Here is a 99,328-nt window from a genome sequence, read left to right as displayed (position 1 = left end):
TGGGGTGGGCGCCGGCGGGGCGGGGTTGGTTTTCCCCCCCCCCCCCCCCCCACACCCCCCCCCCCCCCCCCCCCCCCCCCCCGCTCCTACAAGACGGCGGCGGGCCGGATTGGGGGGAAAGCTCACTTCTTCTTGAACGAATAGAACAGGTTCGGCTCGCTGACCATATAAAGGGTGCCTTCCTCGTCCATCGTCACGCCCTCGGCGCGGGGGATGGTGCGGTCCAGGCCGTTGAGGCCGCGGATCAGGCTCATGAAGCTGACCTTGTTGCCCTTCTCGTCCAGCTCCAGCAGCAGATGCGACTCCGCCGACAGCGCCAGGAGGTGCCCAGTCTTCTGATCGACATGCAGCGCCGAGAGGTTGCGCATGATGAGGTTGCCGGTGTCAGGCAGCTTCTGCTTGTCGCCTTTCAACACGGCGCTGCCGTCGGATTTCCAGCTGAACAGTGCCGGCGGACGCTCCTCGCCCAGCAGGATCTGCTGGTTGCGCGCATCCCAGGCCACGCCTTCGAAGGCCTTGTTCTGGTCAACCGACGGGCCCAGGTCATACTTGGGGAAATCGGCGATGTTCAGGCTCTTGGTCTCGGGCGTCACAGTGACCATGGTCATCAGGTGCTGACGCTCGTCGACGATGGCCAGCAGGCCATTGCCCAGCACCGCCACGCCCTCGGGGTTGCTCCAGCCCACCAGCGGGATCTTGCGCAGCACGTCGCCGGTCACGCTCAGCTCCGCGAGGAAAGCGTTCTTGCCCATGACCGAGTACAGGGTCTTGGTGGACGGGTCATAGGCCAGGTCCGAAGCCTCGTCCTTTTCCAGCCCGGCCAGCGGTTTGCCATCGATCACCACGCGATAATCCGGCAGCCAGATGCTCGCATCCTTTTGCGCAGAAGAGACCGTCTGTTCGCGCAGCCACAGCAACCCGCGATCATCCCAGTGCCAGGCGTAAGACAAGCCCACGAGAATCACCACCAGGGCGATCAGCGACCAGCCCCCTATGGAACGCAGGGTGCGCTTGGGTTTGTTCAGTGGCAGGGTGTTAACGGTCATCGAGACAATCCTGAAAAATCCATTGGCACAGCGTCGGTGCGCTGCGGTCGGCGAGGAATTATCCGGATCACGTGTGAAAAAAACGGCAATCCGGATGCTCTCGTTACATCCACTTACTGAAAACAAAAAAGCCGCCTGCAATCTCTCACAGGCGGCCTTTCAGTGAAACGGCGAAGATCAGCGCACGTCGCTTTCGAAACGGCTTTGCCCCGGCAACTCGAGCACGATCTGGTCGCCCACGTTGAACGGCCCCACGCCCGCCGGCGTGCCGGTCATGATCAGGTCGCCCGCCTGCAGCGAGAACTGCGACGCCATGTGCTGGATCATCGGCACGATGGGGTTGAGCATCTGGCTGCTGTTGCCGTCCTGGCGTACTTCGCCGTTGACGGTCAGGCGAATCGCGATGTCGGTCAGGTCCGGGTAGGCATCGGCAGACACGAACGGCGCAATCACCGCCGCGCCGTCGAACGACTTGGCGATTTCCCACGGCAGGCCTTTTTCCTTGAGCTTGGACTGCACGTCGCGCAGGGTCAGGTCCAGGCCCGGAGCGAAGCCGGAAATGGCATCCAGCACTTCTTCGCGGCTCGGGTTCTTGCTCAGGGACTTGCCGATCAGCACAACGATTTCAGCCTCGTAATGCACCGATCCACGGTCCTCTGGAATGCTGAAACCACCCTCGATTTCCACCACGCAACTGCCCGGCTTGATGAACAGCAAAGGCTCGGTCGGCACCGGATTGTCCAGCTCCTTGGCGTGTTCGGCGTAGTTGCGGCCGATGCAGACCACCTTGCCCAGGGGGAAATGGACCTTGGTCCCGTCGATGTATTTGTGCTGGTAGCTCATTGAGCGCTCCTGAGTGCGTTTGGCAGCGGGTGCAGCTTACACCGCAAAGATCTTGCCCGGGTTCATGATGCCGTTGGGGTCGAAGACAGCCTTGAGCGCCTTCATGTAGTCGATTTCCAGCGGCGAGCGGCTGTATTCAAGGTAGTCGCGCTTGACCAGCCCCACGCCATGCTCGGCGGAAATCGAGCCGTTGTACTTCTCGACGATCTCGAACACCCACTTGTTGACCTTCGAACAGGTGGCGAAGAACTCGGCCTTGTCCAGGTTCTCGGGCTTGAGGATGTTCAGGTGCAGGTTGCCGTCGCCGATGTGGCCGTACCAGACCACTTCGAAATCCGGGTAATGCTCGCTGACGATGGCGTCGATCTCCTTGAGGAAGGCCGGCACTTTCGAGACGGTCACGGAAATGTCGTTCTTGTAGGGCGTCCAGTGGGAAATGGTTTCGGACAGGTATTCGCGCAGCTTCCACAGGTTCTGCAACTGCTGCTTGCTCTGGCTCATCACCCCGTCGATCACCCAGCCCTGCTCCACGCAATGCTCGAAGATTTCCAGCGCCTGGTTGGAGACGTCCTCGTTGACGGCTTCGAACTCCAGCAGCGCATAGAACGGAGTTTTGGTGGCGAAAGGCTCGGGCACGTCGCCACGGGCCATGATTCGGGCCAGGCCCTTGTCGGAAAAGAACTCAAAGGCTGTCAGATCCAGCTTGCCGTGGAAGGCGTGCAGCACCGGCATGATCGAATCGAAGTCAGGGGTGCCGAGCACCATGCAGGTCAGGTTCTTCGGCTCGCGGTCCAGGCGCATCGTGGCCTCGACCACAAACCCCAGGGTGCCTTCGGCGCCGATGAACAACTGGCGCATGTCGTAGCCAGTGGCGTTCTTGGTCAGGTCCTTGTTCAGCTCAAGGATGTCGCCCTTGCCGGTGACGACTTTCAGCCCCGCGACCCAGTTGCGGGTCATGCCGTAGCGAATGACCTTGATCCCGCCGGCATTGGTGCCGATGTTGCCGCCAATCTGGCTGGAACCTGACGAAGCGAAGTCCACCGGGTAATACAGCCCGTTCTCCTCGGCGAAGTTTTGCAGTTGCTTGGTGATGACGCCCGGCTGGCAACGCACGGTGCGGTCGGTGGCGTTGAGTTCGAGAATCTGATTCATGTAGTCGAAGGAAACCACGACCTCGCCGTTGGTCGCCACCGCCGCTGCCGAAAGCCCGGTCCGGCCACCCGAGGGCACCAGCGCGACCTTGTGCGCATTGGCCCAGCGCACGATGGCCTGGACCTGCTCGACCGTCTTGGGGAACACGATTGCACTGGGCGCCGGGGCAAATTGCCGGGTCCAGTCCTTGCCCCAGGCTTCGAGGGATTGCGGGTCGGTCAGCACCTTGCCAGGCTCGACCAGACCCTTCAGTTCTTCCATCGCGGCAACGTCGGTCATCAGCAGAACTCTCGGATTATTCATGATTATCCTGAGAACGCTTCACGTCGCAGGAACGGGTATTTAGCGGGGCACATATGCTAGCATACCGCCCCCGCAGAGACGTGCCTGAGGCCGACTCTCGGTGGCGCCATTGCGCCGCGAGGCAGCTTGCGCTGTCCATTTCCTGCCAATTTCTCCGGGACACAGGTTTACGCAGATGAGCAAGACTTCCCTCGACAAGAGCAAGATCAAGTTCCTTCTTCTCGAAGGCGTCCACCAATCCGCCGTCGACGTCCTCAAGGCCGCCGGTTACACCAGCATCGAGTACCACACCAAGTCTCTGCCGGAAGCCGAGCTGAAGGAAAAGATCGCCGATGCCCACTTCATCGGCATCCGCTCTCGCACCCAACTGACCGAAGAAATGTTCGACTGCGCCAAGAAACTGGTCGCCGTTGGCTGCTTCTGCATCGGCACCAACCAGGTTGACCTGGACGCTGCCCGCGAGCGTGGTATCGCCGTATTCAACGCGCCGTACTCCAACACCCGCTCCGTGGCCGAGCTGGTACTGGCCGAGGCCATCCTGCTGCTGCGCGGCATCCCTGAGAAGAACGCTTCCTGCCATCGCGGTGGCTGGATCAAGAGCGCGGCCAACTCCTTCGAGATCCGTGGCAAGAAACTGGGCATCATCGGCTACGGCTCGATCGGTACTCAGCTGTCGGTCCTGGCCGAGAGCCTGGGCATGCAGGTGTTCTTCTTCGACCCGCTGACCAAGCTGCCACTGGGTAACGCCACTCAGGTCACCAGCATGACCGAGCTGCTGGGCCTGGCTGACATCGTGTCCTTGCACGTGCCTGAACTGCCGTCCACCCAGATGATGATCGGCGAGAAAGAAATCCGCGCCATGAAGAAAGGCGCGATCCTGATCAACGCCGCTCGCGGCACTGTGGTTGACCTGGACGCCTTGGCCGACGCGATCAAGGACAAGCACCTGATCGGCGCCGCCATCGACGTGTTCCCGGTCGAGCCGCGCTCCAACGACGACATCTTCGAAAGCCCGCTGCGTGGCCTGGACAACGTGATCCTGACCCCGCACATCGGCGGCTCCACCGCCGAAGCCCAGGCCAACATCGGTCTGGAAGTGGCCGAGAAGCTGGTCAAGTACAGCGACAACGGCACTTCCGTGTCTTCGGTCAACTTCCCTGAAGTGGCCCTGCCGGCTCACCCTGGCAAGCACCGCCTGCTGCACATCCACGAAAACATCCCGGGCGTGCTGATGGAAATCAACAAGGTGTTCGCGGAAAACGGCATCAACATCTCCGGTCAGTTCCTGCAGACCAACGAGAAAGTCGGTTACGTGGTCATCGACGTCGACGCCGAGTACTCGGACCTGGCGCAAGAGAAACTGCAGCACATCAAAGGCACCATCCGCAGCCGCGTGTTGTTCTAAGCCTTTTGCTGCAATGAAAAAGGAGACCTTCGGGTCTCCTTTTTTTTGTGCCTGCCAACACCAAACGCTGTAGGAGCGCGCTTGCCCGCGACCGCGATGTGCCCGTCACGTCAACGTCCTCTGACACACCGCTGTCGCGGGCAAGCGCGCTCCTACAAGGGGGGCGCCCGTTATTTCACGGTAATGGTGATCTTCTGCGACTCCACCGGCGGGTTCAGCGGGATGTGGCTCTTGTCGCCCACCAGCAGCTGCAAGGTGTGCTGGCCAGGGGTGAGGTTAAGCTCGGTTTCGGTCTGGCCCTTGCCGAAGTGGCGGATGTTGTCGGTGGTGGGCAGCGGCGCGTTCATGTCCGGCTGGTCCTTCACGTCGATCAGCAGGTGATGGTGCCCGGTGTCCGGCACATCCACGCCAGCCGGCGCGACGCCCATGCCCTTGAGCCCGAACTGCACCTTGAACGTGCCATTGACCGTCGCGCCGTCCTTGGGCGAGATGATGTACACCTCGGCGCCGGCGGGCGATGCAGTGCGCGGCACATCGGCGGCCTGCACCATGAATGCAGAGCCCAGCAGCAGGCCGGCCAGGGCAGTTCTTGCAAATAGCGTCTTCATGATCTCTCCCGTTTTTATCGATGCCGACAATCGGACCTTGATCCAGCCCGTCCGGTTCACGACTTCACCTTAGCCCGATCTGGCACGGCGACGGCCGGGAGAGTGAATTTATGTCGAAGATTTCATCTTTTACAGCTCGAACGGCTCGTTGCCGCGCCGACGGAACCAGCCGGTCAGCGACAAGCGCTCGTGACAGGCAGGCAGCACCTCGTGGGGCATGTCACCGGACATGAACACCACCAGGCAGCCACCCAGCGGCGGCACGTCGAACTCGGGCGCGTTTTTCGGGAACATGCGCAACTGCCCGCCATGCTCGGGCTGCCAGGCGTCATTGAGGTAGATCACCGCCGAAACCATGCGCTTGTCATCGTCCCGGAAACGGTCGACATGCTTGCGGTAGAACGCCCCCGGCGGATAGAGCGCGAAGTGGCACTCAAACTCTTCCAGGCCAAGGAACAACCCGCGATTGAGCGCCTGGCGCAGGCTGTCCATCAGTTCCAGATAGCGGTCGCAGGGCGCGGCCTGCCCCGGCTCGATCCACTGGATATGATCGCCGCGAATCCCCTCGCGCACTTCCTGCGCCGCGCCGCGCCCCACGGCAGCAGGCGCAAGCTCGCCCTGAACCGCGCGCGTGCGGCATTCAAGGGCCAGCTCGCGGGTCAGGTCCGGCGTGAGAAAGAGGTTCTGCTGCGACCAGCCACGTTCGGCCAGGTCGTCGACGATGCGTAACAGCAGTGGATCATCAGGGGATAGGGACATGCCGCGCATAGTATCCATACGCCGGGCAATCCAACAGCTCCTGCGGTCCGCTGGACGAGGAATATTTTTCGCAGTGTATAAACAGGCAGGCGCTTTAAACGCAGGATCGTCGAACCCATCGGTTTTCTTGGGGTCTGGCAACTGTTAACTCGACAAATCCCCGCCGCGCCGTCGAGAATAGCGGCTTGCCGACAGGAGTCACTAATGCGCCGTCTGTTTTTCCTGCTGTTGATGTTCTGCACCATGCCTGTCTGGGCAGACGTCCATGACCAGCTTTACAAGATCGCTGGTTGGCCGGATCAACGCGCGCACTTCAACGATGCCCTCAAGGCCGCCCAGCAGCGCTACAAGAACAGCCTGCCGCCTGCCGTGTTCGACGCCCTCGTCAGCAACAGCAACCAGCGTTTCGCCCCTCAGGCCATGGATCAGCGCGCCGAGCAGAAACTGCGCCAGACGCTGGCCGATCCCAACCCGGCGCTGCAGTTCTTCCAGTCGCCGCTGGGACGCAAGATCGTCAACGCCGAGCTGACCGCCACCCGCCCCGATCAACTGGCAAAGAACGCCCAGGGCCTGCCCCACATGCAGGCCGACGACAACCGTCTGCTGATCATCGGCCACCTGGCCAATGCCCTGCCGGCCAAGGAGGCAGGCGCCGAAGTGAGCCTGGCGATTGCGGGCGTGGCTGCTGACAGCCTGAGTTCGATGATTCCGGGCCTGATGGGCGGCGGCACGACTCAGGCCATGCTCGACGGCCAGCGCCAACGCCTGATGGGCCAGATCGCCAATGACATGAGCAACACGCTGCTGTACGTGTATCGGGATCTGTCCGACGCCGAGCTGGACGAGTTCGCAACCTTTGCCGAATCCGCCGAAGGCAAGGCCTACTACCAGGCCGCACTGGCCGCGATTCGCGCGGGCTTGGCGGTTGGGCAGCCGGTAAAGTAACCGCTCCTGACACCCTAATTCCTGTAGGAGCGCGCTTGCCCGCGACGGCGGTGGGACTGTGGCATTGGAGGCGCTGACACACCGCCGTCGCGGGCAAGCGCGCTCCTACAAGCCTGGTCGGGGTGAGACTCACCCCATCCGCTGGGTCAAGAACCTGAAAAACTGCAGCCGCAATTCCGGCAACTCATTGGCCAGATGATGCCGTGCTTCATGGAGCATGAAGATCTGCGGATGGTCGAACTTGTCCTTGAGCACCGCCAGGTTGTGGTTCCAGTCCACGGTCATGTCCGACTCGCCCTGCACGATCAGCGGGCTGCGGGGGCTGCGCGGGGCGCTTTCGATGCGTTCGATCCATTTGGCCAGCGCGCCGACCCAGGCCGTAGGTAGACGCCTGGGCTGCAAGGGGTCCGCCATGAGGAACGGCATGAAGGTCGGCACATTGGTGTTCTCGCTGAAGCGCCGGTCGATGCCTTTGACGAACGCCCGCAGCAGGTAATAGCTGACCTTCGACCAGGTCCAGCCCCGTGGCCGCACCAGCGGCGCCAGCAGGATCGACTGCCCTTGAATCGGGCTCTGGTCTCCATGATTGAGCAGGTGATCGATGACAATCGCGCCACCGGTGCTCTGCCCGCACAGGTGCCAGGGCTGGGGCAAGTCCAGGGCTTTTGCCTCGACGAACAACCGCTCGAGCACCACCTGATATTCGGCGAAATCAGTAATGCTCGCCCGCGTTCCGCTGGACAGGCCATGGCCCGGCAGGTCGCAGGAGATCACGGCATAGCCCAACTCCAGCGCCCACTCGATCACATGGCGATACAGGCCCATGTGGTCGTAGAAGCCATGCACCAGGACCAGCGTCGCGACCGGCTTTTCAGGTGTCCACAACTGGGTGACGATTTCGTATCCGCCGACTTCGAAACGCCCCAGCCGGCTGCTCACCCGCCCTTCGCTGCCCAACCCGGCCATGCTGTAGAACCGCTGGTAGGCCTGCCCGTCATCGGAGAGCGCGAGGTTCTCCACCAGGGGCTTGAGGCCGGCTCGCAGCCGGTCGGGGTCGAACGTGTTGGACATCGGTATTCCAGATCAGGCAGATGGAGGTCAAGGAGTGATCGTAGCTGCGAGTTTCATCTGTCCGCCAAGGCGTGGCAAGCTACGGCACCCAAATCGAAGCCACCCCATGACTGCTCACTCACGCACCCGACGTCGCACCGTTTTCATCGCGCTGGCCGCCTGCATCTGTGCCGCAGCCCTGTGGTGGGCCTATGGGTGGTTTGAGGGCCGATACGTTCGAGCGTTCAGTGACCAGACGGCATTGTTTGCAGGCGATGTCCTGAGCCTGCCGCCTGAACTGGCGGGGCCGGGCCGCATTCGCGTCGTGCATTTCTGGGACCCGGCCTGCCCGTGCAATGTCGGCAACCAGCAGCATCTGAGTGACCTGGTGGCGCAATTCTCGGGGGCCGGTGGCGTCGATTTCTACGCCGTACGCAAGCCCGGCAGCCAGGGCCAGTTGCCTGCGACACTGGATGCGATCAAACCCTTGAACAGCCTGCCCGGCGCCGAACGCATCAGCGCAAGCCCCGCTGTTGCGATCTGGGACCGCCAGGGCCGGCTCGCCTACTTCGGTCCCTACAGCGAAGGGCTGGTGTGCAACTCGAAGAACAGCTTCATCGAGCCGATCCTTCAGGCGCTGCTGCAGGACAGACCGGTCAGTGCGACGCACACCATGGCGGTGGGCTGCTACTGCCCCTGGGCCCCCGAAACCCCGTAGCAGCACGGCTTGCCGGCGGGGCGGTAGGTCTGACACAGATGAGTTGACTGACACACCGCCCCCGCCGGCAAGCCGTGCTGCTACGGGCGACTCAATGGGTGTCTTTGTAATCGATCACGTAGGGCAGCTTCTCACTCGCCGTCTTGCTCAGCGCCTTGTGCTTGACCGACTTGAATCCCCCCAACTGCTTCGCGCTCATGCCGCCGCCGATTGATTTGCTCACCGGCGGCTCCACCATCAGGTCGCTCGCCGCCTCCAGCGCACGGTGGTAGCCGCTGCGCTCGCTCAGATTGAAGTCAGCCAGCACCAGCCGCCCTCGCAGCCAGTCTGCCCAATAGAATTCGAGAAACTCCGGCGACACATCCCCCGCCTTTGGTTTGTCGTACGCCGCGCCGCGCACGAAGTAGACGATGCTGCGCATGATGTCGTTCTGCATCGACTTCAAACCCACATGGGCAGGCAACTGATCGGGCGCCAGCGACTGGCCGTTGCCATCCTTGAGCCAGACCTTGTGCGCCTGCTGCATGCGTTTCCAGAAGGTCGGCATATCGGCGCTGTCGCTGAAATCGTCGGTGATGCGCACCTTCATTTTCATCTGCGGCCCGGCGCCGGGTTGCTCCCACAATGCGCTGAAGGTGTGGTGCCCGTCGGTGAGGTAGAACTGCCCGCCGGGGCCGACCACCACGGTCTTCATGTCCTGAGGATGGGCATTGGGCTCGTCCTTGCAGGCGAAGCTCTCGGGCTTGAGCGGATCGGCAGCCTCATCGACGCGCCTGGCTTCATCCTGGCCGTTGCTCTCGCAGATTTCGTCAAAGAGCTTCTGACGATCCTTGGCGAAGCGTTCGAGCTTGTAATACACCTGATCGAAGCCAATGACCGCCTGGGTCGGATGGACCTGCTCGAGGCTGACCTCGACGATGTCACCAGGCTTGGGCGCGGTGAAGGCCAGGGCCTGGGTGCAGGACAGGGCCAGCAGCAGCGTCAGGGCGAGGGAGGGAATCCGCATGGTTCAAGACTCTTATGGGCATGGGCTGAGCTTAATGCAATAAGCACCTGACACAACCCGACACTTGTAGGAGCGCGCTTGGTCTGGGCCGCATCCGGACGATGGCGGCCTGTCTGAAACGCATACGGCGACTGACACGACGCCATCGTCCGGATGCGGCCCAGACCAAGCGCGCTCCTACAGGCTGTGGCGCATAGTGCTGCTACACAGCCCCGCGACAAATCTGTAGCCTTTCGCCTTCCCGACGATCTTTAGAGCCTCTGCATGAAACGCAGCCTTTCCGTCATTGCCTTTGTGGTCGTCCTGATTGCAGGTAGCGGCGCCTGGTACATCCACGGCAAGCAACCGGTACGCGATGGCGAGATCGCCCTGCCAAAGCTCCAGGCGCCGGTCACCGTGCGTTACGACGAGCGCGGTGTGCCGCACATCAAGGCCGAGAATCAGGATGACCTCTACCGCACCCTGGGCTATGTCCACGCTCAGGACCGGCTGTTCCAGATGGAAATCCTGCGCCGCCTGGCCCGTGGTGAACTGGCCGAGGTGCTGGGGCCCAAACTGGTCAACACCGACAAATTGTTCCGCAGCCTGCGTATCCGCGAGCACGCTGACGCCTACGTCGCCCGCCAGGACAAGAACACACCGGCTTGGAAGGCGCTGCAAGCCTATCTGGACGGCGTTAACCAGTTTCAGGCGACTCACCCCAAACCCATCGAGTTCGACGTGCTGGGCATCGAAAAGCGCCCGTTCACGGCAGAAGACACCCTGAGCATCGGTGGGTATCTGGCCTACAGCTTCGCCGCCGCCTTTCGTACCGAGCCCTTGCTCACTTACGTACGCGATCAACTGGGCGCCGACTACCTGAAAACCCTCGACCTGGACTGGCAGCCCCAAGGCGCCCTGCACCCCTCACCCGCGCTGACCAGCAAGGACTGGAAAGGCCTGGGCGACCTGGCCCTGCTCAGCCAGCAGGCCCTCGAAGATGCCGGCCTGCCGCAGTTCGAAGGCAGCAACGCCTGGGCGGTGTCGGGCAGCCGCACCCAGAGCGGCAAACCCCTGCTGGCCGGCGACCCGCATATCCGCTTCTCGGTGCCGGCGGTCTGGTACGAGGCGCAGCTGTCCGCCCCGGGCTTCGAGTTGTACGGCCATTTCCAGGCGCTCAACCCCTTCGCCCTGCTGGGCCACAACATGGATTTCGGCTGGAGCCTGACCATGTTCCAGAACGACGACGTCGATCTGATCGCCGAGAAGGTCAACCCTGACAACCCCAATCAGGTCTGGTACCAAGGCGCCTGGGCCGACATGACCTCGCGCATCGATCAGATCAAGGTCAAGGGCCAGTCGCCGATCAGCTTCACCCTGCGCCAGTCGCCCCACGGCCCGATCGTCAATGACGTGCTGACCGCCAGCGGCATTCAGGAGCACGCCGACACGCCGGTCGCCATGTGGTGGTCATTCCTGGAATCCGAGAACCCGATCCTGCAGGGTTTCTATGAGGCCAACCGCGCCGACACCCTGGACAAGATGCGCAGCGCCGCCGAGAAGATTCATTCTCCGGGCCTGAACGTGGTCTACGCCAACGCCCACGGCGACATCGGCTGGTGGGCCGCCGCGCAACTGCCCAGAAGGCCGGAGGGCGTGAACCCGGCGTTCATCCTCGACGGCAGCACCGATCAGGCCGACAAGAACGGCTTCTACCCTTTCAGCGCCAACCCGCAGGAAGAAAACCCGGCGCGCGGGTACATCGTCTCGGCCAACTTCCAGCCGGTATCGCCCCTCGGGATCGAGATTCCCGGCTACTACAACCTGGCCGAGCGCGGTCGCCAGCTGGACAAGCAACTGAGCGACAACAGCGTGAAGTGGAATCTGGACAACAGCCAGGCGCTGCAACTGGGGACCCGGACCGACTACGCCGAGCAGATTCTCAAGCCTTTGCTGCCGGTACTGCGTCGTGTGGTCAGCGACCCCGAAGAGCATGACCTGCTCGAACGCCTGGCCGCCTGGAAGGGCGACTATCCGGTGGATTCGGTCGGTGCCACGCTGTTCAACCAGTTCCTGTTCAACCTCTGCGACCAGACCTTCCGCGACGAACTGGGCGACGCGTTGTTCTCGACGCTGATTTCAACACGTGTCATCGACATGGCGCTGCCCAGGCTTGCCGCCGACGAACACTCGCCGTGGTGGAACAATCGCAACTCCAATGAACCGGAGAGCCGCGACCACACGGTCAAGGTCGCCTGGCATGCGGCGGTTTCCCACCTCAAATCCCTGTACGGCCTCAATCCCGAGGAATGGACCTGGGGCAAGGCGCACACCCTGACCCACGAACACCCGCTGGGCCGCCAGCCGCCGCTGGACATGCTGTTCAACGTCGGACCCTTCGCCGCCCCCGGCACCCATGAAGTGCCGAACAACCTCTCAGCGAGCATCACCACGGCACCGTGGCCAGTGACCTACGGCCCCTCGACCCGCCGCCTGATCGACTTCGCCGACCCCGCCCATGCGCTGGGCATCAACCCGGTGGGCCAGAGCGGCGTGCTGTTCGACAAGCACTACGCCGATCAGGCACAGGCCTACGTCACCGGGCAGTACAGACCGGAACGGTTCAGTGAGGGGGATGTGGCGGGGAATAGCAGGGAGGTGTTGAGGTTGGTGCCGCCCCGATAACACCACCCCCCTGTAGGAGCGCGCTTGCTCGCGAAGGCGGAGTGTCAGCCAACATCCAAGCACCTGACCCACCACCATCCCCGTAGGAGCGCGCTTGCCCGCGACGGCGGAGTGTCAGCCAACATCCAAGCATCTGACACACCACCATCCCTGTAGGAGCGCGCTTGCCCGCGACGGCGGAGTGTCAGCCAACATTGATCTGGCAGGCACTCCGCAGTCGCGGGCAAGCGCGCTCCTACAGGGTTGGCCACGCGATGGTGGCCAACCTGACTTCAGATCAAGCCGCTTCCGGCGCCGGCGCGCGGCGTACGTCCGGCTGTTTCCAGCCATCAGCCGCTGCTTCTTCAATCGCCTGCTGAATCGCACGCTTGCGGGCGTTTTCAGCGCGGCGGGTGAAGAACCATACCAGGAAGGTCGCGATCGACACCGCCAGCAGGATCAGACTGGCAATGGCGTTGATCTCAGGCTTCACGCCCAGGCGCACCGCCGAGAACACTTCCATCGGCAGGGTCGTCGAGCCAGGCCCGGAGACGAAGCTGGCCAGTACCAGGTCATCCAGCGACAGCGCGAACGACATCATGCCGCCCGCTGCCAGCGATGGCGCGATCATCGGGATGGTGATCAGGAAGAACACCTTCCACGGACGCGCCCCCAGGTCCATCGCAGCCTCTTCGATGGACATGTCCAGCTCACGCAGGCGGGCCGACACCACCACCGCCACATACGCCGCACAGAACGTCGTGTGGGCGATCCAGATGGTGACGATGCCACGCTCCTGCGGCCAGCCGATCATCTGCGCCATGGCCACGAACAGCAGCAACAGCGACAGGCCGGTAATCACCTCAGGCATGACCAGGGGCGCCGTCACCAGCCCGCCGAAGAACGTGCGGCCCTTGAAGCGGGTCACACGGGTCAGCACGAAGGCGGCCATGGTGCCCAAGGCCACTGCGGCGATGGACGTGTAGCAGGCGATTTCCAGCGAGCGCATCACCGCGCTCATCAACTGTGTGTTGTCCAGCAGGCCCACGTACCACTTCACCGACCAGCCGCCCCACACCGTCACAAGCTTGGAGGCGTTGAACGAGTAGATCACCAGGATGACCATCGGGGCGTAGATGAAGATCAGGCCCAGCACCAGCATCAGGTTCGAGAATCGGAAGCTTCTCATGCTTTGCCCTCCAGTTCTTTGGCCTGGCTACGGTTGAACAGAATGATTGGCACGATGAGGATCAACAGCATCACCACCGCAAGCGAAGACGCCACCGGCCAGTCGCGGTTGTTGAAGAACTCTTGCCACAGGACTTTACCGATCATCAGCGTCTCGGGGCCGCCCAGCAATTCAGGGATGACGAACTCGCCCACCACCGGAATGAACACCAGCATGCAGCCGGCGATGATGCCGTTCTTGGACAGCGGCACGGTGATCTTCCAGAAGCTGTTGAAGGTGCTCGAACCCAGGTCCGATGCCGCTTCCAGCAGGCTCTGGTCGTGCTTCACCAGGTTGGCGTACAGCGGCAGGATCATGAACGGCAGGTACGAATAGACCACGCCGATGTAGACCGCCAGGTTGGTGTTGAGGATCTGCAACGGCTCGCTGATCACACCCAGCCACATCAGGAAGGCGTTGAGCAGGCCATTGTTGCTGAGGATACCCATCCAGGCATAGACGCGGATCAGGATCGCGGTCCAGGTCGGCATCATGATCAGCAGCAACAGCACGGTCTGCATTTCCTTGCGGGCAATGGAAATGCCGTAGGCCATCGGATAGCCGATCAGCAGGCACAGCAAGGTGCTGAAGAAGGCCATCTTCAACGAGCCCAGGTACGCCGAGATGTACAGGTCATCGCCGGTCAGCAACGAGTAGTTGGCGAAGTTGAGCACGATGTCGAGCTTCTGCTCGGCGTAGGAGAAGATCTCGGTGTACGGCGGAATCGCGACGTCGGCTTCAGCGAAACTGATCTTGATGACGATCAGAAACGGCAGCGCGAAGAACAGGAACAGCCACAGGAATGGAACCCCGATGACCGCCTGACGGCCATTGGGCGTGATGCGTTGCAGCGTGCGTTTGAGTTTTCGGATTTTCATGAGCGCAGTACCACGCCGCTGTCGTCTTCCCACCACACGTAGACTTCATCGTCCCAGGTAGGACGCGCGCCACGGCGTTCGGCGTTGGCCACGAAAGACTGAACCAGCTTGCCGCAGGCCAGTTGCACGTAGAACACCGAGTGACCGCCCAGGTAGGCGATGTCGTGGACCTTGCCGCGCGACCAGTTGTATTCGTAGGTCGGCTGCTCGGTGGTGATGAGCAGTTTCTCCGGACGAATCGCGTAGGTGATCTGCTTGTCTTCCACCGAGGTGCTGATGCCGTGGCCGACGAAGATATTGCGTTCAAGCTCGGGGCTGCGGATCAGTGCGTGGCCTTCCATGTCCTCGATGACTTCGCCGTCGAACAGGTTGACGTTACCGATGAATTCGCAGACCAGGCGGCTGGTCGGGGTCTCGTAGATGTCCACCGGGCTGCCGATCTGGGCGATCCAGCCCAGGTGCATGATCGCGATGCGCTGGGCCATGGTCATGGCCTCTTCCTGGTCGTGGGTCACCATCACGCAAGTCACGCCGACGCGCTCGATGATCTCCACCAGTTCCAGTTGCATCTGCGAGCGCAGTTTCTTGTCCAGTGCGCCCATGGGCTCATCGAGCAGCAGCAGCTTCGGCTTCTTGGCCAGCGAGCGGGCCAGTGCCACGCGCTGACGCTGACCACCGGAAAGCTGGTGTGGCTTGCGCTTGGCGTACTGGGTCATCTGCACCAGCTTGAGCATCTCGGCCACGCGGGCGTCGATCTCGGCCTTGGGCAGTTTGTCCTGCTGCAGGCCGAAGGCGATGTTCTGCGCCACGGTCATGTGTGGAAACAGCGCGTAGGACTGGAACATCATGTTGATAGGACGTTCGTACGGAGGCATGTCGGTGATATCGACGCCATCGAGGAAAATGCGCCCCTCGGTCGGCCGCTCGAAACCGGCCAGCATGCGCAGCAACGTGGACTTGCCCGAACCAGAACCGCCAAGCAGGGCGAAAATCTCGCCTTTGTTGATCTGCAGAGACACATCGTCCACAGCAACCGTCTCGTCGAACTTTTTGGTGACCCGATCGATTTTGACCAGCACCTGTTTAGGTTGCTGACCACCCTCAAGGGCTTTTTTGTAGGCGCCGGAGGCAACTGCCATGGGTGAAACTCCCAACTGTTTTTGCACCCGGCCACTACGGCCGGGCGCCTGGTCTTATTTACCGGATTTGATCTTGGTCCAGCTGCGCGTCATGACGCGCTGAATTTTCGGCGGCAACTCGGAGTTGACGTACAGCCGCTTCTGCACGTCGGCCGGTGGATACACCGCCTCGTCGTTACGGATTTCCTGATCCATCAGTTCGCCCGAAGCCGGGTTCGGGTTGGCGTATCCCACCTGGTCGCTGACCTTGGCGATCACGTCAGGCTTGAGGATGTAGTTGATGAATGCGTGAGCGGCTTTGACGTCCGGGGCATCCGCCGGAATCGCCAGCATGTCGAACCACAGGTTGCCGCCCTCTTTGGGGATCGAATAGGCGATGTTCACGCCTTTGCCCGCTTCTTCGGCACGGGCCTTGGCCTGGAACACGTCGCCGGAGAAGCCGGCCGCGATGCAGATGTCGCCGTTGGCAAGATCAGTGATGTATTTGGAGGAGTTGAAGTAGGTCACGTAAGGACGGACCTTGAGCAACTTGTCTTCAACTTTCTTGTAGTCTTTCTCGTCGGTGCTGTTGGGGTTCAGGCCCATGTAGTTCAGCACGGCGGGCATCATTTCGTCTGCCGAATCGAGGAAGGCCACGCCGCACTTCTGCAGCTTCTTGATGTTTTCGGGTTCGAACAGCACGGCCCACGAATCGATGGTGTCGACGCCCAGCACTTCCTTGATCTTGTCGACGTTGTAGCCAATGCCGTTGGTGCCCCACAGATACGGCACGGCGTACTGGTTACCTGGATCGTTCTTCTCCAGGCGCTTCATCAGTTCGGGGTCGAGGTTGGAATAATTGGGGAGTTGCGACTTGTCGAGCTTCTGGAACGCACCGGCCTTGATCTGCTTGCCAAGGAAGTGGTTGGAGGGCACTACCACGTCATAACCGGTGTGACCGGCCAGCAGCTTGCCTTCCAGGGTTTCGTTGGAGTCGAAGACGTCGTATTTGGTCTTGATCCCGGTGGTGGACTCGAAGTCCGCCAGGGTCGTGGTGCCGATGTAATCGGACCAGTTATAAATGCGGACAGTGGATTCCGCGTAAGCACCGACGGCGAGCGTCAGGCCGGCTCCGAGCAGCAAGCCTTTGGAAAATAAAGAAATAGACACGTTTGCAGTCCTTTTCAGTAGTTGGGCCTGTTGCCCGTGCCGAGGGCAGCCGTGGCCGCCTGAAACAAATCCGGCGCGCAACTTACCTTCGATAAACCCTTGTCGCAAAAAGAATTTTTTCTTACACCCGCCTGTAGGAGCGCGCTTGCCCGCGACGGCGTCGGTTCATTCAACATCTTTGGCGTCTGATACACCGCAATCGCCGGCAAGCGCGCTCCTACAGTTGGTGCATGTGCCGCTTACACGGCACATGCGATCAGGCTTACTTGCCCGACTTGATGTTGGTCCAGCTGCGGGTCATCAGGCGTTGAGTCGCTGCCGGCAGGTCGGCGATGGCGTACAACTTGGCCAGGACATCGGCAGGTGGATACACACCCGGGTCGGAAGTGATTTCCTTGTCAACGAACTCGGTCGCAGCCTTGTTACCGTTCGGGAAGTGAACGGCGTTGGTGATTTCAGCCATCACCTTCGGTTGCAGCAGGAAGTTCATGAACTTGTAGGCGCCGTCGACGTTTTCTGCGTCTTTTGGAATGGCGACCATGTCGTAGAAGCTGCCAGCGCCTTCTTTCGGAATGTTGTAGCTGACCTTGATCTTGCCACCGGCTTCTTCAGCACGGGCCTTGGCCTGATACACGTCACCCGAGTAACCCACAGCTACGCAGATGTTGCCGTTGGCCAGGTCCGAGATGTACTTGGAGGAGTGGAAATAGGTGACCGAAGGACGAATCTTCTTGAACAGCGCTTCAGCTTTCTCGATGTCTTCTTTCTTCTGGCTGTCGGTTGGCAGGCCCAGGTAATGCAGCGCCACTGGCAGCATTTCGGTCGGCGAATCCAGGAAGCTCACGCCGCAGGCTTTCAGCTTGGCTGCGTTTTCAGGCTTGAACAGCAGGTCCCACGAGTTGACCGGGGCGTCGGCGCCCAGTGCAGCCTTGACCTTCTCGGCGTTATAGCCGATACCGATCGAACCCCACATGTACGGGAAGGCGTGCTTGTTGTCAGGGTCGCTGACGGACACGGCTTTCAACAGTGCAGGGTCCAGGTTTTTGTAGTTGGGCAGCTTGGACTTGTCCAGCTCCTGGTAAACACCGGCCTTGATCTGCTTGGCCAGGAAGTTGTTGGATGGCACAACGATGTCGTAGCCCGACTTGCCAGCCAGCAATTTGGCTTCCAGAGTCTCGTTGCTGTCGAAGACGTCGTACACCACTTTGATGCCGGATTCTTTTTCGAAATCGGCAATGGTGTTCGGTGCGATGTAGTCGGACCAGTTATAGACGTGCAGAACTTTGTCATCGGCGTGTGCGGCCGCAGCCACTGCGCCCATCATGGACAACGCGAGGAGGGTTTTGCCAAATTTCTTCATTCGTACAGCTCCAGTGTTTTTATGTTAGCGGCGACTAAAACAACCGTTAGTCTGGCAATTTCCTGGGCGGCCTTACAAGCGCACCTGCCCGCCATGTTGCATAACTTTCAAAGATTTCATCTGCACGCCAACACATCGAACCTCTGTAGGAGCGCGCTTGCCCGCGACCGCAGTGTGTCAGCCATCCAAAACGTTGAATGACCCGACGCCGTCGCGGGCAAGCGCGCTCCTACACGTGGACCGTTTCGGACTTCACTTCTGAAGCGCCTCAAGAGTCAGGTCCAGGCATTTGCGTGCCTTTTCCACCAGCTCATCGATCTCGGCAAAGCTGATGACCAGCGGTGGCGAGATAATCATGGTGTCGCCCACTGCCCGCATGATCAGCCCGTTATTGAAGCAGAAGTTGCGGCAGATCATGCCTACACCAAGACCCTCGTAACGCTTGCGAGTTGCCTTGTCCTTGACCAGCTCGATGGCCCCGAGCAAACCGACGCCACGCACCTCACCCACCAGCGGATGATCGTTCAACTCGCGCAAACGCTTCTGCAAGTATGGTGCCGTTTCCGACTTGACCCGCTCCACGATCTTCTCGTCGCGCAGGATGCGAATGTTTTCCAGACCCACCGCTGCCGCCACCGGGTGCCCCGAGTAGGTGAAGCCGTGGTTGAAGTCACCGCCCTCGTTCAGCACCTTGACCACTTCATCGCGCACGATGACGCCGCCCATGGGGATGTAGCCGGAGGTCAGGCCTTTGGCGATGGTCATCAGGTCAGGTTTGAGGTCGAAGAAATCGCTACCGAACCACTCACCGGTGCGGCCAAAACCACAGATCACCTCATCGGCCACGAACAGGATGTCGTACCTGGCCAGGATCTCTTTGACCTTCGGCCAGTAGGTGGCAGGCGGTACGATCACGCCGCCTGCACCCTGGATCGGCTCGGCGATGAATGCACCGACGTTGTCTTCGCCGACTTCGAGAATTTTCTTTTCCAGTTGCTCGGCAGCCCAGACGCCGAACTCATCCGGGGTCATGTCGCCGCCTTCACCGAACCAGTAAGGCTGCGGGATATGAACGATGCCCGGAATCGGCAGATCGCCCTGCTCATGCATGTACGTCATGCCACCCAGGCTCGCGCCCGCCACGGTGGAGCCGTGGTAGCCGTTCATGCGGCTGATGATGGTTTTCTTCGAAGGCTTGCCCTTCACCGCCCAGTAGTGACGAACCATGCGCAGCACAGTGTCGTTGCCTTCGGAGCCGGAACCAGTGAAGAACACGTGGTTCATGCCTTCAGGCGCGATGTCGGCAATCGCCTTGGCCAACTGCAATGCAGGCGGGTGGGCGGTCTGGAAGAACAGGTTGTAATAAGGCAGCTCGCGCATCTGCTTGCTGGCGGCGTCCGCCAGTTCGTCGCGGCCATAACCCACGGCCACGCACCACAGGCCGGCCATGCCGTCGAGGATCTTGTTGCCTTCGCTGTCCCAGAGATAAACGCCCTTGGCGTTGGTGATGATGCGCGGGCCTTTCTCTTTAAGCTGTTTGAAGTCGCTGAATGGCGCCAGGTGATGGTCGCTGCTGAGGGCTTGCCATTCGCGGGTCTGCGGGTTGTTGGAACTCATGAACCACTCCATTAGCTGTGTATCGCGTGTCGGCGCCGCTGGCCCGCGAAGGCCGGGCGGCGCCTGTGATCTTCAGACGGCGAAGAGCAGGAATTCCCGCTCCCACGAACTGATCACACGCTTGAAGTTTTCGTGCTCGGCGCGCTTGACCGCGACATAGCCGGTGACAAACGTCTTGCCCAGGTATTTCTCGACGGTCTTGCTGTTTTCCATCCGCTCCAGCGCGTCCTCGATGGTCAGCGGCAGGCGCAGGTTGCGGCGCTCATAACCGCGGCCCACGACTGGCGCGCTCGGATTCAAACCCTCGACCATGCCGATATAGCCGCACAGCAGGCTCGCGGCGATGGCCAGGTACGGGTTGGCATCGGCGCCCGGCAGGCGGTTCTCGACGCGGCGGTTCTGCGGGCCGGCATCCGGTACGCGCAGGCCGACCGTGCGGTTCTCCTCGCCCCACTCCACGTTCACCGGCGCCGAGGTATCGGGCAGGAAGCGGCGGAACGAGTTGACGTTCGGCGCGAACAACGGCAACAGCTCGGGGATCAGCTTCTGCAAGCCACCGATGTGGTGCAGGAACAACTGGCTCATGGTCCCGTCTTCATTGGAGAAGATGTTCTTGCCGGTCTCCATGTCGACGATGCTCTGGTGCAGGTGCATGGCACTGCCAGGCTCGCCGGTCATGGGCTTGGCCATGAAGGTGGCGGCCACGTCGTGCTTGAGCGCGGCTTCACGCATGGTGCGCTTGAACACCAGGATCTGGTCGGCCAGTGACAGCGCATCGCCGTGACGGAAGTTGATTTCCATCTGCGCGGTGCCGTCTTCGTGAATCAGTGTGTCCAGGTCCAGGTGCTGCAATTCGCACCAGTCGTAGACATCTTCGAACAGCGGGTCGAATTCGTTGGCCGCCTCGATGGAGAACGACTGGCGACCGGTTTCCGGGCGGCCCGAACGGCCAACCGGTGGCTGCAGCGGGTAGTCGGGGTCTTCGCTGCGCTTGGTCAGGTAGAACTCCATCTCCGGCGCCACGATCGGCTTCCAGCCACGGTCTGCATAGAGCTGCAGCACTTTCTTCAATACGTTGCGCGGCGACAGCTCGATAGGGTTGCCTTGCTTGTCGTAGGTGTCGTGAATCACCTGCGCGGTAGGCTCGATGGCCCAGGGCACCAGATACACCGCGTTCTGGTCAGGACGGCAGAACATGTCGATGTCTGCGGCGTCCAGCAACTCGTAGTAGATGTCGTCTTCGACGTAATCGCCGGTCACGGTCTGCAGCAATACGCTCTCCGGCAAGCGCATGCCCTTTTCGGCAATGAACTTGTTGGTCGGAGCGATCTTGCCGCGGGTGATACCGGTAAGGTCGGCGATCAGGCACTCGACTTCGGTAATCCTGTGTTCTTTCAACCAATCGGTGAGCTGGTCGAGGTTGGTACTCATAAATACCTCAGGGGTTTCAGTTCCTGGTCGTCGTCATGGCGATCAGGCGTTCTTTGACGCTTGCGCGTCGCGTTGTATCGCACGCTTTCGACAGGCATCGCCAAATGCCTGCAGGATTGAAAGATAGTCCGGGTTCTGCGTGACCTGCCACTCCGGGTGCCATTGAACGCCCAGTGCAAACACGTCAGATGAAGCAAAAGCCGCGCCCGCAGGAACGGAGATCGCTTCGATCAAGCCATCCGGGGCTTTCGCCTCGACTCGCAGACCAGGTGCGAGACGCTCGATGCCCTGTCCATGAATTGAATTGACACGAATTTCTTCACCCAGCCCCAGACCCGCCAACACGCCACCGGCCTCGATGTGCATCGGATGGCTCGGAGCATATTGAATTTCAACGGGTTCATTGTCCGGTTCACGATGATCCATGAACGTTCCAGTCTCGTGAACCTTCTGGTGAAGACTGCCACCAAACGCCACATTCATCTCCTGAAAACCGCGGCAAATGCCCAACACAGGCACGCCGGCGGCCACAGCGGCACGAATAAGGGGTAAGGTGGTGTGGTCGCGTGCAGGATCATGAGCAGTCCCCGGCGCGCTGGCAGGACCACTATAGTGATAGGGTTCGACGTTGGATGGAGAACCGGTGAAGAGCAAGCCATCGACCGCCGAGAGTATGTCGGCAGGATCGAGCAGCTCTGCCAGCGACGGCAGAATCAGCGGCAGGCCCTTGGCAGCGACGGCAACTGCGCGGACGTATTTGTCGCCACTGATGTGATAGGCATGCGAGCCGATTTGCTGAGTGCAGGCGGTGACGCCGATCAGCGGAAGGCGAGACATGTGACCCCCGGTATTATTGCTGTTATGGGTTGCAAACGAGCTTAGCCTTGTTCATTTTTTTACACAACAGCCCCGTAAAAAATAAAACACGCCCCGCTCAAGATCGCAGTTCCCAAGACCTCCAGCGTCCTTTTTCTGCCCTAAAGTGCGGCAAAAATGGCCTTGAGGCGCCGTTTTAGGGCAAAACAGGGCTCTCTTGACTTCAATCGGGCTTTCGGATTGACTGAACCCCGTAATGCTCGATGATTGATATTTTCAACAACAAAGGTGTTGCATCATGTCGGTACCCCCGCGTGCCGTTCAGCTCAACGAAGCGAACGCGTTCCTTAAGGAACATCCTGAGGTTCTATACGTTGACCTTCTGATTGCAGATATGAATGGCGTGGTGCGCGGCAAGCGCATTGAACGCACCAGCCTTCATAAGGTTTACGAAAAAGGCATCAACCTCCCAGCTTCTCTTTTCGCACTGGATATCAACGGCTCGACGGTGGAAAGCACCGGTCTTGGCCTGGACATCGGTGACGCTGACCGAATCTGTTATCCAATCCCCGACACTCTCTGCAACGAGCCTTGGCAGAAGCGTCCTACCGCACAACTTTTGATGACCATGCACGAGCTGGAAGGCGAGCCGTTCTTCGCCGATCCACGTGAAGTGCTGCGCCAGGTGGTGACCAAGTTCGACGAACTGGGCCTGACCATTTGCGCGGCGTTCGAGCTCGAGTTCTACCTGATCGACCAGGAGAACGTGAACGGTCGTCCACAGCCGCCACGCTCGCCGATCTCCGGCAAACGTCCGCACTCGACACAGGTCTACCTGATCGACGACCTGGACGAATACGTCGACTGCCTCCAGGACATCCTGGAAGGTGCCAAGGAGCAAGGCATTCCTGCCGACGCCATCGTCAAGGAAAGTGCCCCGGCGCAGTTCGAAGTGAACCTGCACCACACCGCCGACGCGCTGAAAGCCTGCGACTACGCGGTACTGCTCAAGCGACTGATCAAGAACATCGCCTACGACCATGAAATGGATACCACCTTCATGGCCAAGCCTTACCCAGGCCAGGCGGGCAACGGACTGCACGTTCACATCTCGATCCTGGATCGCGATGGCAAAAACATCTTCACCAGCGAGGATCCCGAGCAGAACGCCGCATTACGTCATGCGATCGGCGGTGTGCTCGAGACCCTGCCGGCGCAGATGGCGTTCCTTTGCCCGAACGTCAACTCGTATCGCCGGTTCGGTGCCCAGTTCTACGTGCCCAACTCGCCGACCTGGGGGCTGGACAACCGTACGGTCGCGGTTCGCGTGCCTACCGGTACCGCCGATGCCGTGCGTATCGAACACCGCGTCGCGGGCGCCGATGCCAACCCGTACCTGCTGATGGCGTCGGTTCTGGCCGGTATCCACCACGGCCTGACCAACAAGGTCGAGCCGACCGCGCCGGTCGAAGGCAACTCGTACGAGCAGCATGAGCAGAGCCTGCCGAACAACCTGCGCGATGCCCTGCGCGAGCTGGACGACAGCGAGATCATGGCGAAATACATCGATCCGAAGTACATCGATATCTTCGTCGCGTGCAAGGAAAGTGAGCTGGAAGAGTTCGAACATTCCATCTCCGACCTTGAGTACAACTGGTACCTGCACACCGTGTGACGGTTGTGTGAAATAAAAAGAACGCCCCCAGCCGTCGCGGTTGGGGGCGTTTTTTATTTTAGACGCCGAGCTTGCCGGTGTAGGAGCGCGCTTGCCCGCGATGGCGGTGGGCCTGTCACATCAATGTCGCCTGATCCACCGCCATCGCGGGCAAGCGCGCTCCTACAGGGGCTGCATGCTGCCGGGCGACCTCGCGTACAATGCTCGCGGCCCCGATCAAGAGAGCAAGCAATGACCCGCCCCGCCACACCCCGCAAACCCCGTGCACGCAGTCAGGCGCGGATCGATTCGATCCTCGATGCTGCACGCACCCTGCTGGCGTCCGATGGCGTGGCGAGCCTGTCGATCTACAGCGTGGCGGAACGCGCGGAGATACCGCCGTCATCGGTCTATCACTTCTTCGCCAGCGTCCCGGCGCTGTTGGAGGCCCTGACCGCAGACGTTCACGCAGCCTTTCGGGAGAGCCTGCAACAGCCCATCGATCACGCCCAGCTCGGCACCTGGCATGACCTCTCGCGCCTGGTCGAGACACGCATGCTGCACATCTACAGCATCGATGCCGCCGCCCGCCAGTTGATCCTCGCCCAGCACGGCCTGACCGAAGTCACCCAGGCCGACCGCCAGCACGACGTGGAACTGGGCAACCTGATGCATGAGCTGTTCGCCAGGCATTTCCAGTTGCCAGCCCTGCCCGACGACGTCGAGATCTTCGCCCTGGCACTGGAGCTGGCTGACCGCGTATACGCCCGCTCGGTGCAACTGCACGACAGCATCACCCCGCGCATGGCCGAGGAAGGCCAGCGGGTGTTCGATGCGTATCTGGGGTTGTATTTGCCGCCTTTCCTGCCGAAAAAAACCCAGCACCTGTAGGAGCGCGCTTGCCCGCGACGGCGGGGTGTCAGACCCAGATAATGGCGCAGACACACCGCCGTCGCGGGCAAGCGCGCTCCTACAGGTCCAGACGAAAAAACCCCGAAGGGCTCGCACCCTTCGGGGTTGTTCACAACGCACCGATCACAACTTGGCGATCGACACCTCGGTGGATTTCACGAAGGCGATCACTTCGCTGCCCACCACCAGTTCAAGCTCCTTCACGGAACGCGTGGTGATGACGGAAGTGACGATGCCCGATGCAGTCTGTACGTCGATTTCGGACAGTACGTCGCCGGTAACGATTTCCTTGATGGTGCCTTTGAACTGGTTACGTACGTTGATGGCTTTGATTGTCATGGTATGGCTTCCTTTGTGAGATCGGTTCCGGGCGCAGTATTGCGCCGGGATTCAGTTGGCCCAGCGCAGTTGCGTGGGCAGGGGTGAAGTCGGTTCAGGTTCGGGCGGGCTGCCGGGAAGCGCCAGCACGCGGTTCAATACTTCGGTTTCCAGCGTGGCCAGGCGATGGGAGCCACGAGCTCTGGGGCGCGCCAGATCGACCTGCAAGTCCAGGCCAATGCGGCCCTCCTCGATCAGCAGCACGCGGTCGGCGATGGCCACCGCTTCGCTGACATCGTGGGTCACCAGCAGCACGGTAAAGCCATGCTTCTGCCACAGGCGCTCGATCAGTTGCTGCATCTCGATACGGGTCAGGGCATCCAGCGCCCCGAGGGGCTCGTCCAACAGCAACAGGCGCGGCTGGTGGATCAATGCGCGGGCCAGTGCCACACGCTGCTTCTGCCCACCGGACAGCGCAGCGGGCCACTCCTCGGCGCGCTCGGCCAGGCCCACGGCGTCCAGCGCCTCCAGGGCCTTGCCGCGCCAGTCGCCACTGAGGCCCAGGCCTACGTTGTCGATGATCTTTTTCCACGGCAGCAGGCGCGCTTCCTGAAACATCAGGCGGGTGTCTTCCCGCGCATCGGCCAGCGACGCCGTGCCTGCCAGCAGTTGCCCCGCCGAGGGCTTGTCCAGCCCTGCGAGCAAGCGCAACAGAGTACTTTTGCCGCATCCGCTGCGACCCACCACGGCCACGAACTGGCCGGCCGGAATGTGCAGGTCGATGTCCTTGAGGACTTCCCGCGAGCCGAAGGTCTTCTTCAGCTTGCGGACCTGCAGCGGAATGCCGCGCAGCAGGTTTGCCGGTTGTTGAAGGTTGCTCATCGTGCACCACCCTTAGCCACTTGATACGCCGGGTGCCAACGCAGGCAGACCCGCTCCAGACCACGCGCCGCGAGGTCTGCCAGTTTGCCGAGGACGGCGTACAGAACGATGGCCAGTACCACCACGTCGGTCTGCAGGAATTCGCGGGCGTTCATCGCCAGATAACCGATACCCGAGCTTGCCGAGATGGTTTCGGCGACGATCAGCGTCAGCCACATGAAGCCCAGGGCAAAGCGCACGCCGACCAGGATCGAAGGCATCGCCCCCGGCAGGATCACATGACGGAACAGCGAGAAACCGGACAGCCCGTAGCTGCGGGACATTTCCACCAGGGCCGGATCGATGTTGCGAATGCCGTGGTAGGTGTTCAGGTAGATCGGGAACAGGGTTCCCAGGGCCACCAGGAAAATCTTCGCGCTCTCGTCGATGCCGAACCACAGGATCACCAGAGGAATCAGCGCCAGGTGCGGCACATTGCGGATCATCTGCACCGAGCTGTCGAGCAGGCGCTCGCCCCATCTGGACAGGCCGGTGATGAACCCCAGGGTCAGGCCGATGCTGCCTCCGATGGCAAAGCCGATTGCTGCGCGCCAGCCGCTGATCGCCAGGTGGGTCCAGATCTCGCCGCTGCGCACCAGGGTCACGCCAGCTTCAATCACCGCGCTGGGCGCCGGCAGGATGCGCGTTGACAGCCAGCCGGCGCTCACCGCCAGTTGCCAGATGGCCAGCAACAGGACGGGGAGCAGCCAGGGCGCCAGTCGGTGAGTGATTTTTTCCACGCTCATGGAGTTGTCTCCTCTTAATGCCAGGGCTTACTGCGCTTTCGCGACGGCAGCGGGTGGCGTCCAGATCACATCGGCGATGCTGAGCGGTTTGGGGATCAACTTCAGTTGGTAGAAGGTGTCGGCGATCTTCTGTTGCGCGGCGATGGTTTCAGGGGTGATGAACAGCGCCCCGTAGCCCTGGCGCTTGACCGAGGTCCTGGTGATGTCTTCCGGCAGGCCCAGCAGCGGCGCAACCTGTTTGGTGACTTCATCCGGGTTGGCCTTGGACCACTCGCCCACGGCGCGCACTTCTTCGATCAGCGTCTGGATCACTTTCGGATGCTGTTGCGCGTAGGGTTTGGTCGCCAGGTAGAACTGGTTGTTGTCGACGATGCCTTTGCCGTCACGCAGGGTCTTGGCCTGCAACTGTTGTTCGGCGGCGGCCTGGTACGGGTCCCAGATCACCCAGGCATCGACGCTGCCACGCTCGAAGGCGGCGCGGGCATCGGCGGGCGGCAGGAATACGGTCTGGATGTCGCTGTATTTGAGGCCGGCCTCTTCCAGGGCCCGCACCAGCAGATAGTGGACGTTGGAGCCTTTGTTGAGGGCGACTTTCTTGCCCTTGAGGTCCTTGACCGAGGTAATGGGCGAATCCTTGGGCACCAGAATCGCTTCGCTGGTCGGCGCTGGCGGCTCGGAAGCCACGTAGAGCAGATCGGCGCCAGCGGCCTGGGCAAATACAGGCGGAGTTTCGCCGGTCACGCCGAAATCGATGGAGCCCACATTCAGGCCTTCAAGCAGTTGCGGGCCGCCGGGAAATTCGGTCCATTGCACTTGCACGCCCTGGTCTGCGAGTTTCTTCTCAAGCGACCCCTTGGCCTTGAGCAGCACCAGCGTGCCGTACTTCTGGTAACCGATGCGCAGGGTATCGGCCTGTGCCTGGCTGATGACACCGAAGGACACCGCCGCAGCAAACAGAGCGACCAGGCCTCGACGCAAAATAACTGTGCTCATGGCACGCTCCTTTGCTGTAGCAATTTATGGTTGCACCTGCTTGGCCGATGGCGGACGAGTAAGGCGTCATGGGGATTCATTGCCGGCGTATTAGCCGGGACGGAGAGACCTTAACAGGGGCTTTTTATTCTTTAAAATCATATTTATTCATTTGGTTAGCACTGGATTGAATATACGAAGTTACCGTAGCAGCACGGCTTGCCGGCGGGGGCGGCGTGTCAGGCAACTTCTTCTTCACAGACATACCGCCCCGCCGGCAAGCCGTGCTGCTACGGAGTGTGGTGTCCTGGAAATCACGGACAAAAAAAGGGCCGATAAATCGGCCCGAATGTCGTGGTTGAAACGGATGGATCAGCGGTTGGGCTGCGGTGTCAGGCGCAGGTACGGCGTAACGGCCTTGTAGCCCTTGGGGAAGCGTTCCTTGATCTCGGCCTCGTCCTTGATCGAAGGCACGATCACGACGTCTTCACCGTCCTTCCAGTTCGCAGGCGTGGCGACCTTGTAGTTGTCGGTCAACTGCAGCGAATCGATCACCCGCAGGATCTCGTGGAAGTTGCGGCCGGTGCTGGCCGGGTAGGTGATGGTCAGGCGCACTTTCTTGTTCGGGTCGATCACGAACAACGAGCGCACGGTCAGGGTTTCGCTGGCGTTGGGGTGGATCAGGTCGTACAGCTCGGAGACCTTGCGGTCGGCGTCGGCCAGGATCGGGAAATTGACGATGGTGTTCTGGGTGGTGTTGATGTCGTCGATCCACTTGATGTGGGAGTCGACCGGGTCCACTGACAGGGCAATGGCCTTCACATTGCGCTTTTCGAATTCATCCTTGAGTTTGGCGGTAAAGCCCAGCTCGGTGGTGCAGACTGGCGTGAAATCGGCGGGGTGCGAAAACAGCACCGCCCACTTGCCGCCCAGCCACTCGTGGAATTTGATCCGCCCTTCGCTGGAATCCTGTTCGAAGTCCGGGGCGATGTCGCCGAGTTTCAGTCCCATACAAGCGTGCTCCTTTGGCTGTGAGTTATCGGGTTACTGTGCCTGTGCGGCCTTTGAAAATAAAAGACCGAAAAACCATGGCGTCAAATCTTTCGGGCATAAAAAACCCCGCCGAAGCGGGGTTTCTTTCAACTGACCAATGCTTATTTGAAAGCGTAGGTGTAGTTGAAGATCAGACGAGTCTGGTCAGCATCGGAGATGCGGGTGTTCTGAGCAGCAGTACCGTGGTTGTCGAAGTTCGAACGGTAGTTGGCACGACGCAGGGTAGCGCCGAAGCCTTTCAGAGGACCGTCCTGGAACACGTAGTCGATACGCATGTCGCGTTCCCACTCGGAGCTGTCACCCACGTTTGCACCGCTGGTTGCCTTGATGTTGGTACCTTTGAGGTAGGCAATCGCAGCCTTCAGGCCAGGGACACCCACACGAGCGAAGTCGTAGGAGTACTGACCGAAGTTGGTGGTTTCACCAGCACGGGCGAACTGACCGATCATGGAGTCGGTGAACAGGTAGAAGCTCGAACCACCCAGGCCTTCACCGTGAGTTGCTGCGGTGCCGTCTTTGGTGATGTTGCCGTTGTTCATCCAGACGAAGCCGCCGTCGTCACCCACGTCCTGGTGACCAACCATCAGAGCATGGCCGCCCAACTGGTAAGTGAACATCGCCGACCAGGTTTTGTTGTCGACTTCGCCAGCGTTCTTGGCATAACCACCGTTGTTGTTGAAGCGGTAGCCAGCGTCGCCGTTCTTGCCGTCGGAACGGCTGTCGAAGTAGCGCAGGTCAGTCTTGAACGACTGGTCGTCAGCGATCGGGAAGACGTGTACCAGACCCAGGAAAGTCTGCTTGTAGTAGTCTTCCAGCTGCGAGTGGTAAGCCTGCAGGGTCAGGTCTTTGGTGACTTTCCAGTCAGCACCGGCGTAGGTGAAGCTGTTGGAGTCTTCGGTGCCGCCTGCAACGGCCAGGCCGCCGTAGTTGCTTGAAGCACGGCCAGCAGCGTGGGTCAGCTTACCGGCGTTGAAGGTCCAGCCATCCAGTTCCTTGGAAGTGATGGTGCCGCCTTCGAAGGTTTGTGGCAGCAGACGACCGTCGTTCGCAACCAGGATCGGCAGGTTCGGCTGCAGGGCGTTACCCAGTTTCAGCTCGGTCTTGGAGATCTTGGCTTTCACGTTGCCACCCAGACGCGACCAGCTGTCAACGGACGAACCGTCGGTGTCAGTCGGGAAGAAGGTGTTCGCGGTGGTGTTGGTGTGGTGGTCAATGCCGCCGCCCAGGTGGATACCGTACATGCCTTGTACGTCCAGACCGAAGCCGACGGTGCCCGGGGTGTAACCGGAGATGAAGTTGAACAGCAGACCTTCGGCGGTTTCGCGCTGATCTTGTGCACGAACGCCTTCACGCAGGTCGTTTTCGAAATACATGGTACGGGAACTGAGGGTTGCCTTGCTGTCTTCCAGGAAACCAGCTGCTCCAGCCTGAGTGGCCATCACACCAAAAGATACGGCCAAGGCCAGGGTGGACTTCTTCATTGTGTTTCGCTCCTCTTGAATCTAATTTTTGTAGTTCGTTGGTCATGGCCAACTGGCTCAAGACCGCGGATGCGCGATTAGCGCTGGACCCGACTCGGTGAGTCAATGGACCTCAGACTAATTGACTAGACCGCTCTAACAGCTGGCTGCAAGGTAAGGGAAATCCTTTAAACCTAAAAAGACTTTGTGAGTCTGTTTTTATGCTAAACAGTTATATGTCACAAGCCGTTTCAGCCGTCCGTTGCGGAGTGTATCGGCGTCTTTACCTAATTCCCAAAAAATATTTCTAAACCGTTCGTCAGATCGATTGGTTTCGGCACATCGTACGACCGGAACCAGACTGCTCAGTCACTGTCTCGTTGTGAAACAGGATGAGAAGCGAATACGTAACTATCTGAAAAATAAGAAATTGAGAAATGGGTAGACCCGATTGTTACAGTTGTCACCCTGCTGTCCGTCTCTTTTTTGGATGAAAGTGGAATTAACTCATCAGTTAACTGGCAAAAACCGGCTACGCTGATTCGCCACTCAAATCCAGGATGGCGTGGGCGTGATCCCTCCCGCCTCGGGCAAGCGCGCAGATCTTATTTAGAAAATGTGACAGATCAATGAATGGTCATCTTACTGTCGTAATTTTCTGCACCACCCCGCACAGGCGCCCTGCGCGACCATCCTTTCATCTCTAAGCTCATGCAAAAAAGTTATTTATTTCGCATTTCTTAGATCATTTACGCTCCACATCATCAGCCACGGTCTGCCTTGATTCGGAGCCCCACCATGAAACTGCCCAACCCTCTTCGTCTGCTCGCAGCCCTGTCGCTGGCAGGCTCTGCCTTGATTGCCCAGGCGGCCGACTTCACCGTCGCCTACCAGACCACCGTGGATCCGGCGAAAGTCGCGCAGGCCGACGGCGCCTATGAAAAAGCCACCGGCTCGAAGATCGCCTGGCGCAAATTCGACAACGGCGCGGATGTCATCACCGCCATCGCTTCGGGCGACGTGCAGATCGGCTACCTGGGCTCCAGCCCGCTGACGGCCGCAGCCACCCGCAAGCTGCCGGTCGAGACGTTCCTGATCGCAACCCAGATTGGCGCCGCCGAAGCGCTGGTGGCGCGCAATGGCTCAGGGATCAACAGCCCGCAGGATCTGATCGGCAAGAAGATCGCCGTGCCTTTCGTGTCCACCGGCCACTACAGCCTGCTGGCGGCGTTGAAACACTGGAACATCGACCCGTCCAAGGTAACCATCCTCAACCTTGCGCCGCCTGCCATCGCAGCGGCCTGGCAGCGCGGCGACATCGACGCCACCTACGTCTGGGACCCGGCACTGGGCGTGGCCAAGGAAACCGGCAAGGTGCTGATTACGTCCGGCGAACTGGCCAGGCTCGGCGCACCGACCTTCGATGCCTGGATCGTGCGCAAGGACTTCGCCGACAAGCATCCTGACCTGGTCAAAGCCTTCGCCAAGACCACCCTTGATGCCTACGCCGACTACCGCAAGGATCCCGCCGCCTGGCTCGCCAACGGCAAGAACGTCGACAAGCTGGTGACCCTCTCCGGCGCCAAGGCCGCCGACATCCCGGGCCTGCTGCAGGGCAACGTCTACCCGCTGGCCGGCGATCAAGTGAAGGAACTGGGCGCGCCGACCACCGAAGCCATCGGCAAGACCGCCGCCTTCCTCAAGGAGCAGGGCAAGGTCGATGCGGTACTGGCGGACTACACCCCGTACGTCAGCGCCAGGTTCGTTACCCAGTAGCAGCAGGGCTTGCCGGCGGGGGCGTCCTTGAGATCGCCGTCGCGGGCAAGCGCGCTCCTACAGGGATCGAGCCGAACACATATCGGGGAACACCCGAATCCCGCCTATCAACCGACCGGAGTCATTGCCATGGCCTTGTTGAACCTTGCGCGCATCAGCGCACAGTATCCCGGCGCGGCCAGCCCCGTGCTGTCGGATATTTCGTTGAGCCTGGGCCCGCAGCAGTTGCTGGTCGCGCTGGGTCCTTCGGGCAGCGGCAAGACTTCGCTGTTGAATCTGATCGCAGGTTTCGTCGAGCCCAGTGCCGGGCGCATCACCCTGGATGGCGTTCCGGTCAAAGGCCCGAGTGCCGAGCGCGGCGTGGTGTTTCAGGACGACGCCCTGCTGCCCTGGCAAGACGTGCTGGCCAACGTGGCCTTCGGCCTTGAGCTGGCAGGTGTACCGCGAGCACAGCGCGAAGCCAAGGCGCGGGAAATGCTGGCACTGGTTGACCTTGCGGGTTTCGAGAAGCGCCGCGTCTGGCAACTGTCAGGCGGGCAAAAGCAGCGCGTCGGCCTGGCCCGTGCACTGGCCGCCGATCCGCGAGTGCTGCTGATGGACGAGCCTTTTGGCGCGCTGGACGCCTTCACCCGGGAACAGATGCAGGAGTTGCTGCTGCAAGTCTGGCAACGCAGCGCCAAGCCGGTGTTCCTGATTACTCACGACATCGAGGAAGCGGTTTTCCTCGCCACCGACCTGATCCTGCTGGCGCCCAATCCGGGCCAGATCGTCGAGCACCTGAAACTGGATTTCGGCCAGCGCTATGGCGCAGGCGAGTCGGCGCGGGCGATCAAGTCCGATCCGAAATTCATCGAAACCCGCGAGCACGTGCTGGCTGGGGTGTTTTCCCAACGCCAGGCCACCGTGGAGCAACGCGCATGAGCCAGTTTCAGTCCACCCAGGCGGGCGAAACCCTCGCCACGCCCACCTCGGCCAAGGTTGCGTCAAAGCGCCTGAACCTGAGTACTCGCGCCATCAGCGTGTTGACGCTGCTTGTCCTGCTGGGCAGTTGGTGGCTGGTGACCGCTTTCGAATGGGTCGAGCCGCTGTTTCTGCCGCCGCCCTCGGCCGTGCTGGAAAAGGCCTGGCTGTTGATGACCAAAGGCTACATGGATTCCACCCTGTGGCAGCATCTGGGCGCCAGCCTGCAACGCATCGGCCTGGCCTTGGGCGCTGCGGTGCTGACGGCGATTCCGGTGGGCATCGCCATCGGCCACAACCGCATCGCCCGCGGCATCTTCGATCCGCTGATCGAGTTCTATCGCCCGATTCCGCCACTGGCCTACCTGCCGCTGATCGTGATCTGGTGCGGTATCGGCGAATTCTCCAAGGTGCTGCTGATTTATCTGGCGATCTTCGCGCCGATTGCCATCGCCACCGCGACAGGCGTGCGCACTGTCGACAGCGCCAAGCTTCGCGCCGCGCAATCGTTGGGCGCCACTCGCTGGCAATTGATTCGCCACGTGATCCTGCCCAGCGCCCTGCCCGACATCCTGACCGGCGTGCGCATCGGTCTGGGCGTGGGCTGGTCAACCCTGGTGGCCGCCGAACTGATCGCCGCCACCAGCGGCCTAGGCTTCATGGTGCAGTCAGCGGCGCAGTTCCTGGTCACCGATGTGGTGGTGCTGGGGATCCTGGTCATCGCACTGATCGCCTTTGCCCTGGAGATGGGCCTGCGCGCCCTGCAACGCAAGCTGGTGCCCTGGCACGGGCAGAACCACTGAGCTGACGCCCTTTACAACACTGACCACGCCGGCACATCGGCGCCGAACCAAGAGATCATCATGAGCCTTCATATCACCCCGATCAGCGCTGCATTGGGCGCGCAAATCAGCGGCGTGGACCTGAGCCGGGACTTGACCGCCGAACAGCGCAACGCCATCGAACAGGCATTGCTGACTTATCAGGTGCTGTTCTTTCGCGATCAGCCGGTCACGCCCCGCCAGCAGGCGCGCTTTGCCGCCAACTTCGGCGACCTGCACGTCCACCCGATCTACCCCAACGTGGCCGAGCAGCCGGAAGTGATGGTGCTCGACACCGCCCTGACCGACGTGCGCGACAACGCCATCTGGCACACCGACGTGACCTTCCTGCCGACCCCGGCAATGGGCGCGGTGTTGAGTGCCAAGCAGTTGCCTGCGTTCGGCGGCGACACCTTGTGGGCCAGTGGCATCGCCGCGTTCGAGGCGCTGTCGAGCCCCTTGCAAAACCTGCTCGACGGCTTGACCGCGACTCACGACTTCACCCGCTCCTTCCCGCTGGAGCGCTTTGGCAGCACCGCCGAGGACCTGGCGCGCTGGGAGGAAACCCGACGCAAGAACCCGCCGCTGTCGCACCCGGTGATTCGCACCCACCCGGTGAGCGGGCGCAAGGCGCTGTTCGTCAACGACGGTTTCACCACCCGGATCAACGAACTGGAACCGGCTGAAAGCGAGGCGATCCTGAAATTGCTGTTCGCCCACGCCACACGGCCGGAGTTCACCATCCGCTGGCGCTGGCAGGAAAACGACGTGGCGATGTGGGACAACCGCGTCACCCAGCATTACGCCGTGGACGACTACCGGCCGCAGCGGCGGGTGATGCACCGCGCAACGATTCTGGGGGATGTGCCGTTCTAGAAGCACCACGCTACCGTAGCAGCACGGCTTGCCGGCGGGAGCGGTGTGTCTGTGACGAAGAAGTCGCCTGATCCACCGCTCCCGCCGGCAAGCCGTGCTGCTACGGGGTATATGCGGCGCCGTGCATCACTTTGGCCCCCAAGGCCCCAGAAATGCGCGAATAGCGTGCAAAACCGATCAACAAATAGCCAGATCCGAACCCCGGTTCGACACCAGAAAGCGGCCAGTCCCGGAAAACCTGGCCCAAATGCCCCTGTTTCAAGGCCTCGCGAATGATTTTCGACATTCCTCGTCACGATTTCTCAAAACTGGCACGCACGCTGCAATAGGTTAAGCATCACCAGTTTTGGGGACCTTGGTACAGGCAGGCCGGGGAATCCCCTCTTTTATTCCTCCCGGAGACTCACCTGGAGTCTCCAGCGCCCGTCCTGGGTTGCGCCGTGCCACTCACCGCGCAACGGACGGGCCGCCAGCAGGTTCAGCAACAATCCCTTATCACTCTTACGTACCCGCCAGCGCACATCCTTGCCGTTGAGCTTGAGCGCGCCTTGCTGCGCCTGGCCCTGGGCGTTGAACAGCAGCGCAACCGCGCCATCGATCATCTCGCCATGCAACTGCGGCTCACGGTTGAACCACACCGCGACGCCATCGGGCAGTGCTTCGATCTGCTGCAGCGCAATGGGGTCCGGGGTGGTCAGCCGACCGACCATCAGCCCCACCATGACGCCGAATATCGCGATAGACCCCAAAAACCGCCGCCACAGCTTCGGTCTCGGGTCATCGATGGGGGTAGAATGCATCCCGTCCTTTTGTTCGGAGCCGTGCATGTTTCACGTGATCCTTTTTCAACCAGAAATTCCGCCGAATACCGGCAATATCATCAGGCTCTGCGCCAACAGCGGCTGCAGCCTGCATTTGATCGAGCCACTGGGCTTCGAGCTCGATGACAAGCGCCTGCGCCGCGCGGGCCTGGATTACCACGAATACGCCACACTGCACCGCCACGCAGACCTTGCCAGCTGCCTGGAAAGCATCGGCCACCCGCGCCTGTTCGCTTTTACCACAAAGGGTTCGAAGCCTTTTCACGATGTGGCCTTCGCCGAAGGCGACGCCTTCCTGTTCGGCCCGGAAAGCCGCGGCCTGCCGCCTGAAGTGCTCGATCCGCTCTCAAGCGAGCAACGCCTGCGCCTGCCGATGCGTGAAGGGTGCCGTAGTTTGAACCTGTCCAACACGGTGGCTGTGGCGGTTTATGAGGGTTGGCGGCAGTTGGGGTTCAAATAGTCAGGCGTGAGATCGCTACATGGATGCCCTGCGGGCGCTATCGCGGGCAAGCGCGCTCCTACATTTTTTGCAACGTGCCGCATCTGAGAGACCGTGTTGCCAGCCTTCAAGCGGTCTGCGGTCTGCGGTCTGGCACCAAGGCTACCAACGCGGTCTATCAGACCATGGCACGTTGCAACAAATGTAGGAGCGCGCTTGCCCGCGACCAGGCCCGAAGGGCATCAAGGTAAGAATCCCAAGCCAAAAAAAGCGCCCATCACAGGCGCTTTTTTCATCCATCCAGCAAAACCTTACTGAACAGTCGGCGCCGGAGTCTCGCCAGCTTCCTGCATGCGCTGCAGCTCTTGCGCGTACAGGGCGTCGAAGTTGACCGGGGCCAGCATCAGCGCGGGGAACGAACCACGGACGACCAGGCTGTCGATAGTCTCGCGAGCGTACGGGAACAGGATGTTCGGGCAGAACGCGCCCAGGGTGTGGCTCATGGAAGCCGCGTCCAGACCCTTGATCAGGAAGATACCGGCTTGCTGGACTTCAGCGATGAAGGCGATTTCTTCGCCGTTCTTCACTTCAACCGACAGGGTCAGTACCACTTCGAAGAAATCACCTTCGAGCTGCTTCTGACGGGTGTTCAGGTCCAGGCTGACGCTTGGAGTCCACTCCTGACGGAAGATCGCCGGGCTTTTCGGCGCTTCGAAGGACAGGTCACGCACGTAGATGCGCTGCAGGGAAAACTGTGGAGCTTCTTCGTTGGAAGTGGCGCCGTTGTTGGTTTCGTCGGTCATTTCAGATCCTTCTCTTTTAAGGTCTTGTAGGTTTCGAAATCAGGCGCTCAACAAGGCGTCGAGCTTGCCAGCGCGTTCCAGGGCGAACAGGTCGTCGCAGCCGCCGACATGGACCGAACCGATCCAGATCTGCGGCACCGACGTGCGTCCGGCCTTTTTGATCATTTCTGCACGAACCTGAGGCTTGCCGTCGACCTTGATCTCTTCGAAGTCGACTTTCTTGCTCGCCAGCAGCGACTTGGCGCGCGAGCAGTAAGGGCAATAATCGCTGGAGTAGACGACGACGTTGGCCATGTCACTTCACCAGCGGCAGGTTGTCGCCGCGCCACGACGAAACGCCGCCCGACAACTTGGCAGCCTTGAAACCGGCCTTGAGCAGCTCGCGCGCCACGTGACCGGCGTGCTGGCCGGCAGCATCGACGATAATCAGCGTCTTGGCCTTGTACTTCTCAAGCTCGGCGGTACGGGTCATGACCTTGTCTTGCGGGAAGTTCAGCGAACCGACGATGTGGCCGGTGGCGTATTCCTTCTTGGCGCGCACGTCGATGACCACGGCTTCGTCGCGGTTGACCAACGCGGTCAGCTCGCCAGTGGAGAGGCTCTTGCCGCCCTTGCTCAGCTCGGTGGCGATCAGCAGTGCCAGCAGGATGACGAAAGCGCCAGAGATCAGATAGTGGTTAGTTGCAAATGCAATCAGGTGCTCGACCATCATTAGGTTCCAGGGCGTTAAAATGCCGGCCAGTATACACAGCCCCCAAGGTGGGCCAAAGCCCGTACGGCGGTCGCGGTATTTGAACCCGCTGGCGGGTCTGCTGTCCTTTCAACACGGCCACTCGCACTGGGACGGCAACAGCCCCTAGAATGTCGATCTTTTCTTCTCCTTCACCTTTTAGCCAAGAGTGGGATTCATGACTACCACGCCTAAACCTCTGGTTCTGATCATCCTGGACGGCTTCGGTCACAGCGACAGCCACGAAGGCAACGCTGTCTACGCCGCGAAGATGCCGGTGTTCGACCGTCTGTACAAGACCATGCCCAACGGCCTGATCTCCGGTTCCGGGATGGACGTCGGCCTGCCTGACGGCCAGATGGGCAACTCTGAAGTCGGCCACATGAACCTGGGTGCCGGCCGCGTGGTGTATCAGGACTTCACCCGCGTGACCAAGGCGATCCGCGACGGCGAGTTCTTCGAGAACCCGACCATCTGTGCTGCCGTGGACAAGGCCGTGGGTGCGGGCAAGGCCGTGCACATCATGGGCCTGCTGTCCGATGGTGGCGTTCACAGCCATGAAGACCACCTGGTGGCCATGGTCGAACTGGCCGTCAAGCGTGGCGCCGACAAGATCTACCTGCACGCCTTCCTCGACGGCCGCGACACGCCGCCTCGCAGCGCGCACCAGTACCTCGAAACCATGGAAGCGGCCTACAAGCGCCTGGGCAAGGGCCGTACTGCAACCATCATTGGTCGTTACTTCGCCATGGACCGCGACAACCGCTGGGATCGCGTCGAGTCCGCCTACAACCTGATCGTTGACGGCAAGTCCGAATTCCAGGCCGCCACCACCAAGGCCGCGCTGGACGCTGCCTACGAGCGTGGCGAGAACGACGAATTCGTCAAGGCCACCAGCATCGGCGACCAGGTGAAGGTCGAAGACGGCGACGCCGTAGTGTTCATGAACTTCCGCGCCGACCGCGCCCGCGAACTGACCCGCGTTTTCGTCGAAGACGATTTCAAGGACTTCGCCCGCGCCCGCCAGCCAAAACTGGCCGGCTACGTCATGCTGACCCAGTACGCCGCCAACATCCCAGCGCCGTCGGCCTTCGCCGCTGGCAGCCTGGAGAACGTGCTGGGCGAGTACCTGGCGAAAAACGGCAAGACCCAGCTGCGCATCGCCGAAACTGAAAAATACGCCCACGTGACGTTCTTCTTCTCCGGTGGCCGCGAAGAGCCGTTCGAAGGCGAAGAGCGCATCCTGATTCCTTCGCCGAAAGTCGCGACCTACGACCTGCAGCCAGAAATGAGCGCGCCGGAAGTCACCGACAAGATCGTCGACGCCATCGAAAACCAGCGTTATGACGTGATCGTCGTCAACTACGCCAACGGCGACATGGTTGGCCACAGCGGGATCATGGAAGCAGCGGTCAAGGCCGTTGAATGCCTGGACGTGTGCGTTGGCCGCATCACCGAAGCCCTGGAGAAGGTCGGCGGCGAAGCACTGATCACCGCTGACCACGGCAACGTCGAACAGATGACCGACGACACCACCGGCCAGGCGCACACCGCGCACACCACTGAGCCGGTGCCGTTTGTCTATGTCGGCAAGCGTGATCTCAAAGTGCGCGAAGGCGGTGTTCTGGCTGACGTTGCACCGACCATGCTGACCCTGATGGGCCTGGACATTCCGAAAGAAATGACCGGCACCTCGATTCTGGTCGCCAAGTAAGACGCAAATCACCGGCCTGTCATCGCGTACAGGCCGGTTTTTGTATGAAATGTCTGAAAGCCGCGCTCCCGGAGCGTTTTTTTTGCCGCCATCGGCGGGCATACTAAGCCCGTCTTCACTCCTGGTATCGCCCAACCCCATGCTCCGCGCCCTGATCGCCCTTGCCTTGATTTGTCTGCTCAATCCGGCCTTCGCCGACGATGAGCGCGCACAAACCCAGAAACAGCTCGATGCCACGCGTCAGGACATCACCGAGCTGAAAAAGGCCCTGGGCCAGTTGCAGGAAGAAAAATCCGGGGTCCAGAAGGATCTGCGGGCCACTGAAACCGAGATGGGCAAGCTGGAAAAGCAGGTGGAGGCCCTGCAAAAGGAACTAAAAAAGAGTGAAAGCGAGCTGCAAAGGCTCGATCAGGAGAAAAAAAAACTCCAGAGCGCACGCGTTGAACAACAACGGCTGATTGCGATACAGGCCCGCGCCGCCTACCAGAATGGCCGCCAGGAATACCTCAAACTGCTGCTCAACCAGCAGAACCCCGAAAAATTCGCCCGCACGCTCACCTATTACGATTACCTGAGCCAGGCACGTCTTGCGCAATTGCGCACCTTCAACGAAACCCTGCGCCAGTTGGCCGAAGTCGAAAAAGACATCGACCTGCAACAGGCGCAGCTGTTGGTGCAGAAGAGCACGCTGGACGACCAGAAAGCCCAGCTCGACACCGTGCGCCAGGAGCGCCAGGTGGCGCTGGCCAAGCTGAACCAGGACTACAAGGCCCGTGATCAGAAACTGCAGGCCCGCCAGCAGGATCAGGCAGACCTGACTAAAGTCCTCAAGACCATCGAAGAAACCCTGGCCCGTCAGGCCCGCGAAGCCGAAGAGGCGCGTCAGAAAGCGCTCCTGGCCCAGCAGGAAGCCGAGAAGCGCCAGCGTGAGCAACAGGAAGCCCTGGCCAAAAGCCGTGGCAAGGATGACAGCGATGAAGCGCCGCGCAAGCCGACAAGGGCCCCCGGCGCACTGGTTTCCAGCGCCGGTCAGTCATTTGGTGGCGCATTTGAAGCGGCAAAGGGAAAACTTCCCTGGCCTGTCGATGGTCGATTGTTGGCGCGCTTCGGGGAAACCCGCGGCGATGACGAGCGGACCAAGTGGGATGGCGTGATGATCAGCGCCTCTGCCGGCAGCCAGGTGCACGCTGTGCATGGTGGTCGCGTGGTCTTCGCCGACTGGTTGCGTGGGGCCGGGCTTCTGGTCATTCTCGACCACGGCAACGGTTATTTGAGTCTGTACGGTCACAACCAGAGTCTGTTGAAGGAAGCTGGGGACGTTGTAAAAGCCGGGGAAGCGATCGCCACTGTGGGCAACAGTGGTGGCGGTCAGGACACTCCGGCGCTGTATTTCGCTATTCGTCAGCAGGGTCGCCCAAGTGATCCGGCCCAATGGTGTCGCACTCAAGGATAAGTCGACGCCTCACTCAGGAGTTCGTAAGAGATGCCGTTTTCGTCCCGCCTCACCTCGCTGGCCCTGACCATCGCCGTGGTTATCGGTGCTCCGCAGGCCATGGCCGCCGGTGCCGCCCCCGCTGCGACGCCTGCCGCTGCTGCATCCGCGCCTGCCAACGCCGCGAACCTCAAGGCGCCGCTGCCGCTCGACGAGCTGCGTACCTTCGCCGAGGTGATGGACCGGATCAAGGCCGCGTACGTCGAGCCGGTGGATGACAAGACCCTGCTGGAAAACGCCATCAAGGGCATGCTCAGCAACCTTGACCCGCACTCGGCCTACCTGGGCCCGGAAGACTTCCAGGAGCTGCAGGAAAGCACCAGTGGCGAATTCGGCGGCCTGGGCATCGAAGTGGGCGTCGAGGACGGCTTCATCAAGGTCGTCTCGCCGATCGATGACACCCCGGCTTCCAAGGCCGGCATCGAGGCGGGCGACCTGATCGTCAAGATCAACGGCGCGCCGACCCAGGGTCAGACCATGCAGGAAGCGGTCGACAAGATGCGCGGCAAGATCGGCGAGAAGATCACCCTGACGCTGGTGCGCGACGGCGGCAACCCGTTCGACGTGACGCTGGCCCGCGCGACCATTCAGGTCAAGAGCGTGAAGTCGCAGATGCTCGAGCCTGGCTACGGCTACATCCGCATCACCCAGTTCCAGGTGAAAACCGGCGAGGAAGTGGGCAAGGCGCTGGCCAAGCTGCGCAAGGACAACGGCAAGAAGATGAACGGCCTGATCCTGGACTTGCGCAACAACCCGGGCGGGGTGCTGCAGGCGGCAGTCGAAGTCGCCGACCATTTCCTGACCAAGGGCCTGATCGTCTACACCAAGGGCCGTATCGCCAATTCCGAACTGCGCTTCTCGGCAGACCCTGCCGACGCCAGCGAAGGCGCGCCACTGGTGGTGCTGATCAACGGCGGCAGTGCCTCGGCGTCCGAGATCGTTGCCGGCGCCCTGCAGGACCAGAAACGCGGCATCCTGATGGGCACCGACTCGTTCGGCAAGGGCTCGGTGCAGACCGTGCTGCCACTGGCCAACGACCGCGCCCTGAAGATCACCACGGCGCTGTACTTCACGCCGAACGGCCGCTCGATCCAGGCCCAGGGCATCATCCCGGACATCGAAGTCAAACGTGGCAAGCTCACCACCGAAGCCGATGGCGAGAACTACAAGGAAGCCGACCTGCTCGGCCACCTGGGCAACGGCAACGGCGGTGCGGACAAACCGACCACCAAATCCAAGGCTGGCAAGGCGCGTCCGCAGGACGACGATTACCAGTTGAACCAGGCCCTGAGCCTGCTCAAGGGATTGAGTGTGACACGCGGCAATTGATATGCGCTTCTGGTTGACCGGGCTCGTCTGGGCCCTCGCTGTGCTGACAGGTGCTGCCCATGCGGCACCTGGCCAATCTTCCACCGACGATAAGAAGCCTGCGCGGGCCTATTTGAGCCTGATCATCGACGACCTGGGGCAGAGCCCGGAAAAGGACAGCCGCGTGCTGGCCCTGCCCGGCCCCGTGACGCTGGCGATCATGCCTGACACCCCGCACGCCACCGACTTCGCCCGTCAGGCCCACAAGGCTGGCAGGACGGTCATGCTGCACATGCCGATGGACCCCGCTACCGGGCCCTACGCCTGGCGGCCGGACCTGCCGCTGACCGAGCTTGAGTCGCGCCTCAATGCGGCGCTGCTGAAAGTGCCGTATGCGGCAGGCATCAACAACCACGAAGGCAGCCGCATGACCGCAGAGCCGGTGGCGATGGCCTGGCTGGTGGGCGAGCTGCAACGCCGTCACCTGTTCTTCGTCGACAGCCGCACCAGCGCCAAGACCGTTGCGGCGGCAGAGGCGCAGAAAATCGGCCTGGCGAGTCTTTCAAGGGATGTGTTCCTGGACGACGAACGCACCGCCGAAGCCATCAGCGGCCAGTTGCAGACCGCAATCCGACTGGCCCACAAGCAAGGTTCAGCGGTGATGATCGGCCATCCGTATCCGGTGACGATGGAGGTGCTGGAACGCGAGCTGCCCAAGCTCAAGGCCCAAGGCATCGAATGGATCGAACTGCGCCACATGATCAGCATCCGTGGCAATCAGGCAATGGCCGGGCATGGGAAGGATGGGGTGTATCGGTAAACCGAGAGCCGCTGTAGGAGCGCGCTTGCCCGCGACCGCGGTGGGCCTGCAACATCTACGTGCATTGCCCCACTGCGGTCGCGGGCAAGCGCGCTCCTACAAAGCGTGGTTTAGAGATACTTCCCGAGAATCGTGTCCACTGCCCCTTCCTTGCGCAGCTCATCCAGCGCGGTCTGCAGCTTCTGCACCACCTCGTCGGGCGTGTCCTTGTTCAGCGCCAGGAACAACTCCGCGCTGTTGAAGCGCAACACCGTCTTGAGCCCCGTCACGCCCTCCTGGCGCGCCAGATAACGCCCGGCAGGATCACCCGTGGCCCACAGGTCGATCTGCCCTTCCACTAGCCTTCTGGCGTTGTCCTTGTCACTGAGCACGGTGAGCGGCTTCATGCCCTGGCGCCCCAGTTCCTCGGCGATGACATCGCCCTTGTACGCGCCAATCCGGTATTTGCGGGCCTGTTCCAGGGACTCGAGCTGAATCGGGCTGTCGGCACGCGCCAGCATGATCCAGTCATCCGGGCCGATGGGGCCGACCCACTTGAACAGCTTCTCTCGCTCGGCCACTCGCGCCATGACGAACACGCCATAACCGGGCTTTTCCAGGGCGAGCTTGTAGATTCGCTCCCAGGGAAAACGCAGCGTCATGTTGTAGGCAATGCCGGCACGCTTGAACGTCTCGCGGACGATCTCGACAGCGATGCCCTGGATATTGCTTTCCTGGGCGAAATTCTTGCCGTCGACGGCCATGTTGTAAGGCGGGAAATTCTCGGTCAGCAGCACCATCGAATAGGGCGCCGTGTCCTGGGCCCTGACGGTGCCCGAGAGCAATGCAACAACGCTGATCAGCGCAAGAACAACACCTTTGAACATATCCCTGGCACCCCACCCTGACGACGGCAAGAGAGTGCCGCCAAGACGGTGCAATGTCCAGTCGGGCGTCGGTGGGGTCGCTTTCAGAACCAACTAAACCTGTGGGAGCGAGCTTGCTCGCGAAGAGGCCGGTATGAACGACACATAGCCACTGCTCATACCATCGCCTTCGCGAGCAAGCTCGCTCCCACAGGTTTTGTGTTTCAGCTCAGTATCAGCGAACCACGATGCCTTGTTTGGCCATGAACGCCTTGGCCTCGGGAACGGTGTACTCGCCGAAGTGGAAAATGCTCGCGGCCAGCACAGCGCTGGCGTGGCCTTCGATGACGCCGTCAGCCAGATGCTGCAGGTTGCCCACGCCACCCGAGGCGATTACCGGGATGCCCAGCGCGTCGCTGATGGCGCGGGTCACGCCCAGGTCGAAGCCGTTCTTCATGCCATCCTGGTCCATGCTGGTCAGCAGGATCTCGCCAGCGCCCAGGCCTTCCATCTTCTTGGCCCACTCCACCGCATCCAGACCGGTCGGCTTGCGACCGCCATGGGTGAAGATTTCCCAGCGCGGGGTTTCGCCAGGGCCGGACACCTTCTTGGCGTCGATGGCCACGACGATGCACTGCGAACCGAAACGCGCCGCCGCCTCACCCACGAACTCGGGGTTGAACACGGCTGCGGTGTTGATCGAGACCTTGTCGGCACCGGCGTTCAGCAGGTTGCGGATGTCCTGCACGGTACGCACGCCGCCACCCACGGTCAGCGGGATGAACACCTGGCTGGCCATGCGCTCGACGGTGTGCAGCGTGGTGTCGCGGCCATCGACGCTGGCGGTGATGTCGAGAAAGGTAATCTCGTCGGCACCCTGCTCATCGTAACGACGGGCGATCTCGACCGGATCACCGGCATCGCGGATATTCTCGAACTTCACACCCTTGACCACGCGACCGTTGTCGACGTCCAGGCAGGGAATAATACGTTTGGCGAGGGCCATTGGGGGTCAACCTCTGAAATTTGGAACACCTGTAGGAGCGCGCTTGCCCGCGACCACGGAATATCAGTCGCACATCCGGGACTGACACACCGCCATCGCGGGCAAGCGCGCTCCTACAAATCAGACCGCGTACTGGTCGCAGAACGCCTGCGCTTCGGCGACGTCCAGCGTGCCTTCGTAGATCGCACGGCCGGTGATCGCGCCGATGATGCCCGGTGCCTTGGCGTCCAGCAGCGCCTTGATGTCACCCAGGTTGTGGATGCCGCCCGAAGCGATCACCGGGATCCTGGTCGCCGCTGCCAAGGCTGCGGTGAACGGCACGTTGCAGCCTTGCATCATGCCGTCTTTGGCGATGTCGGTGTAGACGATGGCCGAGACGCCGTCGGCTTCGAAACGCTTGGCCAGATCGATCACCTGAACCGAGCTGACTTCAGCCCAGCCGTCGGTGGCAACGAAACCGTCCTTGGCGTCCAGGCCGACGATGACCTTGCCCGGGAATGCGCGGCAGGCTTCGGCGACGAACTCAGGTTCCTTGACCGCCTTGGTGCCGATGATGACGTAGCTCACGCCCGCCATGACGTAGTGCTCGATGGTTTCCAGCGAACGAATGCCGCCGCCGATCTGGATCGGCAGGTTCGGGTAACGCCTGGCGATGGCCGTGACCACCTCACCGTTGACCGGCTGACCTTCGAACGCGCCGTTCAGATCGACCAGATGCAGACGGCGGCAGCCACCGTCGACCCACTTGGCAGCCATGCTGACAGGGTCATCGGAGAACACCGTGGAATCTTCCATGCGGCCCTGGCGCAGGCGCACGCAGGCACCGTCTTTAAGGTCGATAGCGGGGATAATCAGCATGCTTTTTCCTTCGTCAAAAGAGCTGCAAGCTGCAAGCCGTAAGCTGCAAGCAGGCACGCGTAAATCAGTCTTGCAGCTTTAAGCTTGAAGCTTGTCGCTGCCTTTAATTTTTCTCGAGCGCCCAAACGTCGCTTTCGATGCTTTCGAACCGCTCTTTCAAGTGCGCCTGAACATCGAAGATCGCTCGGTTGTAATAGTGCGGGGCAATTTCGCGGGTGAACAATTCAAGGATTTCGGCCGCTTCGAACGAACCCAGGTCCAGCTCGAAGCGATCCTCCATGAACCGCTTGATCTTGTGGCACGCCTCGCTCTCCTGTTCGGGAGTGAGGGTCAGGATCGGCGGCTTGTTCTTCTTGCTCATTACCAGCGACCGTCCCACGCGGCGAAGTTCTGCAGCAATTGCAGGCCATGGGTATGGCTCTTCTCGGGGTGGAACTGCACCGCGAAGCGCGAGCCGTCGGCCAGTGCGGCGGCGAAGTCGCGACCGTAGTGGCCACGTCCGACGATCTGACGAGGGTTCGGCGATTCGATGTAGTAGCTATGTACGAAATAGAACCGCGCCTTGTCAGGAATGCCGTGCCACAGCGGGTGATCCACTGCCTGTGTCACTTCGTTCCAGCCCATGTGCGGGACTTTCAGGTGCTGGCCGTCTTCGTGCAGATCCTTGCCGAAGAAACGCACCTGGCCCGGGAACAGGCCGATGCAATCGACGCCATCGTTCTCTTCGCTGCGGTCCATCAGCGCCTGCATGCCGACGCAGATGCCGAGAAACGGACGGTCCTGGCTGACTTCGCGCACCAGGGAATCGAAGCCCAGACGGCGAATTTCAGCCATGCAATCGCGGATCGCGCCCACACCTGGAAACACGATGCGGTCGGCTTCGCGGATCACGTCGGCGTCGCTGGTGATCAGCACACGGCCAGCGCCCACGTGCTCCAGGGCCTTGGCCACCGAGTGCAGGTTACCCATGCCGTAGTCGATAACTGCAACCGTCTGCATTACAGCACGCCCTTGGTCGAAGGCATTTGCCCTGCCATGCGGTCATCGAGCTCGACGGCCATGCGCAGCGCGCGACCGAACGCCTTGAACACGGTTTCGATCTGGTGGTGGGTGTTGTGGCCGCGCAGGTTGTCGATGTGCAGGGTGACGTTGGCGTGGTTGACGAAGCCCTGGAAGAACTCCTGGAACAGGTCCACGTCGAAGCCGCCCACGGTGGCGCGGGTGTACGGCACGTGCATCTGCAGGCCCGGACGGCCGGAGAAGTCGATCACCACGCGTGACAGCGCTTCATCGAGCGGCACATAGGCGTGGCCGTAGCGACGGATGCCTTTCTTGTCGCCGATGGCCTTGCTGAACGCCTGGCCCAGCGTGATACCGACGTCTTCCACGGTGTGGTGGTCGTCGATTTCAAGGTCGCCTTTGCAATCGAGTTCGATGTCGATCAACCCGTGACGGGCGATCTGGTCGAGCATGTGTTCAAGAAAAGGCACACCGATATTGAATCGGGCCTTTCCGGTGCCATCCAGGTTGATCGAGGCTTTGACCTGGGTCTCCAGGGTGTCGCGCTCGACGAACGCCTTACGTTCGGCCATCACCAGCTCCGCAAAATCATTGGGCGAAAAGGCGGACATTATAGGCGTGTGGAGGGGAAACAGAAACACGAAGCGTGTTATGGGCGACGGAGAGAATCCGCGCGTTACGAAGATATACATGTCTGTACAAACGACTGTAGGAGCGCGCTTGCCCGCGACGGCGGCGTGTCGGTCAACACAGATGCCACAGGGACATCGCCGTCGCGGGCAAGCGCGCTCCTACAGGTCAGGGGTTAGCCACCCCGTAGCAGCACGGCTTGCCGGCGGGAGCGATCTTGCAACCGCCACCGCAAGCAAGCCGAAACCACCGGCTTAGTGGAACAACACCGCAGTCTTCTGCAGAGTGATCCACACGCCCCACGCCAGCGGGATGCCCACTGCCAGCCAGGCCAGAACGGCCAGTGGCTTGGTGCTAGCGTCGGCTTTCCATTCCAGCGAAGTGGTGTGGTCAGCGCCTGCGTCGTGGCCGATGGCCTGTTCAGCCTTCAATTGCTCTTCGCTCATGAAGTACTTGTCCGCCACCGGGCGCACCAGCATGTTGCAGATGAAACCCAGCACCAGCAGGCCGGCCAGGATGTACAGGGTGATGTCGTAGGCATCGGCACGGGCCACGCCGTGGCTCAGCTGATACTCACGCAGGTAGTTCACCAGCACCGGACCCAGCACGCCAGCGGCTGCCCAGGCAGTCAGCAGGCGACCGTGGATCGCGCCAACCATCTGCGTACCGAACAGGTCAGCCAGGTAAGCCGGAACGGTTGCGAAACCACCGCCGTACATCGACAGCACCACACAGAACGCCGCCACGAACAGCGCGACGCTGCCGATGTGGCTCAGGGTCGGTACCGAGGCGTAGAGCAGGAAGCCCAGCGCGAAGAACACGAAGTAGGTGGTCTTGCGGCCGATGTAGTCGGAGAACGACGCCCAGAAGAAACGGCCGCCGATGTTGAACAGGCTCAACAGACCGGTGAAGCCCGCAGCGATGGCCGCGATGGCCGCCAGTTGCGAGGCGTCCAGTTGACCGAAAGCCTGATCGGTGCCCAGCAGCTTGCCGCCGAACACTTCCTGCAACAGTGGCGAAGCCATGCCGAGGATGCCGATACCCGCCGAAACGTTCAGGCACAGTACCAGCCATACCAGACGGAACTGCGGAGTCTTCCAGGCCACGCTCACGTGCACGTGACGGCTGGTGACCATGGAGTTGTTGGCTTTCTTCGCCGGAGCGGTCCAGCCTTCAGGCTTCCAGCCGGTCGGTGGAACGCGGTACAGCAGGGCGCCGCCGATCATGAAGACGAAGTAGATCGCAGCCATGGCCACGAAGCTCTGCCATACGCCGACGCTTTCAGGCGTCGCGAAGTGGCTCATCAGCGCGGTCGCCAGTGGAGCACCCACCATCGCGCCGCCGCCGAAGCCCATGATCGCCATACCGGTGGCCATCCCGCGTTTATCCGGGAACCACTTGATCAGGGTCGAGACCGGCGAAATGTAGCCCAGGCCCAGACCGATACCGCCGATCACGCCCGAACCGATCCACATCAGCCAGATCTGGTGGGTATAGACACCCAGCGCCGAGATCAGCAGACCGCCACACCAGCACAGTGCCGAGACGACACCGGCCTTGCGCGGGCCTGCGTGTTCCAGCCAGCCACCCCAGATCGCTGCCGAGCAGCCCAGGAAGATGAAGAACAGGGTGTAGATCCAGCCGAGCATCGAGATCGGCCAGTCACAGCTGGACGAGAAGATCTGCTCGAAGAAGCCCATGTCCGGCGCGCAGGCGACAGCCGTCTTGATGCCAATTGCCTTGGACAGCGGCAACCAGAACACCGAGAAGCCGTAGGCCATGCCGATACACAGGTGAATTGCCAGCGCAGCCGGCGGAACCATCCAGCGGTTGAACCCGCTTTTGGCAATGATACGTTCTTTGGACAAGAACGCAGGCTGGGCGTTGGATGCACCCAGAGCAGCATTTGAACTCATTGTTTTGCCCCCATTTTTAGTTGTGCCACGCAAGAACTCCGGCAATGCATCTACCACCCCTCTTGACGCCGCAAGCATCGGGAGTTTTATCGGCAGAAAGCCTCATTACGTGACAATTCGACGCAGCGGGCGCTGCGACGGGCGAGAGATTACCACCGCACAGGTGACATAAATCAATTAGCCACTACCTTTTTTATGCCGTTCGTCATCGCTCAAGCCGACCGCCCTCTACAATTGGGTGGAATCACCGGCAGGTAACAGCATAGTGCGCCGGAATCAGTGCACTTCCCCGCTGTCGGATTTTCTGCGTACATTCCCCTGCAACCGCGCAAGGCCGATCAAGGCCCGGCGCCTGCGTGAGAACGCTATACTCGCGGGCTAAATTTTGAACGACACGATTACAAGGACTCGCCCATGAAAGCGTTCGGCAAAATCCTGGGACTATTCATTCTCGGGCTGTTGCTGATCATCGTGGCTCTCGGCTTTGCCTTGACCCATCTGTTTGATCCCAACGACTACAAAGACGAGATTCGTAAACTGGCCCGCGACCGCGCGCACGTCGAGCTGACCCTCAACGGCGACATCGGGTGGAGCCTGTTCCCCTGGCTGGGCCTTGAGCTGCACGACGCCAGCATCGCCACGCTGAACGAGCCGACCAAACCGTTCGCCGACCTCACGATGCTCGGCCTCTCGGTGCGCGTGCTGCCCTTGCTGCGCAAGGAAGTGCAGATGAGTGACGTGCGGGTCGAAGGCCTGAACCTGACCCTGACCCGTGACGAAAACGGCCACGGCAACTGGGAAGACATCGGCAAGGTGCCGCCCAAACCGGTCGATCCGGCCCAGCCTGCGCCCGCCCCGGCGCCCGAGAGCACGGCCGATACCGCCAAGCCGGAACGAACCTGGCAGCCGCTCAAACTGGACATTGACAGCCTGACCGTGAACAACGCCCGGGTCGATTTCAATGACATGCAGAAAGCCCGGCAATTCACCGCCGAAAGCATTCAGCTGAGCACCGGGCCTGTGCATAACGCCACTGACATCCCGGTCAAGCTGACCGCATTCCTGAGCACCAACCAGCCAGTGGTGCGCACCAAGACCGAATTGACCGGCAAGCTGCGCTTCGACCGCGCGCTCAAGCGCTACCAGTTCGATGACATGCGCCTCTCCGGCGAAGCGGCGGGCGATCCGCTGCAGGGCAAGACCCTGACGTTCTCGGCCCAGGGCCAGTTGCTGGCAGACATGACGGCCAACGTTGCCGAGTGGACCAACCTGAAGCTCTCGGCCAACCAGTTGCGCGCCATCGGCGAGCTGCACGTGCGTGACCTGGACAAGGCCCCGCAACTGAGCGGCGGCCTGTCCATCGCCCAGTTCAACCTGCGCGATTTCCTCGACAGCGTCGGCCAACCCGCGCCAGCGCTGGGTGACGGCAGCCTGACCAAACTGGAAATGGTCACCCGACTGGCCGCCAGCCAGAACAGTGTGTCGCTGGATGACCTGACGCTGAAGGTCGATGACAGCACCTTCACCGGCCACGTCGCGGTGGAAGACTTCGCCAAACAGTCGCTGCGCCTGCAACTCAAGGCCGACACTTTCAATGCCGACCGCTATCGTCCGCCGCAAAGCGAGCAGTCGAAAGCTGCCGGCGCTGCGCGCAAGTCCGAAGTCCAGAGCGGCGAAGCCCAGGCACTGGCCGCATCCGGCACCACGCCGCTGCCCAACGAGCCGACTCAGCAAGCCTGGAGCGACGCGCGGCTGCTGCCGATCGAGCGCCTGCGCAAGCTGGATGTGGACGCCGACCTGAACTTCGGCAAGCTGACCATCGAAAAACTGCCGATCCAGAACGCCGTGCTCAAGACCACCGCGCTCGATGGCGTGGTCACGGTGGACAGCCTGCGCGGCGATCTCTACAACGGCAATTTCGAAGTCAAAGGCAACCTCGACGTGCGTCCGGACATGCCGCTGGCGGCCGTGCAGACGCGCATCACCAAGGTGCCGGTGGAGCATTTCATCCAGAGCCAGGGCACCACCCCGCCCCTGCGTGGCCTGCTGAACCTGAACAGCAACGTCACCGCCAAGGGCAACAGTCAGAAAGCGCTGGTCGAAAGCCTCAACGGCACCGCCAGCTTCGCCCTGAACGACGGCGTGTTGGTCAATGCCAACCTCGAACAGCAGTTGTGCCGTGGCATCTCCACGCTCAACCGCAAGACCTTGAGCGGCGAGCCGCGGGGCAAGGACACGCCGTTCCAGCAGTTGAACGGCAACCTGGTGTTCCGCAACGGCGTGGCCAGCAACCCGGACCTGAAAGTCCGCACCCCGGGCCTCACCGTCAACGGCGATGGCGACATCGACCTGCGCGTGATGGGCATGAACTACCGCATCGGCGTCATCATCGAAGGCGACAAGAGCGACATGCCGGACCCGGCCTGCGAGGTGAACCCGCGCTTCGTCGGCATCGAATGGCCGGTCCTGTGCCGTGGCCCGCTGGAACTGGGCGCCAAGGCCTGCCGCCTGGACAACGAAGGCCTGGGCAAGGTCGCCGCGAAAATGGCCGGCGACCGCATTGGCGACAAGATCGACGAAAAACTCGGGGACAAGGTCAGTCCCGAGCTCAAGGATGCGCTCAAGGGATTGTTCAAGCGGTAATCAGCCCCCATCTAAGGGAAAATCGCTGAACGCTTGTAGGAGCGCGCTTGCCCGCGACGGCGGTGTGTCTGTGACATTTGTGGTCATCGACGCACCCCGGTCGCGGGCAAGCGCGCTCCTACCTTGCTTTCATTCGGCTCAAACTCCTGAACACCGGAACCACGATGCAACCCGAGCAGTTCTCCACAGCCGTCCTTGACTGGTACGACCGTCACGGCCGCCACGACCTACCCTGGCAACACGACATCACGCCCTACCGCGTCTGGGTGTCGGAAATCATGCTGCAACAGACCCAGGTCAGCACCGTGCTGGGTTATTTCGACCGCTTCATGGACGCCCTGCCCACCGTCAAGGCGCTGGCCGAGGCGCCGGAAGACGAAGTGCTGCACCTGTGGACCGGCCTTGGCTACTACACTCGTGCCCGCAACCTGCAAAAGGCCGCGAAGATCGTCATGGCCGAGCATGGCGGCGAATTCCCCCGCGATGTCGAAAAGCTCACCGAGCTGCCTGGTATCGGCCTGTCCACCGCAGGCGCGATCGCCAGCATCAGCATGGGCCTGCGCGCGCCGATCCTGGATGGCAACGTCAAACGCGTTCTGGCGCGTTTCACAGCGCAAGAGGGCTACCCGGGGGAGCCCAAGGTCGCGAAACAGATGTGGGCGACCGCCGAGCGGTTCACGCCCCACAGCCGGGTCAATCACTACACTCAAGCGATGATGGACCTGGGCGCCACCCTCTGCACCCGCAGCAAGCCCAGCTGCCTGCTCTGCCCGCTGGAGCGCGGCTGCGAAGCGCACATGCTCGGCCAGGAAACCCGCTACCCGGTGCCCAAGCCGCGCAAGGCCGTGCCGCAGAAGCGCACCCTGATGCCGATGTTCGCCAACCGCGACGGCGAGATCCTGCTTTACCGTCGCCCCTCCACGGGCCTTTGGGGCGGTCTCTGGAGCCTGCCGGAGCTGGACAACTTCGGCGACGTGCAGCACCTGGCCGACCAGCACGCACTGGACGTCGCTGGCCATCAGCCGCTGCCGGGGCTGGTGCACACCTTCAGCCACTTCCAGTTGACCATCGAGCCTTGGCTGGTGCGCGTGCAGCAGACCGCCCATCACGTGGCCGAGGACGACTGGCTCTGGTATAACCTCGCCACCCCGCCGCGCCTGGGGCTGGCCGCCCCGGTGAAGAAGCTGCTGCAAAACGCAGCCGACGTATTGAATGCAGGAGAGTCGCCATGACCCGCACCGTAATGTGCCGCAAGTACAAAGAAGAACTGCCTGGCCTTGAGCGCCCACCCTATCCGGGCGCCAAGGGCGAAGACATCTACAACCACGTCTCGCAGAAAGCCTGGGCCGACTGGCAGAAACACCAGACCCTGCTCATCAACGAGCGCCGCCTGAACATGATGAACGCCGAAGACCGCAAGTTCCTCCAGACCGAGATGGACAAATACCTCTCCGGCGAGGAATACGCCAAGGCCGAAGGCTACGTTCCACCGTCCGAATGACCCCGTTCAGAAGGCGTCAAACGTAAGCGAAGGAAATAATTCGATTTTTTTTCAAAAACTTTCTTGACGACCTCCTGAAAAACACGTTTAATGCGCCCCGTTGCCCAGATAGCTCAGTCGGTAGAGCAGGGGATTGAAAATCCCCGTGTCGGCGGTTCGATTCCGTCTCTGGGCACCAAATACCGAAAAACCCCTGCATCGAAAGATTCAGGGGTTTTTTATTGGGCACGATTCGGCAATTGAATCCGCCGATGCCGGAGCTGGCCCTCTGGACTGAATTTTGTAGGAAGCTTTGGGCTGGAGCGGTAACCACTTCCATCCCTGCCGTCAGACCTGTCTGAATTTCTCAGCCCACCCCGCGAAACGATCCTGCCCGCCGCCATCTGGCCTATAGTCCAGCCATGCGACCCGGCTCTCGGGCCTTCAAATCCGAACCAGGATCAATTGACATCAGATGCAAGCAGAACCTAACGTCGAGCCATCCCAACCAAGGAAGCTATTCATGGCTGCCAGCACAGCAAATGGAGTCGCAGACTACCTTTTGTGGTTTGCCAAAGAGCATGGCGATCTGCTGACCCCCTTGAAACTGCAGAAGCTGATGTTCTACGCAGACGCGTGGCACATGGTCATGCATGAGGGCGAAGAGCTCATAGGCGCACCTTTCGAGGCATGGGTGCATGGCCCGGTCCACCGGGAAACCTATGTCCGGTTCAGCGTGCACAAGTGGAACCCTATACCCTGTGACGCCGAAAAACCGGACCTCCCGGCACAGGTGCAAGCCTTTCTGAACGATGTCTATCGGGTGTTCGGCGGGTTTTCCGCATACGAGCTGGAGCAACTGACTCATCAGGAAGCGCCCTGGAAGACTGCAAGAGGCAATCTCCCCCTTGATGCCAGCTGCACTGCACCTATCGACAAGGCTCTGACCTGCGCCTTCTACACAGAGATGTCGCGCACCGAACACTAAGGAGCAGTGATGAGGGCAGGACGCCTACCCAAGCCGGACTCTCCGATTCGCGCCGGCATCCCTGCCCACCTGAACGAACAATTGCGCAGCAGCACCCCCTTCCAGTTTGCCGTGAGCGCCAATCTCCACGGACGCATCCATGGCTTTTTTGTCGATCACGTATTCTTTGTAGTCTGGCTGGATCCCGATCACTGTCTCTATCCGGGAAGAAAGTGAATACAATATGCGCCCGATAACCCCGGGCCATGAAAATGGCTGCACCAGACAAGGAACTGCCGTCATGGCCTCCCCAGACAAACAGCAAAAGCGCGCCCAGCGGGCCAAAGCCAAGGCCAAGCAAAACCGTTCGGGCAAGGGCAAGCCGAGCACGGTCCATCCGGTGCTCAATCACGCCTTCGTCGATGAGCCGTTCGACGACGTGGCCATCGACCTTTCGACCTTCGACTTCAAGGACATCGAGGAGAACGGCTTCGACCCTGCCGACTTCGACGACCTGTTCGAGGCCATGAAAAAAGGCGAGGCTGTCAGCCTGCTGGCGATGTGCGTGGTGTTCCTGCAATACCCGGTGCTGGAACTGGTCATCGCCGAGGAAGACGAAGAGCCGGCCACCGATTTCATGATGGGGCTGCTGATTACCTATCGCGGTATCTTCCACGACGAAGACGAAGACACAGCCGTGGAATGGATTGGCAGCGATGCCTTCCAGAAAGCCTATGGCGAGGCCTCGCAGATCCTTGAGAAAAAGAACGCCCGGGACACGAACCGTCGCTTCTGACAGATTTTTGATTTACATGACCCGTATCAAGACGGTAGCTTTGCGCCACTACGAGAATGCAATTCCTTCTCACTAAGGCTACCGTTTTGACACATCCCCACTCCCCTTCATCCCAACCGGATGAAGCGAGCCGCTACTCCAAACTCCGAATTGCGCTGCACTGGCTGTCCGCCACCATCATCCTCTGGGCAACTTTCAGTGGCTTTGGCGTGGTGCTGCTGGACCCCAACGATCCGTTTAGGCAATGGGTCGAGTCGTTCAATCCGCAGATCACCAGCCTGTTCATCCCCTTCTTCGCCTGGCGCCTGTGGCTGGCCATCAAGGCACGGCCTTCGCACCCGAGCAGCACGGCACAGGAACGCCTCGCTTCAGCGGCCCACAAGGCGATTTACGCTGCGGTTTCAGGTGTATTGATCACGGGCGTGCTGATGATGAGCCATCCGGTCACGCTGCTGGCGCTTGTGCCGCTGCCTCAGCTGATTCACTCGAAGATCGCGCTCATGCAGCTACATGAACTGCATCACGTGCTGTGCGCGATTCTGGCGGGGTTGGTGGCGCTGCATCTGGCGGCAGTAGTGATGCACCAGGTGCGGGGGCGGTCGGTGCTGGGACGCATGACCGGACGCTGACATCAAACTGTAGGAGCGCGCTTGCCCGCGACCGGGTTGCGTCAGACGCTAAATCCATATCTGAAACACCGCCGTCGCGGGCAAGCGCGCTCCTACAGAGGTGGTTCGAGCCCGCGAAATGCCGCGGGCTCAATCACCCATCAATTCAGCACAACCTTCCCGGCCTTCACGGCCTTGCGGCGGCTCGACACGATCAGGCCGGCAGCCACGACCATGATACTCAGCAGGCCCGTGGCGATGATTTCCATGCGGTGGGCGTCCTGGAACAGCATGATGGTCAGCACGCCAACGATGAACACGATCACCGCCCAGGTCAGGACCGGGAACAGCCACATGCGGAAGGCGATGGTCTGGCCTTCGGCCTCACGTTTGCGGCGCATGCGCAGCTGCGAGACGGCGATCACCAGGTACACCAGCAGTGCGATGGCGCCGGAGCTGGCCAGCAGGAAGTCGAACACGGCAGCCGGGGCGACGTAGTTGGCAAACACGGCAGCGAAGGCCGCTGCGGTGGACAGCATGACCGCCCAGTACGGGGTACCGGCCTTGCTGGTGCGCTGGGAAACAGCTGGTGCATCGCCGCGCTTGCCCAGGGAGAACAGCATGCGCGAAGCGGTGTACAGCGCCGAGTTCAGGCAACTGGTGACCGCGACCAGCACCACGATGTCAACGACCAGCTTGGCGTTCGGAATACCCATCAGGTCGAGCACGGTCTGGTAGGAACCGACCTGAGCCAGACGGCTGTCGTTCCAAGGCACCAGCGCCACGACCAGGAAGATCGAGACCAGGTAGAACAGGCAGATCCGCCAGATCACCGAGTTGGTGGCCTTGGTGATTTGCTCGCTCGGGTTCTTCGATTCGGCCGCCGCGATGGTCACGATCTCGGTGCCCATGAACGAGAACATGGTGGTCAGCATCGCTGCCAGCACTGCGCCCATGCCGTTAGGCAGGAAACCGTTGGTGTCGAACAGGTGGCTCACGCCGCTGACCTGGCTGTTTGGCAGCAGGCCGAACACCGCTGCAACGCCCAGAATCACGAAGCCGATGATCGCCAATACCTTGATCAGCGCAAACCAGAACTCGAACTCGCCGTAGTTCTTCACGCTGAACAGGTTGGTTGCGGTCAGCAGCAGGGTAATCACCAGGGTGAAGACCCAGATCGCCACGTTCGGGAACCACGCATGCAGGATGGTCGCAGCGGCGTTGGCCTCCAGCGGGATCACCAGCACCCAGAACCACCAGTACAGCCAGCCGATGGTGAAACCGGCCCAGTGACCGATGGCACGGTCGGCGTATGTCGAGAACGAGCCGGTATCAGGCGATGCAATCGCCATTTCGGCCAGCATGCGCATTACCAGCACCACCAGCGTACCGGCGGCGGCATAAGCCAGCAGAACAGCCGGGCCCGCTTCCGCGATGGCATGGCCGGAACCCACGAAAAGACCGGCACCGATCACACCCGCAATGGACAGCATGGTGATGTGCCGCGATTTGAGCCCCTGATCGAGGCCCGAAGAGTTTGGGGTACTGCTCATGGAAGCAACCTTTAAGAATTTTTATACGGATCAGGACCGGCCGTGATCGTTCGTAAAAAGATCACAACAGCCCTGTTATTTATTTTTTACGCAAGAATTACGCCAAAATATTTCGTCAGCGACGTCGCCCCCGGATATGCGCGTTTCAGAGGCATTTGGTAAGTATCTGAACGAACTAGCATTTCGCCATTTCTGTAGGAAATGTTACCGAGCGCAACACGATAAAGACGAACGACCGCACCGAAAATACACATCAACCGACAGAAAGCACCAATTCGGCGCACAGATTCGTCCGCTGATAGTGCCGTTGGCCGAAATACCCTTTCCCACGGCGGGTAAAGCTGGCAACATCGCGCCCTTTTTGCGCAGGGCGAGCCCGTTTGTCGTGCGCGGCAAGTACATCGAACACATGAGGTCCCTTAATGGCTGAGGCCACGCCCGCCCTGGAAATCCGCGATCTGCACAAGCGCTACGGCGAACTGGAAGTGCTCAAGGGCATTTCGCTGAGCGCGCGCGATGGCGACGTGATTTCGATTCTGGGCTCATCCGGCTCCGGCAAATCCACGCTGCTGCGCTGCATCAACCTGCTGGAAAACCCGCACAAAGGTGAAATCCTCATCGCGGGCGAATCCTTGAAACTCAAAGCCACGCGCAAGGGTGAACTGATCGCCGCGGACAACCGTCAGATCAATCGCCTGCGCAGCGAGATCGGCTTCGTCTTCCAGAATTTCAACCTGTGGCCGCACATGACCGTGCTCGACAACATCATCGAGGCGCCACGCCGGGTGCTCGGTCAGAGCAAGGCAGAAGCCATCGAAACCGCCGAGGCGCTGCTGGCCAAGGTCGGCATCGCCGACAAGCGCCACGCCTACCCGAACCAGCTCTCGGGCGGCCAGCAACAGCGCGCAGCAATTGCCCGCACCCTGGCGATGCAGCCCAAGGTTATTCTCTTCGACGAGCCAACCTCCGCGCTCGACCCGGAGATGGTGCAGGAAGTGCTCAACGTGATCCGTGGCCTGGCCGAAGAAGGCCGTACCATGCTGATGGTGACCCACGAAATGAATTTTGCCCGGCAGGTGTCCAGCGAAGTGGTCTTCCTGCACCAAGGGCTGGTAGAAGAACAAGGATCGCCGCAACAGGTCTTCGACGACCCGCAATCGGCGCGCTGCAAACAATTCATGTCCAGCAATCGCTAACGGAGCAACATCGATGCAGACCCTGAAACACTTCCTGCTGGCCGCCGTCGCCACCCTGGCCGTGGCTGGCAATGCCTTTGCCGCAGAAACCCTGAAAATGGGCATCGAAGGCGCCTACCCGCCGTTCAACAACAAGGACGCCAGCGGCCAGGTCGTGGGCTTCGACGTCGAGATCGGCAACGCCCTGTGCGCCAAGATGAAAGTCACCTGCGAAGTCGTCACCTCCGACTGGGACGGCATCATCCCGGCCCTGAACGCGCAGAAGTTCGACTTCCTGATCTCCTCGATGTCGATCACCGAGGAGCGCAAGCAGGCGGTGGACTTCACCAACCCGTACTACTCCAACAAGCTGCAGTTCATCGCACCGAAGTCGACCAACCTGGGCGCCAACAACGCCGCCATCAAGGAAGCCCTCAAGGGCAAGACCATCGGTGCCCAGCGCGCGACTCTGTCGGGCACCTGGCTGGAAGACAACTGGGGCGACGACGTGACCGTCAAGCTCTACGACTCCCAGGAAAACGCCTTCCTGGACCTGTCCTCGGGCCGCCTCGACGCCCTGCTGGGTGACAAGTACGCCAGCTACGAGTGGCTGAAAAGCGACGCCGGCAAGAACTATGAATTCAAGGGCGAGCCCATGTTCGGCGACGACAAGATCGGCATCGCCGTGCGCAAGGACGACCCGCTGCGCGAGCGCCTGAACACCGCGCTGAAGGAAATAATCGAAGACGGCACCTACAAGAAGATCAACGACAAGTACTTCCCGTTCAGCATCCTCTGATTCGCCCGACCTGCGCCGTAGCTCTTGAGTGAGCCGCGGCGCGGGTTCTCCTGCCAAGAAGCGTTATGAACCTCGATCTCCACGGATTCGGCCCGGCCCTGGCGGCTGGCATGCTGATGACCATTCAACTTGCGCTGTCCGCCCTGTGCCTGGGTCTCGTTCTCGGCCTGCTCGGCGCGCTGGCGAAAACCTCGTCCAATCGCGCCCTGCAATGGCTCGGTGGCAGCTACTCGACCCTGGTACGCGGCATTCCCGAACTGCTCTGGGTGTTGCTGATCTACTTCGGCACCGTCAACGCCATGCGCGCCATCGGCCACATTTTCGGCATTCCCAATCTGTCGCTCAGCGCTTTTGCCGCAGGTGTCATCGCCCTGGGCCTGTGCTTCGGCGCCTATGCCACCGAAGTGTTTCGCGGCGCCATGCTGTCGATTCCCAAGGGCCATCGAGAAGCCGGCCTGGCACTGGGCCTGTCGCGCCCGCGCATCTTCATCAAGCTGGTGATGCCGCAGATGTGGCGCATCGCGCTGCCGGGGCTGGGCAACCTGTTCATGATTCTGATGAAAGACACCGCGCTGGTGTCCGTGATCGGGCTTGAAGAAGTCATGCGCCACGCGCAGATCGCCGTGACCGGCACCAAAGAGCCATTCACCTTCTATATGGTCGCGGCCTTGATGTACCTCACCATGACCGCACTGTCGATGGTCGGCCTGGCATGGCTGGAGCGTCGCGCATCGACAGGGTTTGCGAGGAGCGCATCATGACCTGGGAATTCACCCTCAAATGGATGCCCAAGCTGCTGCAAGGTGCAACCCTGACGCTGGAACTGGTGGCCATCGCCGTGGTTGCCGGGCTGATCCTGGCGATCCCCATGGGCATCGCTCGCGCATCCCGTAACAACTACGTTCGCGCGCTGCCATATGCCTACATCTTCTTCTTTCGTGGCACACCGCTGCTGGTGCAATTGTTTCTGGTGTACTACGGGCTGGCGCAGTTCGATGTCATCACCCAGGGCCCACTGTGGCCCTACCTGCGCGACCCGTTCTTCTGCGCGGCATTGACCATGACGCTGCACACCACTGCCTACATCGCCGAAATCCTGCGCGGCGCCATCCAGGCCGTGCCGGTGGGTGAAGTCGAAGCAGCCCGCGCACTGGGCATGTCCCGGGCCAAGGCGATGACCTACATCATCCTGCCTCGCGCCGCCCGCATCGGCCTGCCGGCGTACAGCAACGAAGTCATCCTGATGCTCAAGGCCAGCGCCCTGGCCAGCACCGTCACCCTGCTCGACATCACCGGCATGGCCCGCACCATCAACGCCCGCACCTACATGCCCGAGCAAAGCTTCTTCCTGGCCGGCCTGATCTACCTCACTATCTCTTTCGTACTGGTACAGGCCTTCAAACTGCTGGAACGCAAACTGCGAGTAAACGCACTGCAAGGCCGCTAAAAGGTGACCAACAATCCGTAGCAGCACGGCTTGCCGGCGGGAGCGCCCTCCAGACCGCCCCCGCTGGCAAGCCATGCTGCTACAGATGCGTGTCACCGCAACCCTGTAGGAGCTCGCTTGCCCGCGACCTGCCGCAAACCACCCACCCCATCACCACCTGACACCCCAACTCCCTTAAACTCCCCCTACACCCAACACCACCGCCCCCGGCCATGCACCCCACAGACCTGCTCCCCCGCTTCCACGCGCTCGACGCCTTCCTGCTCGCGCACCAGCACCTGTGGCGTCCACGCCCCTTCACCCACCGCCAACTGCCGTGGGAAACACTCCACCCTGCACTATCCACCTGGCTGCGCAACCGCACCCTCGAACAAGCCGAAGCCGCCCACAACCACCCCGAAGACCTCGACGCCCCCGAGCCCTTCGCCCGACTCGCACAGCAATCCAGAACCCTGAGCCAGATCGACCCACTGCCCCACGCCGCGCTGACCCACGTATCCCCACGCATGAGCGTCGACGTCCCCGGCCGCAAGTGGCAACAGATCGAAGCCTTCGCCAGCCGCCTCACCTTCCACCACAGCCCCAGCCCCAGCCACTGGCTCGACTGGTGCTCCGGCAAAGGCCACCTCGGCCGCCGCCTCGCCCACGACGGCCAGGCCCTGACCTGCCTCGAATACGACCCCCATCTGGTCGAAGCCGGCCGCAAGCTCAGCGACAAACTCGGCATCAACGCCCAGCACCTGCACCAAGACGTCATGGCGCAAGACGCCGCCACCCGCCTGACCGCACAGCACACCCCCGTCGCCCTCCACGCCTGCGGCGACCTCCACGTGCGCCTCATGCAACTGGCCAGCGACGCCCACTGCCAACACATGGCCATCGCCCCCTGCTGCTACAACCGCATCGCCAGCGACCACTACCAGCCACTGTCCGCAAACGGCCAGGCATCCGAACTGCACCTAAGCCTCGACGACCTCGCCCTACCCCTCAGCGAAACCGTCACCGCCGGCGCCCGCGTACGCCGCCAGCGCGACACCTCCATGGCCCGCCGCCTGGGGTTCGACATACTGCAACGCCAACTGCGCGGCATCGACGACTACCTGCCCACCCCATCGCTGCCCAGCGCCTGGCTCGACAAACCCTTCGCCGACTACTGCACAGACCTCGCCGAACTCAAACACCTGCCCCCACCCGGCCCACAAGACTGGCCCGCCCTCGAAGCCGCCGGCTGGCAACGCCTGGCCCAGGTGCGCAACCTAGAGCTGCTGCGCAACCTCTTCCGCCGCCCGCTGGAGCTATGGCTCATCCTCGACCGCGCGCTCTACCTACAACAACGTGACTACACAGTCCTCATCGGCATCTTCTGCGACAGCCTGCTCACACCACGAAATCTGCTCATCCTGGCGGAACGAAACTGAGTCACAAACCACACCCCAGCCTGTGGATAACTCTGTTGATGGAATTCCCGCCAACGCAGACAAACCCTGCCTCGCAAACGTTTTAACAAATCGGTCATTTTTTAAACAACTGTTAAATTTGCGCAAAAACAGTAGCTTGCGAACAAATGAGAACGCTTCCACAAATCAACCGCCCGTCCCCCACCCGATGGATCAGTTGTGAATAACGGTAATCGCGATCCGTCATAAGCCCGCCTAAAAAAAGCGAAATTAAGGCTTTACTCGACAGCTCAAATCCCTATAATCAGCGCCCACACGCCGGTATAGCTCAGTTGGTAGAGCAACTGACTTGTAATCAGTAGGTCCCGGGTTCGACTCCTGGTGCCGGCACCATGATTCAGCGAGAGAGGCTCACCGAAAGGTGGGCCTTTTTTGTTTTCAGCGTCGTACGCGCCGATTCAACAACCTACCAAGGGACTGTCTAGGCCTACCCTATGAAAGGCCAGCAAACAGCCTCTCATCTGGGCAGCCATTGCCCTCTCCACCACCTGCTAGTCGGCTACGCCACCCCGCGTTATGACCGCAAACGCCCGCCCGATCCGAGCAAAGCCATCATCGTCGGCTCCATCGCCGAAGACTTTCTATTTCAGCCCCATGGGCTGGTGGTCCAGATCAAGCAACATGGCGGGGAAGGTACCACCCTGCAGTTGAGAACCCTAGGTAGCGAAAACGATCAGACCTCGCGCAACCAATTGGGCAACCTCTACATGCATGAAGTGCCGCCTAGTGAATATGAAGTCACCAACTGGTATTACGTGCACTACGGAGGCCACTCGATGGCGCGTTCAGCCCCGGTGGTGTTCACCGTGCACCTCGGAGAAATCGCCTAAATCGGCGACCTCCACGCCGACGCTCTGCGCTTCTCCCTGGGCAACGTTAACAACGCCGACAAGACCCTGGAAATCCTGGAGCCCAGATACCCCCGATCTTCGACGGCCGGACCATCCTGAACCTGACCGCGAAAAGCGCGTTCGAACCCTGGCCCAGCTCGGATGCCACCGACAACGGCAAAGGCCTATGCAAACTCTGAATCAACCCGGCCGCCCTTCCAGGAAGGGCGGCCCAACGTGACTTCCCGCCTTACAAGGAATGTTCCCCCATGAGACGCCCCAGCGGCCCCGACCTGAAAGCCCTACTCTTCTTTATACCTCCGGCAGAATCCAGCCCGAACCAGGCCACCCTGTACTTCTATCGCAACGCTGCGAACATCGGCGACTCCGTGGCACCCACTATCCACATCGATGGGAAAGCCGTCAGCAGCCTGCCATCCGGCGGCTACTTCAAGACCACGGTTGCTGCTGGCAAACACACCCTCGAATCGACCTCGCCCCCCATCATTACCGGCATGGTGAACAAGGGTTTCGATATCAAGGTCGAGAATGGAAAGGCTTACTTAATCGCCGACTAGGTCGGGGCCTCGGCGCATGACAATGGGCGGACTTTAGGTGAAGTGGATGATGCACGCCTTAGCGGGACTCACGTTCAGTCCCGGTATGCGCTGGTTCCTGAGAAGAGGGCTGTGCGAGGGATTAAGTGGTGCCAGAAGGTGCCTGACCCGGGAATGTGAACGCTGAGGCAACCTAGCGCTGGCTCAGCAGCCCCAAATCGCTCCCTCTCTGATATCGGACGCCCATCTCGGACTTGGCGCCACATGGGACGCGAATGCATGAGCTCGCCCGCGGTATTTTGAGCGATAAGCGCCGGACGAGCCACCAAATCAATGCAGTGGTTGCCGAATCGGCCGAGGAATGGGTTGCAACGAATGATTGTCAAACAAGCGCCGGTCGTCGCGCCTCTGCCTCCACCACCCTCCCAATAACACTGTTCGAGGAGTGGGATCATAAATGTCTAAGTTTACATTTTGTAAGCAAGCGTAAGTCCTGCAAAGTCGCCTCTCTCGATAAATTAACAGGTGTGAATTCTGAACATGCTCAGCATCCATCGCGGGACGAGATTGAGTAGGTTCTGACTGGCAATTCAAGTGGGGACGTTGGTCAAACTGAACATCTAGGTCGAAGGTCGGGTTGGTCAGTATCTGAACCATCGCCCCTTTGCTGCATTGCGCAATCTGGCGCGGTTTGAAATGCGCGCGAGACTGCGATTGAAAGCCGGTCGGGAGTGTATTAGGCAATTCACCTACTTTAACCCGGCTCGACGTGAGTACCTGGACGTGATAGCACGTAGCGTCGAGTCTAGAAAGCTTGCGCCAGCCAGTCAGGAAGAAATCCACTGCTATCGAGACTTCCCCCATTAAAGTTAGTGGAGGATACAACAACCATTCACTCAGGTAGATTTTTTATGAATCATATGATCTGATAGCGATTGGACACTACTCATCACGAGATACGTATGGCTCAAACATCAGAACGCAGCAAAGAAATCATCATTGATCTCGACCTTGGTGACAACAATGCAAATCTTGACGCCCAACAGCTCGTTCAACACGCATGCTATCTAAATCTACAAAATAAAATATCCGGTGACCTTGCCAAAGCCCAGGCCGAGGCTAAAAACAAGAAACTAAGTGTGCGGACAAATGGCTACCCATTTGGAAGTGGTCTCGTTTATTTCGTAGATGGCACCCGGGGCGCTGGAAAGTCTACTTTCCTTCGAAGTGCTTACAATGCCCTCCCCAAGGATCTTGACCCTCAAACCGTTGACTCTCTGGCGTATATTGATCCTAGCCGCATCGAACGCAGCGAAGTCATACTTTTAAGCGTGCTGAAAGCTCTAAAAGAGAAAATGCATACAATCGCCAGAAGAACAAACAGGCTAGATGGAGAACAACTAAACAAAAGCTTTCGAGACGCATTCAAAAAGCTTGCTGGTGGCTTGAGCTTGTTTGCTAAAAGCCACGACCAACTCGAAGATCTAGATGCTGAACTTTTCCTGGAGTGGGGTCTAGAGCGCGCTGGGCACAGTGCTGATCTGCGCGAGAACTTACATGCACTTCTAGATATCACATGCATGGCATTGGAAGTTGATGCATTAGTTTTAGCATTCGATGACGCAGACACCAACTCTCAACACGCAAATAATGTGCTTGAGTGCATTCGTAAGTACTTAGACACTCCACGACTCGTTATCCTAGTCACCGGCGACATTGAACTATATTCACTCATGGTTCGTGATCACTTCTATGAAAGCCTTGGTGAAGCCAAGCACGATCAAACGCCTGAGCGAAGAGAGCAGCGCAACAAAATGGTTGACCACTTGGAAGACCAATATCTTCTCAAGCTATTCCCAATGCACCGCCGGCTTCAATTACGCCCACTCTGGAATCTTTTGAAGAGCAACCCGGAATTATACAAATTAAGCCTCAGCAATTGGGGCGATCACCCGAGAAGAAATCCGGAAACAGTAATTGATGAACTGGTCCAACAAGGACTTCGAATTAAGACTCCGCGAGATCTTGAGCTATATAGAGAATTTCTGCTAAAGCAGCCTCTACGCTCAATTCTTCAAGTCCTGTGTAGATGTGCGCCTTTTCTAGTCACGGGCAGTTCAAATGATCATCAATCCCATGCATGGAACAAAGAGTTGTCCGAAGCATTAAGCGAAAGCCTTCGGGCCCTAGCCCTAGGCAGCCTGTATAAATTTGGGGTCGATGTAGATGCAATATCCGCCCATGAACTTCCCGCGTTGACTAAAGCTGTATTCGACCTTGCGGTTCGGGACGGTGACTTTGACACCGCGGCTTACCTGCGCCCACAGCCTAGCAATGCGGATCTTAAAAACAGCTTCTCTGCGCTCTCGGCAGATGTCACTAGGCTGTGTGCAGAAAAACCCGCCGCTCTTATCGACTACATGTTAGCGGGCCCCGGGAGCGTGGCTCTCTATGGGCAAGTACTCCGGCGGAAGGGCAAAGACCTCAGAACTGGGGATGATGCTCTGGTACTTCGTCAGCAATTTGAGCAATATATGGGAATCGGGCGTAAAGAAGATGCTTTGAACTGGGCCAGGCACGCCGTAACTATTCTCTCGGCGCCGTACGGAGCTAACCCTAATCGAGCCGTTGTGCACGCTGGCATTATAGGTCTCAATAAAGGAAAACCAGACCAAGCACCAAAAGAGGCCGACTCACAGTATAAAACCTGCCTCAGTGTTCTTAAAGGGAGCAGCGACTTACCAGCATTTGCCCTAAGTCTTGTGGACGTGTCGGGTTCTGCGTCACGTACTTATGCCTCAATCTACAATATTCTGGGCCTGATGGGCCGCCTATTAGCACTTGAAGGGGATAACACAAAAAAATATCCTGTACTCAGCGTGCTACCCAAGCCATACCCGCCTTTGAGTGTGTCACGACCGCAATGGGAAAACGACGCAGCAGATGAGGAAGATAGCGAGCAGGATGCTACCGACGATGCAGCGAAATTAGCAACACTTGAAAGATCCGCAAACGAATGGCTTTGCAACACATCGGTTTTACGCGCAAAGCTTAACCCGTCTGCTGTACTCATTGGTAAAATTTGGACGCGCCTGTATTTCAGCTTAGAAAAAGTCTGTGACGCAAACAGGCCTAAAGTTTCTCAAGAAGGAGTTGGAGCAGCCAGCCTTATGGAGTTGTTTGCCCTCTGTGTTATCAATGCATTTTTTGTCGAGGAACAGGATTATCACTTGAGTAGCGCCTCTGGTAGGCTAGCAAATGGCTTCGCACTTGATCGTACGAACCCTCTCACATCCGCCAAGGTTTTTATTGACAAGTTTAAGTCTATCAAAGACAACCTATCGGAATTTCCGCTAACGTATCTAGTAGCAACTTGCCCTTTAATTCTTGGATTGCTGCAAGGTACAGCCAACACCAAAAATTTTGTTGCAGGCCTCATACAGTGCAATGATGATACATATGCGAAACCAGACAACGAGAAAACTGCGACTGCCAAAACAAATGTGGCAGATTTACTTTGTGAAGATTCCGTGTGGAAAAAACTAAATAAGACCTACATTGCCGGCACGAAGTGGAAGAAGGATTCTGAGACGCGCAACGATCAAGAAGAATCTAATAATTAATGAAGGACAATATGCGCGAAGAAGCTGCTTCTGTTATCGCCCTAATTGGCACAAGCCTTCTTGCTAGCCATAAGGTATTGTCACTCGTACGGCATGCGCCTTTCGCCATGCCGCTACCCCCGAATGAGCTGCGAGAGGCGATTTATCTTAGTTATCTCCCTTGGTCGTCACGCTTACCGGACCATGTCTTTGAGCATAGCTTCCAATACCTTATAAGCAATTCAACAACTAACAAGGCGCCATCGCTGTTAATCTCCGCACTACAAGTCATTGGGGACGAGTTTTTAAGATTCCAACACGGAAGACTGCACGTTAAGCAGCAGAAATTCGGAGCATGGCAACAAAGCATAGTTAGCCGCATGACAGGAACTCCCTTGCAGGCTATGGTTCATGTGCTGCAAAAGCCTAGCGACAAGCTAAATCCGGCACAAGATCCAGTCACGAGGGAGGAATATGTTAGTTGGGCAGGCAGACATTCTCCAATTGTAAGCCCATACGATTCTCTAGTTGAGGATTATCTAAATCGCGAAGGCTTACATGAGACGCATCTACATTTAAATGGGAGCACTCATGCAGAAAGCTGCTGGCTACGAGCTTTGCAGGCACCAAAGCAGGAAACTAGAGAGTTCAGTAAAAAATGGAAAAATCGCAGTGGGGCAGATGCGTCGAGGGTCCGTGAATTGGCGCACTCTATCAACCCCGAAATGTCGCCAGCAGTACTATACAGCCAGCTCTTAGTCGCAAGCCGTGTACGCCTATGGCTGGTAGCGGCGGCTACTAATAGCCTGAGTGCTGATATCGCTCTGCCCTATGATTACTCACGATTAACCAAGGAATATGACCAGGAAGATCTGGATCCCTCCGCTTACGACAATCAACTGCAACTGACTAGCAGAAGCTCCACTTTTGATGAGTTAACCTGGATGCAATTGCTTTTACAAAAGCTGACTGCAGAACCAAGCGCTGTGATTGAGCGAATGTTCCATCTCTATCTACTATTACAAAACCAGTATTATCGCCTCTTGGTTCAAAGCGAGGAGCAGTTTGGATTCGATCAATTTCAAAAATTAACATATACAGAATTGCGCGAGCTTGCGGAAACAGACTACCTCCCTCGTTTCTGGGCCATGCATGGTAAGCACGCTGCCGCCAGCAGAACCAATTACTTAGAAGGTCGCTTCGCGCCGAAAGGCACGCTGCGTAAGAACCACAACTTATTGAAAGCGATACTTGGTGGTTATTGGCAATATCTTAATGGCTATATACCTCATAACCACACCCGCAATACTGTTCCACGTAGTCTCGCCGATCTCCTCGCACAGCTTGAAGCTATTTTTCAACAAAAATCGCCACTCGATCGATCGCATCATCGCCTTGCTTTAGTTGTCCACTTCATTAAAAAGCCATGGAAGCCTGGGGCTAAGGCGGGTCCGAATCGCTTTTACGCTCAGCGCGCAGAGCTACAGAACAGTACAAACGTACTTATCGAAACCCTTAATAGATGGCCTAGACTACGCACCTGGATTCGTGGGATAGACGCGGCATCGAATGAGCTTCATGCGCCTCCGGAAGTATTTTCCAGTTGTTATAGAGTGTGCAAGCTCGCCGGCCTAACACACCGGAGCTACCATGTGGGAGAAGACTTTGCTCATCTATTGAGTGGTGTACGTGCAATGTATGATGCTCTAGAACTCCTTGATTTACGGGATGGCGATCGCATAGGCCATGGTACAGCGATGGGCATATCACCAAGATTGTGGCTGGAACGTATGCCAGGACAGCTTGTCATAAAAAAAGGTGACTGGATGTTAGACCTCTTGGGCGCGTGGCGTTTATTACGCACCTTGCCTGAAGCAACCGCTGCTGCGTCTAAAGTTGCGGAAGACCTAACTAAATGTGCTGGAGAGCTTTTCCGCCGAAACATCAGCTGCGCCGAGCTAGAGGCCGCAATGGGGTTTAGACACCTAAATACCCACTATCTAAAAATAGCTCTTGAATCAAAACGATTTGGGGATACCTTACCACTTAACGATATTTGGCACTCCGAAGCAATACGGGTCCAAGAAGCGATGGAAGCTAGCCCACACCACTTGAAGCTCCTGTGGGAGTGGCTCAGTGATGACGACCTTTGCCGGCGAAGCGAATCACTCGAGAATGTCGACGCCGCTTATTTCGATGAGGTGATTTATATAAAACTCCAACAAGCCCTGATGCGCGAAATTTCGCAACGCAATGTGGTGATCGAAACCCTTCCTTCCAGCAATGTAAGAATTAGTCAATACCGCAATTTTAGTGAACACCATTCACTTCGCTGGATGCGTGTGCCCGGCTTTATGGAAATAGGCGATCCCGAAATCATGGTATCACTAGGTTCGGACGACCCGGGAATATTCGCCGGGGATTTAAATGGCGAGTTTTATCAACTTTACGGCGCACTACGCAACCAAGGTATCAGCGACCAGTCCGCTCTAGCTTATTTGGCACCCTTAAATGAACGCGGTCGCGCCTATAGATTCCATGATCCTATTCTAGGGTAGCTTGTTGGCAGCCTGATAGTACTTTAGTGTGTAGGGCCCTAATAACCCTACACATTTATTAAACATAAGTCTGCCCACTCATTCACACGAATCGCTACTATAGCATTCCAATTCCATCACCAACTGCATAAAAAACTGGACCTGAAGCGGAGCGAAACGGCGGCCATGCTGAACGCCACGCAGTCACGGGTTTTGGAGTTGGCGACCGGCAAAATCAATAAATTAATCCCTGATGCGATGTTGGACATGCTGGATCGGCTGGGTTTCCGTACGAGTTTCAGAATGGCTGGCACCAGCAGCGACGAGCGAAGACAACAGACTGAGCGGACCGGATCGCATTCGGCGCGGCTGGAATCTAATCCGCACCTCCGTTTTTGGCATAAAAAAACATCAAAACCGACACATCCCCCCACAAAACAAACCAGATCCTGTAGGACGCGTCTGAAAATTGCCGATATGCTCCCGGACGCGTTGCGGTGCTCTGGATCGAGGAATAGGCTCCTTTCCGTCGCTATTCGGCGACCGGTTTTGACAGGCCGTTCAGAACACACACGCACTGCTCGCTAACACCAATCCGTTGGATGTGTCATGGCGGCTGTACGTGGGGCACACTCGTGTGCGCCAGGTGGGTTCTGCTGGTCTGTCAACCCGCGTACGGCTGCCACCTTCTGATTGACAGCAGAAGGTGAAGGCTCCAATTGGATGGAACCCAAAAATGATCAGATCAACGCCCCACCCTCCCGAAACCCCAGTCACCAAATCCCTCCCCTTCGGCGTCAACTTTGGCAGCCGTAGTCTCTTCAACGTGCAATCCGGCATCCTGGTCGAGGATGCATTAGTGCTGGTCTCCGAATACCTCAACTGCGCCGCCGCGACGGCTTATGAATCTGCCGATAACTCTACGCCTGAGTTTCGGCCCCTCGCCCGGGCGGTGGTGCATCAGATCGAAGCGGCTAAGGCATTGGTTGAGGCGTCTATTGCGGGGTTGGGGGAGGTGCGGGGGGTGGATAAGAAGTCGGGTTGAAGATGAACGGCGAGGGGCGCGCTTGAGAATCGGGTATGGCGCGGCGATTGCGGCGGGTGGTGGGCCGCAATCGCGGGCAAGCGCGCTCCTACGGGGAGCGGTGTTCTCTGGGTTGGGGTCAGCCCATGATTCCTCGCACGATGAAGTACAGCAACGATGGCCCGAGCAGGCAGCCCAGGCCTGTGTGGAAAGTAGCGGTGAGTGCGCCATAAGGCACGAGGCGGCGGTCGGTGGCGGCGAGGCCTGCGGTGACGCCGCTGACGGTGCCGGCCAGGCCGCCGAAGACCATGGCGGAGCGTGGGTTGTCCAGGCCCATCCAGCGGGCGGCCATGGGGGTGCCGACCATGACGAGGATGGCTTTGATGAGGCCGGTGGCGATGGACAGGGCCATGACGTCGGAGCTGGCGCCCAGGGCGGCGCCGGTGACGGGGCCGACGATGTAGGTGACGGCGCCTGCGCCGATGGTGGTGATGCTGACGGCGTCGCGGTAGCCGAAGGCGTAGGCCACGCAGGAGCCGACGATGAAGGGCAGCACGGTGCCGAGGAACAGGGAGAAGGCACCGATCATGCCGGCCTTCTTGGCTTCGGTGGCTTGCACTTCAAAGGCGGTGGCGACGATGGCGAAGTCGCGCAGCATGGCGCCGCCCATCAGGCCAATGCCGGAGAACAGCGCGAGGTCGGCGAGGCCTTTCTGGCCGCCGGTCATGACGCCGCCGATCCAGGCCAGTACCAGGCCGATGACGATGGCGATCGCCGAGCCGTGGATGCGGCCGAAGGTCAGGCGTTTGGAGAGCACCACGGAGATCCACATCACCACGCCGACGACGGCGAATGCGGTGACCAGGCCCTGGCTGATGAGGTCTTTCTGGATGAGATCCCACATATCAGCGGCCTCCTGCTGGGGTTGGCGTGGCGGCGATCACGCTGGCGTGTGGCGCGGTTTCGTCTTGTTCTTTGGGCAGCGGTTCGCCCTTGTTGGTGCGGCTGATGATGGCGATGGTCAGGCCGCAGAGCACCACGGAACCGATGGCGGCGATGACGGCAATCGGGCCGCCCTTGAGCGCGGTCACGACGTTTTGCTGGGCGGCCATGGCGACCACCACGGGGATGTACATGGCGCCCCAGAAGCCGACGCCCATTTCGCAGCCTTCACTCATGCCGCCGCGTTTTTGCATGAACAGGCGGGCGCAGATCAGCAGGATCATGGCGATCCCGACGCCGCCGACGTTGGATTTGACGCCCAGCAGCACGCCGAGCAGATCACCGAGAATCACCCCCGCAAGGGTGCAGATAGCCAGTAACGCGACACCGTAAATAATCATTGTTATTGCCCTCAAATTGCATCGTCGAAGTTGTTGTTTTTGTTCCTTCGAAAGCAGCAGTCGGTCTATGGGTGGCCGGTGCCCTCCTCTCGCGACAGTGCGCTCAGCGTATCCAGCCGGGCACCCTGGAAGGCGACTGCGGATCCTTGTTCGAAGACGCGCCGTGCCAGCCCCGTGAGCACGGTGCCGGGAGGCATTTCAATCTGGAGGCGCACGCCGCGCTCGTAGGCGGTTTGCACGGTGCTGCGCCAGTCGATGACGCGGCTCATGTTGAAGGCCAGGTCGTCGCGTAGTTTGTCGGCGTTGAAGATCGGCCGTGCGGTGCTGCCACTGAGGTAGCGCAGGGTCGGCGCGGCCAGGGTGACTTGGGCGAACGCCTCAGCGAGTTTTTGCGCAGGTGTGTCGAGCAATTCGCAGTGAGACGGCACGCTGACGGCCAAGCGTTTGGCGGCTACGGCGCCTTGCTCATGGGCGAGTGCGGCGACGCTGGCCATGGCCTGATCGCTGCCAGCGATGACGAACTGGTTGTCGGCGTTGATGTTGGCCAGGTACACCGGGGTGGTGGCGCTGTGGGCCTGGGCGATCAGCTGTTCGACGGTGGTCTGGTCCAGGCCGATCAGCGCGGTCATGCCGTAGCCCTTTGGATAAGCCTGTTGCATCAGTTCGCCACGCAGGGCCACCAGCCGCACGGCATCAGCGAAGCTCAGCGCACCGGCGATGACGGCGGCGGGATAAGCGCCGATGGACAGGCCCGCGACGTAGTCCGGGGTGTTGCCCTGGGCCATGAGCAGGCGCGAACAGGCGACGCCAGCGATCAGCAGGCAGAGCTGCACGGCGCGGGTCGATTGCAGCGCCTGTTGGGTGTCGATGGTCAGGACGTCTTGGTTGAGCGCATCGCTCGCTTCGCGCAGGCATTGGGCGATCACGGGGTCGTTCGGCAGCGCGTGCAACATGCGCGCTTGCTGCGCGCCTTGCCCTGGGAACACCCAGAAGCTGCTCATGCTCCGCGCTCCGGAAGGTGCCATGGATTGCTGACCAGCCGTGCGCCGTCGTCGGCCTTGAGCAGCACCTGCCGCGCCGCTCCCGCCCACTCGCGCAGGGCCACGGCGCCGAACGGTGTTTGCAGTTGCAGGTCGATGCGGCAGATGGCGCCGTCCAGTGCTGTAACGAGTTCGGCAGCCTGTTGGCGGCTGAAAAAATGCGGCGTGCGCAGGATCAGGTCCAGGTCGCTGGCCTGATGCAGCACCGGGATGCCGGTCGCCAGTTCGAAACCGGCACTGCCGGCCACGCCCCATGGCAAGCCGAGTTTTTGCATGACGGGATGAATCTGGCGAAGGGCTTCAAGCACGGGCCACTCACTGTCCGTCGCGACATCAATCAACTGTTCGGGCTGCACGCACCGGCTGATGTCGGCGCGTTTCATTACCAGAGCAAAACGCTGATCGCGAGTACGTCCACGCACGCCCACCGCCACGCAGTCGTCAGCGACTAGTGCCCGGCGAACCACCACCGGATGGCCCAGGCCAATCACCTCGGCCACCCACGCTGGCGCATCGGTAGGCAAGGCAGCCACGGGCAGGCCCCACAACAGATCGTGGGGCTGCACTGGCGGGAAGGTGTTCATTACCACTGCGCCCGCAGCAGTTCACGCACTTTGGACGACGCCGAACGATTCGGCGCGCCGAGGCGTGAGCTGAGGTCGTTGGTGCTGCCACGTACGTCTTTGATGGCAGCGAGCAGGCAATCTTGAACACGCGCCAAGTCCGCATCGGCAGGCTGTTCGATCTGGTCAACCGAGAGGGTTTCCCAAAGCAGGCCAAGGCCGCCGTAGCTGTCGATGTCGTAGGCCATCGGCGGGATGGTCGCGGCGAGCTTTTCCAGTTCTTCGACGCTGCGCAATGTCACCCGCGCGGCCGAAGCCTTGCCCATCGCATGAACCATCACGCCGGGGTCGCGCAGGGCGATCAGGCGGTTGGCCTGGTAGCCGTGGGCGAGAAAGGCGCCGGACATGGCCTTGCCCACCAGCAGGCCGATCACCGGATGCCCGGCCAGACGGGCGCGGGCGTAAGCGGCCACCGCACCGGCCAGCGCCTGGTGGATGCCCAGTGCTTCTTCGCGGCGGCCGTAGGCCTGGCTGGGTACGTCGATGATGGCGATCAGCGGACGTTTTTCGGCGTTGTTTCGATCCTGTTCGATGGCGCTGTCCACGGCTTGCGCCAGGCCCCAGCCCTCCAACAAGCCGACTTCGCCATTCTGCGCACGGGGGAAGCGGTTGGCCGGGTCGGCGACGACGGCGAGAAAGCGCACGTCCTGATCGCCGAGTTTGCCGTCGGCGGCTTTCACCGAAACCGGCAGGCCGGGCACTTGGGCAGCGCCTGCGGCCAGTGCGTTGAACCAGTTCAAACCGCGTGTGGAATACGAGCTCATGGCTGTTCTCCTTGGTACAGGCTGCGCACAGTGGCGGGGTCGATCTGAGTGGCGGTGTCCACTTGCGCCAGGCGCTTGAGAAAACTCGCGTACTGGCCGCTGCGCTCCTGCTCGGGCTTGCCTTTGCTCAGCAGGTCTTCCACTTGCCGGGCGATGGCCTTGATGTCATCGGGGACGTAGGCGTCTACCAGGCCGCTGGCGAAGCGCTGTTCGCCGCCGGTGATGCTCCAGATGAAGGGCCGGTCGCGGGAGTCGTACTCTTCGATGCCCGCTTCCTGCTCGATCACCTGCGGGCCATTCAGGCCAAGGCGTGCTTCCTGGGTGACCACCAGATAGCTGCACAAACCGGCCGCAATCGACATGCCGCCAAAGCAGCCAACGCTGCCCGCCACCACGCCGATGACCGGCTGATAACGGCGCAGATCGACGATAGCCGCGTGGATTTCAGCGATGGCGGCCAGGCCCAGATTCGCCTCCTGCAAACGCACGCCGCCTGTTTCCAGCAGCAGTACGGCGGCGGTCGGAGTGCCCTTACGGTTGTCTTCGGCGGCAAGCTCCAGCGCGCCGGCCATTTTCGCACCGCCGACTTCGCCCATGCTGCCGCCCTGAAAGGCGCCTTCGATGGCGCACACCACCACTGGCTGACCGCCGATGGCGCCTTTGGCGACGACTACGCCGTCATCGGCCTGGGGCACGACGCCCTGTTTCGGCAGCCAGGGGGACGTCATGCGGGCGAACGGGTCGATCAGTTCGCGAAAGGTGCCTGCGTCCAGCAGTGCCTTGGCGCGCTGGCGGGCGCCGAGTTCGATGAAGCTGTGCTGTTGCAGCAAGCGTGCGCTGTCAGTCATGGCCGATCTCCTCGAAGCCCTGTTCCAGCCGCAGCCGGACCACGCCGGGGGTGGCGCCGAAATCGTGAATGTCGATGCTCAGGGCGGGCGGCGTCTGTTCGCTGAACATGCGTTCGAACAGGTGCTGCCAGCGCGCCGAACTGCCGTTGACCGAGGTCACGACGTTGATCGTCAGCTTGCCGGGCAGGCCGGGTTCGAGCATCACTTCCAGATCGCCCGAGCCGACACAGCCCACCAGTGCGCGGCCCAGTGGAGGCTGGCCGGCGGGGAATTCAAATGACAGGGTTTCCATGGTCAGACAGTCCTCGCGTCATTGCCGAGCGCAGGCTCCAGGCAATCGATGAACAGGGTGGCGGCGAGCAGGTCGGCGGCGCCACCGGGAGATGCATTGAGGCCCAGCAGTTGCTGATCCAGCTCGTGCAGGGCGCGACGGCCACTGAGGGTCGCGCTGCCACCGGCGCTCAATACACGTTGCGCGCCGCTTTGCATGGCGTGCAGGCCTTGTTCGCCTGCGCGGTACAGCACGCAGGTGTCCGACAGCGTGGTCATGATCGCCAGCAGCGCGTCGAGCCGGGCGTTCTGTTCGCCGTGGCCGGCCTTGCGGCTGCGCAGCAGTTGCGGCAGGGCCTGTTGAGTGACGGCGGGAAAGCCCATCTGCGCTTGCTCTTTGGCACCCATCGCGCCGTATTGGCGAGCGACCTGTGCGCCATGGCTGTTGCTGGCCGGTTGCTGACGATCTTCGATCAGCGCCAGGCAGGCGGCACGCAGGCCGAGCCCGGCAGCGGACAGGTCCGCAGGGTCCAGCGCAGCAGCCGTCACCAGCAGCCCAAGGGCCCAGATCGCGCCGCGATGGGTGTTTACGCCGCCGGTGGTGCGCATCATCGCCGCTTCGCCTTCGCGACCGATGCGGCCAATCGCTTCGCGCAGTGGCTGGTTGATTTCGCCGATGTCGATGGCGACCTCGGCCATTTCCTTGAACGCAGGCCACAGGGACAGGGCCGAGGCGTGCATCAGGCCCAGGTGCAGGTCCTTGTGCGCGCCGCTGCTGCGACGGTCCACCAGCGCAGGTTTGGGCGAGAGGTCGGCCTCGTCGATCAGCGCATCCACGGCAAGGTCCGCCAGCCGTTCAGCCAGGGGCAAGGCCCGAGGCGCTTGGGTGAAAGCCAGATTGAGTGCGTGCATCACCAGCTCCTGAATTTGGCAGGCGGGTTGTACAAGCCACCGGACCATTCGACCAGTTCGGCGATGCTCTTGGCGGCCAGCAATTCACGGCTGGCGTCGGTGCGGCGAATTCCTAAGTCTTCGGGCAGCGCGATCAGCCCTTCGCGGCGCATGCGGGCGGTGTCCTTGGGGTTGTGGCGCAGGCCGATGGCGGTCACACCCGCGACGGCGGCGATCATGGCCTGGCGCTCTTCCAGGCTGCGCGCCTTGTAGAGGTAGGCGATGCCTTCTTCGGTCAGCAGGTGAGTGACGTCGTCGCCGTAGACCATGATCGGCGCCAGCGGCATGCCGCTTTTCTTCGCCACGTCGATGGCGTCCAGGGTCTCGACGAAAGTGGGTTTGCCGCCTTCCTGAAAGGTTTCGACCATCTGCACCACGAGTTTTTTGCCGCGCTCCAGATAGGCGTCGGTGTCCGGGTTTTGCTGGCGCATGTCCAGCCAGGCCGGAGTGCTGTGACGGCGGCCGCGAGGGTCATGGCCCATGTTTGGCGCGCCGCCGAAACCGGCCAGGCGCCCGCGAGTGACGGTGGACGAATGGCCGTCGCCGTCCACTTGCAGCGTGGCGCCGATGAACAGGTCCACGGCGTACTGACCGGCCAACTGGCACATCATGCGGTTGGAGCGCATCGAGCCATCGCGCCCGGTGAAGAACACGTCGGTCCGCGCCGCGATGTAGTTCTCCATGCCCAATTCGGTGCCGAAGCAATGCACGCTTTCCACCCAGCCGCTTTCGATGGCGGGGATGAGGGTCGGGTGCGGGTTGAGGGTCCAGTTGCGGCAGATCTTGCCCTTGAGCCCGAGGGATTCGCCGTAGGTCGGCAGGATCAGTTCGATGGCGGCGGTGTTGAAGCCGATGCCGTGGTTCAGCGACTGGACGTTGTGTTTCTCGTAGATGCCGCGGATCGCCATCATCGCCATCAGCACGTGGACCGGCTTGATGTGGCGCGGGTCGCGGGTGAACAGCGGTTCGATGTAGAAGGGTTTGTCGGCGACCACCACGAAGTCGACCCAGGAGGCCGGGATGTCCACCCGTGGCAGGTCGCTGACATCGTCTACCAGTTCGTTGACCTGGACAATGACGATGCCGTCGCTGAAGGCCGCAGGTTCGATGAGCGCGGGGGTGTCTTCGGTGCTGGCGCCGGTATAGATGTTACCGGCGCGGTCAGCCTTGAAGCCGGCGGACAGCACGACGTTGGGAATCAGGTCCACCAACAGCCGCGAATACAGCTCGATGTAGGTGTGAATCGCGCCGATTTCCAGCAGGCCGTCTTCCAGCAACTGGCTGATGCGCAGGCTTTGCGTACCGGCGAAAGAGAAATCGAGCTTGCGGGCGATGCCGCGTTCGAACAGGTCCAGGTGCTCGGCGCGGCCGACGCTGGGCATGATCATGTGCAGGTCATGGAGTTTGCCGGGATCGGCCTTGACCAGCGAACGGGAGAGGAAATCCGCCTGTTTCTGGTTGTTGCCTTCAAGCACCACGCGATCACCAGGCGCAATCAACGCCTCCAGGGCCGCGACGATCTTGTCGGTGGGCAGTACCACGCCATCGGCGAGGGAACGCACTTGCTCGAGCCGCCGCTGCTTCTCGCTGCGACGACGCGACCAGCGCGGGTCAAGTGTTGTTGTAGTCATGCTGACTCCACGGGGGTTCGCTGTCGTGGGTCACATTAGAAGGTCTGGGGGCGGGGTATCAATCAAGCTTGGGGTTCAATCGTTACTATCAGAGTAATGGTTGCCCCTTCACGCCGCTCCCCAATCGATCTGGTAGCGTGTGCTGCGCCCTCCTCCGGGAAGCCTCTCCAGACAGCCCTTCTCCAGCAGATCGGACAGATGCCGGGTCGCCGTGGCCTTACTGACCTTCGCCACCGCCTGATACTGAGCCGCACTTATCCCGCCCTCGAATCCCGCGCCGGGTTTTTCGGACAGCAGATCGCCATTGAGCAGACGGTTGAGCACCTTGATCTGCTCGGCAGACAGGCCATCATCACGGTGGGCCTGCCAGAATCGCGCCTTGGCGAGCACCCGGTCCATGCGCTGCATGGCCTGCTCCAGCGTGCGCAGCAGGGTCTGCAGAAACCACGCAAGCCAGGGCGTCAGATCCAGGCCGCCGCGCTGGGTACTTTCGAGTATCTGGTAGTAGCCCTGACGGTTACTGAGGATGCTGGCTGACATCGCGTAGAAGCGAATGGCCTGGCTTTCGCCCTGGGCCAGCGCCAGATCGGTGATCGCGCGGGTCAGGCGGCCATTGCCGTCGTCGAACGGGTGCAGGGTGACAAACCAGAAATGCGCGATGCCCGCTCGAAGCAAAGGGTCCAGCGTCACGTCGGCGGCTCTGGCGTTGAACCAGGAGAAGAAGTCATCAAGCTGTTTTTCCAGCCCTTCCCGGGGTGGCGCCTCGAAATGCACCACTGGCCGGTCCAGCCGCCCCGAGACCACCTGCATGGGCTCGTTGCCCCGTAGCATCCCGACCTGAACCCGCTTGGCCAGCAACGATTCGGTTTCCGGAAACAACAGGCGGTGCCAGTACATCAGCCGCTCGAAGGTCAATGGCGCCTGAAACTGCTGAGTGGCATCGAGCATCAACTCGGCCAGCCCTTCGCTGCGCGGAGTTACACCGTCATCAGCGGCGAGGCCCAGCCTTTTCGCCAGCGAGGAGCGGACGGAGCCGACATTCAGTTGCTCACCTTCGATGGCCGATGAGGTAATGACGTTCTGCAGAAGTGCATCGAGCTCGGTATGCACGGTGGCATCGCCGCCCGAGGCGCCGATCATTCCCAACAAACGGCCCTGCGCCTGGGTACACGCCCGCAATAAAGGCGCGAGCGGCTCGACATCCCAGTGGAAGGATGGCCAATTGCGGTGTTGCCAGATCCATTCGAGCGGTTGATTCACAGCGAGCCTCGTGAAGAAATGAGCCGAATAGGGGCTTTATTCGGCTCACACTATGAGCCGAATATGCGATTTATTCGGCTCATAGTCCAGCAGAGATGCGCCTGTGTGGTGGTACATATGTATTCATCAGAGCTTCGTGCGCCCCTTCGCGCCAGCACAAGACAAACGTCGCGCAGCCCCCACTGCACCAAACCCTACCCCCAAACAAAAACGCCCCGATCTCTCGACCGGGGCGTCTGCACAACTTCAGCTCAACAGCCGCTCAACATCAGAAAACGTTGATCGGGTAGTCGATGAAGATACGGGTTTCGTTACCCTGGCGGTTGTACTGGTCGGCGTTGTTCGACACGCGCAGGATGGAGTTGCGCAGGCGCACCGACAGGTCTTTGGCCGGGCCGCTCTGTACCACGTAGGTCAGCTGGCTGAACCACTCGCGCTCTTCGCCACGGCCACGGTCGCTGCCGTCGTCGATGTTGTCGCCGCGTACGTAGGCGATCTTGTAGCTCAGGCCCGGGGTGACGACGCTGGACAGGTTCACGCCGTAACCCAGCTGCCAGGAGCGCTCGTCCTTGCCGTTGAAGTCGGACCAGTAGGAGTTGGCCAGGTAGATGGTGTTGCCGCCATCGCTGTAGCCGCCGTTGCTGCGATAGCCACCGTAGTTGTAGCCGGTTTCGCCGGTGCTGCGCTGGTGCGCGATGGTGAACGAGTGGATGCCGGTGGCCCAGGTAGCGGCCAGGCTCCAGATCTTGTTGTCGCGTGCGTCGTCGGCAGCGATGTCCTTGTCCATCTTGGTCTTGTAGCCGTTGAAGTCCAGGGTCAGGGACTGATCCTGTGGCAAGGCGAAGACGTAGTTCAGGTTCAGGTACTGCTTCTTGAGCGTGTCTTCGTCGTCGGACGCATAGAACGCGCCGCTGAAGGCGTCGGTGAACTTGTAGCTGGCACCATAGACGTTGATGCTCTTCAGGTCGCCACTGTCGCGGCCCTCGGCGCTCTTGCGGGTCTGGGCGGTGAAGCGGCCGGCGACCAGAGTCAGGTCCTTGATCTCTTTGGAAGTGATCAGGGTACCGGTGTAGCTTTCAGGCAGCAGGCGCACGTTGTCGTAACTGAGCACCGGCAGCTCCGGCATCATGTCGCCGTATTTCAGCTCGGTGTTGGAGATGCGGAACTTGACCGCGCCGCCGAAGCGCGACAGGTCATCGGCAGGGTTGCCGCTGCTGTCCTGCTTGAAGAAGTCGATGCCACCGGCGCCGCTCTTGCCCTTGCCGCCGTCCAGACGCACAGCGTACAGGCCGAATGCATCGACACCCACACCTACGGTGCCCTGGGTGAAACCGGACGAATAGTTGGCCATGAATGCCTGGCCCCACTCGGCGCGGTCGGCGTTGTCTACGCCCGGGCCGCCGTGGTTCTTGTAGTCACGGTTGATGTAGGCGTTACGCAGGTTGACCTTCAGGCTGCTGTCTTCGACAAAGCCCTTGGAGTCCGCTTGCCCGTCTGCCATCGCGTGGGTGGCAGCCAGAATGCCCAGGGTGAGCAGGCCGATACGCTGTTTCATCTTGTTGTCCTTGTGTGCAGATTAATCGCGCGCTGTGGCAATACCCGGACAGGTAATCGCGTCTCTCGAGACCGATGACAGTCCCGAAAGCCCGCACGAAATCATCGCAGTGGACTACTGATGCACGTACATGGCGCTTGGCCACAGGCGGTGGAGGCGCGAATGCTATCCGCGGCATAGAAGGGTGTCAATTTGATGAAACCCAAACTGATAAACGGGTTCGCCTCTTCGTCATCCGAAGAGGCGTGTCCATCAGCTGTCGAGAATACCTACCAGCGCGTCGATTTCCGCGTCGTTCATCAACCCGTAGGGGTAACGCTGGATCAGCATAGTCCGGTATTCCTGCGCCTGACTCTGCGTTTTTGGAGCCTGGGTTATCCGTAACCAGTCCGCCATCATCTGCCGTGCTTCACTGCTCGCAGACAAACCTCGAGTCACTGATGACTCATGACCTGCGTTCATAGGGATAACCTCTTGTGTCTTGAGCCGCGAAATCTACGGTACTTTTGTTACAGACGAACGAATCAGGTAACCGTTTAAGTAACCTTCGGACACTTTCGTGTGGGTAAACGAGAAAACGCCACCCACAAAAAAGCCCATCGTTCGACAGGCTTCGTTGCGAGCAAGAAGTGAACCAACTCAGGGGCGATGAGGCGCCGGCTGTTGCTGGGTCAGGCAGTGGATATTGCCGCCACCGAGCAGCAACTCACGGCCCGGCACCATGACCACTTCGTGTTCCGGGAACAGGCGCTGCAGGATCTGGCGCGCGGTTTCGTCCAGCGGGTCGTCGAAGCTCGGGGCAATGATGCCGCCGTTGACGATCAGGAAGTTCACGTAGGAGCCGGCCAGACGCACCGACGGGTCGCGTTCTTGGCTGCCGTGCACCTGATCGACGCCAGCACACTCTTCCTCGGTGGCGAACAGCGGCCCCGGGATCGGCATCTTGTGCACGATGAACGGACGCCCCTTGGCGTCCCGTGCGTTTTCCAGCACGGCCATGGCCGCCTGACAGCGCGGGTAGTTGGGGTCTTGCGGATCGTCGGTCCAGGCCAGCAGGACTTCGCCCGGACGCACATAGCAGCAGAAGTTATCCACATGGCCATCGGTTTCGTCGTTAAACAGGCCATCCGGCAGCCAGATGACGGTGTCCACCGACAGGTGATCGCGCAGAACCGCTTCGATCTCTTCGCGGGACAGGTGCGGGTTGCGGTTGCGGTTGAGCAGGCACTCTTCGGTGGTGATCAGGGTGCCTTCGCCATCGACATGGATCGAGCCGCCTTCCAGCACGAAGCCTTCGGTGACGTAACGCGGGCAGCGTTCGATTTCCAGCACCTTGCTGGCCAGCGCCGAGTCCAGGTTCCATGGCGAATACAGGCCACCGTTGAAACCGCCCCAGGCGTTGAAATCCCAATCCACGCCACGCACTTCGCCCTGGTCGTTGATGACAAAGGTCGGGCCGGTGTCACGCACCCAGGCGTCGTCGTTGCTGATTTCGACCACACGAATGTTCGGCACGTCCAGGCGGGCGCGAGCGTTGTCGTATTGCGCAGCGGAGACGGCCACGGTCACAGGCTCGAAACGGGCAATGGCCTTGGCCACCGCGACGTGAGCGGACTGCACCGGCTTGCCGCCCAGGCGCCAGTTGTCCGGACGCTCAGGCCAGACCATCCAGGTCTGGGTCTGCGGTGCCCATTCGGCGGGCATGTAGAAGCCATCGGCGCGCGGGATGCTGCTGAGTGTGGTCATGTTTCAGGACTCCAGTTCGTCAGGGCCTGCGCTATGAACCAGCACGCCCGCTTCAGTTTGATCGCCAATCACCATAGCAGACACGCCATGACAATCTGGACGCCTTTATAGCCGATAAAAATCGGTTACAAAAGCCTGGCCTTGCGGATGCCGCAAATAATCCCGACCAGAAACCGATATAAATCGATATTAAATGCCCCCCGTAGCAGCACGGCTTGCTGGCGGGAGCGATCTCAAGTACGCCCCCGCCGGCAAGCCGTGCTGCTACGGGCGAGAAAACCCGGGTTATCCCTCAAGCTCGCTCAGCACCTTCGAAACGTTATCGACGAAGAAATCCACGCTGCGTCGGGTGGTGACCATCGGGGGCTTGATCTTGAGGATGTTCAGGTAATCCCCGGTGGGCTGCATGAAAATGCCCAGCTCGCGCAGGCGGTCGCACAGGTAGGCGGTTTCTTCGGTGGCAGGCTCCAGGGTCTGGCGATTGCGCACCAGTTCCAGACCCAGATAGAAGCCCGATCCATGGGCCGCGCCCACCAACGGGTGTTTATCGATCAGCGCGAGCAGCCGCTCCTTGAAATGGCCGCCAACCACCTGAGCGTTTTCCCACAGCTTCTCTTCCTCCATGACGTCCAGCACCGCCATGCCGATCCTGCAACTCACGGGGCTGCCGCCTGACGAGGAGAAGAAATAGCCCTCTGCCTCCAGCGCCTCGGCGATCTCGCGGCGGGTAATCACTGCGCCCAACGGATGGCCGTTGCCCATGCCCTTGGCCATGGTAATGATGTCCGGCACCACGCCCTGCTCTTCGAAGCCCCAGAAGTAATGCCCCAGGCGGCCATAACCGACCTGCACCTCGTCGGCGATGCACACCCCGCCCTGGGCACGCACCTTCTGGTAGACCTGCTGCAAGTAGCCCGGCGGCAGGGAGATGCCGCCCGCATTGCCATACACCGGCTCGCAGATGAAACCGGCCAGTTGCCGACCTTGTTCGGCCAGGCGCGCCAGATGGGCATCGACGCTTTGCAGGTAGAACGGCGTGCTGTCCGCGCCCCTCGCTTCGCCCCGATACGTATTCGGCGCGACCACCGGATGCACCCAGTCAGGCCGGGTGCTGAGGGCTTGCGGGTTATCGGCGATGGAGGTCGAGATGGCATCGGTGGCCACCGACCAGCCGTGATACGCCTCCAACACACTCAGGACATCGCGCCCGCCGCTGTAGGCCCAGGCCAGGCGAATCGCCAGATCATTCGCCTCGGTGCCGCTGTTGACCAGAAACACCCGGTCCATGCCCTCAGGTGCGAGCTTGAGCAGGCGCTCGGAAAACTCGGCAATGGCCGCGTAGTGAAAGCGCGAGTTGGTGTTGAGCATCGACCATTGCCTGGCCGCCACCTGCACCATGCGCGGGTGACCATGGCCGAGCACTGCCACGTTGTTGAGCATGTCCAGATAGGACCGGCCCTGCATGTCGATCAGATGGTTGCGCCAGCCACGCTCGATCTGCGGCGGCGCCTGGTAGTAGTGCTTCTGCGAACGGGCGAAGCTGGCATCACGGCGCGCCAGCAGTTCGGCAGCGTTTTCAGCGCCGGGGGCGTCGCAATCGAACCCCAGCAGCGCCTTGGGCGATGGGCACAAGGCCTGCCATGCCACTGCCCGGGAAGGCGTGGTGAACAACGGCGGGCTGACGTCCGGTTCGCTGCACAGTTGCACGATCAGCGAGCCGCCCCCCTGCCCGATCACATCGCCAGCGGCAAACTGCACGCCTGAATCGAAGTCTGAACGCACGCCCCACAGTCGCAGGTTCATGTCGCTGCCGACCAGCACCAGCGCGCCATCGGCGGTATGCCGCAAGGCCCCGTGAAAAGGTGCGTGCACTGCAATGCCATAGGGAATGACCAGTTCGACATGCAGGGCGAAAGTGTCCGGTTCGCGGGCGCTGTCAGGCAACGTCCGGGACAACCGGTATTCACCGTAGCGGCTGGCCGCCAGCCCGTGGGCCCGGGCGGCGTCCTTGAGCAGTTGCTCGTCGATCCCGCTCTGCTCCCAGTTGCCCGCCTCGAAATGCTCGCTGAGCACGCCCAGGTCCACAGAGGTAAAGGCCTGGCCATTCAAACCGGGCAACAGCGGCGCGAAGGAATGCTCCTCGCCAGCAGTGTCCAGTTGGCCCACTGCGTTGAAAATCGCCGCCTCCATCAGCGCCATCGGCACGGAGGTCGCTACGTCGAAGATGTTCCACTCGCTGGCCAGGTTCGCCTGGATATAGGCATTGTCCGGCTCGATGCTGGCCTGCTGCTCGCTGCTGAGCACCAGCACCGCCGAACGCGCGACGATCAGCGGCCACAGGGCCTGCAACTCCTGGGGCTGCAACGGGTTGATCGCGTGGTACGCCTGGATCGCCGACAGGATGTAGAGCGGATCGCCCTGGGCATGGTGCAGCAGCGCGGCACAGGTCACCGACAGATCGGCGATGCGCCAGGTGCTGACCAGATCGCCAAAATCGATCAGGCCCTGCAATTGCCACATATGATGGGCATCACGATCCCAGACCACGTTGTATTCGGTGATGTCCATGTGGATCGCCTGTATCGGCAACCCCGCAACCAGCGGTACCAGGCGGGCATGGGCCTGCTCAGCGGCCTGGGCGATGCAGGCTCGCTTGTCGGCGTCCTCGATGACCGGCAGCAGATGCCTGACCAGCGCGCTGGCATGGCGCGGGTCCCATTGAAGGATGCGCTCGAGCCCGGGATGCCGGAAGTCGGCCAGCGCGACATCGACCCGCGCGCACAACTGCGCCAGCCCCGCCACCACTGGCTGGCTCAGATGCTCGACGTGAGCCAGCGACTGCCCTTCGATGAACTCCAGCAGGCGCACATGCACCGGGTGGCCTTCCACCTCGGTCGACAGCAGGTCCTGGCCGTTGAGGGCGGTGATCACCTGCGGTACGCGAATGCCTGGCACATCGGCCAGATGGCGCAGGGCTGCATGTTGTGCGGCAAGCTCGGTGGTCGAGTAATCGCCATGGCAGATCTTCAATACGAAGCGCCGGCCTTCACCGCCATCAACCCGAAAGTTGCGATCCTGATGGCTGCCCAGCTCCTTGAGCGCGCCCGTCAGCCCGTAATGCGTCGAGAGCAATCGGGCTGCCTGATCGGTGCTGATGTCCGGGCAAGGCAGGCTGGATCGACGAATCAGAGTGGCGAGCGGCATGGCAGGGATCCGTTGGGCAGGAAGGGATGAGCAATATCGCCAGTAGACGTGTATATAGGCAAGCCCGGCCGAACGGTCATAAAGAAAATCCCGAAACGATCGATAGATAGCGCATCCGTTACACTGATGAAACACTTGCGGCGGTTTTATGACGCTTACAGCGCTCGGCAATCAATTAATTTCATGGCCTGCGGGCCGATTGTGCCTTGCGCGCGTCACCGCAGCACCACAAGCTATGCTTCGTTATCTTGACGTCCATCCAGGGAAGAAGGTTTGGCTATGCGAATACTTGTCACCGGTGGCGCCGGTTTTATCGGTTCGGCGCTGATCCGCCATTTGATCAACAACACCGACCATGAAGTACTGAATCTCGACAAACTGACGTACGCAGGCAACCTCGAATCGCTGCAAAGTATCGTCACTAATACACGTTACGAGTTCGTGCAGCTGGACATCGTCGACCAGTCCGCCGTGAGCGCCGTTCTGGAGCGCTTCAAGCCGGACGCGATCATGCACCTGGCGGCTGAATCCCACGTAGACCGTTCCATCGACGGTCCGTCGGCGTTCATCCAGACCAACATCGTCGGCACCTACAGCCTGCTGGAAGCCACCCGTGCCTATTGGCAGGGCCTTGGGGATGCCGAGCGCGCGGCTTTCCGTTTCCACCACATCTCCACCGATGAGGTGTACGGCGACCTGCACGGCGTGGACGACCTGTTCACCGAAACCACGCCCTATGCGCCCAGCTCGCCCTACTCGGCCAGCAAGGCGGCTTCGGACCATCTGGTTCGCGCCTGGCAGCGCACTTACGGCCTGCCGGTGGTGGTCACCAACTGCTCGAACAACTACGGGCCGTTCCACTTCCCGGAAAAACTCATTCCGCTGGTGATCCTCAACGCCCTGGCCGGCAAACCGCTGCCGGTGTATGGCAACGGGTTGCAAGTGCGTGACTGGCTGTTCGTCGAGGACCATGCGCGTGCATTGTTCAAGGTCGTGACCGAAGGCAAGGTCGGCGAAACCTACAACATTGGCGGGCACAACGAGCAGAAGAACATCGACGTGGTGCGCGGTATCTGCGCCCTGCTCGAAGAGCTCGCCCCGGAACAGCGCAAGGGGGTGGCCAACTACGCCGACCTGATTACCTACGTCACCGACCGCCCCGGCCACGATATGCGTTACGCCATCGACGCCAGCAAGATCGAGCGCGAGCTTGGCTGGACCCCCGAAGAAACCTTCGAGTCGGGCCTGCGCAAGACCGTGCAGTGGTACCTGGACAATCTGGAATGGTGCCGCAACGTTCAGGACGGCAGCTATCAGGGCGAACGCCTCGGCACTCACGTAAAGGATCTGATCGCATGACCAAAGGAATCGTACTGGCCGGTGGCTCCGGCACGCGCCTGCACCCCATCACGCTCGGGGTTTCCAAGCAGCTGCTGCCGATCTACGACAAACCGATGATCTACTACCCGATTTCGGTGCTGATGCTGGCCGGCATCCAGGAGATCCTCGTCATCTCCACCCCGCAGGACTTGCCGCAATACCGCGCCCTGCTCGGTGACGGCAGCCAGTTCGGCGTGCATTTCCATTATGCCGAACAGCCCAAGCCAGACGGCCTGGCCCAGGCGTTCCTGATCGGCGAAGAGTTCATCGGCGACGATTCGGTCTGCCTGATCCTGGGCGACAACATCTTCCACGGCCAGCACTTCAGCGACCAGCTCAAGCGTGCTGCGGAGCACAAGTCCGGTGCCACGGTGTTCGGCTACTGGGTCAAGGACCCGGAGCGCTTCGGCGTGATCGACTTCGACGAGCAAGGCCATGCGCTGTCCATCGAAGAGAAGCCCAAGGCGCCCAAGTCCAGCTACGCGGTGACGGGCCTGTATTTCTACGACAACGACGTGATCCAGATCGCCAAGGACGTCAAACCGTCCCCTCGTGGCGAACTGGAAATCACCGACGTCAACAACGCCTACCTCAAGCGCGGTAATTTGCGCGTCGAGCGCTTTGGCCGTGGTTTCGCCTGGCTCGACACCGGCACCCACGACAGCCTGCTCGACGCCTCGCAATACGTGCAAGTGGTCGAGCATCGCCAGGGCCTCAAGGTTGCGTGCCTGGAAGAGATCGCCTACCAGAACGGCTGGATCGACCGGGCCCACCTGCTCAAGCGGGCGGATTATTTCGGTAAAACCGGCTACGGCCAGTACCTGTTCAAAATCGCAGGGGAAAGTCAGTGAACGTCATCGCGAGTGAGTTGCCAGATGTCCTCATCATCGAACCCAAGGTGTTCGGTGACGAGCGTGGATTCTTCTACGAAAGCTTCAATGCCGCGGCGTTTGCCGAGGCAACGGGCGTCAGCGCCCATTTCGTGCAAGACAACCATTCGCGCTCGCAAAAAAACGTCCTGCGCGGGCTGCATTATCAGATCGAGCACGCGCAGGGCAAGCTGGTCCGGGTGACGGCAGGCAGCGTGCTGGATATCGCGGTCGATATCCGGCGCAGCTCGCCGAACTTCGGCAAGTGGGTCGCCCTTGAGCTGTCGGCGCAGAACGCCCGGCAGGTGTGGATTCCGCCAGGATTCGCCCACGGCTTCGTGGTCCTGAGCGAGCATGCCGAATTTCTCTACAAGACCACCGATTACTACACCCCGTCGGCCGAGCGCTGCATTCGCTGGGACGATCCGGACCTTGCCATCGACTGGCAACTGACTGACGCACCCAAGCTGTCAGCCAAGGATCAGGTGGGCAAGCGCCTGACCGACGCGGATCTGTTCCCATGAGCCATGCCCTGCGAATCCTGATCGTAGGGCAACACGGCCAGGTGTCCCAAGCGTTGCAACACAGCCTCAAAGACCTGGGCGAACTGATCGTGCCGGGGCGTGAGCGTCTGGACCTGAGCCAGCCCGAATCGATTCGTGCGCTGGTGCGTGACATCAAGCCGGACGTCATCATCAACGCAGCGGCGCACACGGCGGTGGATCAGGCCGAGAGCGAGCCTGAACTGGCCTTCGCGATCAACGCCACTTCACCCGGCGTGCTTGCCGAAGAAGCGGCCGCGTTGGGCATTCCGTTCATTCACTACTCCACCGATTACGTGTTCGATGGCAGCAAGGACGGTGCCTGGACCGAGTCCGACGTACCCAACCCACTGGGCGTCTACGGCCTCAGCAAGCTGGCGGGCGAACAGGCCGTCGAACAGGCAGGCGGTCAGTACCTGATTCTGCGCACCAGTTGGGTGTATTCCCTGACCGGGCGCAACTTCCTGCTGACCATGCAACGGTTGCTGCAGGAGCGCGAGAAGCTGACCGTCGTCGCCGACCAGATTGGCGCGCCGACCTGGGCCGGCACCATCGCCCACAGCACCCGCGAACTGGTCGAGCGCTGGCGCGATGGCAAGCCGGGCGCCTGGGGTGTCTATCACCTGACCAACAGCGGCGAAACGTCCTGGTTCGGCTTTGCCCAGGCCATCGGCCAGCAACTGGTCAAGGCCGGCAAGCCCTGCGCGACCCTTGAGCCCATTCCTTCCAGCGCCTACCCGACCCCGGCGGTGCGCCCGCTCAACTCGCGCCTGGACTGCACCCGGCTGCAACGGGAGTGGGGCGTCAGCCAGCCCGACTGGCATGACGCAATGCTGGAGTGCTTAGCACAGCAGCCGTAGGCATAATGCGAGTGATATCGAGCCTACACCGCGAGTAGTCTATTGCGACCGCTGCGCGCTCGTTCGCGGATAAATCCGCTCCCACAGGCAAGACACGATTCGCTGTGGGAGCGGATTCATCCGCGAGACATCAGTGCAGGCACCACATACACCAGCAGTGTACGCATACAATGACTCGCACCTCTCTTCCGCCCCGCCCGCGCTGGCGCAGCCTGGCGTTACTGGCTCTGTTGCTGGCCCCGCTGCTGTGGCCGCTGGAGCGTCTGGCCGAGCATTACTACCGCAACGAACTGCTGAGCCAGAATCGCCAGACCCTGGATCTGTACGTCGCCAACCTGCTCGGCACCCTGCATCGCTACGAAGTGCTGCCGCAGATTCTCGGTGACCTGCCGGGCCTGCGCGCCATGCTCGCCAATCCGCAGGACGCCGCGACCCAGGCCCGTGCAAATCAGCTCTTGATGAACACCGCCAGCCAGACCGGCGCGGAGGTCATCTACCTGATGGCTCCCAATGGCGACACCCTGGCCGCCTCCAACTGGGACAAGCGCGACAGCTTCGTGGGCCGCAACTTCGCGTTTCGCCCCTATTTCAGCAATGCCATGGCCGGCAAGCTGGGGCGCTTCTTCGGGTTGGGCACCACGTCGGCCAAACGCGGTTACTTCTTCGCCGCCGCCGTGCGCGATGGCAATACCGTGATCGGCGTGCTGGTGGTCAAGGTCGATCTGGACCTGACCGAAACACTCTGGGGCAAGACGCCGGAACAACTCTTGGTCACCGACCACAACGGCGTGGTGATCCTGACCTCCAACCCCAACTGGCGCTTCCGCGCGACCCGGCCCCTGAGCGAAGAAGAAAAGCAGGCCATCGTCGCCATCCAGCCCTACCCGACCCGCGATCCCCGGCCGTTGCAACTGGACGAGGATGGCTGGCTGACACAAACCCAGCAGATCGACGAAACCGGCTGGAGCGTGAACATTCTCGCGCCCAAGGTGCTGGTATCACGCCCGGTACGCACGGTGGTGACCATTGGTGGCGGCACGTTGCTGGTGCTGATGTTGCTGCTGGGCATCATGATGCAGCGCCGTCGCCACTATCTGGACCGCATCAACATCGAAGGCAAGGCGCGTCGCGAACTGGAAGTGCGGGTGACCGAACGCACCGCCGACCTGGAAGGCCTCAACCGGCGCCTGCGTCAGGAAGTGCTGGAGCGCGAACATGCGCAACAGGAGTTGTTTCGCGCCCAGGATGAACTGGTGCAGGCCGGCAAGCTCTCGGCGCTGGGCACCATGTCGGCCAGCATCAGCCATGAACTCAACCAGCCACTGGCAGCCATTCGCAGTTACGCGGAAAACGCCGAGGTGCTGCTCGATCATCAACGCACCGACGACGCCCGTGGCAACCTCAAGCTCATCAGCGAACTGACCGGGCGCATGGCCTCGATCATCGCCCACCTGCGCGCCTTCGCCCGCCGTGACCGCCATGCGCCAGAAAGCGTGGCCCTGCAGCCCGCCCTGGACGATGCACTGTCGCTGCTCGCCAAGCGTCGCCGGGCGATGGACGTCGAGCTGATCCGCGACTTGCCTGATGCGACCCTGTGGGTGCAGGCCGGCGAGACGCGCCTGCGCCAGGTGCTGGGCAACCTGCTGGCCAATGCGCTGGACGCGCTGACCGAAAAAGGTCCGCCGCGCAAACTGTGGATCAGTGCCGAACACAGCGCCGAGGGCGTCAACCTGTACATTCGCGATAACGGGCCGGGCTTTTCCAGAGAAGCGCTGGAGCACGCTCGCGAACCGTTTTTCACCACCAAGACCAGCACCCAGGGCCTGGGCCTGGGCCTTGCGATCTGCGATACGCTGATGCGCGCCCTGGGCGGTGAGTTGCTGTTCGCCAACCACCCCGAAGGCGGCGCGCTGTTGACGCTGCGCATGCGTACGGCTGCATCGGGCGTCAGTCTTCAACCGCCGGAGGATCTATCTGCATGACCACGGACACCGCCATCGACAGCCGGATACAGGTCGTGCTGATCGACGACGACCCGCACCTGCGCCAGGCCCTGAGCCAGACGCTGGATCTGGCTGGTTTGAAAATCCTGCCGCTGAGCGACGCCAAGGGTTTGCAGGGGCGCATCGAGCGCGACTGGCCGGGGGTGATCGTCAGCGATATCCGCATGCCGGGCATCGACGGACTCGAATTGCTCAACCAGTTGCACGCCCAGGATCCGGAGCTGCCGGTGCTGCTGATTACCGGCCACGGCGACGTCCCGCTGGCCGTACAGGCGATGCGCGCCGGAGCTTATGACTTTCTGGAAAAACCCTTCGCCAGCGACGCCCTGCTCGACAGCGTGCGCCGTGCCTTGGCGTTGCGCCGGCTGGTGCTGGACAACCGCAGCCTGCGTCTGGAACTGAGCGATCGCCAGCAACTGAGCACACGTCTGGTGGGCCTTTCGGCACCGATGCAACGTCTTCGCGACCAGATCGGCGCGCTGGCGGCGACCAAGGCCGACGTGTTGATTCTGGGTGAAACCGGCGCCGGCAAGGAAGTCGTCGCCCGCGCCCTGCATGACTTGTCCAGCCGTCGCGCCGGGCCGTTTGTGGCGATCAACGCAGGCGCCCTCGCGGAATCGGTGGTGGAGAGCGAACTGTTCGGCCACGAGCCCGGCGCGTTCACCGGTGCGCAGAAGCGGCGCATCGGCAAGTTCGAGTTCGCCAACGGCGGCACGCTGTTTCTCGACGAGATCGAGAGCATGAGCATGGATGTGCAGGTCAAGCTGTTACGTCTGTTGCAGGAGCGCGTGGTCGAGCGCCTGGGTGGCAACCAGCAGATCCCGCTGGACATCCGCGTCATCGCCGCCACCAAGGAAGACCTGCGCCATGCGGCCGATCAGGGCCGTTTCCGCGCCGACTTGTATTACCGCCTCAACGTCGCGCCGCTGCGCATCCCGCCCCTGCGCGAACGGGGCGAGGATCCGCTGGTGCTGTTCCAGCACTTCGCCGACGCCGCCAGCCTGCGTCACGGCATGCCGCGCCATGAACTGCAACCGGGTCACCGCTCGATGCTGCTGCGCCACAACTGGCCGGGCAACGTGCGCGAACTGCAGAACGCCGCCGAACGCTTCGCCCTGGGCCTTGAGCTGGAACTCGAAGGTGCATCCGCTACCGCGCTGCCGTCGTCGAGCGGCGGCCTGAGCGAGCAGGTCGAAGGTTTCGAACGCGCCCTGATCGCCGCCGAACTGGCCCGCCCCCACAGCTCGGTCCGCAGTCTGGCCGAAGCCCTGGGCGTGCCGCGCAAGACCCTGCACGACAAGCTGCGCAAGCACGGCCTGAACTTCAGCGGCGGAGGCTCCGATGACAACGAATGATCTGCTCGCTCAATTGCTCCAAAGCGTGCTTCATCAGGACATTCCCTTGACCCGCGACATGGGCGTGGAGGTCATCAGTTGGCAAGATCACCAACTGCGTCTGCATTTGCCACTGGCGCAGAACATCAATCACAAGAGCACGCTGTTCGGCGGAAGCCTGTACTGCGGCGCGGTGCTGGCGGGCTGGGGCTGGCTGTACCTGCGGCTCAAGGAAGCCGGGATCGACGACGGACACATCGTGATTCAGGACGGGCAGATTCAGTACCCGCTGCCGGTCAAGCGCGACGGTGTCGCCATCTGCGACGCCCCCGATGACGCCAGCTGGGACAAATTCCTGAAAATGTACCAACGCCGCGGCATGGCCCGGCTGGCGCTCAAGACGCGGATCGTTGCCGAGGGTTCGGATGAGCCGGCGGTGGAATTCGTCGGGCAGTACGTGCTGCACAAGTGAGCGGATCGCGATAACCCCTATCGCGACACGATCTAATGTCGCTGGAACCTGCAACTAACCTTGAATTCGGGAGTTGGAATCGGATTTGTCAGGGAAGAGGTCTGCGCCATGGGGATCGGGAAAGCCATTCTGTTTTGTTCTGCACTTGTTTACGTCAGCGCCAATGCCACCAGCGATGACCAGCCACAGGCCAACGCTGCGGCAACTCCACGCTTCGACTTCGTCACCCCTGCCTGTGACAGGTATTTCCTGTCGGCGAACTGGCGATTCGACGCAGGCCCCAAGCTCTGGTCACTGAGCCTGGTTCCAACCCCTTGCACCCGAAGCTTGCGGGGCCAGCTAACATCGACAGGGCTGGTCATCGACGCGGTCATCAGGGACCAGTCAGGCAATGCCCATTGGCTGGAGGGCAATAATACGCGCGGTATGCGCGATCAGATCATTTGCCACCTGGACAAATTGACGACAAAAGAGGAATGGAACGTCGAACCAGGGCGGCCCGACGTGGGCTATGCAGAAACCGTGAGACGCGATTGCAATCCTTGACCGGCCAATCAATGATCGCCTGCGTCGCCACTGGCGAGCCGGATCAACGCATCGCGCCAAGGCGCCTGCGCCGGAAGCGCCAGGAAATACCCGTTGAGCAGGGACTCTCGGGCCGGGTAGTCGAACGTCTCGCCTGCCAGATCCAGCACCACGCCGCCCGCGCCTTCCAGCACGCCCTGCGCCGCTGCGGTGTCCCACTGCGAAGTGGGTGCAAGACGCGGATAACAATCGGCTGACCCTTCGGCCAGCAGGCAGAACTTGAGCGAGCTGCCGATGTTGGCCAGCGCAAGCTCGCCCACCGCCGCTGACAGACCTGCCAACAGTTTTTCCTGCGCCGGGCTGGAATGGCGACGACTGGCGACCACCGTAAACGACTCCCCAACACCAGGCCGGGCGCGCACAGAGATCGGCTCAAGGTGCGCTGCATCTTCGCTGCGCCACGCCCCCAGCCCGGCGCCACCGAAGTAGCACCGGTTGTTGGTGGGCATCGAAACCACGCCGAACACCACGCGCCCGTTCTCGATCAGCGCGACGTTGACGGTGAACTCCTCGCTGCCGGAAATGAATTCCTTGGTGCCGTCCAGCGGATCCACCAGCCACCAGCGCTGCCACTGGCTGCGCTCGCTCAAGGGGATATTGGCGTCTTCTTCGGAAAGGATATGGATGCTCGGATCGAGCGCTTTCAAGCCCGCCACCAGCAGTTCATGGGCCGCCAGGTCTGCGGCTGTCACGGGCGAATCATCGGACTTGGCCGTCACTTCCACGCCCGAGCGCCAGAACGGCAGGATGACTTCGCCAGCGCGGCGACACAGCTCGACGACCGGCGCCAGCAGCGGATGGGGCAGTTGGGCGAAGGCATCGGTCATGGCTGGAAGGCTCCACGCTGGGTCAGCAGGTCACGGGCCAGGTACAGCGCCGCGAGCGCCCGGCCTTCGGAAAATTGCGGGTGCTGAGCGAGGCTCGCCAGCTCGCGCAAGTTGATCTTGTCCACACGCATCGGCTCAGGCTCGTCGCCCAGCAGGCGCTCTTCATACAGATCAGTGGCCAGCACCACCTGAATCTTCTGGCTCATGTAGCCTGGCGACAGCGACAGTTCGGTGAGGTGTTCCAGTTGCCGCGCGCCATAGCCGGCTTCTTCCTTGAGTTCGCGGTTGGCGGCCGCCAGTACGTCTTCGCCAGGCTCCACCAACCCCTTGGGCAAGGACAGCTCGTACTCGTCGGTGCCGCCGCAGTATTCCTCGACCAGCACCGCATGTTCGGCATCGAGCATCGCCACGATCATCACTGCGCCGTATCCGTTGCCACGCCCGACCAGACGCTCGTAAACGCGCTCGACGCCGTTGGAGAAACGCAGCTGCACTTCCTCGACGCGGAACAGGCGGCTGCTGGCGACGATTTCGCGAGCGAGTACGGTGGGTTTCTGGCGCATGGCGGGCTCCTTGGTGTAGACGGGTTACTATACAGCGGCTTTTGCGAATGTCTGTGTCGCAAAGCCTGCGTGATTCATTCATTACCGAGGGACCCCAATGCCTTCCTTGCCCTGGCCCGATATCGACACCGTCCTGCTGGATATGGACGGGACCTTGCTGGACCTGCATTTCGACAATCACTTCTGGCTGGAATACCTGCCCCAGCGCTACGCCGATCTGCACGGAATCAGCCTGAGCATGGCCATGCTGGAACTGGTGCCGCTGTTCGAAAAGAATGCGGGGACCCTCAACTGGTACTGCACCGACTTCTGGAGTGCCGAGCTCAAGCTGTCGGTCAAGGACCTGAAGGTGGAAGTCGCGCACCTGATCGCCCTGCGCCCGGACGCGGAGACCTTTTTGGCCGCGATCCAGAAGGCCGGCAAGCGCGTGATCATGATTACCAATGCCCACCGTGATTCGCTGTCACTGAAAATGGAGCGCCTGCAACTGGCGCCCTACTTCGAACGCTTGATCAGCTCCCACGACTACGGCTTTCCCAAGGAAAACCCGCAGTTCTGGGACGCGCTGCACGCTGACATCGGCTTCGATCCGGCGCGCAGCCTGTTCATCGACGATACCTTGCCGATCCTGCGCAGCGCCGGGCGTTATGGCATCCGGCACCTGCTCGCGGTGCGCGAGCCGGACAGCCGCAAGGGGCCCAAGGACACCGAGGAGTTTGCGGCGGTGGAGGATTACCGGGAGTTGATGCGGGGGTTATGAAACGCCGTCGCGGGCAAGCGCGCTCCTACATGGGATCGCGATCAATGTAGGAGCGCGCTTGCCCGCGATGACGTCGGCACGGTCGATAAAAGATCTACTCAGGAATCCGCAAAACCTGCCCCGGATAAATCTTGTTCACATCCTTGAGCATCGGTTTGTTGGCCTCGAAAATCTTCTGATACTTGTTCGGGTCGCCGTACACACGTTTGGAAATGGCACTGAGCGTATCGCCCTTCTCCACCGTCACGAACCTCGCCGGTGCGGCCGCCGGGCCGGTCACCGTGATCTGATCTTCAACGCTGCCAACCCCTGCAATATTGCCCGCTGCCAGAATGATCTTTTCCTTCTCTTCCTGGCTGGCGACCTCGCCCGTGAGCGTTACCTTATCGCCCTCCACAGTTGCCGAGATATTCGGATTACCCAGACCAACCTCTGAAATATGCTTCTTCAGGACTTCGTCAGCATTGGCGTTTCCCGGGGTCAGCGCATCGAGGATCTTTTCGCCCGCTTCCTTCAGAAAACTGAAAATGCTCATGATGTTTCTCCCTGCGTTTATTGATGTCCGAATTCCAACCATAGCCCCATCCTGCCGGCTGCCTGCTGCATCCGACCAATGACCCCTTACACATTCGCCGCCCCATCGGGCCGCCCTGCACGTTAGAATCTCTCCGGCCAGCCCTTTGCCTTGCGGAGTGACAATGGATATCAAGCAGCTGAAGTTCCTGATCGCCCTGGACGAAACCCGTCATTTCGGGCAGGCGGCTGCGCGTTGCCACATCACCCAGCCCACCCTCTCCATGCGCCTTCGCAGCCTGGAAGAAGAGCTGGACCTGCCGCTGGTCAACCGTGGGCAACGGTTCGAGGGCTTCACCGCTCCGGGCGAACGCGTACTGGCCTGGGCACGCACGGTGCTGGCGGCCTATGACGGCTTGCAGGCCGAAGCGGCGGCCTGTCGCGGCAACCTCGTCGGTACCCTGCGCCTGGGCGTGGTGCCGCTGTCGAACTTCGACCCGCTGCCCTTGCTGCAACGCATGCATGCCGCACACCCGCACATGCGCTTCGAGCTGTCGTCGTTGAGTTCCGAGCAGATGCTCGACCAGTTGGCCAGCAACCGGCTGGACCTGGGCGTCTCGTACCTGGACCGGCTGGACACCGAGCGTTTCGAATCGCTGGAACTGGCCGAGACCCGCATGGGGCTGATGTACGATCCGCGTCACTTCAGCTTTGGCGACGCGCCGCTGAGCTGGGAAAGCCTGATCGAACTGCCGCTGGGCATGCTCACCAGCGGGATGCACTTTCGCCAGTCCATCGACCACAACTTCCACAGCCGCGGCCTGCAACCCCAGCCGCTGATCCAGACCGACGCCGTGCATCAATTGTTGCAAGCCGTGAACGAGGGCTTCTGCTGCGCGATCATGCCGCTGGACGGCGGGCTGGAAAACCTGGCCGATCACCTGCGTCTGCAACCGATCGAACAGGCCACCACCCTGGCGCGCCTGGGCTTGATCATGCGCCGCTCGGCACCCCGCTCGGCATTGGCTGAAGCCTGCTTTGGCCTGTATCACAAAATGACCGAGCCATCTTGATCGACGTCATCTATCAAGACATCAGTACTAGCGATTAGACGTCATACCACCGGTGGAATAGGCTTAAGGCCTTCATACACTGCCGGTCATCCCCCATGCCTCCCAAGAAAACGGAAGGCACGGCGCCCGCAAAATCACTGCCCGCGCCTGCCGCAAGTCAGTCCTACAGCTTCTCGAACCTGGAAGGTGACGCCAGCGAGCCGAACCTGCTTGCTGAGGAAGTGGCGCTGGCGATTGCCTACAACGGCATCAGCCAGGCAGTGATGCTGGTCACCCCGACCGATCTTGAAGACTTCATCGTCGGGTTCAGCATTGGCAGCGGGATCATCGAGTCGCCTGACGAGATCTACGACATCAAGCTCGGCGGTTGTGGTTCTGCGCAAACGGCCGAGGTCGAGATCGCCAGCCGCGCCTTCTGGAACCTCAAGACCCAGCGTCGGCAGCTGGCAGGGACCAGCGGCTGCGGGCTGTGCGGCGTGGAAGCGGTGGAGCAGGCATTGCCTGAGCTGAATGTGCTGCCCGGTGCCCCGCTGCCGCCAGCCGAATGGCTCAAGGGCCTGCGTGAACGTATGAACGAGTTTCAGCCGCTGGGCGCGTATTGCGGTGCCGTCCATGCGGCTATTTTTATGAACGAACGGGGCGAAATGCTGATGGGCCGGGAAGACATCGGCCGGCACAACGCCCTGGACAAACTGATCGGCGCCCTGATCCGCCAGAACATCCCCAGCACCGGGGGCCTGGCCATCGTCACCAGCCGTTGCAGCCTTGAACTGATCCAGAAAGTCTTGCGTGCCGGGATCCAGACCCTGGTCAGCCTGTCCTCGCCCACGGGCCTGGCAGTGCAATGGGCCCGCCGTCACAACCTCAACCTCATTCATCTGCCCAAACACAGCGCCCCTAGGGTCTTCAGCCCTGCCTTGGAGAGTAAAGCGTGAGCATGCACAAACAAGCCGACAAGACCCCGATCCCGCGCTACAAGCCTTACAAAGGGCCGGCTGGCGGATGGGGCGCTTTGATCAGTGTCAGTAAAGCTTGGCTCACCAGCGACAACGCGCTGAAAAACCTGCGCATGATGCTCAAGACCAATCAGAACGGCGGCTTCGACTGCCCGGGTTGCGCATGGGGTGACTCGCCTGAAAGCGGCATGGTCAAGTTCTGTGAAAACGGCGCCAAGGCGGTCAACTGGGAGGCCACCAAGCGCCGCGTCGACCCGTCCTTCTTCGCCCGCTACAGCGTCAGCGCCTTGCTGGAACAGAGTGACTACTGGCTCGAATATCAGGGCCGCCTGACCGAGCCTATGGTCTACGACGCCGAAACCGATCGTTACAAGCCCATCGCCTGGGACGACGCTTTCGCCCTGATCGCCAAGCACCTGAACAACCTGCCAAGCCCGAACATGGCCGAGTTCTACACCTCGGGCCGGGCCAGCAACGAAGCGGCGTACCTGTATCAGCTGTTCGTGCGCGCCTACGGCACCAACAACTTCCCCGACTGCTCGAACATGTGCCACGAAGCCAGTGGCGTCGCGCTCTCGCAGAGCGTTGGCGTCGGCAAAGGCACCGTGACCTTCGATGACTTCGAACACTCGGACGCGATTTTCGTCTTCGGCCAGAACCCGGGCACCAACCACCCGCGCATGCTCGAACCGCTGCGCGAAGCAGTCCAGCGCGGCGCTCAGGTGGTGTGCATCAACCCGCTCAAGGAGCGCGGTCTTGAGCGCTTCCAGCATCCACAGCATCCGCTGGAAATGCTCAGCAACGGTTCGGAACCGACCAACACTGCCTTCTTCCGCCCATCGCTGGGTGGCGACATGGCAATGCTGCGCGGCATGGCCAAATTCCTGCTGCAGTGGGAACGCGAAGCCCAGGCC

Annotated in this window: 95 protein-coding genes and 2 tRNA genes (1 of these 97 running past the window's edge); 47 read left to right on the top strand and 50 right to left on the bottom strand. The window is 60.8% G+C overall.

Features of this window, described 5'->3' with window-relative positions; genetic code table 11:
• Nucleotides 1–122 precede the first annotated feature (122 nt).
• The 3 genes from ACIPO9_RS04635 to ACIPO9_RS04625 all read right to left on the bottom strand — a co-directional run bounded on the left by ACIPO9_RS04635 (nt 123) and on the right by ACIPO9_RS04625 (nt 3,320).
• Nucleotides 123–1,046 carry an SdiA-regulated domain-containing protein gene (locus ACIPO9_RS04635; protein WP_400779079.1) on the bottom strand — a complete coding sequence of 308 codons (924 nt, stop codon included), beginning with the start codon at nt 1,044–1,046 and terminating at the stop codon, nt 123–125.
• Between the two features lie 177 nt (nt 1,047–1,223).
• The gene (locus tag ACIPO9_RS04630; RefSeq protein ID WP_274133136.1) at nt 1,224–1,889 is read right to left on the bottom strand and encodes a fumarylacetoacetate hydrolase family protein; all 666 of its coding nucleotides are present in this window, start codon (nt 1,887–1,889) and stop codon (nt 1,224–1,226) included.
• A 36-nt stretch (nt 1,890–1,925) separates the two neighbouring features.
• On the bottom strand, nt 1,926–3,320 hold the full coding sequence (locus ACIPO9_RS04625; protein ID WP_400606353.1) for an FAD-binding oxidoreductase: 1,395 nt from the start codon (nt 3,318–3,320) through the stop codon (nt 1,926–1,928).
• Nucleotides 3,321–3,519: 199 nt separating this feature from the next.
• On the opposite strand from ACIPO9_RS04625, the gene serA reads away from it, so the two are divergent.
• The gene (gene serA, locus ACIPO9_RS04620; RefSeq protein ID WP_400779077.1) at nt 3,520–4,749 is read left to right on the top strand and encodes a phosphoglycerate dehydrogenase; all 1,230 of its coding nucleotides are present in this window, start codon (nt 3,520–3,522) and stop codon (nt 4,747–4,749) included.
• Nucleotides 4,750–4,919: 170 nt separating this feature from the next.
• On the opposite strand, the gene ACIPO9_RS04615 is transcribed toward serA, so the two are convergent.
• A complete protein-coding gene (locus ACIPO9_RS04615) occupies nt 4,920–5,300 on the bottom strand; it encodes a DUF4399 domain-containing protein (RefSeq protein WP_400779240.1) in 381 nt (126 codons plus the stop codon).
• A 186-nt stretch (nt 5,301–5,486) separates the two neighbouring features.
• Nucleotides 5,487–6,125 carry a 2OG-Fe(II) oxygenase gene (locus ACIPO9_RS04610; protein WP_400779239.1) on the bottom strand — a complete coding sequence of 213 codons (639 nt, stop codon included), beginning with the start codon at nt 6,123–6,125 and terminating at the stop codon, nt 5,487–5,489.
• A gap of 195 nt (nt 6,126–6,320) precedes the next feature.
• Here ACIPO9_RS04610 and ACIPO9_RS04605 point away from each other — a divergent pair, with 195 nt between their 5' ends.
• Nucleotides 6,321–7,061, top strand: a complete 741-nt coding sequence (locus ACIPO9_RS04605) for a DUF2059 domain-containing protein (RefSeq protein ID WP_274133139.1) — start codon at nt 6,321–6,323, stop codon at nt 7,059–7,061.
• 129 nt (nt 7,062–7,190) lie between these two features.
• On the opposite strand, the gene ACIPO9_RS04600 is transcribed toward ACIPO9_RS04605, so the two are convergent.
• Nucleotides 7,191–8,132 carry an alpha/beta hydrolase gene (locus ACIPO9_RS04600; protein WP_400779075.1) on the bottom strand — a complete coding sequence of 314 codons (942 nt, stop codon included), beginning with the start codon at nt 8,130–8,132 and terminating at the stop codon, nt 7,191–7,193.
• Nucleotides 8,133–8,238: 106 nt separating this feature from the next.
• Here ACIPO9_RS04600 and ACIPO9_RS04595 point away from each other — a divergent pair, with 106 nt between their 5' ends.
• Nucleotides 8,239–8,829: a DUF6436 domain-containing protein gene (locus ACIPO9_RS04595; protein WP_400779074.1), complete on the top strand. Its 591-nt coding sequence runs from the start codon at nt 8,239–8,241 to the stop codon at nt 8,827–8,829.
• Nucleotides 8,830–8,920: 91 nt separating this feature from the next.
• On the opposite strand, the gene ACIPO9_RS04590 is transcribed toward ACIPO9_RS04595, so the two are convergent.
• The gene (locus ACIPO9_RS04590) at nt 8,921–9,835 is read right to left on the bottom strand and encodes a ParB/Srx family N-terminal domain-containing protein (protein ID WP_400779072.1); all 915 of its coding nucleotides are present in this window, start codon (nt 9,833–9,835) and stop codon (nt 8,921–8,923) included.
• Nucleotides 9,836–10,099: 264 nt separating this feature from the next.
• On the opposite strand from ACIPO9_RS04590, the gene ACIPO9_RS04585 reads away from it, so the two are divergent.
• Nucleotides 10,100–12,499, top strand: coding sequence for a penicillin acylase family protein (locus tag ACIPO9_RS04585; RefSeq protein ID WP_400779070.1), 2,400 nt, complete (start codon nt 10,100–10,102; stop codon nt 12,497–12,499).
• Nucleotides 12,500–12,776: 277 nt separating this feature from the next.
• Here the strand turns inward: ACIPO9_RS04585 and ACIPO9_RS04580 are convergent, their stop codons facing one another.
• The 8 genes from ACIPO9_RS04580 to ACIPO9_RS04545 all read right to left on the bottom strand — a co-directional run bounded on the left by ACIPO9_RS04580 (nt 12,777) and on the right by ACIPO9_RS04545 (nt 22,117).
• A complete protein-coding gene (locus ACIPO9_RS04580) occupies nt 12,777–13,667 on the bottom strand; it encodes an ABC transporter permease subunit (protein WP_274133144.1) in 891 nt (296 codons plus the stop codon).
• Nucleotides 13,664–14,584, bottom strand: a complete 921-nt coding sequence (locus tag ACIPO9_RS04575; RefSeq protein ID WP_274133145.1) for an ABC transporter permease subunit — start codon at nt 14,582–14,584, stop codon at nt 13,664–13,666. The genes ACIPO9_RS04580 and ACIPO9_RS04575 overlap by 4 nt, the downstream gene beginning before the upstream one ends.
• Nucleotides 14,581–15,723, bottom strand: a complete 1,143-nt coding sequence (gene potA, locus ACIPO9_RS04570; protein WP_274133146.1) for a polyamine ABC transporter ATP-binding protein — start codon at nt 15,721–15,723, stop codon at nt 14,581–14,583. Before potA ends, ACIPO9_RS04575 begins: the two co-directional genes overlap by 4 nt.
• Before the next feature lie 54 nt (nt 15,724–15,777).
• A complete protein-coding gene (locus tag ACIPO9_RS04565) occupies nt 15,778–16,872 on the bottom strand; it encodes a polyamine ABC transporter substrate-binding protein (RefSeq protein ID WP_400605876.1) in 1,095 nt (364 codons plus the stop codon).
• A 262-nt stretch (nt 16,873–17,134) separates the two neighbouring features.
• Nucleotides 17,135–18,232 carry a polyamine ABC transporter substrate-binding protein gene (locus ACIPO9_RS04560; protein ID WP_274133148.1) on the bottom strand — a complete coding sequence of 366 codons (1,098 nt, stop codon included), beginning with the start codon at nt 18,230–18,232 and terminating at the stop codon, nt 17,135–17,137.
• Between the two features lie 252 nt (nt 18,233–18,484).
• Complete coding sequence (locus ACIPO9_RS04555) at nt 18,485–19,849, bottom strand: aspartate aminotransferase family protein (protein WP_400779068.1); 1,365 nt, start codon at nt 19,847–19,849, stop codon at nt 18,485–18,487.
• A gap of 72 nt (nt 19,850–19,921) precedes the next feature.
• Nucleotides 19,922–21,280 (bottom strand): glutamine synthetase family protein, encoded by a 1,359-nt coding sequence (locus tag ACIPO9_RS04550; RefSeq protein WP_274133150.1) that lies wholly within the window; start codon nt 21,278–21,280, stop codon nt 19,922–19,924.
• Nucleotides 21,281–21,322: 42 nt separating this feature from the next.
• Nucleotides 21,323–22,117, bottom strand: a complete 795-nt coding sequence (locus ACIPO9_RS04545) for a gamma-glutamyl-gamma-aminobutyrate hydrolase family protein (protein ID WP_400779066.1) — start codon at nt 22,115–22,117, stop codon at nt 21,323–21,325.
• A 277-nt stretch (nt 22,118–22,394) separates the two neighbouring features.
• Here ACIPO9_RS04545 and ACIPO9_RS04540 point away from each other — a divergent pair, with 277 nt between their 5' ends.
• Both ACIPO9_RS04540 and ACIPO9_RS04535 read left to right on the top strand, forming a co-directional pair.
• Complete coding sequence (locus ACIPO9_RS04540) at nt 22,395–23,771, top strand: glutamine synthetase family protein (RefSeq protein WP_274133152.1); 1,377 nt, start codon at nt 22,395–22,397, stop codon at nt 23,769–23,771.
• 231 nt (nt 23,772–24,002) lie between these two features.
• Complete coding sequence (locus ACIPO9_RS04535; RefSeq protein WP_400779064.1) at nt 24,003–24,641, top strand: TetR/AcrR family transcriptional regulator; 639 nt, start codon at nt 24,003–24,005, stop codon at nt 24,639–24,641.
• Between the two features lie 144 nt (nt 24,642–24,785).
• Here ACIPO9_RS04535 and ACIPO9_RS04530 read toward each other — a convergent pair whose 3' ends face one another.
• The 6 genes from ACIPO9_RS04530 to ACIPO9_RS04505 form a co-directional block, all read right to left on the bottom strand.
• Nucleotides 24,786–25,001, bottom strand: coding sequence for a molybdopterin-binding protein (locus ACIPO9_RS04530; RefSeq protein WP_062379390.1), 216 nt, complete (start codon nt 24,999–25,001; stop codon nt 24,786–24,788).
• A 51-nt stretch (nt 25,002–25,052) separates the two neighbouring features.
• A complete protein-coding gene (gene ssuB, locus ACIPO9_RS04525; protein ID WP_274133158.1) occupies nt 25,053–25,862 on the bottom strand; it encodes an aliphatic sulfonates ABC transporter ATP-binding protein in 810 nt (269 codons plus the stop codon).
• Nucleotides 25,859–26,647, bottom strand: a complete 789-nt coding sequence (gene ssuC, locus ACIPO9_RS04520) for an aliphatic sulfonate ABC transporter permease SsuC (protein ID WP_400605887.1) — start codon at nt 26,645–26,647, stop codon at nt 25,859–25,861. The genes ssuB and ssuC overlap by 4 nt, the downstream gene beginning before the upstream one ends.
• 27 nt (nt 26,648–26,674) lie before the next feature.
• Nucleotides 26,675–27,640, bottom strand: a complete 966-nt coding sequence (locus ACIPO9_RS04515) for a sulfonate ABC transporter substrate-binding protein (protein ID WP_400779063.1) — start codon at nt 27,638–27,640, stop codon at nt 26,675–26,677.
• A gap of 351 nt (nt 27,641–27,991) precedes the next feature.
• Nucleotides 27,992–28,630, bottom strand: coding sequence for a peroxiredoxin (locus tag ACIPO9_RS04510; RefSeq protein WP_274133164.1), 639 nt, complete (start codon nt 28,628–28,630; stop codon nt 27,992–27,994).
• A gap of 143 nt (nt 28,631–28,773) precedes the next feature.
• Entirely contained in the window at nt 28,774–30,153 is a 1,380-nt protein-coding gene (locus tag ACIPO9_RS04505) for an OprD family porin (RefSeq protein ID WP_274133166.1), read from the bottom strand.
• A 777-nt stretch (nt 30,154–30,930) separates the two neighbouring features.
• Between ACIPO9_RS04505 and tauA the strand changes: the two genes are divergently transcribed.
• The 4 genes from tauA to tauD all read left to right on the top strand — a co-directional run bounded on the left by tauA (nt 30,931) and on the right by tauD (nt 34,565).
• Nucleotides 30,931–31,908, top strand: coding sequence for a taurine ABC transporter substrate-binding protein (gene tauA / locus ACIPO9_RS04500; protein ID WP_400779061.1), 978 nt, complete (start codon nt 30,931–30,933; stop codon nt 31,906–31,908).
• Nucleotides 31,909–32,037: 129 nt separating this feature from the next.
• Nucleotides 32,038–32,829 (top strand): taurine ABC transporter ATP-binding subunit, encoded by a 792-nt coding sequence (gene tauB, locus ACIPO9_RS04495; protein WP_400779059.1) that lies wholly within the window; start codon nt 32,038–32,040, stop codon nt 32,827–32,829.
• Entirely contained in the window at nt 32,826–33,671 is an 846-nt protein-coding gene (gene tauC, locus ACIPO9_RS04490) for a taurine ABC transporter permease TauC (RefSeq protein WP_274133169.1), read from the top strand. Before tauB ends, tauC begins: the two co-directional genes overlap by 4 nt.
• 60 nt (nt 33,672–33,731) lie before the next feature.
• Complete coding sequence (tauD, locus tag ACIPO9_RS04485) at nt 33,732–34,565, top strand: taurine dioxygenase (protein ID WP_274133170.1); 834 nt, start codon at nt 33,732–33,734, stop codon at nt 34,563–34,565.
• A 386-nt stretch (nt 34,566–34,951) separates the two neighbouring features.
• Here tauD and ACIPO9_RS04480 read toward each other — a convergent pair whose 3' ends face one another.
• Nucleotides 34,952–35,392 (bottom strand): hypothetical protein, encoded by a 441-nt coding sequence (locus tag ACIPO9_RS04480; protein WP_274133171.1) that lies wholly within the window; start codon nt 35,390–35,392, stop codon nt 34,952–34,954.
• Between ACIPO9_RS04480 and trmL the strand changes: the two genes are divergently transcribed.
• Nucleotides 35,391–35,846, top strand: a complete 456-nt coding sequence (gene trmL / locus ACIPO9_RS04475; protein ID WP_274133172.1) for a tRNA (uridine(34)/cytosine(34)/5-carboxymethylaminomethyluridine(34)-2'-O)-methyltransferase TrmL — start codon at nt 35,391–35,393, stop codon at nt 35,844–35,846. The genes ACIPO9_RS04480 and trmL overlap by 2 nt on opposite strands.
• Nucleotides 35,847–36,136: 290 nt before the next feature.
• Here trmL and secB read toward each other — a convergent pair whose 3' ends face one another.
• Genes secB through ACIPO9_RS04460 form a run of 3 tightly spaced genes read right to left on the bottom strand, consistent with a single transcriptional unit; the run spans nt 36,137 to nt 37,337 of the window.
• Nucleotides 36,137–36,628, bottom strand: a complete 492-nt coding sequence (secB, locus tag ACIPO9_RS04470; RefSeq protein ID WP_274133173.1) for a protein-export chaperone SecB — start codon at nt 36,626–36,628, stop codon at nt 36,137–36,139.
• Nucleotides 36,629–36,667: 39 nt separating this feature from the next.
• Entirely contained in the window at nt 36,668–36,922 is a 255-nt protein-coding gene (gene grxC, locus ACIPO9_RS04465) for a glutaredoxin 3 (RefSeq protein WP_274133174.1), read from the bottom strand.
• 1 nt (nt 36,923) lies between these two features.
• Nucleotides 36,924–37,337: a rhodanese-like domain-containing protein gene (locus ACIPO9_RS04460; protein WP_274133175.1), complete on the bottom strand. Its 414-nt coding sequence runs from the start codon at nt 37,335–37,337 to the stop codon at nt 36,924–36,926.
• A 199-nt stretch (nt 37,338–37,536) separates the two neighbouring features.
• Here ACIPO9_RS04460 and gpmI point away from each other — a divergent pair, with 199 nt between their 5' ends.
• From gpmI to ACIPO9_RS04440, 4 genes are all read left to right on the top strand, one after another.
• The gene (gene gpmI / locus ACIPO9_RS04455) at nt 37,537–39,072 is read left to right on the top strand and encodes a 2,3-bisphosphoglycerate-independent phosphoglycerate mutase (protein WP_400779057.1); all 1,536 of its coding nucleotides are present in this window, start codon (nt 37,537–37,539) and stop codon (nt 39,070–39,072) included.
• 139 nt (nt 39,073–39,211) lie between these two features.
• Nucleotides 39,212–40,525 carry a murein hydrolase activator EnvC family protein gene (locus tag ACIPO9_RS04450; RefSeq protein ID WP_400779055.1) on the top strand — a complete coding sequence of 438 codons (1,314 nt, stop codon included), beginning with the start codon at nt 39,212–39,214 and terminating at the stop codon, nt 40,523–40,525.
• A 30-nt stretch (nt 40,526–40,555) separates the two neighbouring features.
• Nucleotides 40,556–41,893, top strand: a complete 1,338-nt coding sequence (locus ACIPO9_RS04445; RefSeq protein ID WP_274133179.1) for a S41 family peptidase — start codon at nt 40,556–40,558, stop codon at nt 41,891–41,893.
• Nucleotide 41,894: 1 nt separating this feature from the next.
• On the top strand, nt 41,895–42,692 hold the full coding sequence (locus ACIPO9_RS04440) for a divergent polysaccharide deacetylase family protein (RefSeq protein ID WP_274133180.1): 798 nt from the start codon (nt 41,895–41,897) through the stop codon (nt 42,690–42,692).
• A 110-nt stretch (nt 42,693–42,802) separates the two neighbouring features.
• Here the strand turns inward: ACIPO9_RS04440 and ACIPO9_RS04435 are convergent, their stop codons facing one another.
• The 7 genes from ACIPO9_RS04435 to ACIPO9_RS04405 form a co-directional block, all read right to left on the bottom strand.
• Nucleotides 42,803–43,558 (bottom strand): substrate-binding periplasmic protein, encoded by a 756-nt coding sequence (locus tag ACIPO9_RS04435; RefSeq protein ID WP_400779053.1) that lies wholly within the window; start codon nt 43,556–43,558, stop codon nt 42,803–42,805.
• A gap of 214 nt (nt 43,559–43,772) precedes the next feature.
• Entirely contained in the window at nt 43,773–44,543 is a 771-nt protein-coding gene (gene hisF, locus ACIPO9_RS04430; RefSeq protein ID WP_274133182.1) for an imidazole glycerol phosphate synthase subunit HisF, read from the bottom strand.
• Nucleotides 44,544–44,663: 120 nt separating this feature from the next.
• Nucleotides 44,664–45,401: a 1-(5-phosphoribosyl)-5-[(5-phosphoribosylamino)methylideneamino]imidazole-4-carboxamide isomerase gene (gene hisA, locus ACIPO9_RS04425; protein WP_400779052.1), complete on the bottom strand. Its 738-nt coding sequence runs from the start codon at nt 45,399–45,401 to the stop codon at nt 44,664–44,666.
• 103 nt (nt 45,402–45,504) lie between these two features.
• On the bottom strand, nt 45,505–45,762 hold the full coding sequence (locus ACIPO9_RS04420) for a DUF2164 domain-containing protein (RefSeq protein ID WP_081563619.1): 258 nt from the start codon (nt 45,760–45,762) through the stop codon (nt 45,505–45,507).
• Complete coding sequence (hisH, locus tag ACIPO9_RS04415; protein WP_400779051.1) at nt 45,762–46,400, bottom strand: imidazole glycerol phosphate synthase subunit HisH; 639 nt, start codon at nt 46,398–46,400, stop codon at nt 45,762–45,764. Before hisH ends, ACIPO9_RS04420 begins: the two co-directional genes overlap by 1 nt.
• Nucleotides 46,400–46,993, bottom strand: a complete 594-nt coding sequence (hisB, locus tag ACIPO9_RS04410) for an imidazoleglycerol-phosphate dehydratase HisB (protein WP_081563617.1) — start codon at nt 46,991–46,993, stop codon at nt 46,400–46,402. Before hisB ends, hisH begins: the two co-directional genes overlap by 1 nt.
• Before the next feature lie 312 nt (nt 46,994–47,305).
• Nucleotides 47,306–48,967 (bottom strand): OFA family MFS transporter, encoded by a 1,662-nt coding sequence (locus tag ACIPO9_RS04405; RefSeq protein ID WP_274133185.1) that lies wholly within the window; start codon nt 48,965–48,967, stop codon nt 47,306–47,308.
• Between the two features lie 414 nt (nt 48,968–49,381).
• Here ACIPO9_RS04405 and ACIPO9_RS04400 point away from each other — a divergent pair, with 414 nt between their 5' ends.
• The 8 genes from ACIPO9_RS04400 to ACIPO9_RS04365 all read left to right on the top strand — a co-directional run bounded on the left by ACIPO9_RS04400 (nt 49,382) and on the right by ACIPO9_RS04365 (nt 55,482).
• Nucleotides 49,382–51,610, top strand: a complete 2,229-nt coding sequence (locus ACIPO9_RS04400; protein WP_400779049.1) for an AsmA family protein — start codon at nt 49,382–49,384, stop codon at nt 51,608–51,610.
• 164 nt (nt 51,611–51,774) lie between these two features.
• Nucleotides 51,775–52,842 carry an A/G-specific adenine glycosylase gene (gene mutY / locus ACIPO9_RS04395; RefSeq protein ID WP_400605918.1) on the top strand — a complete coding sequence of 356 codons (1,068 nt, stop codon included), beginning with the start codon at nt 51,775–51,777 and terminating at the stop codon, nt 52,840–52,842.
• Nucleotides 52,839–53,111, top strand: a complete 273-nt coding sequence (locus tag ACIPO9_RS04390) for an oxidative damage protection protein (protein WP_166594215.1) — start codon at nt 52,839–52,841, stop codon at nt 53,109–53,111. Before mutY ends, ACIPO9_RS04390 begins: the two co-directional genes overlap by 4 nt.
• A 102-nt stretch (nt 53,112–53,213) precedes the next feature.
• Nucleotides 53,214–53,289: transfer RNA gene (locus ACIPO9_RS04385), tRNA-Phe, on the top strand.
• Between the two features lie 324 nt (nt 53,290–53,613).
• Nucleotides 53,614–54,078 (top strand): Panacea domain-containing protein, encoded by a 465-nt coding sequence (locus ACIPO9_RS04380; protein ID WP_400779047.1) that lies wholly within the window; start codon nt 53,614–53,616, stop codon nt 54,076–54,078.
• Nucleotides 54,079–54,087: 9 nt separating this feature from the next.
• Nucleotides 54,088–54,294 carry a hypothetical protein gene (locus ACIPO9_RS04375; RefSeq protein ID WP_274133189.1) on the top strand — a complete coding sequence of 69 codons (207 nt, stop codon included), beginning with the start codon at nt 54,088–54,090 and terminating at the stop codon, nt 54,292–54,294.
• 64 nt (nt 54,295–54,358) lie between these two features.
• Nucleotides 54,359–54,853 carry a hypothetical protein gene (locus ACIPO9_RS04370; protein WP_274133190.1) on the top strand — a complete coding sequence of 165 codons (495 nt, stop codon included), beginning with the start codon at nt 54,359–54,361 and terminating at the stop codon, nt 54,851–54,853.
• Between the two features lie 86 nt (nt 54,854–54,939).
• On the top strand, nt 54,940–55,482 hold the full coding sequence (locus tag ACIPO9_RS04365) for a cytochrome b (RefSeq protein ID WP_400779045.1): 543 nt from the start codon (nt 54,940–54,942) through the stop codon (nt 55,480–55,482).
• Nucleotides 55,483–55,622: 140 nt separating this feature from the next.
• On the opposite strand, the gene gabP is transcribed toward ACIPO9_RS04365, so the two are convergent.
• Entirely contained in the window at nt 55,623–57,014 is a 1,392-nt protein-coding gene (gene gabP, locus ACIPO9_RS04360; protein WP_400779043.1) for a GABA permease, read from the bottom strand.
• 422 nt (nt 57,015–57,436) lie between these two features.
• Between gabP and ACIPO9_RS04355 the strand changes: the two genes are divergently transcribed.
• The 12 genes from ACIPO9_RS04355 (at nt 57,437) to ACIPO9_RS04300 (ending at nt 70,463) form a co-directional block, all read left to right on the top strand.
• A complete protein-coding gene (locus tag ACIPO9_RS04355; protein WP_400605929.1) occupies nt 57,437–58,210 on the top strand; it encodes an ABC transporter ATP-binding protein in 774 nt (257 codons plus the stop codon).
• 13 nt (nt 58,211–58,223) lie between these two features.
• Complete coding sequence (locus ACIPO9_RS04350; protein WP_400779042.1) at nt 58,224–58,988, top strand: ABC transporter substrate-binding protein; 765 nt, start codon at nt 58,224–58,226, stop codon at nt 58,986–58,988.
• 65 nt (nt 58,989–59,053) lie between these two features.
• Nucleotides 59,054–59,749 carry an ABC transporter permease gene (locus ACIPO9_RS04345; RefSeq protein ID WP_400779040.1) on the top strand — a complete coding sequence of 232 codons (696 nt, stop codon included), beginning with the start codon at nt 59,054–59,056 and terminating at the stop codon, nt 59,747–59,749.
• Nucleotides 59,746–60,435, top strand: a complete 690-nt coding sequence (locus ACIPO9_RS04340) for an ABC transporter permease (RefSeq protein ID WP_274133199.1) — start codon at nt 59,746–59,748, stop codon at nt 60,433–60,435. The genes ACIPO9_RS04345 and ACIPO9_RS04340 overlap by 4 nt, the downstream gene beginning before the upstream one ends.
• Nucleotides 60,436–60,647: 212 nt before the next feature.
• Nucleotides 60,648–61,853, top strand: coding sequence for a methyltransferase (locus ACIPO9_RS04335; protein ID WP_400779038.1), 1,206 nt, complete (start codon nt 60,648–60,650; stop codon nt 61,851–61,853).
• Nucleotides 61,854–62,149: 296 nt separating this feature from the next.
• A tRNA-Thr gene (locus tag ACIPO9_RS04330) sits at nt 62,150–62,225 on the top strand.
• A gap of 101 nt (nt 62,226–62,326) precedes the next feature.
• Complete coding sequence (locus tag ACIPO9_RS04325; protein WP_400779036.1) at nt 62,327–62,722, top strand: hypothetical protein; 396 nt, start codon at nt 62,327–62,329, stop codon at nt 62,720–62,722.
• A 269-nt stretch (nt 62,723–62,991) separates the two neighbouring features.
• Nucleotides 62,992–63,300, top strand: coding sequence for a DUF2846 domain-containing protein (locus tag ACIPO9_RS04320; protein ID WP_400779035.1), 309 nt, complete (start codon nt 62,992–62,994; stop codon nt 63,298–63,300).
• A 941-nt stretch (nt 63,301–64,241) separates the two neighbouring features.
• Nucleotides 64,242–66,902 carry a hypothetical protein gene (locus ACIPO9_RS04315; RefSeq protein WP_400779033.1) on the top strand — a complete coding sequence of 887 codons (2,661 nt, stop codon included), beginning with the start codon at nt 64,242–64,244 and terminating at the stop codon, nt 66,900–66,902.
• Between the two features lie 11 nt (nt 66,903–66,913).
• Entirely contained in the window at nt 66,914–69,439 is a 2,526-nt protein-coding gene (locus ACIPO9_RS04310; protein ID WP_400779032.1) for a hypothetical protein, read from the top strand.
• A gap of 165 nt (nt 69,440–69,604) precedes the next feature.
• The gene (locus ACIPO9_RS04305) at nt 69,605–70,006 is read left to right on the top strand and encodes a hypothetical protein (RefSeq protein WP_400779031.1); all 402 of its coding nucleotides are present in this window, start codon (nt 69,605–69,607) and stop codon (nt 70,004–70,006) included.
• A gap of 148 nt (nt 70,007–70,154) precedes the next feature.
• Nucleotides 70,155–70,463 carry a DUF6124 family protein gene (locus ACIPO9_RS04300; protein WP_274133218.1) on the top strand — a complete coding sequence of 103 codons (309 nt, stop codon included), beginning with the start codon at nt 70,155–70,157 and terminating at the stop codon, nt 70,461–70,463.
• Between the two features lie 118 nt (nt 70,464–70,581).
• On the opposite strand, the gene madM is transcribed toward ACIPO9_RS04300, so the two are convergent.
• From madM to ACIPO9_RS04230, 14 genes are all read right to left on the bottom strand, one after another.
• Nucleotides 70,582–71,346, bottom strand: a complete 765-nt coding sequence (madM, locus tag ACIPO9_RS04295; protein WP_400779030.1) for a malonate transporter subunit MadM — start codon at nt 71,344–71,346, stop codon at nt 70,582–70,584.
• Between the two features lies 1 nt (nt 71,347).
• Entirely contained in the window at nt 71,348–71,785 is a 438-nt protein-coding gene (madL, locus tag ACIPO9_RS04290) for a malonate transporter subunit MadL (protein ID WP_400605942.1), read from the bottom strand.
• Nucleotides 71,786–71,850: 65 nt separating this feature from the next.
• Nucleotides 71,851–72,786, bottom strand: a complete 936-nt coding sequence (gene mdcH / locus ACIPO9_RS04285; RefSeq protein WP_400779028.1) for a malonate decarboxylase subunit epsilon — start codon at nt 72,784–72,786, stop codon at nt 71,851–71,853.
• Nucleotides 72,783–73,415: a malonate decarboxylase holo-ACP synthase gene (locus ACIPO9_RS04280; protein ID WP_400779026.1), complete on the bottom strand. Its 633-nt coding sequence runs from the start codon at nt 73,413–73,415 to the stop codon at nt 72,783–72,785. Before ACIPO9_RS04280 ends, mdcH begins: the two co-directional genes overlap by 4 nt.
• Entirely contained in the window at nt 73,409–74,212 is an 804-nt protein-coding gene (mdcE, locus tag ACIPO9_RS04275; protein WP_400779024.1) for a biotin-independent malonate decarboxylase subunit gamma, read from the bottom strand. Before mdcE ends, ACIPO9_RS04280 begins: the two co-directional genes overlap by 7 nt.
• A complete protein-coding gene (locus ACIPO9_RS04270; protein ID WP_400779023.1) occupies nt 74,209–75,060 on the bottom strand; it encodes a biotin-independent malonate decarboxylase subunit beta in 852 nt (283 codons plus the stop codon). The genes mdcE and ACIPO9_RS04270 overlap by 4 nt, the downstream gene beginning before the upstream one ends.
• Complete coding sequence (locus tag ACIPO9_RS04265) at nt 75,053–75,352, bottom strand: malonate decarboxylase subunit delta (protein ID WP_274133225.1); 300 nt, start codon at nt 75,350–75,352, stop codon at nt 75,053–75,055. The genes ACIPO9_RS04270 and ACIPO9_RS04265 overlap by 8 nt, the downstream gene beginning before the upstream one ends.
• 2 nt (nt 75,353–75,354) lie before the next feature.
• Nucleotides 75,355–76,242 carry a triphosphoribosyl-dephospho-CoA synthase gene (locus tag ACIPO9_RS04260; RefSeq protein WP_400779021.1) on the bottom strand — a complete coding sequence of 296 codons (888 nt, stop codon included), beginning with the start codon at nt 76,240–76,242 and terminating at the stop codon, nt 75,355–75,357.
• Nucleotides 76,242–77,912 carry a malonate decarboxylase subunit alpha gene (mdcA, locus tag ACIPO9_RS04255; protein ID WP_400779019.1) on the bottom strand — a complete coding sequence of 557 codons (1,671 nt, stop codon included), beginning with the start codon at nt 77,910–77,912 and terminating at the stop codon, nt 76,242–76,244. Before mdcA ends, ACIPO9_RS04260 begins: the two co-directional genes overlap by 1 nt.
• A gap of 108 nt (nt 77,913–78,020) precedes the next feature.
• Nucleotides 78,021–79,172, bottom strand: a complete 1,152-nt coding sequence (locus tag ACIPO9_RS04250) for a Fic family protein (protein WP_400779017.1) — start codon at nt 79,170–79,172, stop codon at nt 78,021–78,023.
• Between the two features lie 268 nt (nt 79,173–79,440).
• The gene (locus ACIPO9_RS04245) at nt 79,441–80,727 is read right to left on the bottom strand and encodes an OprD family porin (protein WP_274133230.1); all 1,287 of its coding nucleotides are present in this window, start codon (nt 80,725–80,727) and stop codon (nt 79,441–79,443) included.
• 252 nt (nt 80,728–80,979) lie between these two features.
• Nucleotides 80,980–81,189 carry a hypothetical protein gene (locus ACIPO9_RS04240; RefSeq protein ID WP_274133231.1) on the bottom strand — a complete coding sequence of 70 codons (210 nt, stop codon included), beginning with the start codon at nt 81,187–81,189 and terminating at the stop codon, nt 80,980–80,982.
• A gap of 177 nt (nt 81,190–81,366) precedes the next feature.
• Complete coding sequence (gene aguA / locus ACIPO9_RS04235) at nt 81,367–82,473, bottom strand: agmatine deiminase (protein WP_400779015.1); 1,107 nt, start codon at nt 82,471–82,473, stop codon at nt 81,367–81,369.
• Nucleotides 82,474–82,758: 285 nt separating this feature from the next.
• Nucleotides 82,759–85,677 carry an aminotransferase gene (locus ACIPO9_RS04230; RefSeq protein ID WP_400779014.1) on the bottom strand — a complete coding sequence of 973 codons (2,919 nt, stop codon included), beginning with the start codon at nt 85,675–85,677 and terminating at the stop codon, nt 82,759–82,761.
• 279 nt (nt 85,678–85,956) lie between these two features.
• Between ACIPO9_RS04230 and rfbB the strand changes: the two genes are divergently transcribed.
• The 8 genes from rfbB to ACIPO9_RS04190 all read left to right on the top strand — a co-directional run bounded on the left by rfbB (nt 85,957) and on the right by ACIPO9_RS04190 (nt 93,683).
• A complete protein-coding gene (gene rfbB, locus ACIPO9_RS04225; RefSeq protein ID WP_274133234.1) occupies nt 85,957–87,036 on the top strand; it encodes a dTDP-glucose 4,6-dehydratase in 1,080 nt (359 codons plus the stop codon).
• Nucleotides 87,033–87,908 carry a glucose-1-phosphate thymidylyltransferase RfbA gene (rfbA, locus tag ACIPO9_RS04220; protein WP_274133235.1) on the top strand — a complete coding sequence of 292 codons (876 nt, stop codon included), beginning with the start codon at nt 87,033–87,035 and terminating at the stop codon, nt 87,906–87,908. Before rfbB ends, rfbA begins: the two co-directional genes overlap by 4 nt.
• Complete coding sequence (gene rfbC / locus ACIPO9_RS04215; RefSeq protein WP_274133236.1) at nt 87,905–88,450, top strand: dTDP-4-dehydrorhamnose 3,5-epimerase; 546 nt, start codon at nt 87,905–87,907, stop codon at nt 88,448–88,450. The genes rfbA and rfbC overlap by 4 nt, the downstream gene beginning before the upstream one ends.
• On the top strand, nt 88,447–89,328 hold the full coding sequence (rfbD, locus tag ACIPO9_RS04210; RefSeq protein WP_400779012.1) for a dTDP-4-dehydrorhamnose reductase: 882 nt from the start codon (nt 88,447–88,449) through the stop codon (nt 89,326–89,328). The genes rfbC and rfbD overlap by 4 nt, the downstream gene beginning before the upstream one ends.
• Before the next feature lie 170 nt (nt 89,329–89,498).
• Nucleotides 89,499–91,310: an ATP-binding protein gene (locus ACIPO9_RS04205; protein WP_274133238.1), complete on the top strand. Its 1,812-nt coding sequence runs from the start codon at nt 89,499–89,501 to the stop codon at nt 91,308–91,310.
• Nucleotides 91,307–92,686, top strand: coding sequence for a sigma-54 dependent transcriptional regulator (locus tag ACIPO9_RS04200; protein WP_274133239.1), 1,380 nt, complete (start codon nt 91,307–91,309; stop codon nt 92,684–92,686). Before ACIPO9_RS04205 ends, ACIPO9_RS04200 begins: the two co-directional genes overlap by 4 nt.
• Nucleotides 92,673–93,137, top strand: a complete 465-nt coding sequence (locus tag ACIPO9_RS04195) for a YiiD C-terminal domain-containing protein (protein WP_274133240.1) — start codon at nt 92,673–92,675, stop codon at nt 93,135–93,137. Before ACIPO9_RS04200 ends, ACIPO9_RS04195 begins: the two co-directional genes overlap by 14 nt.
• Nucleotides 93,138–93,245: 108 nt before the next feature.
• The gene (locus ACIPO9_RS04190; RefSeq protein WP_400779009.1) at nt 93,246–93,683 is read left to right on the top strand and encodes a DUF2599 domain-containing protein; all 438 of its coding nucleotides are present in this window, start codon (nt 93,246–93,248) and stop codon (nt 93,681–93,683) included.
• An 8-nt stretch (nt 93,684–93,691) separates the two neighbouring features.
• Here the strand turns inward: ACIPO9_RS04190 and cysQ are convergent, their stop codons facing one another.
• Nucleotides 93,692–94,549 carry a 3'(2'),5'-bisphosphate nucleotidase CysQ gene (gene cysQ / locus ACIPO9_RS04185; RefSeq protein ID WP_400779007.1) on the bottom strand — a complete coding sequence of 286 codons (858 nt, stop codon included), beginning with the start codon at nt 94,547–94,549 and terminating at the stop codon, nt 93,692–93,694.
• Nucleotides 94,546–95,112, bottom strand: a complete 567-nt coding sequence (gene nudE / locus ACIPO9_RS04180; RefSeq protein ID WP_274133243.1) for an ADP compounds hydrolase NudE — start codon at nt 95,110–95,112, stop codon at nt 94,546–94,548. Before nudE ends, cysQ begins: the two co-directional genes overlap by 4 nt.
• A gap of 97 nt (nt 95,113–95,209) precedes the next feature.
• On the opposite strand from nudE, the gene yrfG reads away from it, so the two are divergent.
• Entirely contained in the window at nt 95,210–95,872 is a 663-nt protein-coding gene (gene yrfG / locus ACIPO9_RS04175) for a GMP/IMP nucleotidase (RefSeq protein ID WP_400605980.1), read from the top strand.
• Between the two features lie 94 nt (nt 95,873–95,966).
• Here yrfG and lysM read toward each other — a convergent pair whose 3' ends face one another.
• Entirely contained in the window at nt 95,967–96,407 is a 441-nt protein-coding gene (gene lysM / locus ACIPO9_RS04170; protein ID WP_400779005.1) for a peptidoglycan-binding protein LysM, read from the bottom strand.
• A gap of 163 nt (nt 96,408–96,570) precedes the next feature.
• Between lysM and ACIPO9_RS04165 the strand changes: the two genes are divergently transcribed.
• From ACIPO9_RS04165 to ACIPO9_RS04155, 3 genes are all read left to right on the top strand, one after another.
• Complete coding sequence (locus ACIPO9_RS04165) at nt 96,571–97,458, top strand: LysR family transcriptional regulator (RefSeq protein WP_274133247.1); 888 nt, start codon at nt 96,571–96,573, stop codon at nt 97,456–97,458.
• Nucleotides 97,459–97,553: 95 nt separating this feature from the next.
• Entirely contained in the window at nt 97,554–98,393 is an 840-nt protein-coding gene (gene fdhD, locus ACIPO9_RS04160) for a formate dehydrogenase accessory sulfurtransferase FdhD (protein ID WP_400779004.1), read from the top strand.
• A gap of 2 nt (nt 98,394–98,395) precedes the next feature.
• A protein-coding gene (locus ACIPO9_RS04155) for an FdhF/YdeP family oxidoreductase (RefSeq protein ID WP_274133276.1) crosses the window boundary here: on the top strand, nt 98,396–99,328 show its 5' portion. The gene runs 1,398 nt beyond the window's last position; the window shows 933 of its 2,331 coding nt (coding positions 1–933); it begins with the start codon at nt 98,396–98,398; its stop codon lies off the right edge, out of view.

Source organism: Pseudomonas sp. NPDC090203 (genome assembly GCF_044746765.1).
GTDB classification, from domain to species: Bacteria; Pseudomonadota; Gammaproteobacteria; order Pseudomonadales; family Pseudomonadaceae; genus Aquipseudomonas; species Aquipseudomonas putida_AD.
The sequence above is the reverse complement of the archived record's forward strand: the minus strand, read 5'-3'. Positions and strand labels throughout refer to the sequence as shown.

What these genes read in the sequence shown, in the direction of transcription:
- ACIPO9_RS04635 (WP_400779079.1), bottom strand. Translation starts at nt 1,046, where the DNA reads ATGACCGTTAACACCCTGCCACTGAACAAACCCAAGCGCACCCTGCGT.
- ACIPO9_RS04630 (WP_274133136.1), bottom strand. Translation starts at nt 1,889, where the DNA reads ATGAGCTACCAGCACAAATACATCGACGGGACCAAGGTCCATTTCCCC.
- ACIPO9_RS04625 (WP_400606353.1), bottom strand. Translation starts at nt 3,320, where the DNA reads ATGACCGACGTTGCCGCGATGGAAGAACTGAAGGGTCTGGTCGAGCCT.
- serA (WP_400779077.1), top strand. Translation starts at nt 3,520, where the DNA reads ATGAGCAAGACTTCCCTCGACAAGAGCAAGATCAAGTTCCTTCTTCTC.
- ACIPO9_RS04615 (WP_400779240.1), bottom strand. Translation starts at nt 5,300, where the DNA reads ATGGTGCAGGCCGCCGATGTGCCGCGCACTGCATCGCCCGCCGGCGCC.
- ACIPO9_RS04610 (WP_400779239.1), bottom strand. Translation starts at nt 6,125, where the DNA reads ATGCGCGGCATGTCCCTATCCCCTGATGATCCACTGCTGTTACGCATC.
- ACIPO9_RS04605 (WP_274133139.1), top strand. Translation starts at nt 6,321, where the DNA reads ATGCGCCGTCTGTTTTTCCTGCTGTTGATGTTCTGCACCATGCCTGTC.
- ACIPO9_RS04600 (WP_400779075.1), bottom strand. Translation starts at nt 8,132, where the DNA reads ATGTCCAACACGTTCGACCCCGACCGGCTGCGAGCCGGCCTCAAGCCC.
- ACIPO9_RS04595 (WP_400779074.1), top strand. Translation starts at nt 8,239, where the DNA reads ATGACTGCTCACTCACGCACCCGACGTCGCACCGTTTTCATCGCGCTG.
- ACIPO9_RS04590 (WP_400779072.1), bottom strand. Translation starts at nt 9,835, where the DNA reads ATGCGGATTCCCTCCCTCGCCCTGACGCTGCTGCTGGCCCTGTCCTGC.
- ACIPO9_RS04585 (WP_400779070.1), top strand. Translation starts at nt 10,100, where the DNA reads ATGAAACGCAGCCTTTCCGTCATTGCCTTTGTGGTCGTCCTGATTGCA.
- ACIPO9_RS04580 (WP_274133144.1), bottom strand. Translation starts at nt 13,667, where the DNA reads ATGAGAAGCTTCCGATTCTCGAACCTGATGCTGGTGCTGGGCCTGATC.
- ACIPO9_RS04575 (WP_274133145.1), bottom strand. Translation starts at nt 14,584, where the DNA reads ATGAAAATCCGAAAACTCAAACGCACGCTGCAACGCATCACGCCCAAT.
- potA (WP_274133146.1), bottom strand. Translation starts at nt 15,723, where the DNA reads ATGGCAGTTGCCTCCGGCGCCTACAAAAAAGCCCTTGAGGGTGGTCAG.
- ACIPO9_RS04560 (WP_274133148.1), bottom strand. Translation starts at nt 18,232, where the DNA reads ATGAAGAAATTTGGCAAAACCCTCCTCGCGTTGTCCATGATGGGCGCA.
- ACIPO9_RS04555 (WP_400779068.1), bottom strand. Translation starts at nt 19,849, where the DNA reads ATGAGTTCCAACAACCCGCAGACCCGCGAATGGCAAGCCCTCAGCAGC.
- ACIPO9_RS04550 (WP_274133150.1), bottom strand. Translation starts at nt 21,280, where the DNA reads ATGAGTACCAACCTCGACCAGCTCACCGATTGGTTGAAAGAACACAGG.
- ACIPO9_RS04545 (WP_400779066.1), bottom strand. Translation starts at nt 22,117, where the DNA reads ATGTCTCGCCTTCCGCTGATCGGCGTCACCGCCTGCACTCAGCAAATC.
- ACIPO9_RS04540 (WP_274133152.1), top strand. Translation starts at nt 22,395, where the DNA reads ATGTCGGTACCCCCGCGTGCCGTTCAGCTCAACGAAGCGAACGCGTTC.
- ACIPO9_RS04535 (WP_400779064.1), top strand. Translation starts at nt 24,003, where the DNA reads ATGACCCGCCCCGCCACACCCCGCAAACCCCGTGCACGCAGTCAGGCG.
- ACIPO9_RS04530 (WP_062379390.1), bottom strand. Translation starts at nt 25,001, where the DNA reads ATGACAATCAAAGCCATCAACGTACGTAACCAGTTCAAAGGCACCATC.
- ssuB (WP_274133158.1), bottom strand. Translation starts at nt 25,862, where the DNA reads ATGAGCAACCTTCAACAACCGGCAAACCTGCTGCGCGGCATTCCGCTG.
- ssuC (WP_400605887.1), bottom strand. Translation starts at nt 26,647, where the DNA reads ATGAGCGTGGAAAAAATCACTCACCGACTGGCGCCCTGGCTGCTCCCC.
- ACIPO9_RS04515 (WP_400779063.1), bottom strand. Translation starts at nt 27,640, where the DNA reads ATGAGCACAGTTATTTTGCGTCGAGGCCTGGTCGCTCTGTTTGCTGCG.
- ACIPO9_RS04510 (WP_274133164.1), bottom strand. Translation starts at nt 28,630, where the DNA reads ATGGGACTGAAACTCGGCGACATCGCCCCGGACTTCGAACAGGATTCC.
- ACIPO9_RS04505 (WP_274133166.1), bottom strand. Translation starts at nt 30,153, where the DNA reads ATGAAGAAGTCCACCCTGGCCTTGGCCGTATCTTTTGGTGTGATGGCC.
- tauA (WP_400779061.1), top strand. Translation starts at nt 30,931, where the DNA reads ATGAAACTGCCCAACCCTCTTCGTCTGCTCGCAGCCCTGTCGCTGGCA.
- tauB (WP_400779059.1), top strand. Translation starts at nt 32,038, where the DNA reads ATGGCCTTGTTGAACCTTGCGCGCATCAGCGCACAGTATCCCGGCGCG.
- tauC (WP_274133169.1), top strand. Translation starts at nt 32,826, where the DNA reads ATGAGCCAGTTTCAGTCCACCCAGGCGGGCGAAACCCTCGCCACGCCC.
- tauD (WP_274133170.1), top strand. Translation starts at nt 33,732, where the DNA reads ATGAGCCTTCATATCACCCCGATCAGCGCTGCATTGGGCGCGCAAATC.
- trmL (WP_274133172.1), top strand. Translation starts at nt 35,391, where the DNA reads ATGTTTCACGTGATCCTTTTTCAACCAGAAATTCCGCCGAATACCGGC.
- ACIPO9_RS04480 (WP_274133171.1), bottom strand. Translation starts at nt 35,392, where the DNA reads ATGCACGGCTCCGAACAAAAGGACGGGATGCATTCTACCCCCATCGAT.
- secB (WP_274133173.1), bottom strand. Translation starts at nt 36,628, where the DNA reads ATGACCGACGAAACCAACAACGGCGCCACTTCCAACGAAGAAGCTCCA.
- grxC (WP_274133174.1), bottom strand. Translation starts at nt 36,922, where the DNA reads ATGGCCAACGTCGTCGTCTACTCCAGCGATTATTGCCCTTACTGCTCG.
- ACIPO9_RS04460 (WP_274133175.1), bottom strand. Translation starts at nt 37,337, where the DNA reads ATGGTCGAGCACCTGATTGCATTTGCAACTAACCACTATCTGATCTCT.
- gpmI (WP_400779057.1), top strand. Translation starts at nt 37,537, where the DNA reads ATGACTACCACGCCTAAACCTCTGGTTCTGATCATCCTGGACGGCTTC.
- ACIPO9_RS04450 (WP_400779055.1), top strand. Translation starts at nt 39,212, where the DNA reads ATGCTCCGCGCCCTGATCGCCCTTGCCTTGATTTGTCTGCTCAATCCG.
- ACIPO9_RS04445 (WP_274133179.1), top strand. Translation starts at nt 40,556, where the DNA reads ATGCCGTTTTCGTCCCGCCTCACCTCGCTGGCCCTGACCATCGCCGTG.
- ACIPO9_RS04440 (WP_274133180.1), top strand. Translation starts at nt 41,895, where the DNA reads ATGCGCTTCTGGTTGACCGGGCTCGTCTGGGCCCTCGCTGTGCTGACA.
- ACIPO9_RS04435 (WP_400779053.1), bottom strand. Translation starts at nt 43,558, where the DNA reads ATGTTCAAAGGTGTTGTTCTTGCGCTGATCAGCGTTGTTGCATTGCTC.
- hisF (WP_274133182.1), bottom strand. Translation starts at nt 44,543, where the DNA reads ATGGCCCTCGCCAAACGTATTATTCCCTGCCTGGACGTCGACAACGGT.
- hisA (WP_400779052.1), bottom strand. Translation starts at nt 45,401, where the DNA reads ATGCTGATTATCCCCGCTATCGACCTTAAAGACGGTGCCTGCGTGCGC.
- ACIPO9_RS04420 (WP_081563619.1), bottom strand. Translation starts at nt 45,762, where the DNA reads ATGAGCAAGAAGAACAAGCCGCCGATCCTGACCCTCACTCCCGAACAG.
- hisH (WP_400779051.1), bottom strand. Translation starts at nt 46,400, where the DNA reads ATGCAGACGGTTGCAGTTATCGACTACGGCATGGGTAACCTGCACTCG.
- hisB (WP_081563617.1), bottom strand. Translation starts at nt 46,993, where the DNA reads ATGGCCGAACGTAAGGCGTTCGTCGAGCGCGACACCCTGGAGACCCAG.
- ACIPO9_RS04405 (WP_274133185.1), bottom strand. Translation starts at nt 48,967, where the DNA reads ATGAGTTCAAATGCTGCTCTGGGTGCATCCAACGCCCAGCCTGCGTTC.
- ACIPO9_RS04400 (WP_400779049.1), top strand. Translation starts at nt 49,382, where the DNA reads ATGAAAGCGTTCGGCAAAATCCTGGGACTATTCATTCTCGGGCTGTTG.
- mutY (WP_400605918.1), top strand. Translation starts at nt 51,775, where the DNA reads ATGCAACCCGAGCAGTTCTCCACAGCCGTCCTTGACTGGTACGACCGT.
- ACIPO9_RS04390 (WP_166594215.1), top strand. Translation starts at nt 52,839, where the DNA reads ATGACCCGCACCGTAATGTGCCGCAAGTACAAAGAAGAACTGCCTGGC.
- ACIPO9_RS04380 (WP_400779047.1), top strand. Translation starts at nt 53,614, where the DNA reads ATGGCTGCCAGCACAGCAAATGGAGTCGCAGACTACCTTTTGTGGTTT.
- ACIPO9_RS04375 (WP_274133189.1), top strand. Translation starts at nt 54,088, where the DNA reads ATGAGGGCAGGACGCCTACCCAAGCCGGACTCTCCGATTCGCGCCGGC.
- ACIPO9_RS04370 (WP_274133190.1), top strand. Translation starts at nt 54,359, where the DNA reads ATGGCCTCCCCAGACAAACAGCAAAAGCGCGCCCAGCGGGCCAAAGCC.
- gabP (WP_400779043.1), bottom strand. Translation starts at nt 57,014, where the DNA reads ATGAGCAGTACCCCAAACTCTTCGGGCCTCGATCAGGGGCTCAAATCG.
- ACIPO9_RS04355 (WP_400605929.1), top strand. Translation starts at nt 57,437, where the DNA reads ATGGCTGAGGCCACGCCCGCCCTGGAAATCCGCGATCTGCACAAGCGC.
- ACIPO9_RS04350 (WP_400779042.1), top strand. Translation starts at nt 58,224, where the DNA reads ATGCAGACCCTGAAACACTTCCTGCTGGCCGCCGTCGCCACCCTGGCC.
- ACIPO9_RS04345 (WP_400779040.1), top strand. Translation starts at nt 59,054, where the DNA reads ATGAACCTCGATCTCCACGGATTCGGCCCGGCCCTGGCGGCTGGCATG.
- ACIPO9_RS04340 (WP_274133199.1), top strand. Translation starts at nt 59,746, where the DNA reads ATGACCTGGGAATTCACCCTCAAATGGATGCCCAAGCTGCTGCAAGGT.
- ACIPO9_RS04335 (WP_400779038.1), top strand. Translation starts at nt 60,648, where the DNA reads ATGCACCCCACAGACCTGCTCCCCCGCTTCCACGCGCTCGACGCCTTC.
- ACIPO9_RS04325 (WP_400779036.1), top strand. Translation starts at nt 62,327, where the DNA reads ATGAAAGGCCAGCAAACAGCCTCTCATCTGGGCAGCCATTGCCCTCTC.
- ACIPO9_RS04320 (WP_400779035.1), top strand. Translation starts at nt 62,992, where the DNA reads ATGAGACGCCCCAGCGGCCCCGACCTGAAAGCCCTACTCTTCTTTATA.
- ACIPO9_RS04315 (WP_400779033.1), top strand. Translation starts at nt 64,242, where the DNA reads ATGGCTCAAACATCAGAACGCAGCAAAGAAATCATCATTGATCTCGAC.
- ACIPO9_RS04310 (WP_400779032.1), top strand. Translation starts at nt 66,914, where the DNA reads ATGCGCGAAGAAGCTGCTTCTGTTATCGCCCTAATTGGCACAAGCCTT.
- ACIPO9_RS04305 (WP_400779031.1), top strand. Translation starts at nt 69,605, where the DNA reads ATGCTGAACGCCACGCAGTCACGGGTTTTGGAGTTGGCGACCGGCAAA.
- ACIPO9_RS04300 (WP_274133218.1), top strand. Translation starts at nt 70,155, where the DNA reads ATGATCAGATCAACGCCCCACCCTCCCGAAACCCCAGTCACCAAATCC.
- madM (WP_400779030.1), bottom strand. Translation starts at nt 71,346, where the DNA reads ATGTGGGATCTCATCCAGAAAGACCTCATCAGCCAGGGCCTGGTCACC.
- madL (WP_400605942.1), bottom strand. Translation starts at nt 71,785, where the DNA reads ATGATTATTTACGGTGTCGCGTTACTGGCTATCTGCACCCTTGCGGGG.
- mdcH (WP_400779028.1), bottom strand. Translation starts at nt 72,786, where the DNA reads ATGAGCAGCTTCTGGGTGTTCCCAGGGCAAGGCGCGCAGCAAGCGCGC.
- mdcE (WP_400779024.1), bottom strand. Translation starts at nt 74,212, where the DNA reads ATGAGCTCGTATTCCACACGCGGTTTGAACTGGTTCAACGCACTGGCC.
- ACIPO9_RS04270 (WP_400779023.1), bottom strand. Translation starts at nt 75,060, where the DNA reads ATGACTGACAGCGCACGCTTGCTGCAACAGCACAGCTTCATCGAACTC.
- ACIPO9_RS04265 (WP_274133225.1), bottom strand. Translation starts at nt 75,352, where the DNA reads ATGGAAACCCTGTCATTTGAATTCCCCGCCGGCCAGCCTCCACTGGGC.
- ACIPO9_RS04260 (WP_400779021.1), bottom strand. Translation starts at nt 76,242, where the DNA reads ATGCACGCACTCAATCTGGCTTTCACCCAAGCGCCTCGGGCCTTGCCC.
- mdcA (WP_400779019.1), bottom strand. Translation starts at nt 77,912, where the DNA reads ATGACTACAACAACACTTGACCCGCGCTGGTCGCGTCGTCGCAGCGAG.
- ACIPO9_RS04245 (WP_274133230.1), bottom strand. Translation starts at nt 80,727, where the DNA reads ATGAAACAGCGTATCGGCCTGCTCACCCTGGGCATTCTGGCTGCCACC.
- ACIPO9_RS04240 (WP_274133231.1), bottom strand. Translation starts at nt 81,189, where the DNA reads ATGAACGCAGGTCATGAGTCATCAGTGACTCGAGGTTTGTCTGCGAGC.
- aguA (WP_400779015.1), bottom strand. Translation starts at nt 82,473, where the DNA reads ATGACCACACTCAGCAGCATCCCGCGCGCCGATGGCTTCTACATGCCC.
- ACIPO9_RS04230 (WP_400779014.1), bottom strand. Translation starts at nt 85,677, where the DNA reads ATGCCGCTCGCCACTCTGATTCGTCGATCCAGCCTGCCTTGCCCGGAC.
- rfbB (WP_274133234.1), top strand. Translation starts at nt 85,957, where the DNA reads ATGCGAATACTTGTCACCGGTGGCGCCGGTTTTATCGGTTCGGCGCTG.
- rfbA (WP_274133235.1), top strand. Translation starts at nt 87,033, where the DNA reads ATGACCAAAGGAATCGTACTGGCCGGTGGCTCCGGCACGCGCCTGCAC.
- rfbD (WP_400779012.1), top strand. Translation starts at nt 88,447, where the DNA reads ATGAGCCATGCCCTGCGAATCCTGATCGTAGGGCAACACGGCCAGGTG.
- ACIPO9_RS04205 (WP_274133238.1), top strand. Translation starts at nt 89,499, where the DNA reads ATGACTCGCACCTCTCTTCCGCCCCGCCCGCGCTGGCGCAGCCTGGCG.
- ACIPO9_RS04200 (WP_274133239.1), top strand. Translation starts at nt 91,307, where the DNA reads ATGACCACGGACACCGCCATCGACAGCCGGATACAGGTCGTGCTGATC.
- ACIPO9_RS04195 (WP_274133240.1), top strand. Translation starts at nt 92,673, where the DNA reads ATGACAACGAATGATCTGCTCGCTCAATTGCTCCAAAGCGTGCTTCAT.
- ACIPO9_RS04190 (WP_400779009.1), top strand. Translation starts at nt 93,246, where the DNA reads ATGGGGATCGGGAAAGCCATTCTGTTTTGTTCTGCACTTGTTTACGTC.
- cysQ (WP_400779007.1), bottom strand. Translation starts at nt 94,549, where the DNA reads ATGACCGATGCCTTCGCCCAACTGCCCCATCCGCTGCTGGCGCCGGTC.
- nudE (WP_274133243.1), bottom strand. Translation starts at nt 95,112, where the DNA reads ATGCGCCAGAAACCCACCGTACTCGCTCGCGAAATCGTCGCCAGCAGC.
- yrfG (WP_400605980.1), top strand. Translation starts at nt 95,210, where the DNA reads ATGCCTTCCTTGCCCTGGCCCGATATCGACACCGTCCTGCTGGATATG.
- lysM (WP_400779005.1), bottom strand. Translation starts at nt 96,407, where the DNA reads ATGAGCATTTTCAGTTTTCTGAAGGAAGCGGGCGAAAAGATCCTCGAT.
- ACIPO9_RS04165 (WP_274133247.1), top strand. Translation starts at nt 96,571, where the DNA reads ATGGATATCAAGCAGCTGAAGTTCCTGATCGCCCTGGACGAAACCCGT.
- fdhD (WP_400779004.1), top strand. Translation starts at nt 97,554, where the DNA reads ATGCCTCCCAAGAAAACGGAAGGCACGGCGCCCGCAAAATCACTGCCC.